The sequence below is a fragment of the Pseudoclavibacter sp. RFBG4 genome, from assembly GCF_002931515.1.
Taxonomy (GTDB): domain Bacteria; phylum Actinomycetota; class Actinomycetes; order Actinomycetales; family Microbacteriaceae; genus Pseudoclavibacter.
Window position 1 is genome coordinate 226,437 of sequence record NZ_PSYC01000024.1, and the last position, 114,533, is coordinate 340,969.

100 protein-coding genes and 1 tRNA gene (2 of these 101 cut by a window edge) are annotated in these 114,533 nt (G+C 68.0%); 26 read left to right on the top strand and 75 right to left on the bottom strand.

Annotation, left to right across the window (positions count from 1 at the left end):
- Both C5E10_RS08035 and glgA read right to left on the bottom strand, forming a co-directional pair.
- A protein-coding gene (locus C5E10_RS08035) for an ABC transporter ATP-binding protein (RefSeq protein WP_104331190.1) crosses the window boundary here: on the bottom strand, window positions 1-267 show its beginning. It extends 519 nt beyond the left edge of the window; the window shows 267 of its 786 coding nt (coding positions 1-267); the start codon lies at window positions 265-267; the stop codon falls past the left edge of the window.
- Window positions 268-317: 50 nt separating this feature from the next.
- Window positions 318-1,502, bottom strand: a complete 1,185-nt coding sequence (glgA, locus tag C5E10_RS08040; protein ID WP_104331384.1) for a glycogen synthase — start codon at window positions 1,500-1,502, stop codon at window positions 318-320.
- 47 nt (window positions 1,503-1,549) lie between these two features.
- Between glgA and C5E10_RS08045 the strand changes: the two genes are divergently transcribed.
- Together C5E10_RS08045 and serB are read left to right on the top strand one after the other, a co-directional pair.
- Window positions 1,550-2,791, top strand: a complete 1,242-nt coding sequence (locus C5E10_RS08045; protein ID WP_104241200.1) for a glucose-1-phosphate adenylyltransferase — start codon at window positions 1,550-1,552, stop codon at window positions 2,789-2,791.
- Complete coding sequence (gene serB, locus C5E10_RS08050; RefSeq protein ID WP_104331191.1) at window positions 2,788-3,447, top strand: phosphoserine phosphatase SerB; 660 nt, start codon at window positions 2,788-2,790, stop codon at window positions 3,445-3,447. The genes C5E10_RS08045 and serB overlap by 4 nt, the downstream gene beginning before the upstream one ends.
- Before the next feature lie 136 nt (window positions 3,448-3,583).
- On the opposite strand, the gene C5E10_RS08055 is transcribed toward serB, so the two are convergent.
- Window positions 3,584-4,294, bottom strand: a complete 711-nt coding sequence (locus C5E10_RS08055; protein WP_104306605.1) for a beta-ketoacyl-ACP reductase — start codon at window positions 4,292-4,294, stop codon at window positions 3,584-3,586.
- A gap of 81 nt (window positions 4,295-4,375) precedes the next feature.
- Here C5E10_RS08055 and C5E10_RS08060 point away from each other — a divergent pair, with 81 nt between their 5' ends.
- From C5E10_RS08060 to C5E10_RS08070, 3 genes are read left to right on the top strand one after another with little or no spacing between them, the layout of a single operon-like run.
- Window positions 4,376-4,651 carry a DUF3099 domain-containing protein gene (locus C5E10_RS08060; protein WP_146080201.1) on the top strand — a complete coding sequence of 92 codons (276 nt, stop codon included), beginning with the start codon at window positions 4,376-4,378 and terminating at the stop codon, window positions 4,649-4,651.
- Window positions 4,644-4,925, top strand: a complete 282-nt coding sequence (locus tag C5E10_RS08065; RefSeq protein WP_258071043.1) for an acetone carboxylase — start codon at window positions 4,644-4,646, stop codon at window positions 4,923-4,925. Before C5E10_RS08060 ends, C5E10_RS08065 begins: the two co-directional genes overlap by 8 nt.
- Window positions 4,922-5,776, top strand: coding sequence for an SURF1 family protein (locus C5E10_RS08070; RefSeq protein ID WP_104331192.1), 855 nt, complete (start codon window positions 4,922-4,924; stop codon window positions 5,774-5,776). Before C5E10_RS08065 ends, C5E10_RS08070 begins: the two co-directional genes overlap by 4 nt.
- A gap of 96 nt (window positions 5,777-5,872) precedes the next feature.
- On the opposite strand, the gene C5E10_RS08075 is transcribed toward C5E10_RS08070, so the two are convergent.
- From C5E10_RS08075 to sufB, 6 genes are all read right to left on the bottom strand, one after another.
- Window positions 5,873-7,471 (bottom strand): ABC-F family ATP-binding cassette domain-containing protein, encoded by a 1,599-nt coding sequence (locus C5E10_RS08075; RefSeq protein ID WP_104241205.1) that lies wholly within the window; start codon window positions 7,469-7,471, stop codon window positions 5,873-5,875.
- 179 nt (window positions 7,472-7,650) lie between these two features.
- Window positions 7,651-7,983: a metal-sulfur cluster assembly factor gene (locus tag C5E10_RS08080; RefSeq protein WP_104241206.1), complete on the bottom strand. Its 333-nt coding sequence runs from the start codon at window positions 7,981-7,983 to the stop codon at window positions 7,651-7,653.
- A 9-nt stretch (window positions 7,984-7,992) separates the two neighbouring features.
- Window positions 7,993-8,757, bottom strand: coding sequence for a Fe-S cluster assembly ATPase SufC (gene sufC, locus C5E10_RS08085; RefSeq protein WP_104331193.1), 765 nt, complete (start codon window positions 8,755-8,757; stop codon window positions 7,993-7,995).
- 3 nt (window positions 8,758-8,760) lie between these two features.
- Complete coding sequence (locus tag C5E10_RS08090) at window positions 8,761-9,093, bottom strand: non-heme iron oxygenase ferredoxin subunit (RefSeq protein WP_104241207.1); 333 nt, start codon at window positions 9,091-9,093, stop codon at window positions 8,761-8,763.
- Window positions 9,090-10,295, bottom strand: a complete 1,206-nt coding sequence (gene sufD, locus C5E10_RS08095) for a Fe-S cluster assembly protein SufD (RefSeq protein WP_104331194.1) — start codon at window positions 10,293-10,295, stop codon at window positions 9,090-9,092. The genes C5E10_RS08090 and sufD overlap by 4 nt, the downstream gene beginning before the upstream one ends.
- On the bottom strand, window positions 10,296-11,714 hold the full coding sequence (gene sufB / locus C5E10_RS08100; protein WP_104331386.1) for a Fe-S cluster assembly protein SufB: 1,419 nt from the start codon (window positions 11,712-11,714) through the stop codon (window positions 10,296-10,298).
- A 262-nt stretch (window positions 11,715-11,976) separates the two neighbouring features.
- On the opposite strand from sufB, the gene C5E10_RS08105 reads away from it, so the two are divergent.
- A complete protein-coding gene (locus tag C5E10_RS08105) occupies window positions 11,977-12,942 on the top strand; it encodes a heme A synthase (RefSeq protein WP_104331195.1) in 966 nt (321 codons plus the stop codon).
- Between the two features lie 426 nt (window positions 12,943-13,368).
- Here C5E10_RS08105 and C5E10_RS08110 read toward each other — a convergent pair whose 3' ends face one another.
- Window positions 13,369-14,271 (bottom strand): heme o synthase, encoded by a 903-nt coding sequence (locus C5E10_RS08110; RefSeq protein WP_258071044.1) that lies wholly within the window; start codon window positions 14,269-14,271, stop codon window positions 13,369-13,371.
- A 243-nt stretch (window positions 14,272-14,514) separates the two neighbouring features.
- Here C5E10_RS08110 and tkt point away from each other — a divergent pair, with 243 nt between their 5' ends.
- The 6 genes from tkt (at window position 14,515) to pgl (ending at window position 22,793) form a co-directional block, all read left to right on the top strand.
- Window positions 14,515-16,605 (top strand): transketolase, encoded by a 2,091-nt coding sequence (gene tkt, locus C5E10_RS08115; protein WP_104331197.1) that lies wholly within the window; start codon window positions 14,515-14,517, stop codon window positions 16,603-16,605.
- A gap of 79 nt (window positions 16,606-16,684) precedes the next feature.
- The gene (gene tal, locus C5E10_RS08120) at window positions 16,685-17,803 is read left to right on the top strand and encodes a transaldolase (RefSeq protein ID WP_104331198.1); all 1,119 of its coding nucleotides are present in this window, start codon (window positions 16,685-16,687) and stop codon (window positions 17,801-17,803) included.
- Window positions 17,804-17,812: 9 nt separating this feature from the next.
- Window positions 17,813-19,399: a glucose-6-phosphate isomerase gene (locus C5E10_RS08125; protein WP_104331199.1), complete on the top strand. Its 1,587-nt coding sequence runs from the start codon at window positions 17,813-17,815 to the stop codon at window positions 19,397-19,399.
- Between the two features lie 105 nt (window positions 19,400-19,504).
- On the top strand, window positions 19,505-21,046 hold the full coding sequence (zwf, locus tag C5E10_RS08130; protein ID WP_258071045.1) for a glucose-6-phosphate dehydrogenase: 1,542 nt from the start codon (window positions 19,505-19,507) through the stop codon (window positions 21,044-21,046).
- The gene (locus C5E10_RS08135; protein WP_104331201.1) at window positions 21,043-22,041 is read left to right on the top strand and encodes a glucose-6-phosphate dehydrogenase assembly protein OpcA; all 999 of its coding nucleotides are present in this window, start codon (window positions 21,043-21,045) and stop codon (window positions 22,039-22,041) included. Before zwf ends, C5E10_RS08135 begins: the two co-directional genes overlap by 4 nt.
- Window positions 22,038-22,793, top strand: coding sequence for a 6-phosphogluconolactonase (pgl, locus tag C5E10_RS08140; RefSeq protein WP_104331202.1), 756 nt, complete (start codon window positions 22,038-22,040; stop codon window positions 22,791-22,793). Before C5E10_RS08135 ends, pgl begins: the two co-directional genes overlap by 4 nt.
- 93 nt (window positions 22,794-22,886) lie before the next feature.
- Here the strand turns inward: pgl and C5E10_RS08145 are convergent, their stop codons facing one another.
- From C5E10_RS08145 to C5E10_RS08195, 11 genes are all read right to left on the bottom strand, one after another.
- Window positions 22,887-23,255: an RNA polymerase-binding protein RbpA gene (locus tag C5E10_RS08145; RefSeq protein WP_104331203.1), complete on the bottom strand. Its 369-nt coding sequence runs from the start codon at window positions 23,253-23,255 to the stop codon at window positions 22,887-22,889.
- Window positions 23,255-23,512, bottom strand: coding sequence for a preprotein translocase subunit SecG (secG, locus tag C5E10_RS08150; RefSeq protein ID WP_104241218.1), 258 nt, complete (start codon window positions 23,510-23,512; stop codon window positions 23,255-23,257). The genes C5E10_RS08145 and secG overlap by 1 nt, the downstream gene beginning before the upstream one ends.
- 81 nt (window positions 23,513-23,593) lie before the next feature.
- Entirely contained in the window at window positions 23,594-24,382 is a 789-nt protein-coding gene (tpiA, locus tag C5E10_RS08155) for a triose-phosphate isomerase (RefSeq protein WP_104331204.1), read from the bottom strand.
- Window positions 24,376-25,587, bottom strand: coding sequence for a phosphoglycerate kinase (locus tag C5E10_RS08160; protein ID WP_104331205.1), 1,212 nt, complete (start codon window positions 25,585-25,587; stop codon window positions 24,376-24,378). The genes tpiA and C5E10_RS08160 overlap by 7 nt, the downstream gene beginning before the upstream one ends.
- Window positions 25,588-25,618: 31 nt before the next feature.
- On the bottom strand, window positions 25,619-26,620 hold the full coding sequence (gene gap / locus C5E10_RS08165) for a type I glyceraldehyde-3-phosphate dehydrogenase (protein ID WP_236558411.1): 1,002 nt from the start codon (window positions 26,618-26,620) through the stop codon (window positions 25,619-25,621).
- 184 nt (window positions 26,621-26,804) lie between these two features.
- On the bottom strand, window positions 26,805-27,782 hold the full coding sequence (gene whiA / locus C5E10_RS08170) for a DNA-binding protein WhiA (RefSeq protein WP_068481866.1): 978 nt from the start codon (window positions 27,780-27,782) through the stop codon (window positions 26,805-26,807).
- Between the two features lie 71 nt (window positions 27,783-27,853).
- Window positions 27,854-28,741 carry an RNase adapter RapZ gene (rapZ, locus tag C5E10_RS08175; protein ID WP_068481863.1) on the bottom strand — a complete coding sequence of 296 codons (888 nt, stop codon included), beginning with the start codon at window positions 28,739-28,741 and terminating at the stop codon, window positions 27,854-27,856.
- A 58-nt stretch (window positions 28,742-28,799) separates the two neighbouring features.
- Window positions 28,800-30,722, bottom strand: a complete 1,923-nt coding sequence (uvrC, locus tag C5E10_RS08180) for an excinuclease ABC subunit UvrC (RefSeq protein WP_104331206.1) — start codon at window positions 30,720-30,722, stop codon at window positions 28,800-28,802.
- A complete protein-coding gene (gene uvrA, locus C5E10_RS08185) occupies window positions 30,722-33,595 on the bottom strand; it encodes an excinuclease ABC subunit UvrA (RefSeq protein ID WP_104331207.1) in 2,874 nt (957 codons plus the stop codon). Before uvrA ends, uvrC begins: the two co-directional genes overlap by 1 nt.
- Before the next feature lie 64 nt (window positions 33,596-33,659).
- On the bottom strand, window positions 33,660-35,738 hold the full coding sequence (gene uvrB / locus C5E10_RS08190; RefSeq protein WP_104241224.1) for an excinuclease ABC subunit UvrB: 2,079 nt from the start codon (window positions 35,736-35,738) through the stop codon (window positions 33,660-33,662).
- A 96-nt stretch (window positions 35,739-35,834) separates the two neighbouring features.
- Window positions 35,835-36,371 (bottom strand): Dps family protein, encoded by a 537-nt coding sequence (locus C5E10_RS08195; protein WP_104331208.1) that lies wholly within the window; start codon window positions 36,369-36,371, stop codon window positions 35,835-35,837.
- 143 nt (window positions 36,372-36,514) lie between these two features.
- Between C5E10_RS08195 and C5E10_RS08200 the strand changes: the two genes are divergently transcribed.
- Window positions 36,515-37,240: a YigZ family protein gene (locus C5E10_RS08200; protein WP_104331209.1), complete on the top strand. Its 726-nt coding sequence runs from the start codon at window positions 36,515-36,517 to the stop codon at window positions 37,238-37,240.
- 53 nt (window positions 37,241-37,293) lie between these two features.
- On the opposite strand, the gene coaE is transcribed toward C5E10_RS08200, so the two are convergent.
- A complete protein-coding gene (coaE, locus tag C5E10_RS08205; RefSeq protein WP_104331210.1) occupies window positions 37,294-37,929 on the bottom strand; it encodes a dephospho-CoA kinase in 636 nt (211 codons plus the stop codon).
- Window positions 37,930-38,079: 150 nt separating this feature from the next.
- Between coaE and C5E10_RS08210 the strand changes: the two genes are divergently transcribed.
- Window positions 38,080-38,724 (top strand): DUF4126 domain-containing protein, encoded by a 645-nt coding sequence (locus C5E10_RS08210; protein WP_104331211.1) that lies wholly within the window; start codon window positions 38,080-38,082, stop codon window positions 38,722-38,724.
- Between the two features lie 142 nt (window positions 38,725-38,866).
- On the opposite strand, the gene rpsA is transcribed toward C5E10_RS08210, so the two are convergent.
- From rpsA to C5E10_RS08230, 4 genes are all read right to left on the bottom strand, one after another.
- Window positions 38,867-40,324: a 30S ribosomal protein S1 gene (gene rpsA / locus C5E10_RS08215; RefSeq protein WP_104331212.1), complete on the bottom strand. Its 1,458-nt coding sequence runs from the start codon at window positions 40,322-40,324 to the stop codon at window positions 38,867-38,869.
- Window positions 40,325-40,542: 218 nt separating this feature from the next.
- Window positions 40,543-41,004, bottom strand: a complete 462-nt coding sequence (locus tag C5E10_RS08220; RefSeq protein ID WP_104331213.1) for a DUF779 domain-containing protein — start codon at window positions 41,002-41,004, stop codon at window positions 40,543-40,545.
- A gap of 126 nt (window positions 41,005-41,130) precedes the next feature.
- On the bottom strand, window positions 41,131-42,432 hold the full coding sequence (locus C5E10_RS08225) for an MFS transporter (protein ID WP_104331214.1): 1,302 nt from the start codon (window positions 42,430-42,432) through the stop codon (window positions 41,131-41,133).
- The gene (locus tag C5E10_RS08230; RefSeq protein ID WP_181062708.1) at window positions 42,429-43,337 is read right to left on the bottom strand and encodes a shikimate dehydrogenase; all 909 of its coding nucleotides are present in this window, start codon (window positions 43,335-43,337) and stop codon (window positions 42,429-42,431) included. Before C5E10_RS08230 ends, C5E10_RS08225 begins: the two co-directional genes overlap by 4 nt.
- Before the next feature lie 130 nt (window positions 43,338-43,467).
- On the opposite strand from C5E10_RS08230, the gene C5E10_RS08235 reads away from it, so the two are divergent.
- Both C5E10_RS08235 and C5E10_RS08240 read left to right on the top strand, forming a co-directional pair.
- Window positions 43,468-45,300 carry a sugar phosphate isomerase/epimerase and 4-hydroxyphenylpyruvate domain-containing protein gene (locus tag C5E10_RS08235; RefSeq protein ID WP_104331215.1) on the top strand — a complete coding sequence of 611 codons (1,833 nt, stop codon included), beginning with the start codon at window positions 43,468-43,470 and terminating at the stop codon, window positions 45,298-45,300.
- Window positions 45,266-45,904: a TetR/AcrR family transcriptional regulator gene (locus tag C5E10_RS08240; RefSeq protein ID WP_104331216.1), complete on the top strand. Its 639-nt coding sequence runs from the start codon at window positions 45,266-45,268 to the stop codon at window positions 45,902-45,904. Before C5E10_RS08235 ends, C5E10_RS08240 begins: the two co-directional genes overlap by 35 nt.
- A 66-nt stretch (window positions 45,905-45,970) precedes the next feature.
- On the opposite strand, the gene C5E10_RS08245 is transcribed toward C5E10_RS08240, so the two are convergent.
- The 4 genes from C5E10_RS08245 to polA form a co-directional block, all read right to left on the bottom strand.
- Window positions 45,971-47,494, bottom strand: coding sequence for an aldehyde dehydrogenase family protein (locus tag C5E10_RS08245; protein WP_104331217.1), 1,524 nt, complete (start codon window positions 47,492-47,494; stop codon window positions 45,971-45,973).
- A 100-nt stretch (window positions 47,495-47,594) separates the two neighbouring features.
- Entirely contained in the window at window positions 47,595-48,914 is a 1,320-nt protein-coding gene (locus C5E10_RS08250) for a GAF domain-containing protein (protein WP_146080202.1), read from the bottom strand.
- A 118-nt stretch (window positions 48,915-49,032) separates the two neighbouring features.
- Window positions 49,033-50,730, bottom strand: coding sequence for a DUF885 domain-containing protein (locus C5E10_RS08255; protein WP_104331219.1), 1,698 nt, complete (start codon window positions 50,728-50,730; stop codon window positions 49,033-49,035).
- Window positions 50,731-50,823: 93 nt separating this feature from the next.
- Window positions 50,824-53,454 (bottom strand): DNA polymerase I, encoded by a 2,631-nt coding sequence (gene polA / locus C5E10_RS08260; RefSeq protein WP_104331220.1) that lies wholly within the window; start codon window positions 53,452-53,454, stop codon window positions 50,824-50,826.
- Between the two features lie 104 nt (window positions 53,455-53,558).
- Between polA and C5E10_RS08265 the strand changes: the two genes are divergently transcribed.
- Window positions 53,559-54,005 carry a PaaI family thioesterase gene (locus tag C5E10_RS08265; protein WP_104241239.1) on the top strand — a complete coding sequence of 149 codons (447 nt, stop codon included), beginning with the start codon at window positions 53,559-53,561 and terminating at the stop codon, window positions 54,003-54,005.
- Window positions 54,006-54,073: 68 nt separating this feature from the next.
- Here the strand turns inward: C5E10_RS08265 and C5E10_RS08270 are convergent, their stop codons facing one another.
- A complete protein-coding gene (locus tag C5E10_RS08270; RefSeq protein ID WP_104241240.1) occupies window positions 54,074-54,676 on the bottom strand; it encodes an ANTAR domain-containing response regulator in 603 nt (200 codons plus the stop codon).
- A 35-nt stretch (window positions 54,677-54,711) separates the two neighbouring features.
- Here C5E10_RS08270 and C5E10_RS08275 point away from each other — a divergent pair.
- Window positions 54,712-54,794: transfer RNA gene (locus tag C5E10_RS08275), tRNA-Leu, on the top strand.
- 286 nt (window positions 54,795-55,080) lie between these two features.
- Here the strand turns inward: C5E10_RS08275 and C5E10_RS08280 are convergent.
- Entirely contained in the window at window positions 55,081-55,341 is a 261-nt protein-coding gene (locus tag C5E10_RS08280) for a hypothetical protein (protein WP_181062709.1), read from the bottom strand.
- Between the two features lie 274 nt (window positions 55,342-55,615).
- Between C5E10_RS08280 and C5E10_RS08285 the strand changes: the two genes are divergently transcribed.
- The 4 genes from C5E10_RS08285 (at window position 55,616) to C5E10_RS08300 (ending at window position 64,741) form a co-directional block, all read left to right on the top strand.
- Window positions 55,616-61,195, top strand: coding sequence for a glutamate synthase-related protein (locus C5E10_RS08285; protein ID WP_258071046.1), 5,580 nt, complete (start codon window positions 55,616-55,618; stop codon window positions 61,193-61,195).
- Window positions 61,192-62,928 (top strand): sulfite reductase flavoprotein subunit alpha, encoded by a 1,737-nt coding sequence (locus tag C5E10_RS08290; protein WP_104331223.1) that lies wholly within the window; start codon window positions 61,192-61,194, stop codon window positions 62,926-62,928. Before C5E10_RS08285 ends, C5E10_RS08290 begins: the two co-directional genes overlap by 4 nt.
- Window positions 62,929-63,066: 138 nt before the next feature.
- Window positions 63,067-64,011 carry a hypothetical protein gene (locus C5E10_RS08295; RefSeq protein WP_104331224.1) on the top strand — a complete coding sequence of 315 codons (945 nt, stop codon included), beginning with the start codon at window positions 63,067-63,069 and terminating at the stop codon, window positions 64,009-64,011.
- 94 nt (window positions 64,012-64,105) lie between these two features.
- Window positions 64,106-64,741 carry a TetR/AcrR family transcriptional regulator gene (locus C5E10_RS08300; RefSeq protein WP_181062690.1) on the top strand — a complete coding sequence of 212 codons (636 nt, stop codon included), beginning with the start codon at window positions 64,106-64,108 and terminating at the stop codon, window positions 64,739-64,741.
- Here C5E10_RS08300 and C5E10_RS08305 read toward each other — a convergent pair whose 3' ends face one another.
- Window positions 64,742-65,017, bottom strand: coding sequence for a hypothetical protein (locus tag C5E10_RS08305; RefSeq protein WP_104299006.1), 276 nt, complete (start codon window positions 65,015-65,017; stop codon window positions 64,742-64,744).
- A gap of 53 nt (window positions 65,018-65,070) precedes the next feature.
- On the opposite strand from C5E10_RS08305, the gene C5E10_RS08310 reads away from it, so the two are divergent.
- The 3 genes from C5E10_RS08310 (at window position 65,071) to C5E10_RS08320 (ending at window position 67,329) form a co-directional block, all read left to right on the top strand.
- Window positions 65,071-65,529 carry a MarR family winged helix-turn-helix transcriptional regulator gene (locus C5E10_RS08310; protein ID WP_104306627.1) on the top strand — a complete coding sequence of 153 codons (459 nt, stop codon included), beginning with the start codon at window positions 65,071-65,073 and terminating at the stop codon, window positions 65,527-65,529.
- 97 nt (window positions 65,530-65,626) lie between these two features.
- Window positions 65,627-66,535, top strand: a complete 909-nt coding sequence (locus C5E10_RS08315; protein ID WP_104331226.1) for a DUF2268 domain-containing protein — start codon at window positions 65,627-65,629, stop codon at window positions 66,533-66,535.
- Between the two features lie 26 nt (window positions 66,536-66,561).
- Window positions 66,562-67,329, top strand: a complete 768-nt coding sequence (locus tag C5E10_RS08320) for a MerR family transcriptional regulator (protein ID WP_104331227.1) — start codon at window positions 66,562-66,564, stop codon at window positions 67,327-67,329.
- 130 nt (window positions 67,330-67,459) lie between these two features.
- Here the strand turns inward: C5E10_RS08320 and C5E10_RS08325 are convergent, their stop codons facing one another.
- The 34 genes from C5E10_RS08325 to C5E10_RS08490 all read right to left on the bottom strand — a co-directional run bounded on the left by C5E10_RS08325 (window position 67,460) and on the right by C5E10_RS08490 (window position 105,294).
- A complete protein-coding gene (locus tag C5E10_RS08325; protein ID WP_104331228.1) occupies window positions 67,460-68,563 on the bottom strand; it encodes an NADH:flavin oxidoreductase/NADH oxidase in 1,104 nt (367 codons plus the stop codon).
- A gap of 68 nt (window positions 68,564-68,631) precedes the next feature.
- A complete protein-coding gene (locus C5E10_RS08330; protein ID WP_258071047.1) occupies window positions 68,632-69,666 on the bottom strand; it encodes an alpha/beta hydrolase in 1,035 nt (344 codons plus the stop codon).
- Between the two features lie 133 nt (window positions 69,667-69,799).
- Complete coding sequence (gene pyk, locus C5E10_RS08335) at window positions 69,800-71,257, bottom strand: pyruvate kinase (RefSeq protein WP_104241251.1); 1,458 nt, start codon at window positions 71,255-71,257, stop codon at window positions 69,800-69,802.
- 56 nt (window positions 71,258-71,313) lie between these two features.
- The gene (locus C5E10_RS08340) at window positions 71,314-72,774 is read right to left on the bottom strand and encodes a glutamate synthase subunit beta (protein WP_104241252.1); all 1,461 of its coding nucleotides are present in this window, start codon (window positions 72,772-72,774) and stop codon (window positions 71,314-71,316) included.
- The gene (gene gltB, locus C5E10_RS08345; RefSeq protein ID WP_219820337.1) at window positions 72,767-77,335 is read right to left on the bottom strand and encodes a glutamate synthase large subunit; all 4,569 of its coding nucleotides are present in this window, start codon (window positions 77,333-77,335) and stop codon (window positions 72,767-72,769) included. The genes C5E10_RS08340 and gltB overlap by 8 nt, the downstream gene beginning before the upstream one ends.
- Window positions 77,336-77,523: 188 nt before the next feature.
- Complete coding sequence (gene lgt, locus C5E10_RS08350) at window positions 77,524-78,630, bottom strand: prolipoprotein diacylglyceryl transferase (RefSeq protein WP_104331230.1); 1,107 nt, start codon at window positions 78,628-78,630, stop codon at window positions 77,524-77,526.
- On the bottom strand, window positions 78,627-79,448 hold the full coding sequence (gene trpA / locus C5E10_RS08355; protein WP_104331389.1) for a tryptophan synthase subunit alpha: 822 nt from the start codon (window positions 79,446-79,448) through the stop codon (window positions 78,627-78,629). Before trpA ends, lgt begins: the two co-directional genes overlap by 4 nt.
- A gap of 29 nt (window positions 79,449-79,477) precedes the next feature.
- Window positions 79,478-80,722, bottom strand: a complete 1,245-nt coding sequence (gene trpB / locus C5E10_RS08360) for a tryptophan synthase subunit beta (RefSeq protein WP_104331231.1) — start codon at window positions 80,720-80,722, stop codon at window positions 79,478-79,480.
- Complete coding sequence (gene trpC, locus C5E10_RS08365) at window positions 80,719-81,492, bottom strand: indole-3-glycerol phosphate synthase TrpC (protein ID WP_104331232.1); 774 nt, start codon at window positions 81,490-81,492, stop codon at window positions 80,719-80,721. The genes trpB and trpC overlap by 4 nt, the downstream gene beginning before the upstream one ends.
- Window position 81,493: 1 nt before the next feature.
- Window positions 81,494-81,772 carry an HGxxPAAW family protein gene (locus tag C5E10_RS08370; protein WP_146080203.1) on the bottom strand — a complete coding sequence of 93 codons (279 nt, stop codon included), beginning with the start codon at window positions 81,770-81,772 and terminating at the stop codon, window positions 81,494-81,496.
- Window positions 81,773-81,806: 34 nt separating this feature from the next.
- Complete coding sequence (locus tag C5E10_RS08375) at window positions 81,807-82,490, bottom strand: Trp biosynthesis-associated membrane protein (RefSeq protein ID WP_181062691.1); 684 nt, start codon at window positions 82,488-82,490, stop codon at window positions 81,807-81,809.
- On the bottom strand, window positions 82,477-82,866 hold the full coding sequence (hisI, locus tag C5E10_RS08380; protein ID WP_104306634.1) for a phosphoribosyl-AMP cyclohydrolase: 390 nt from the start codon (window positions 82,864-82,866) through the stop codon (window positions 82,477-82,479). The genes C5E10_RS08375 and hisI overlap by 14 nt, the downstream gene beginning before the upstream one ends.
- Window positions 82,863-83,666 carry an imidazole glycerol phosphate synthase subunit HisF gene (gene hisF, locus C5E10_RS08385; protein ID WP_104331234.1) on the bottom strand — a complete coding sequence of 268 codons (804 nt, stop codon included), beginning with the start codon at window positions 83,664-83,666 and terminating at the stop codon, window positions 82,863-82,865. Before hisF ends, hisI begins: the two co-directional genes overlap by 4 nt.
- Before the next feature lie 5 nt (window positions 83,667-83,671).
- Window positions 83,672-84,511, bottom strand: coding sequence for an ATP phosphoribosyltransferase (hisG, locus tag C5E10_RS08390; protein ID WP_104306636.1), 840 nt, complete (start codon window positions 84,509-84,511; stop codon window positions 83,672-83,674).
- A 120-nt stretch (window positions 84,512-84,631) separates the two neighbouring features.
- A complete protein-coding gene (locus C5E10_RS08395) occupies window positions 84,632-84,895 on the bottom strand; it encodes a phosphoribosyl-ATP diphosphatase (RefSeq protein ID WP_104241260.1) in 264 nt (87 codons plus the stop codon).
- A gap of 24 nt (window positions 84,896-84,919) precedes the next feature.
- Window positions 84,920-85,585, bottom strand: a complete 666-nt coding sequence (rpe, locus tag C5E10_RS08400) for a ribulose-phosphate 3-epimerase (RefSeq protein ID WP_104241261.1) — start codon at window positions 85,583-85,585, stop codon at window positions 84,920-84,922.
- Window positions 85,586-85,594: 9 nt separating this feature from the next.
- On the bottom strand, window positions 85,595-87,088 hold the full coding sequence (locus C5E10_RS08405; protein ID WP_104331235.1) for an RsmB/NOP family class I SAM-dependent RNA methyltransferase: 1,494 nt from the start codon (window positions 87,086-87,088) through the stop codon (window positions 85,595-85,597).
- Entirely contained in the window at window positions 87,085-88,014 is a 930-nt protein-coding gene (gene fmt / locus C5E10_RS08410) for a methionyl-tRNA formyltransferase (RefSeq protein ID WP_104331236.1), read from the bottom strand. The genes C5E10_RS08405 and fmt overlap by 4 nt, the downstream gene beginning before the upstream one ends.
- A 47-nt stretch (window positions 88,015-88,061) precedes the next feature.
- The gene (locus C5E10_RS08415) at window positions 88,062-90,113 is read right to left on the bottom strand and encodes a hypothetical protein (protein WP_104331237.1); all 2,052 of its coding nucleotides are present in this window, start codon (window positions 90,111-90,113) and stop codon (window positions 88,062-88,064) included.
- 14 nt (window positions 90,114-90,127) lie between these two features.
- Entirely contained in the window at window positions 90,128-91,321 is a 1,194-nt protein-coding gene (gene metK / locus C5E10_RS08420; RefSeq protein WP_104331238.1) for a methionine adenosyltransferase, read from the bottom strand.
- 53 nt (window positions 91,322-91,374) lie between these two features.
- On the bottom strand, window positions 91,375-92,592 hold the full coding sequence (gene coaBC, locus C5E10_RS08425; protein WP_104331390.1) for a bifunctional phosphopantothenoylcysteine decarboxylase/phosphopantothenate--cysteine ligase CoaBC: 1,218 nt from the start codon (window positions 92,590-92,592) through the stop codon (window positions 91,375-91,377).
- Between the two features lie 73 nt (window positions 92,593-92,665).
- Entirely contained in the window at window positions 92,666-92,992 is a 327-nt protein-coding gene (rpoZ, locus tag C5E10_RS08430) for a DNA-directed RNA polymerase subunit omega (protein ID WP_068484449.1), read from the bottom strand.
- Window positions 92,989-93,888 (bottom strand): guanylate kinase, encoded by a 900-nt coding sequence (gene gmk / locus C5E10_RS08435; RefSeq protein WP_104331239.1) that lies wholly within the window; start codon window positions 93,886-93,888, stop codon window positions 92,989-92,991. Before gmk ends, rpoZ begins: the two co-directional genes overlap by 4 nt.
- Window positions 93,885-94,763 (bottom strand): orotidine-5'-phosphate decarboxylase, encoded by an 879-nt coding sequence (pyrF, locus tag C5E10_RS08440; RefSeq protein WP_104331240.1) that lies wholly within the window; start codon window positions 94,761-94,763, stop codon window positions 93,885-93,887. The genes gmk and pyrF overlap by 4 nt, the downstream gene beginning before the upstream one ends.
- Window positions 94,764-94,775: 12 nt before the next feature.
- Complete coding sequence (carB, locus tag C5E10_RS08445) at window positions 94,776-98,075, bottom strand: carbamoyl-phosphate synthase large subunit (RefSeq protein WP_104306640.1); 3,300 nt, start codon at window positions 98,073-98,075, stop codon at window positions 94,776-94,778.
- Window positions 98,076-98,077: 2 nt separating this feature from the next.
- Window positions 98,078-99,250, bottom strand: a complete 1,173-nt coding sequence (carA, locus tag C5E10_RS08450; RefSeq protein ID WP_104331241.1) for a glutamine-hydrolyzing carbamoyl-phosphate synthase small subunit — start codon at window positions 99,248-99,250, stop codon at window positions 98,078-98,080.
- Window positions 99,247-99,789, bottom strand: a complete 543-nt coding sequence (locus C5E10_RS08455) for a hypothetical protein (RefSeq protein ID WP_104331242.1) — start codon at window positions 99,787-99,789, stop codon at window positions 99,247-99,249. The genes carA and C5E10_RS08455 overlap by 4 nt, the downstream gene beginning before the upstream one ends.
- A complete protein-coding gene (locus C5E10_RS08460) occupies window positions 99,789-101,132 on the bottom strand; it encodes a dihydroorotase (protein ID WP_104331243.1) in 1,344 nt (447 codons plus the stop codon). Before C5E10_RS08460 ends, C5E10_RS08455 begins: the two co-directional genes overlap by 1 nt.
- Before the next feature lie 29 nt (window positions 101,133-101,161).
- Window positions 101,162-102,121: an aspartate carbamoyltransferase catalytic subunit gene (locus C5E10_RS08465; protein ID WP_104331244.1), complete on the bottom strand. Its 960-nt coding sequence runs from the start codon at window positions 102,119-102,121 to the stop codon at window positions 101,162-101,164.
- Window positions 102,118-102,681, bottom strand: a complete 564-nt coding sequence (gene pyrR, locus C5E10_RS08470; RefSeq protein ID WP_104331245.1) for a bifunctional pyr operon transcriptional regulator/uracil phosphoribosyltransferase PyrR — start codon at window positions 102,679-102,681, stop codon at window positions 102,118-102,120. The genes C5E10_RS08465 and pyrR overlap by 4 nt, the downstream gene beginning before the upstream one ends.
- A gap of 165 nt (window positions 102,682-102,846) precedes the next feature.
- A complete protein-coding gene (gene nusB, locus C5E10_RS08475) occupies window positions 102,847-103,254 on the bottom strand; it encodes a transcription antitermination factor NusB (RefSeq protein ID WP_068484434.1) in 408 nt (135 codons plus the stop codon).
- Window positions 103,254-103,817: an elongation factor P gene (gene efp / locus C5E10_RS08480; protein ID WP_104241274.1), complete on the bottom strand. Its 564-nt coding sequence runs from the start codon at window positions 103,815-103,817 to the stop codon at window positions 103,254-103,256. Before efp ends, nusB begins: the two co-directional genes overlap by 1 nt.
- 116 nt (window positions 103,818-103,933) lie before the next feature.
- Window positions 103,934-104,401: a type II 3-dehydroquinate dehydratase gene (aroQ, locus tag C5E10_RS08485; protein WP_181062692.1), complete on the bottom strand. Its 468-nt coding sequence runs from the start codon at window positions 104,399-104,401 to the stop codon at window positions 103,934-103,936.
- Window positions 104,402-104,424: 23 nt separating this feature from the next.
- Window positions 104,425-105,294 (bottom strand): HAD family hydrolase, encoded by an 870-nt coding sequence (locus C5E10_RS08490; protein WP_181062693.1) that lies wholly within the window; start codon window positions 105,292-105,294, stop codon window positions 104,425-104,427.
- 156 nt (window positions 105,295-105,450) lie between these two features.
- Here C5E10_RS08490 and C5E10_RS08495 point away from each other — a divergent pair, with 156 nt between their 5' ends.
- Window positions 105,451-106,269 (top strand): GNAT family N-acetyltransferase, encoded by an 819-nt coding sequence (locus tag C5E10_RS08495; RefSeq protein ID WP_181062694.1) that lies wholly within the window; start codon window positions 105,451-105,453, stop codon window positions 106,267-106,269.
- Between the two features lie 18 nt (window positions 106,270-106,287).
- Here the strand turns inward: C5E10_RS08495 and aroB are convergent, their stop codons facing one another.
- The 8 genes from aroB to C5E10_RS08535 form a co-directional block, all read right to left on the bottom strand.
- On the bottom strand, window positions 106,288-107,370 hold the full coding sequence (gene aroB, locus C5E10_RS08500; protein ID WP_258071048.1) for a 3-dehydroquinate synthase: 1,083 nt from the start codon (window positions 107,368-107,370) through the stop codon (window positions 106,288-106,290).
- Window positions 107,363-107,878 (bottom strand): shikimate kinase, encoded by a 516-nt coding sequence (locus C5E10_RS08505; protein ID WP_104241279.1) that lies wholly within the window; start codon window positions 107,876-107,878, stop codon window positions 107,363-107,365. The genes aroB and C5E10_RS08505 overlap by 8 nt, the downstream gene beginning before the upstream one ends.
- Window positions 107,875-109,146 carry a chorismate synthase gene (aroC, locus tag C5E10_RS08510; RefSeq protein WP_104331249.1) on the bottom strand — a complete coding sequence of 424 codons (1,272 nt, stop codon included), beginning with the start codon at window positions 109,144-109,146 and terminating at the stop codon, window positions 107,875-107,877. Before aroC ends, C5E10_RS08505 begins: the two co-directional genes overlap by 4 nt.
- Before the next feature lie 4 nt (window positions 109,147-109,150).
- Complete coding sequence (locus tag C5E10_RS08515) at window positions 109,151-110,017, bottom strand: shikimate dehydrogenase (RefSeq protein ID WP_104331250.1); 867 nt, start codon at window positions 110,015-110,017, stop codon at window positions 109,151-109,153.
- On the bottom strand, window positions 110,010-111,263 hold the full coding sequence (mltG, locus tag C5E10_RS08520) for an endolytic transglycosylase MltG (protein ID WP_181062710.1): 1,254 nt from the start codon (window positions 111,261-111,263) through the stop codon (window positions 110,010-110,012). The genes C5E10_RS08515 and mltG overlap by 8 nt, the downstream gene beginning before the upstream one ends.
- The gene (gene ruvX, locus C5E10_RS08525; RefSeq protein WP_104331251.1) at window positions 111,208-111,714 is read right to left on the bottom strand and encodes a Holliday junction resolvase RuvX; all 507 of its coding nucleotides are present in this window, start codon (window positions 111,712-111,714) and stop codon (window positions 111,208-111,210) included. Before ruvX ends, mltG begins: the two co-directional genes overlap by 56 nt.
- Window positions 111,707-114,376, bottom strand: coding sequence for an alanine--tRNA ligase (gene alaS, locus C5E10_RS08530; RefSeq protein ID WP_104331252.1), 2,670 nt, complete (start codon window positions 114,374-114,376; stop codon window positions 111,707-111,709). Before alaS ends, ruvX begins: the two co-directional genes overlap by 8 nt.
- 72 nt (window positions 114,377-114,448) lie before the next feature.
- Window positions 114,449-114,533, bottom strand: the 3' portion of a protein-coding gene (locus tag C5E10_RS08535; RefSeq protein WP_104241284.1) for a Na+ dependent nucleoside transporter N-terminal domain-containing protein. Its footprint extends 110 nt past the window's final position; the window shows 85 of its 195 coding nt (coding positions 111-195); the start codon falls outside the window, past its right edge; it ends in the stop codon at window positions 114,449-114,451.

Consider the following 114,533-nt stretch of genomic DNA (forward strand, 5'->3'; position numbering starts at 1 on the left):
CCTCGCCATCGCGCTCGACGCAACGCCGATGCGAGGGCGAAGGTCGAAGACGTTGGTCCGGCCGAGGCGCTCTCCGAGCACGTCGACCTCTCCCGACGTGGGGTGCTGCGTCGCCGAGGCGAGCGAGAGGAGCGTCGACTTGCCGGCGCCGTTCGGGCCGAGCACCGCCCAGCGCTGCGTCTCATCGACGGACCAGGTGACATGGTCGAGGATCGGACGACCGTTGCGAACGACCGTAGCGTCGTTAAATTCGAGAACCGTTGCCATATGCCCCAGCCTAGACGCGGCTCGCGCGCTGGCTTCGGCGGCGCACCGCGTCAGCCAACGAGCTGCTCGTAGATGGAGATCGTCTCGTCGCTGATGCGGCGCCAGGTGAACTCGCGCTCCGCGCGCTCGCGCCCCGCCTTGCCGTAGCGAGCGGCCGTCTCGGGGTCGCTGACGACCTCGGTGAGCACTCGCGCGAGGTCGGCGACGAACTTGTCGGGGTCGAGCGGGGTTCCCGTGCCGTCGGTTGCCTGCTCGATCGGCACGAGGCGTCCGGTCACCCCGTCGTCGACGACCTCGGGGATGCCGCCGGTCGCCGTGCCGACCACGGCCGTGCCGCAGGCCATGGCCTCGAGGTTCACGATGCCGAGCGGCTCGTAGATCGAGGGGCACGCGAAGACCGTCGATGCCGAGAGCGCGGTCATGATCTCGCGCTTGCTGAGGTGGCGCGCGAGCCAGAGGACGCCATCACGCTCGGTCTGCAGCTGCTCGACGAGACCTGCGACCTCCGCCTCGATCTCGGGGGTGTCGGGGGCGCCGGCGCACAGGATGACCTGCACCTCAGGTGGCAGCTCGCGCACAGCGCGCAGGAAGTACGGGAGACCCTTCTGCCGAGTGATGCGGCCGACGAAGACGACAGCGGGGCGGTCGGGGTCGATGCCGAGGGCACGTGCTGCCTCGGGGTCCTCGACGCGCTGCCAGGTCTCGAGGTCGATGCCGTTGTAGACGACCTCGACCTTCTCCGGGTCGAGGTTCGGGTAGGCGCGGAGGATGTCGGCGCGCATCCCGTGGCTCACGGCGATGATGCGGTCGGCATGCTCGTAGGAGACCTGCTCGATCCAGCTGGAGAGGCGGTAGCCGCCTCCGAGCTGCTCTGCCTTCCAGGGGCGCAGCGGCTCGAGGCTGTGCGCCGTGATGACGTGCGGGATGCCGTGCAGCAGCTTCGCGACGTGGCCCGCGGCGTTCGCGTACCACGTGTGCGAGTGCACGAGGTCGGCACCCCCGATGTCGTTCGCGATCTCGAGGTCGGTGCCGAGGAAGCCGAGAGCCGGGTTCGCGGAGCGGAGGGCAGGGGGCGTGTTGTACGCATAGGTCTGCTGCTCGTCGCGCGCCTCTCCGAAGCAGCGGACGTTGACGTCGATGTCGCGTCTCATCGCCTTGACGAGCTCGGTGACGTGGACTCCAGCCCCGCCGTAGACGGCCGGTGGATACTCGCGTGTTACCAGATCAACTCTCACGGGCTCCACGGTAGTACAGCGGGGCTGGGAACCCCTAAGCTCGAGTCATGTCACAGGCAAAGGTGTTCGGCATCGTTCTCGCTGGTGGTGAGGGGAAGCGGCTCATGCCGCTCACCGCAGACCGGGCAAAGCCCGCTGTGCCCTTCGCAGGCCAGTATCGACTCATCGACTTCGCGCTTTCGAACCTGGTGAATTCCGGGCTCCACAAGATCGTCGTCCTGACGCAGTACAAGTCCCACTCTCTCGACCGGCACGTGTCGCACACGTGGCGTCTCCCCGCGATGCTCAACTCCTACGTCGCCTCCGTGCCAGCGCAGCAGCGACTCGGCAAGCGGTGGTTCTCCGGATCGGCAGATGCCATCCGGCAGAGCCTGAACCTCATCAACGACGAGTCCCCGGACATCGTGGTCGTCGTCGGCGCGGACCACGTCTACCGCATGGACTTCTCCCAGATGATCGAGGCGCACATCGCCTCCGGGCGCAGCGCGACGGTCGCCGCGATCCGCCAGCCGATCTCGCTCTCGGACCAGTTCGGCGTGATCGACGTCGACCCGGACGACCGGACCCTGATCCGCGAGTTCCTCGAGAAGCCGGAAGACGCTCAGGGACTGCCGGACAGCCCGGGCGAGATCCTCGCCTCGATGGGGAACTACGTCTTCACGGCCGACAAGCTGGTCGAAGCCGTCATCCGCGACTCGACGCTCGAGGACTCCAAGCACGACATGGGTGGAGACATCATCCCGAGCTTCGTCGATCAGGGCGACTGCGGGGTCTACGATCTCAAGGACAACATTGTCCCAGGGTCGACGGAACGCGATCGCGACTACTGGCGCGACGTCGGAACGATCGACTCGTTCTACGACGCTCACATGGACCTCATCTCCACGCTGCCGATCTTCAACCTCTACAACGAGAAGTGGCCGATCTTCGCGCAGCAGCTGAACTCTCCCCCGGCCAAGTTCGTGCGGGACAGTCGTGGATCCACGGGCACGATGATCGACTCGATCATCTCGCTCGGCTCGGTCATCTCCGGGGCGCACATCGAGCGGAGCGTGCTCGGCCCATGGGACAACGTCGAATCCGGGGCCGCAGTCGTCGACTCCATCCTCTTCGACCGAGTCAACGTGCAGGCTGGTGCTGTCGTGCGTCGCGCGATCCTGGACAAGAACGTTATCGTCAAGGAGGGCGCCTCAGTCGGCGTCGACCGCGAGCACGACCTCCGGCGCGGCTTCACGGTCACCGACTCTGGCCTCACGGTCGTGGAGAAGTTCGGGATCGTCGAGCCGTGACCTCGGGCACGTCCCCCCGGTCCCCCTTCCTCGTCGTCCTCGACGTCGACTCGACCCTCATCGAAGACGAGGTCATCGAGCTGATCGCCGACTACGCCGGGGTCACCGCTGAGGTCGCCAGGGTCACCGAGCGAGCGATGGCGGGTGAGCTGAACTTCGAGGAGAGCCTGCGCCATCGCGTTGCGCTCCTCGAGGGCGTCTCCTCGACGGATGTCGCCTCGGTGGTGGATCGGGTCGTCGTCACGAACGGCGTCCCAGAGCTCATCGACGGCGTGCACGCGGCCGGCGGGTCCATCGCGGCCGTGTCGGGAGGCTTCCACGAGATCCTCGATGAGCTCGCCGAGCGGCTCGGGCTCGACCGCTGGCGCGCGAACCGCTTCGAGGTCGTCGACGGCAAGCTCACAGGCAGGGTCTCCGGGCCCATCATCGGGAGCGAGGCGAAGCGCGAGACGCTGCTCGAGTGGGCTCACGAGCTCGGCATCGACCCGTCCCGCACGGTCGCGATCGGCGACGGCGCCAACGATCTCGGCATGATGTCGGTGGCCGGCCTGTCGATCGCGTTCGACGCGAAGCCGGTTGTCCGGGAGCAGGCGCACGTCAGCCTCCCCGATCGCGACATGCGGCAGGTGCTCGCAGCCCTTGGCCTCGAGGGCTGACGACCGAACTGGGTGACAACCGAGTGCAGAGGCCTCCGAGTGCAGAGGCCTCCGAGCACGAGCGGGCCGAGCGGATTCGAATCCGCTCGGCCCGCTCTGCGCGTGGGTCTCTCTGTGTCAGGACGACGGCGTGCTGCTAGTGCCCCATGCCGAGGCCGCCATCGACCGGGATGACGGCGCCTGAGATGTACCCGGCGTCATCGCTCGCGAGCCAGGCGGCGGTCTTGGCGATCTCGTCGACGCTTCCGTAGCGGGCCGCCGGGATCTGAGACAGGTATTCCTTCTTGGTCTCCTCGGGAAGCACCGCCGTCATCTCGGTCTCGATGAACCCCGGGGCGATGACGTTCGCGGTGATGCCCCGCGAGCCGAGCTCGCGGGTGAGGGAGCGGGCCATGCCGACGAGGCCGGCCTTCGCGGACGAGTAGTTGATCTGTCCGGGCGAGCCGAACAGCCCGACGACGCTCGAGATGAAGACGACCCGGCCGAAGCGAGCCTTGAGCATCCCCTTCGAGGAGCGCTTGAGGACGCGGAAGACGCCGGTCAGGTTCGTGTCGATGACCTGCTGGAAGTCGTCCTCCGACATGCGGAGCAAGAGGTTGTCCTTCGTGATGCCGGCGTTCGCGATGAGCACCTCGACGGCCCCGAGCTGCTCCTCCACAGCCTTGAAGGCCGCGTCGACGCTCGCAGCGTCGGTGACGTCCGCCCGAACGGTGAGAGCGCCCTCAGGGCCGCCCTCCCCCGAGCGCGAGGTCACCGCGACGCGGTGGCCCAGGCTGACGAAGTGTGCGGCGATGGCGTAGCCGATGCCGCGGTTTCCTCCCGTGACGAGGACGGTTCTTTGGGTCATGCTGCTCCCTTTGAGACGGTTCGCTCCAGTCTAGGGGCGAGGAGTAAGCTGAGCAGATCGCCGAGAGGAGCACCTGCCACCGTGCGATCACACACCACGAACGTCACCTCCATGGGCGACAGCGAGTACGACGAGCGCGCCGCCCGCATGAGGAAGTACACCATCATGATGCTCATCAGGGTGGCCTGCTTCGTCGCGCTCATCTGGGTGCGCGGACCGTGGATGTTCGTCTTCGCGGCCGGAGCGATCTTCCTCCCCTATTTCGCCGTCGTCATCGCGAACGCTGCCACGCAGCGGCGCACGCGGAAGGTGGAACGGCCGAGCTTCCTGCAGCGACGGGGCAAGCCGGATGCGTGAGGGATTCGACCTGCTCGGCGCACTCCAGAGCGGCGGGCTCGATGCCGCGGAAGCCGAGCCGCGATGCTCGCGGGCTGGGTGCGGCTCCGACGCGACGACCCGGATCGTGTGGCGGAATCCGCGTATCCACGACGAGGCGCGTCGCAAGATCTGGCTCGCCTGCGACGAGCACGCCGGCTACCTCGCAGACTTCCTCCGCCAGCGTGACTTCCCTGTGACGGCCACGGCCATCTCGACCGGGCGCCTCGACGACGATGTGGACGGGCGCGCGTGAGCGGCGAGCGTCGCTGGCGCTTCGCCTTCTCGAAGCGCTGGCTCGGCTACCTCGGCCTGCTGATCGTCTTCGCGATCGCCTGCGGCTTCCTGAGCCATTGGCAGTTCGAGCGGCGCGACGAGCGGGTCTCCGAGAACGCGCGGATCACCGGCAACTTCGACCGGGAGCCGGTTCCCATCGAGACCGAGCTCCCGGCGCTCGACGATTTCTCGATCGATCAGGAGTGGACTCCCGTGCTCCTGCAGGGCCGGTACCTCACCGACGAGCAGCTGCTCGCGAGGTCGCGGCCGCACAACGGGCTGCCGGGATTCGAGATCCTCACGCCGTTCGAGACCGACGACGGGCGGGTGTTCATCGTCAACCGCGGCTGGATTCCGACGGGTGATGCACAGGACTCCCCAGACCACATCCCCGCTGCCCCCGAGGGCGAGGCGACGATCGTCGCTCGCCTCAAGCCCGGCGAACCCGAGATCCCCGGACGGACAGCGCCTGCTGGACAGATCGCCACCATCCACCTGCCGCAGTTCGCCGACGAGCTCGGCACCGACCGCGTCTACACGGGCGCGTACGGGCTCCTCTCGGCGGAGCGGCCCAGCGCGGAGACGGGGGCGCTGACGACGAAGCCCGCGCTGAGCGAGGGCAACCACCTCTCATACGCGTTCCAGTGGATCATCTTCGCCATCATCGCGCTCCTCGGACTCATCTTCGGCCTGCGGGCCGAGTACCGCGACCGCAACCCTGACGACCCGAAGGTGCGTGAGGCCATCTCGCGCGAGCGCGAGCGCGCTGGACGACGCCGCAAGACCGACGCCGAGATCGAGGACGAGATCCTCGATCGCGCCGGCGGCTGATCGCCGAAGCATCCGCAGACACGAAGAGCGCATGCCCCCAGCCGGGCGCATGCGCTCTTCTTTGCAGCGAGTGGCCCTGCTGCTGCGGCACCCCGCCTAGTTCATCGTGATGAGGTCGAAGTAGTCGGGCGTCCAGTGGTCTTCCACACCATCCGGCATGATGAGCACGCGCTCGGGGTTGAGCGCCTCGACGGCCCCCTCATCGTGGCTGACCAGCACGACTGAGCCTTCGTAGTGCGCGAGCGCGTCGAGGATCTGCTCGCGGCTGAGCGGGTCGAGGTTGTTCGTGGGCTCGTCGAGCAGGAGCACGTTGGCGCTCGAGACGACCAGCATCGCAAGAGCGAGGCGGGTCTTCTCACCGCCGGAGAGCACACCGGCCGGCTTGTGCACGTCGTCGCCGGAGAACAGGAACGAGCCGAGCACCTTGCGTGCCTCGGTCTCGGTGAGGTGGCTGGAAACGCTGACCATGTTCTGCAGCACGCTGCGCGCGACGTCGAGGGTCTCGTGCTCCTGCGCGTAGTAGCCGATCTTGAGGCCGTGGCCGGGCTCGAGCGCTCCGGTGTCGGGCTCGTCGACGCCGGCGAGCATGCGCAGCAGCGTCGTCTTGCCTGCACCGTTGAGGCCGAGGATGACAACACGCGATCCGCGGTCGATCGCGAGGTCGACCGCGGTGAAGATCTCGAGCGAGCCGTACGACTTCGAGAGGTTGGATGCGCGGAGCGGCGTCTTGCCACAGGCCGCGGGTGTCGGGAAGCGCAGCTTCGCGACGCGATCCGCGACCCGGACCTCCTCGAGACCCGACAGCATCTTCTCGGCGCGCCTCGCCATCTGATGCGCCGCTGTCGCCTTCGTCGCCTTGGCGCCGAACTTCGCGGCCTGCTGCTGCAGGACGGAGGCCTTCTTCTCGATGTTCGCGCGCTCCTTCTTGCGGCGCTCCTGGTCGGCCTCGCGCTGGCGGAGGTAGTGCTTCCAGCCCATGTTGTAGACGTCGATGACCTGGCGGTTCGCGTCGAGGTAGAACACCCGGTTGACGGTGTCCCCCACGAGCTCCACGTCGTGGGAGATCACGATGAGTCCGCCCGCGTACCCCTTGAGGAACTCGCGCAGCCAGATGACGGAGTCGATGTCGAGGTGGTTCGTGGGCTCATCGAGCAGCATGGTCTCGGCACCAGAGAAGAGGATGCGGGCGAGCTCGATGCGTCGGCGCTGTCCTCCGGAGAGCGTCTGCAGCTCCTGGTCGAGGATCCGGTCAGGCAGCTTGAGGTTGCTGGCGATGGCCGCCGCCTCGGCTTCTGCGGCGTAGCCACCGAGCGCCAGGAAGCGGTCGTCGAGGCGCGAGTACTTCTTCATTGCGGACTCCTGCTCGGCAGGGGTGCCCTCAGCCATCGCCATGGTCGCCTCGTCGATGCCGAGACGCAGCTCGCCGAGCCCACGGGCGTCCAGGATGCGGGTACGGGCCGTCTGCGTGGGGTCGCCGCTTCGCGGGTCCTGCGGCAGGTAGCCGATCTCGCCGCGGCGCTCGATCCGACCGGCGGTCGGGAGCGTGTCGCCGGCGAGGATCTTCGTCAGGGTCGTCTTGCCCGCGCCGTTGCGGCCGACGAGGCCGATCTTGTCGCCAGCGGCAACACGAAAGTCGACTCCCGACATGAGGGTGCGGGCACCCATGGTGATTTCGAGGTCATGTACGGCGAGCAAGAAGTGATTCCATTCGGTGAAGTGCGAGCGTTCGGGGTAAGTCGTGTGGTCTGTCGGGAAACGGTGCGGGGCCAGGTCGCGGCGTGAACCGAGCCTGGCCCCATAGCCGACAACCTGCCCAGTCTAGACGAGGCGCGAAAGAGCCCCGCCGGGGCGGGGCTCTTCACTGCGGGACCGAGCTAGATGTTGAACCCGAGCGCGCGCATCATGTCGCGGCCGTCGTCCGTGATCTTCTCAGGACCCCACGGCGGCATCCAGACCCAGTTGATGACGAAGCGCTCGACAGCCCCCTCGAGTGCCTCGGCGGTCTCGGACTCGATGACGTCGGTCAGCGGGCAGCCCGCTGAGGTGAGCGTCATCGAGATCACGAGCGCGTCGGAGTCGTCGTCCCAGTTCAGGTCGTAGATGAGCCCGAGGTCGACGATGTTGACGCCGAGCTCCGGGTCAACGACCTCCTTGAGCGCTTCCTCGATCTCGTCGTAGCGTGTCGCTTCGAGTGTCGTCAGTGCCATGGCGAGATCCTACGCCTCGACCTGCTGAGCGAGGTAGCGGTCGTAGCCCTCGTTCTCCAGGCGATCGGCGAGCTCGGGTCCGCCCTGGTCGGCGACCTTGCCCGCGACGAAGACGTGCACGAAGTCAGGCTTGATGTAGCGCAGGATGCGCGTGTAGTGCGTGATGAGCAGCACACCGAGGCCGGTGTTCTCCTTGACGCGGTTGACACCCTCCGACACGATGCGGAGCGCGTCCACGTCGAGGCCAGAGTCGGTCTCGTCGAGCACGGCGAACTTGGGCTTGAGGAGCTCGAGCTGGAGGATCTCGTTGCGCTTCTTCTCTCCACCGGAGAAGCCCTCGTTGACGTTGCGCTCGGAGAACACCGGGTCCATGCGGAGCGCCGCCATGGAGGCCTTGACCTCCTTCAGCCATGGGCGCAGGGGCGGAGCCTCGCCGGCGACCGCGGTCTTGGCGGTACGCAGGAAGTTCGCAACCGTCACGCCGGGGATCTCCACCGGGTACTGCATCGCGAGGAAGAGGCCAGCCTTGGCGCGCTCGTCGACGGACATCTCGAGGACATCCTCGCCGTCGAGCGTGATCGAGCCGCTGGTCACCTGGTACTTGGGGTGGCCCGCGATCGTGTAGGCGAGGGTCGACTTGCCGGAGCCGTTCGGCCCCATGATGGCGTGGATCTCGCCCTTGTTGATCGTCAGGTCGACACCGCGGAGGATTTCCTTGGTGCCCTGGTCGGTCTCGACCGTGACGTGGAGGTCGGATATCTGCAGCGTGGACATGTGCTAGCTCTTCTCCTCGAAGATTGGAGTGGGGTCGATGTAGATGTCGCCCGCTTGCACCTGGATGCGGTACACGGGCACTGGTTCGTAGGCGGGGAGGGTGCGTGGCCAGCCGGTCCTGAGCGAGAACTGGGAGCCGTGCGCCCAGCACTCGATCGAGTCATCCTCCACGAAGCCCTCGGCGAGCGAGATGTCTCCGTGCGAGCACCGGTCGCCGAGAGCGAAGAGCTCACCGGCCGAGTCCCGGACCAGGCAGATGGCCTGGCCCTCGATCTCGAAGCGCTGCGGCGACTCGACCTTCACGTCATCTGCCGCGCAGAGACGCACCGAGGTCATCGCTCGGCGACGAGCAGGGGGCTTGCGCCCTCATTGAGCTCGCGTTCGAGCGCATCCCGCAGGTGGGTGGCGATCTCCTCGTTGCCGATCTGCTGGACGATCTCGTTGAGGAAGCCGTGGACCACGAGGCGGCGGCTCATGGCTTCGGAGACGCCACGGCTCATCAGGTAGAAGAGCTGCTCGTCGTCGAAGCGTCCGGTTGCCGAAGCGTGGCCTGCGCCCTCGATGTCGCCCGTCTCGATCTCGAGGTTCGGGACCGAGTCGGCGCGTGTGCCCTCGGAGAGGACGAGGTTGCGGTTCTGCTCGTAGGAGTCGGTGCCGGGTGCGTTCCGGCGGATGAGGACATCTCCGATCCACACGGCACGCGCGCCTTCGCCCTGCAGTGCGCCCTTGTAGTTGACGCGGCTGCGCGTGTGCGGCGCGTTGTGGTCGACGAACACCTGGTGCTCGAGGTGCTGGCCCGCGTCCGAGTAGTAGAGGCCGTACAGTTCGCCGTCAGCGCCCTGCGCGTTGAGCTGCAGCGTCGGGTTGAGGCGGACGATGCCGCCGCCGAGCGAGACCACGATGTGCTTGATGAAGGCGTCGCGCCCGACCGACAGGAAGTGCGTCGAGAGGTGCTGCGCCGAGTCCTCCCACTCCTGCATGGAGACGATCGTGACGTTCGCCCCGTCTCCGACGAGGATCTCCACGTTCTCCGCGACCGTCGCCGCGCCGGTGTGGCGCAGGATGATGAGGCCCCTGGCGTGCGGCTTGACATCGATCACGACGTGGGCCGCGACGGCGGCGCCGCCGAAGCCCTTGCGGTCCAGGACGAACTGCTTGTCGTCTTCACCGGAGACCTCGACGAGCAGCGCCTCCTCGAAGTTCGACCAGGCGTTCGCCGAAGCACGGTCCTCCGGCTTGCCCGCGGATCCGATCCGCGCATCCGAGCGAGGGATCCAGCTGACTTCGACGCCCTCGGTCTCCGAGAACTCGAGCTCGGAACGGGAGCCCGTGAGCTCGCCGTTGATGAGGCCATCGAGCTTCGCGACGGGGGTGTACTTCCACTCGATCTCGCGACCGCTCAGCGGCGCGAAGTCGGCGAAGTCGAAGGAGGTGAACCGCTCCGACCTCGTCTGCACCGGTACCTCGGACCCAGGCCCGTGGCTGTGCTTGTTGAGACCGAGCGGGTTGATCTGCTCGCTCGTCACCTGCGTCGTCATCTAGCCGACCGATCCTTCCATGCTCATCTCGATGAGCTTGTTGAGTTCCAGCGCGTACTCCATCGGCAGCTCGCGCGCGATGGGCTCGATGAAGCCGCGCACGATCATGGCCATCGCCTCGGTCTCGGGGAGGCCGCGGCTCATGAGGTAGAACAGCTGCTCCTCGGACACCTTCGTGACCGTCGCCTCGTGGCCGAGCTGCACGTCGTCGACGCGGATGTCGATCGCTGGGTACGTGTCGGAGCGCGATTGCGTGTCGACGAGCAGCGCGTCGCAGACGACGCTGTTCGAGGAATGGTGCGCCTTCGCATCGATGCGCACCTCGCCGCGGTAGCCGGCTCGACCCCCGCCCCTCGCGATGGACTTCGACGTGATCGACGACTGCGTGTACGGCGCCATGTGGATCATCTTCGCGCCGGCATCCTGGTGCTGGCCAGGGCCTGCGAACGCGACGGACATGGTCTCGCCCTTGGCGTGCTCGCCGACGAGGTAGATCGACGGGTACTTCATCGTGACCTTGGACCCGATGTTGCCGTCGACCCACTCCATGGTGGCGCCCTCTTCAGCGATCGCGCGCTTCGTGACGAGGTTGTAGACGTTGTTCGACCAGTTCTGGATGGTCGTGTAGCGAACTCGCGCGTTCTTCTTGACGATGATCTCGACGACCGCGGAGTGCAGCGAGTCCGACTTGTAGATCGGAGCCGTGCAGCCCTCGATGTAGTGCACGTAGCTGCCCTCGTCGGCGATGATGAGCGTCCGCTCGAACTGGCCCATGTTCTCCGTGTTGATGCGGAAGTAGGCCTGCAGCGGGATCTCGACGTGGACGCCCTTGGGGACGTACACGAAGGAGCCACCCGACCACACGGCGGTGTTGAGCGCGGCGAACTTGTTGTCGCCAGAGGGGATCACGGTGCCGAAGTACTCCTCGAAGAACTCCGGGTGCTCGCGAAGCGCCGTGTCGGTGTCCATGAAGATGACACCCTGCTTCTCGAGTTCCTCGTTGATCTGGTGGTACACGACCTCGGACTCGTACTGTGCGGCGACGCCCGCGACGAGGCGCTGGCGCTCTGCGTCCGGGATGCCGAGCTTCTCGTACGTGTTCTTGATGTCGTCCGGGAGGTCCTCCCAGGTCTGGGCCTGCTTCTCCGTCGAGCGCACGAAGTACTTGATGTTGTCGAAGTCGATGCCGGAGAGGTCAGCTCCCCAGTTCGGCATCGGCTTGCGCTCGAACATCTTGTAGCCCTTGAGACGCGTCTTCAGCATCCATTCGGGTTCGTCTTTCAATCGCGAGATGTCGGCGACGACGGCATCGCTGATGCCTCGCTTCGCGGACGATCCCGCAACATCGGAGTCGGACCAGCCGAACTCGTAGCGGCCGAGGCCCTCGAGTTCTGGGCGATCGATCAGGACATCTGACATGTCTGCCTCGTCTCTCTCATCTCTGAAGTCGTTCTCCACACGCGGCTGCTTCTGGGGCCTGTCGCCGTCGATCGTCTCGCATGTGGGGTCTTCGGCCGGTGGGCCCGCGGTCGCTCCGGCAGACGGCGTGCGTCTACCTCTCGTAGAATGGAACCCGCGAGGGGCCTCCATTGTTCCCTGCGCCGCGATTCGGGCGCACGTCCCGAGCGAAGACAACAACTTCTATCCTACGCCAGACATGCCAGGCGTCTGAAAGGAACTCGTGACCGCGCAAGTCGCTCCCGTCCGTCCCTCACGAGCGGATGACCTCCGCGCGCGATTGCTGCCGACCAGCATCACGCGGTACACGCGCTTCCTGGCGTGGGCGAGCCTGATCGCGAACATCGCCATCGTCGGCACGGGCGGACTCGTGCGACTCACCGGCTCCGGCCTCGGCTGCCCGACCTGGCCGTACTGCACGGACGGGTCGCTCATCAACACGCCCGAGATGGGCATCCACGGCGTCATCGAGTTCGGCAACCGCCTGCTGACGGGCATCCTCTGCATCATCGCCCTGCTGCTGTTCCTCGCCGTGCTGCGCGTGCGCCCCCGCGGCATGCGCCTCGCCGTCCCCGCGTTCTCGATCGGTCTCCTCATCATCGTGCAGGCGATCGTGGGCGGCATCACGGTGCTCACGGGACTCAACCCCGACATCGTCGGCCTCCACTTCCTCATCTCCGGCCTCATCTGCGCCATCGCGGCGGTGCTGCTGTTCCGCGTGCGAAGCGGCGAGCCCGTCCCCGAGGTGGGGACCAGACTCGATGTCAGCCGGGCCGGCCTCGTGCTCACGATCAGCCTCGTCGTCAACGTTTGGGTTTGGGTGACGGTCTTCGTCGGCGCACTCACGACTGGCTCTGGGCCCCACGCCGGAGACTCGGCCGCCTCGCGGAACGGCCTCGATCCGGTCATCATGCAGCACGTGCACTCTTGGCCGGCCTACATCCTGCTCGCCTGCTCGCTCATCTTCGTCGTGGTCGCCTCGGTTCGGGGCTTCGCGGCGACGCGGCGAGTCTCGATCGGCCTGCTGTGCCTGATCGTGGCTCAGGCGGGCGTCGGCATTTGGCAGGCGCGCACCGGACTTCCCATCACGCTCGTCATCGTCCACATGGTGCTCTCGGTCACGACCATCGCCGTCGCCACGACGGCCGTCGCCACCATCCGTCGCGAAGGACGCCCGGCGCGCGTCTGATCATGATCGGCTGATGAAGCGGCCCCGGCGAGCACTGCTCGCCGGGGCCGCTTCCTATGCCGCCAGGCCTCCGCGCCGCGCCGCGCCGCGCCACTCGCGGGCGCCGAGAGCTGAGTTGTGGTTGCTTGGAGCGGGTCTTCACGACCACAACTCCGCTTTGGGCGTGCGGATGATGGGCGGTAGGGCGGGGAGGCGCAGTTGCCCGAAGAGGGGTGGGTTGAGGGCGAGCCTCGTTGGATGAGGAGCGAGGGCGAGCAGTTCCCGCCGGCGACGGGAAGACTCCAAGCCGAGTGCCTGGTGGAACTGGTCTGGTTCACCACGGCGTGCGACCACCGCGAGAACCCGGCCTGCTCGCCGTGGCAGCTTCCTGCGCGATCGCACGCTGTCACGAGCGATCCGGGTGTCGACCTCGCGGTCAGCCGTGCTCTAGGAGATCAGCGGGTCGATACCGACCGCCACGAAGACGAGGGTCAGGTAGGTGATCGAGAGGTGGAAGACCTTCATGGGCTTCCCGCCCTTGCCGGTGATCGTGCGGTAGTAGAGCACGTGAGCCTCGTAGAGGAACCAGCCACCGGACAGGAGCGCGACCGAGGTGTAGAGCCATCCCATCCCCGCGACCGGCACGAGCAGGAGCGAGCAGATGACGGTGGCCCACGCGTAGAGGACGGTCTGCAGCGAGACCGAGAGCTCGCCCTCCGTGACGGACAGCATCGGCACGCTCGCCTTGGCGTAGTCATCCCGGTACTTGACCGAGAGCGGCCAGTAATGGGCCGGAGTCCACAGGAAGATGATCGCGAAGAGCACGAACGGCGTCCAGCTGAGCGAGTTGGTGACACCAGCCCAGCCGATGAGGACGGGCATGCAGCCGGCCACGCCACCCCAGATGATGTTCTGCTCCGTGCGGCGCTTGAGCACGATCGTGTAGAAGACGACGTAGAGCAGGATTGCGCCGAGCGAGAGCGCTGCAGTCAGCGGGTTCGCGACGAGCCACAGCACGACGATCGACAGGATGCCGAGGGCGAACGAGAAGACGAGAGCCTCCCGGTCGGTGAGCTCGCCCGTGACGAGCGGACGCTTCGCGGTGCGCTTCATCAGGCGGTCGATGTCGCGGTCGATGTAGCAGTTGAAGGCGCTCGCGCTGCCTGCGGACATCGCTCCACCGAGGACCACACCGAGGACGAGCCACAGGTTCGGGATGCCACCGTGGGCCAGGAACATCGTCGGGACCGTCGTGATGAGGAGCAGCTCGATGATTCGAGGTTTCGTCAGCGCCACGTAGGCCCGTACCTTGCGCCCGAAAGGCTTCCGCTCCGGGGGTGCCACGGCCACTAGTTCATCGACAGACAAAGCCACCAATTCCTCTTCGCTCGAAATCTGCTGGCAATTCTATCTGCTCTTGCCCAGAAGCCGTCCCGTTTCCTGGGTGCGGCCAGCCTCACACCCGGCTGAAAGCGCTGTGAGGCTCGTCGCACGGAGAAACATGACCGGGAACTGAACGACGTTCCCCCCGCGCGGACCCGTCGTGGCGATAAGCTGTGAGGCGGCCCTTTCCCAACGACGACGGGACGCAGTGTGACGAATTTTGAGTGGTCCGAGCTCGATCGACGTGCAGTCGACACAGCAAGGATCTTGGCGGCAGACGCAGTTGAGAAGGCGAAGGGTGGACACCCCGGCACGGCGATGAGCCTTGCTCCGCTCGCGACGCTGCTCTACCAGCACGTGATGCGGGTAGACCCGAAGGACCCGCACTGGATCGGTCGAGACCGCTTCATCCTGTCCGCAGGGCACTCCTCGCTGACGCAGTACTGCCAGCTCTACCTGGGCGGCTTCGGCCTCGAGCTCGATGACCTCAAGCAGCTTCGCCAGTTCGGCTCGAAGACGCCTGGGCACCCCGAGTTCGGGCACACCGACCACGTCGAGATGACGACCGGCCCGCTCGGCCAGGGACTCGCGTCCGCCGTCGGGTTCGCTTACGCGCAGCGCTTCGAGCGCGGCCTGTTCGACCCAGAGACGGCGCTCGGCGAGAGCCCGTTCGATCACCGTGTCTACGTCATCGCCAGCGACGGCGACCTCCAGGAAGGTGTCACGAGCGAGGCATCCTCGCTTGCCGGGCACCAGGAGCTCGGCAACCTCATCGTGTTCTACGACGCGAACCAGATCTCCATCGAGGACGACACCGACATCGCCTTCACCGAGGATGTCGCGAAGCGCTACGAGGCCTACGGCTGGCACGTGCAGACGGTCGACTGGACCGCTGGAGAGCAGTACCACGAGGACCTCGCGGCTCTCCACGACGCGACGCTCGCGGCGCAGGCCGAGACGGGCCGCCCCTCGATCATCGTGCTCCGGACCATCATCGGCTGGCCGAGCCCGACCAAGCAGAACACGGGCGGCATCCACGGCTCCGCGCTCGGGGAGACCGAGCTCGAGGCCGTCAAGAGCCTCGTCGGGTTCGACCCGAAGCAGAGCTTCGAGGTCGCCGACGACGTGCTGGCCTACACCCGCGGTCTCGCCGACCGCGTCGCGCCCGTTCGCGCGGAGTGGCAGCAGAGCTTCGACGCCTGGAAGAGCGCCAACCCGGAGCGCGCGCAGCTCCTCGAGCGCCTCGAGGCCGATGAGCTGCCAGAGGGCATCGCGGATGCGCTCCCCGACTTCGCGGGCGTCGCCAAGGTCTCGACCCGCAAGGCCTCCGGTGAGGCGATCAACGCGCTTGCGGCACACCTGCCGGAGCTGTGGGGTGGCTCCGCCGACCTCGCCGGCTCGAACAACACGACCATCAGCAAGGCCGCGTCGTTCATCCCCGAGAAGTTCTCGACGTCCAGCTGGACGGGCAACCCGTACGGCCGCGTGCTGCACTTCGGCATCCGCGAGCACGCCATGGGCGCGATCCTCAACGGGATCACCCTGCACGGCAAGACGCGCGCCTTCGGCGGCACCTTCCTCATGTTCAGCGACTACATGCGCCCCTCGGTGCGTCTCGCCGCGCTCATGAACATCCCGTCGATCTTCGTCTGGACGCACGACTCGATCGCCCTCGGCGGCGACGGGCCGACGCACCAGCCTGTCGAGTCGCTGACCGCGCTCCGCGCGATCCCCAACCTCGCGGTCGTGCGCCCAGCCGACGGTCCGGAGACGGCTGCCGCCTGGCTCGAGGTCGTGAGCCGTCGAGGCGGCCCGACCGGCCTCATCCTCTCGCGTCAGGACCTCCCCGTCATCGCGCGCGGCTCCGGCGACGCCAACGAGCAGGAGTTCGGCTCGGCAGCTGGCACGAAGCGCGGCGCCTACGTGCTCGCGGAGGCCGCCGGCGGATCGCCTGAGGTCATCGTGCTCGCCACCGGTTCCGAGGTGCAGTACGCACTCGAGGCGCGCGAGACCCTGCAGGCTCAGGGACACCCGACGCGAGTCGTGTCCGTCCCGAGCTTCGAGTGGTTCGCCGAGCAGGACGACGCCTACCGGGAGCACGTGCTGCCGTCGGCCGTCGAGGCTCGCGTGAGCATCGAAGCCGGCCTCGCGCTCCCCTGGCTCCAGTTCGTCGGCCCCAAGGGCCGCAGTGTCTCCATCGAGACGTTCGGCGCATCCGCTGACCAGCCTGAGCTCTACAAGGCCTACGGCATCACGGCGGACGCCGTCGTCGACGCAGCGCTCGAGTCGCTCGCGCGCTAGCCGTCCGCGGGCGGCACTCCGCTCGCCCACGCAGCGGTACCCAGCACTTCTTCACCAGCAACGCGAAGGAACACCAGCAATGACTTCAACACCAACAGCAGCACTCGCCGAGGCCGGCGTCAGCATCTGGCTCGACGACCTCTCCCGCTCCAGCCTCGAGTCGGGCGCCCTCGAGCGCCTCATCGCCGATCGGGGCATCGTCGGTGTGACCACGAACCCGACGATCTTCGCCGGCGCACTCAGCAAGGGCGAGGCATACGACGCGCAGGTCGCCGAGCTCCAGGCCCGCGGGGCGAGCGTCGATGAGGCGATCTTCGACATCACGACCGACGATGTGCGCTCGGCCTGCGACCTCTTCCTGCCGATCTACGAGGCGAGCAACGGACTCGACGGGCGCGTCTCGATCGAGGTCTCCCCCGAGCTCGCTCGCGACACCGACGCGACCATCGACGAGGCCAAGCGACTCTGGGCCACGGTCGACCGCAAGAACGCCATGATCAAGATCCCGGCCACCGTCGAGGGCCTGCCCGCGATCACCGAGGTCATCGCCTCGGGCATCAGCGTCAACGTCACCCTCATCTTCAGCCTGAGCCGGTACCGCGAGGTCGTCAACGCGTACCTCTCCGGGCTCGAGCAGGCGCGTCAGCGTGGACACGATCTGTCCACGATCCGCTCCGTCGCATCCTTCTTCGTGTCGCGTGTCGACGCTGAGATCGACAAGCGCCTCGTGGCGATCGGCACCGACGACGCGATCGCGCTCAAGAGCCTCGCGGCTCTCGCGAACGCACGCCTCGCCTACGCGGCCTTCGAGGAGGAATTCTCGAGCGAGCGCGCGAAGCTCCTGCTCGAGGAAGGTGCGCACAAGCAGCGCCCGCTCTGGGCCTCCACCGGTGTCAAGGACCCCGCGCTGCCCGACACCCTCTACGTCACGGAGCTCGTCGCGGCCGACACGGTCAACACCATGCCGGAGAAGACCCTCGAGGCCGTCGCCGACCACGGCGTCATCACCGGTGACACCGTTGCCGGCACCGCGCACGCCGCGAACACGACGCTGGACGCGCTCGAGTCGATCGGCGTGAGCTACGTCGAGGTGACCGAGCAGCTCGAGACCGAGGGCGTCGACAAGTTCATCGTCTCCTGGCAGGAGCTCAAGGCAACCGTCGACTCGCAGCTCCAGGCTGCAGCGGCGAAGGCGTAGGTCCGGGCCATGGGCATCAAGGTCAGCACCTCGGGCGCGGCCTCCGCAGCCGCCGCCGAGAAGGTCGGCGCGCTCGTCGGCGATCGCTTCGCCTCCCGTCTGTTTGCGCAGGACGCGACCCTGTGGGGAGCGGCCGCTGAGGCCGAATCCGCGATTCGACTCGGCTGGACTCGCGCACACGAGGTCTCCCGCGACCTCGTGGAGGGCATCCTGGCTCTCAAGGCCGAGTTCGCGGATGCCGGCGTGACGCGGTTCGTGCTCTGCGGGATGGGCGGATCGTCGCTCGCTCCTGAGGTCATCACGCGCACCGCCGGCGTCGAGCTCGTGGTCCTCGACTCGACCGACCCGGCTCAGGTCCGGGCCGCCGTCCAGGAGAGCCTCGAGAAGACGGCCATCATCGTCTCCTCGAAGTCGGGTTCCACGGTCGAGACCGACTCGCAGCGCCGGACGTTCGCCCACGCCTTCGAGGCGGCGGGCATCGACCCGGCCAGCCGCATCGTGATCGTGACCGACCCGGGCTCGCCCATGGAGGCCGCCTCGCGTGAGGCCGGCTACCGGGTGTTCCTGGCCGACCCTCACGTCGGCGGCCGCTTCTCGGCGCTCACCGCGTTCGGCCTGGTCCCCTCCGGGCTCGCGGGCGTCGACATCGCCGGCCTTCTGGACGAGGCAGGCGTCGCAGCGACTGTCGTCTCGGTCGACGACGAGAGCAACCCAGCGCTCGTCCTCGGCGCGGCGATCGCCGCCAAGCGATTCCTCGGCGTCCTCGACGACGGCACGTCCATCGTCGGCTTCGGCGACTGGGTCGAGCAGCTCATCGCCGAGTCGACCGGGAAGGACGACCTCGGGATCCTCCCCGTGGTCCTCACCTCCAGTGCGCCGGAAGTCGCCACGCGTCCCGCTGACCTGCAGCTCGTTCGGGTCGTCGACGACGCCGAGGCAACCCCCGCTGGCGGCGACGACATCGCCGTCTCCGGCACCCTCGGCGGCCAGTTCGTCCTGTGGGAGACGGCAGTCGCCGTCGCAGGAGCGGTCATCGGGATCAACCCGTACGACCAGCCCGATGTCGAATCGGCCAAGGTCGCAGCACGCGGCCTGCTCGAGGCGACACCGGAGCCGACTCCGGCTGCCTTCGCGGTCGACGGCGTCGAGGTGCGCGGCACCCAGTCCGTCGTCGAAGGGCAGAGCACGCTGAGCGGCGCCATCGACGCCCTCGTGGAGCTCATCCCGTCGGACGGCTACCTCTCGGTTCAGGCCTACGTCGACCGGAACCGCTTCGGGGCACTCGAGGGGCTTCGCGACGAGCTCGCGCAGCGTTCAGGCCGTCCCGTGACCTTCGGCTGGGGCCCCCGCTTCCTGCACTCCACCGGCCAGTTCCACAAGGGCGGCCCGAAGGTCGGGGCGTTCCTCCAGATCACCTCGGCTGAGCCGCAGGACCTGGAGATCCCAGAGCGCCCCTTCACCTTCGGGACGCTCATCTCCGCGCAGGCCGCCGGCGACGCCTCCGTGCTCGAGTCGCACTCGCAGCCAGTCCTGCGGATCGACCTCGGGCAAGGCGGACACGGGCTCGATGCGCTCCTCGGAGCCGTCTCGCGCTGATCGATCATCGGGGCGGGGATGCGAGACCCCTCGCGTCCCCGCCCCGTCTCCGGGTCTCCCCGGAGAACAGAACACTCGTGCCTACACAAAAAAGGAGGCGACGCTGTGACGCCAGTCGACATCAGCGCTGACAACAACCCCCTCAGGTCCATCGATGACGGGCGACTCCGCCGCATCGCAGGACCATCGAGCCTCGTCATCTTCGGAGTAACGGGCGACCTGTCCCGCAAGAAGCTCCTCCCAGCGGTCTACGACCTGGCCAACCGCGGACTCCTCTCCCCCTCTTTCGGTCTCGTCGGCTTCGCGCGCCGGCCCTGGTCGGACGACGAGTTCCGTGCGTTCGTCAAGGAGAACGTCGAGCAGCACGCGAGGACCCCGTTCAACGAGGAGGTCTGGACGCAGCTCGCGAAGGGCATGCGCTTCGTCTCGGGTGAGTTCGACAACGACGAGTCCTTCGACTCGCTGAAGTCGGTGCTCGATGAGCTCGACGAGGACCAGGGCACGCGAGGCAACCACGCCTTCTATCTTTCGATTCCGCCGCGTTCCTTCCCCGAGGTCACGACCCAGCTGCGACGTTCGGGACTCGCGGACGAGCGAGAGGACTCCTGGCGCCGAGTCATCATCGAGAAGCCGTTCGGCCACGACCTCGCCTCGGCTCGCGAGCTGAACAGCATCGTCGAGTCGGTCTTCTCGAGCGACGCCATCTTCCGCATCGACCACTACCTCGGCAAGGAGACGGTGCAGAACATTCTTGCGCTGCGCTTCGCGAACTCGATGTTCGAGCCGCTCTGGAACGCCAACACGGTCGATCACGTGCAGATCACCATGGCGGAGGACATCGGCGTCTCCGGTCGCGCCGGCTACTACGACGGAGTGGGCGCCGCACGCGACGTCATTCAGAACCACCTCCTGCAGCTGCTCGCACTCACCGCGATGGAAGAGCCGCTCTCCTTCAACGCCAAGGACCTCCGCCAGGAGAAGGAGAAGGCGCTGGCAGCAGTCCGGCTCCCCCGCGACCTGTCGCTCGCCTCCGCCCGTGGCCAGTACGGCTCCGGATGGCAGGGCGGCGAGTTCGTGCGTGGCTTCCTCGAGGAAGACGGCATGAACCCGCAGTCGACCACGGAGACCTACGCAGCCCTCCGGGTGGAGCTCGACTCCCGCCGCTGGGCTGGGGTCCCGTTCTACCTTCGGACGGGCAAGCGCCTGGGACGCCGCGTGACGGAGATCGCCGTCACCTTCAAGCAGGGACCGCTGTACCTGTTCGAGGAGGCGCAGCGGACGTCGCTCGGGCCCAACGCCCTCGTGATCCGCGTGCAGCCGGACGAAGGCGTCACCATCCGCTTCGGCTCGAAGATCCCAGGATCCGGCATGCACGTCCGCGACGTGACCATGGACTTCGGGTACGGCCACGCGTTCACCGAATCAAGCCCGGAAGCCTACGAGCGACTCATCCTCGACGTGCTGCTCGGCGACCCGCCCCTCTTCCCGCGCCACGAGGAGGTCGAGCTCTCCTGGAAGATCCTCGAACCCGTCGAGGAGTACTGGGCGACGCAGGGACAACCCGAACTCTACAAACCCGGCAGCTGGGGTCCGGCCTCGGCCACGGCCCTCCTCGCCCGCGATGGCCGCACCTGGAGGCGCCCGTGATCATCGAACTCGGCAACACCACGACCTCAGCCGTCTCGAAGCGGCTCGTGTCGATGCGAGAAGAAGGCGGAGCGGTCGCGCTCGGGCGCGTGCTCACGCTCGTCATCTCGACCGGCGAGCGGCGAGGCGAGGCTGCGATCGCCGCAGCCAACTCCGCCTCAGGCGAGCATCCCATGCGCGTCATCGTCATCCACGTCGTCGACCGCAACGCGAAGACCTCCAACATGGACGCGGAGATCCGAGTCGGCGGAGATGCCGGGGCCAGTGAAGTCATCGTGCTGCACGTCTCCGGACCCGCGGCCGACGATCCCGAGACCCTGGTGCAGGCGCTGCTCCTGCCGGACGCTCCGGTGGTCGCCTGGTGGCCCGACTCCGCGCTCGGCGCCCCGAGCGCCTCGTCGCTCGGTCGCATCGCCCAGCTGCGCATCGTCGACTCCGGCAGCGCCAGCAACGGCGGTGAGACCGTCACGAAGCTCGCAGAGGGCTTCTGCGACGGTGACAGCGACCTCGCGTGGACCCGGCTCACGAGCTGGCGCGCGCAGATCGCCGCGGTGCTCGACCAGCCCCCGTACGAGCCCATCCAGGAAGTCGAGGTCATCGGGCGTCCCTCGCACACGTCCACCCTCCTGATGGCGGCCTGGCTGCAGCTGGCGCTGCAAGTCCCGGTCCGACTCGCACAGGCGACCGAGCGAGAGCTCGGCCGAGCTCAGCTCCGTGCGATCAAGCTCACCCGCCCGAGCGGCGTGGTCACGTTCGAGCGGGTCAGCGACTCCGCAGTTGTGCTGACGCAGCCGGGTCAGCCCGAGCAGAAGATCCCGATGCCCGTGAGGGACCTCCCTGATGTCCTCGCCGAGGAGCTCCGCTCGCTCGGTCCCGACCGCGTCTTCGGCGAGGTGCTCGCCGAGGCCGCCGAGACGGAAGCCCGGGAGCTCGCGGTTGCTGAGACCGATTCCACGACGGACGAGCCAGCGGAGAACGAGGGAGTGCAGGCATGACACAGGCCGCTCGCAGCAGGTACGTCGAGCCCTCCGTCTCGGCGGTCGCCGAGCACACGGCGCAGCGCTTCGCGCGACTGCTGGGTTCCACGACGGCGGAACTCCACATCGCCGTGAGTGGCGGCTCCGTCGCGACGAAAGTGCTCCCCGCTTTCGTCGCCGCAGTTGAGAGCGCAGGCCTCGACTGGTCCCGCGTGCACGTCTGGTTCGCCGACGAGCGATTCGTTCCGACGGGTCACGACGAGCGGAACGTCGTCGCGGTCGCCGAGGCGCTCAAGGGCGCGGCCGGCTTCGAGCAGGCACGCCTGCACGCGACGCTCGCGAGCGACAGCGGGGAATCCCTCGAGGATGCCGCCGCAGCCTACGAGGCTGAGCTGCGTGCACTCGTCCCGCCGGCCGACGGGGTCCCCGGCGGCATCCCGTCGCTCGACCTCGTGCTGCTCGGCGCTGGCGGAGACGGACACACCGCGTCGCTCTTCCCCGGGACGGAGGGACTCGAGGAGACCTCGGCGCTTGTCGACAGCATCCGTGACTCGCCGAAGCCACCTCCCGAACGAGTGACGCTCACCCTCCCGGCCATCCGCGAGTCCGCTCGCGTCTGGGCCGTGGTCACCGGTGCCGAGAAGGCCGACGCCGTTCGCCTCGCCGCTACTGAGGGCGTCACCGCGAAGGAATCACCACTCGGCGCCGCGACCGGTCGCCTCGAGACGCTGCTGCTGCTTGACGCCGCAGCTGCAGAAGCACTCGGCTAGGCGCCAGCTCGGCGAACGAACAACGGCCCCGGCCGAGAGGAGACTCTCGGCCGGGGCCGTTCTTCGTCGCTCAGCTGTGTGAAGCTGGAGTGCTCAGGACTTCGAAGTCGTCTTGCCGCGACGCTCGCGCAGCTTCGACAGCGCCTCCTCGAGGAGCCGTTCCGCTTCCTCGGCCGTACGTCGTTCCTTGACGTACGCGAGGTGCGTCTTGTACGGCGCGACCTTGACGGCCGCCGGCGGGTTCTCCCGGTCACGCCCGGCGGGAAGGCCGGAGATCGGGCAGTCGATGAGATCAGGGATGTCATCCTCAGCGATCTCCGCGGAGTAATGCCTGATGGTCTCGTTGCCGTGCGCGTCCCAGTACGAGATGGACACGCGAGCAGCGTGCACCCCGTGATCTGTCTCCCCCATAGGACCGGCACCGACACGCGATCCCCTGATCGCAGATCCCCCCTGGGCCATTAGCTCACCACAACCGTTTGAATGCGGGTGATGATGCCCATAGCGACGATAGCGAGCAGCCAGATGACCGCGAGGGTCACCGTGATGCGGTTCAGGTTCTTCTCCGCGACGCCGGAGGCGCCCAGGTTGGAGCCCATGCCGCCACCGAACATGTCGGAGAGTCCGCCGCCTCGTCCGCGGTGCAACAGAATGAACAGGATCAGCAGGACGCTGGTGATGGCCAGCACGACCTGCAGGATGACGAGGAGAATATCCACGGAATCCCTCTCAGATGAACGGACTCGGACGTGGCCTGAGTGAACAGGCCACGTCCGAGTATAGATGGTTCGCGTTTGCGACTAGGAACCGACGTGCTGACGGAACCGCGCGATGGCGCTGAACTCGTCGACCTTGAGGCTCGCGCCGCCGATGAGTGCGCCGTCGACGTCGGGCTCGCGCATGAAGCCGGCGATGTTGTCGGACTTGACCGAGCCGCCGTAGAGGATGCGCGTGGCTGCCGCCACGGACTCGCCCAGGAGCTCTTCGAGCGCGACGCGAAGAGCGTTCGCGACGGTCTGCGCCTGCTCAGGCGTTGCCGCCTGGCCGGAACCGATCGCCCAGACCGGCTCGTAGGCGACGACGAGGTCAGGTGTTCCCTCGACGCCTTCCAACGCCGCCTTGAGCTGAGCCACGGGAACGGCGCTCGCGCCGAACTTCTCGAGGTCCTCGGACGTCTCGCCGACGCACAGGACTGGCACGAGACCGTGCTTGATCGCCGCCTTGACCTTGCTGCCGACGACCTCATCGGTCTCCGCGTGCAGGGTACGTCGCTCGGAGTGCCCGATGATGACGTACTTGCAGGCGAGAGCGCTCAGGAAAGCTCCCGAGATCTCTCCCGTGTAGGCACCGGAGTCGTGCGCCGAGACATCCTGGGCACCGTAGCTGAGCGACAGCTTGTCGGCGTCCACGAGCGTCTGGACGCTTCGGAGGTCGGTGTAGGGCGGGAAGACAGCGACCTCGACGTCGTCGAAATCGTGCTTCGCGTCCTTCAGCGCCCAGGCGAGCTTCTGTGTGAACGCGATGGCCTGGAGGTGGTCCAGGTTCATCTTCCAGTTGCCCGCCATGAGCGGGGTGCGAGTCGTTACCATCCGAGAACCTGCAATCCGGGCAGCTGCTTGCCTTCGAGGAACTCGAGGCTCGCACCACCACCAGTAGAGATGTGGCCAAATTCGTCATCGGCGAAGCCGAGCGTGCGCACGGCTGCCGCGGAGTCACCGCCGCCGACGACCGAGAGTCCGTCAACCTTGGTGAGTGCCTCAGCGACGGTGCGAGTGCCTTCCGCGAATGCGGGGAACTCGAACACGCCCATGGGGCCGTTCCAGAACACGGTGCTCGACTCGCGGATGGCCGCGGCGAATGCCTTGGCCGTCTCCGGGCCGATGTCGAGCCCGATTCCGTCTGCGCCGAACGCGCTGCCCTCGATGCCATCGGCGGGGACGACCTCGTGATCGGCATCCGCCGAGAACGAGGCGGCGACGACGATGTCCGTCGGGAGGACGATCGAGACGCCACGCTCCTGGGCGTCCGCCAGGTACCGGCGGACGGTGTCGAGCTGGTCGACCTCGAGCAGGGAGGCGCCGACCTTGTGCCCCTGGGCTGCGAGGAACGTGAAGAGCATCCCCCCGCCGATGAGGATCGAGTCGACCCTCGGCAGGAGATGCTCGATGACGCCGAGCTTGTCGGAGACCTTCGAGCCGCCGAGCACAACCGCGTAAGGGCGCTCGACTGCGGAAGTGAGTCGCTCGAGGACCTCGAGCTCGTTCGCCACGAGGAGTCCCGCGGCGCTCGGCACGATCTGCGGGAGGTCGTAGACGGAAGCCTGCTTGCGATGCACGACCCCGAACCCATCGGAGACGAATGCATCCGCGAAGTTCGCGAGCTGCTCTGCGAAGGCGCGGCGCTCGGCGTCGTCCTTGCTCGTCTCCCCCGCGTTGAAGCGAAGATTCTCGAGGACGACGAGCTGGCCGTTCTCGAGCGCGGCAACACGGCGTTCTGCGTCCTCGCCGACGGTGTCGGCTGCAAGCGGGGCATCGATCTCGAGCAGCTCGCCGAGCCTGGCAGCTGCCGGCGCGAGCGAGTACTGCGGTTCTGGTGCCCCCTTGGGCCGACCAAGGTGCGAGATCACGATGACCTGCGCACCCTGGTCGAGGAGGAGGCGGAGCGTACCGAGGGAGGCGCGAATCCGACCATCGTCGGTGATCACGCCCTCCTTGAGCGGCACGTTCAGGTCGCAGCGAACGATGACCTTCTTTCCCGTGAGGGAGCCGAGGGTCTCGATTGTGCGAAGCGCCATGTTGGCGTTCCTTCCTCTTTTGCCGAAGTGGTTAGAGCTTGCTTGCGACGTACTCGGTCAGGTCGACGAGACGGACCGTGTAGCCCCACTCGTTGTCGTACCAGGACGACAGCTTCACCTGGTTGCCGATGACCTTCGTGAGAGGTGCGTCGAAGATCGAGGAGTGGTTCTCCCCGACGATGTCGCGCGACACGATGTCTTCCTCGTTGTACATGAGGAGGCCCTTGAACTCGCCTTCAGCGGCTTCCTTGTACGCGGCGTTGACCTCTTCGACGGTCACAGGCGTCTTGGAGACGACGGTGAGGTCGGTGATCGAGCCGGTCTCGGTGGGGACGCGCAGAGCGAAGCCGTCGAGCTTGCCCGCCAGCTCGGGGATGACGAGGCCGATGGCCTTCGCTGCACCCGTCGAGGTGGGGATGATGCTGAGCGCTGCTGCGCGCGCACGGCGGAGGTCCTTGTGGGGGCCGTCCTGCAGGTTCTGGTCGGACGTGTAGGCGTGAACCGTGGTCATGAGACCCGACTCGATGCCGAACTTGTCGTTGAAGACCTTCACGAGCGGCGCGAGGCAGTTCGTGGTGCAGGATGCGTTCGAGATGACGTCGTCGTTCTCGGGGTCGTATTCGGTGTGGTTGACGCCGAAGACGAAGGTCGGGGCCGGTCCGGAGGCCGGAGCCGAGAGGATGACCTTCTTGGCGCCTGCGCTGATGTGCGCACGAGCCTTGTCGGGGTCCGTGAAGTGACCCGTGCTCTCGATGACGATCTCGACGCCGAGCTCGGCCCACGGCAGGTTCGCGGGGTCGCGCTCTGCAGTTGCCGTGATCTTCTTGCCGTCGACGTAGATGGCGTCTTCGTCGAACGAGATGTCGTTCTTCAGCTTGCCACCCGTGGAGTCGTACTTGAGGAGGTGTGCAAGCGTCTTGTTGTCGGTGAGGTCGTTGATTGCAACGAGCTCGAGGTTGTTGTCATCCTGCAGCAGTGCGCGTGCGTAGCTGCGTCCGATGCGTCCGAAACCGTTGATGGCGATTTTCGTCACGTGATGCTCCTTTTTCCTGTTGTTTCTCCGATTTGACAGGACTGTGTGGCCTTGGAGGGCCGGGTGCACCATCGCACCGAGTTCGGGGGAACGGTCTGCTCGGCGAGCCCGTTCAACATCGTCAGCCTAGTCCCATGGGCGTGCGCCCAGGTGACCAAATGGGGTGAGCTGTTCGGCGTGGGGATCAGAGCTCGTCGAGGACAGGCAGATTGGACTCCGTGCCCGGGATGCCACGGTCAGAGGCCTGCTTGTCGGCGAGAGCCAGCAGGCGGCGGATACGGCCTGCGACCGCGTCCTTCGTCATGGGCGGGTCCGCGTAGCGGCCGAGCTCGTCGAGTGAGGCTTCCCGGTGCGCGAGGCGAAGCTGCCCGGCGTACTTGAGGTGGTCAGGCGCACCCTCTCCGAGGATCTCGAGCGCACGCTCGACGCGAGTGCAGGCCGTGACAGCAGCCTGGGCGGAACGACGCAGGTTCGCATCGTCGAAGTTGACGAGACGGTTGGCGGTGGCGCGGGTCTCACGACGCTGGCGGAGGCTCTCCCAGCTCTCCACGGTCGCGTGGGCACCGATGACGGTGAGCATCGCGCTGATGGCGTCGCCGTCACGGATGACGACACGGTGCACGCCGCGCACCTCGCGGGCCTTGGACGACACCCCGAGGCGTCCGGCCGCACCGACGAGGGCCATCGCGGTCTCCGAGTTCGGCGTGATGATGTCGAGCGACGCGGACCGACCCGGGTCGGTCAGGGAGCCGGCGGCGAGGAACGCACCACGCCAGACGGCGGTGAGGTCGTCCTGGCTGCCCGTCGTGAGTCGGTTCGGGAGACCGCGGACGGTTCGCCGGCGCGCATCCATGAGGCCCGTCTGGCGGGCGAGCGTCTCGCCGTTCTCGAGCACGCGAAGGAGGTAGCTCTCCCCCGGCCGGGCCCCAGAGCCGGCGACGATGGAGATCTTCGCCCGAACGCCGTAGAGCTCGAGGAGCTCGCGGCCCAGGCGACGCGCGAGCATCTCCGAGTCGAGCTGAGCTTCGACCGCGATGCGCCCGGAGATCAGTTGCAGACCGCCCGCGAACCGCAGGAGCGACGCGACCTCGGCAGCACGAGCTTGGGTTGTGGCCGCGCGAGTGCGCAGAAGCTCGTGCTTGACATCGGCGGTGAGCGTCACCGGGGTACCTCCAGGGATCAGAGTGAGTGGGCGCGACGAATCGCCGTCGCGAGTGCGAGATGGAACGAGCGTCACTCGCGACCGAGGTCGCGGTGCCGGACGCTGATGATCGTGTCATCGCGTTCGCGGAGCAGGCTCGCGATGCGCTCGGTCATGGCGACCGAGCGGTGCTTGCCGCCGGTGCATCCGACGGCGAGCGTTACGTGCCGCTTGTTCTCCCGCTCGTAGCCCCGCAGGACGGGGTCAAGCATCTCAATGTAGTGGGTCAGGAACTCGTCCGCACCTTCTTGGTCGAAGACGTAGTCGGAGACCCGCTTGTCGCGACCGTTGAACGCGCGCAGTTCTGGCTCCCAGAACGGGTTCGGGAGGAAGCGCATGTCGACGACAAGATCTGCGTCTGTGGGGATGCCGTACTTGAAGCCGAAGCTCTGGACGGTCACGGCGACCTTGTTCTGGTCGGCTTCGCCGAACCGCTTCACGATGCGGGTCACGAGCTGGTGACCGTTCAGCTCCGAGGTGTCGATGACGATATCGCTCGCCTCGCGGATCTCCTGCAGGCGGCTGCGCTCCCGAGCGATGCCGTCGAGGATCGTCCCGTTGCCCTGCAGCGGGTGCGGGCGCCGCACTGCCTCGAACCGACGGACCAGGGTGCCGTCTGTCGCATCGAGGAAGAGCACATCGACCTCGTGCGTCTCGCGAAGGCCGCCGACGAGAGCCGTGAACTCCTCGAGCAGGTGACCGCCGCGCACGTCGACCGAGACAGCGAGCTTCGGGAGGGAGTCCCGAGCCTTGCCTGCGACTTCGATGAGGGGCCGGATCATCTGCGGGGGAAGGTTGTCCACCACGAACCAGTCGAGGTCTTCGAACGCCTTGCAAGCTGTCGATCGTCCGGCACCGGACATGCCCGTGACGATCATGATGTGCTGGCGTCCTTCGCCGTCGATCTCCGCCGAACTCATGCGCAGGTCACCTCCCATGGACTAAAACACCAGCCTACATAGCCCGAGCGTGCGTCTCTCACGCTTCTGTCGATTGATCGAGTGCGAACCGCTCCGAAATCGCCGTGGCCGTCGCCTCGCCGATGCCCTGCACGGTCGTGAGCTCCTCGACGGTCGCCGCGCGCAGCCGCTTGACGGAGCCGAACTTCTTGAGCAGTGCGGCGACCCTCGTCGGCCCGAGGCCGGGGATGTCCGCGAGCACGGTGCCGATGTCTGCCTTGCGCTTCGAGCGCTGGTGGCGGATCGCGAACCTGTGCGCCTCGTCGCGGAGTCGCTGCACCAGGAACAGCGCCTCAGAGCCGCGCGGGAGGATGACCGGGAAGTCGTCGTCTGGCAGCCACAGCTCCTCGAGGCGCTTGGCGATGCCGACGACGGCGATGCCGCGAACCCCCGACTCCTCGAGGGCCCGCTGCGCGGCGTTGACCTGCGGGACGCCGCCGTCGATGAGCAGGAGCTGAGGTCGGTAGGCGAACTTTGCCCGCGTGGACTCCTGGGCGGCCGCCTTGACGGGGCCAGCTGAGAGGGCCGCGTCTTCGACGATCTCGGCGGGACTGGCGTCGTCGCGGAGGTACGCGAGTCGGCGCGTGAGCACCTGGTGGATGGAATCGGTGTCGTCGGTTGATGAGGCGATATTGAAGCGACGGTAGTGCGACTTGCGCGCGAGTCCGTCCTCGAAGACCACCATGGAGCCGACGATGCCGGTGCCCTGGAGATGGGAGATGTCGTAGCACTCGATTCGCAGGGGGGCCTCCCCGAGACCGAGCGCATTCTGCAGCTCGGTCAGAGCGTCGGACCTCGCGACGTAGTCGCTGCTGCGCTTGAGCTTGTACTGGGCGAGGGCTCCCATCGCGTTGATCGTCGCAGTCTTGAGCAACTCCGATTTCGGACCGCGCACCGCGGTGCGGAGCTTGACCTTGGCCTGCCGCGTGGACTCGAGCCACTCGGAGAGCGCGTCCGCGTCGTCGGGCAGAGCCGGCACGATGATCTCGCCTGGCGGGAAGAGCCCTTCTTTGCCGTACACGCGCTGCATCGTCTGATCGATGATCGTGCCGATGTCGGTGTCGAGTTCCTTGTCGAGCACCCAGTTGCGGACTCCGCGAATGCGTCCGCCCCGCACGGTGAACTGCTGCACAGAGGCGCTCAGCTCGTCCTCGGCGATGCCGAACAGGTCGAGGTCGACGTTGTCCGGCAGCACGACGGCGCTCTTCTCGAGCACGTTCTCGAGCGCACCGATTCGATCCCGGAGCTTCGCCGCGTCCTCGAACCTCATCTCGCTGGCTGCGAGCTTCATCTCGTCCTGCAGGGTCGTCAGGAGGCTACGGTCGTAGCTCTCCATGAAGCGGACGAACTCGTTGACGATGACACGGTGCTCCTCGATCGTGACGCGTCCGCTGCATGGTCCCCCGCAGCGGCCGATCTGCCCGGGGAAGCACGGTCGGCCGCTCTGCATGGCTCGCTTGTAGTTCGAGTCGTTGCAGGTACGGATAGGGAAGGCCTTGACCATGAGGTCGATGGTCTCGTTGACCGCCCACACCTTGGGATACGGGCCGAAGTAGCGCGCCCCGCGGATTCGCGGGTTCCGAGTGACGAGCACGCGGGGCGCCTCGTCCCCGAGCGTCACCGCCATGAACGGGTAGCTCTTGTCGTCCTTGAACTTCACGTTGAAGGGCGGCGAGAACTCCTGGATCCAGGTGTACTCGAGCTGCAGGGCCTCCGTCTCCGTGCGGACGACGGTCCACTCGACGCGGGTCGCCGTCGTCACCATGTGCCGTGTTCGCTCGTGCAGTCGCTCGAGCGGCGCGAAGTAGTTGCTGAGCCTCGCGCGGAGATTCTTCGCCTTGCCGACGTAGAGCACGCGGTCGTCGTCCCCGAGGAATCTGTAGACCCCGGGGCTGGTGGGGATGTCGCCCGTCGCGGGGCGATATGGCAGGACGTTCGCCATCAGCGCGCAGCTGCCTCCCGCTCGAAGATCTCCTTCAGGTACTGGCCGGTGTGGCTATCCGCGATGCCGGCGATCTTCTCCGGGGTGCCGACGCCGACGACGGTTCCTCCGCCGGAGCCGCCTTCTGGGCCCATGTCGATGAGCCAGTCCGCGGACTTGATGACGTCCAGGTTGTGCTCGATGACGATGACGGTGTTGCCCTTGTCGACGAGGCCGCCGAGCACCTTGAGCAGCTTGCGGACGTCTTCGAAGTGGAGGCCCGTGGTCGGCTCGTCGAGGACGTAGACGCTGCGCCCGTTGGAGCGTCGCTGGAGCTCGGTCGCGAGCTTCACTCGCTGCGCCTCACCACCGGAGAGCGTCGTGGCGGACTGCCCGAGCCGCACATAGCCGAGGCCGACCTCCACGAGGGTCGAGAGGTAGCGGTGGATGGCCGTGATGGGCTCGAAGAAGTCAGCTGCCTCCGAGATGGGCATCTGCAGGACCTCTGCGATGTTCTTGCCCTTGTAGTGCACGCTGAGCGTCTCCCGGTTGTAGCGGGATCCGCCGCACACCTCGCAGAGGACGTACACGTCGGGGAGGAAGTTCATCTCGATCTTGAGCGTGCCGTCGCCAGAGCAGGCCTCGCACCTGCCGCCCTTGACGTTGAAGCTGAAGCGGCCGGGAAGGTAGCCGCGCGCCTTGGCCTCGCTCGTCTCGGCGAAGAGGGTGCGGATGCGGTCGAACACGCCCGTGTAGGTCGCAGGGTTCGATCGCGGGGTGCGGCCGATCGGGTTCTGGTCGACGTGGATGACCTTGTCGAGCTGGTCGACCCCGGTGACGCGCGTGTGCTTGCCCGCGACGGCGCGTGCGCCGTTGAGCTTGGCGGCGAGGACGCGGTAGAGGATGTCGTTTACGAGGGACGACTTGCCCGAGCCGCTGACACCCGTCACAGCGGTGAGGATGCCGAGCGGGAAGCTCACCTGGACGTTCTTGAGGTTGTTGGCCCTGGCGCCCACGACCGTCAGCTCGCGCTTCTTGTCGTACTTGCGACGCTTCTTGGGCGTGGTGATGCCCATGCGTCCCGAGAGGTAGTCGCCGGTGATCGATCTGGTGTTCTTCTCGAGGTCGGCGACGGATCCGCTGTGGACGACCTCTCCCCCGTGCTCGCCTGCGCCTGGCCCGATGTCGACGATCCAGTCCGACATGCGGATGGTGTCTTCGTCGTGCTCGACCACGATGAGCGTGTTGCCGAGGTCGCGCAGCTTCACGAGCGTCTCGATGAGTCTGCGGTTGTCTCGCTGGTGGAGCCCGATCGAGGGCTCGTCCAGCACGTAGAGCACTCCGGTGAGCCCGGACCCGATCTGCGTCGCGAGTCGGATGCGCTGCGCCTCGCCGCCGGACAGCGTGCCAGCGGCGCGTGCGAGGTCGAGGTAGCTGAGCCCGACCTCGATGAGGAAGTCGAGCCGAGCCCGGATCTCGCGCAGTACCTGAGCGGCGATCTTCGCCTCGCGGTCGGTGAGCTCGACGGTGTTCATGAAGTCGAGGCAGTCGGCGAGGCTGAGCGTCGTCGCGTCGGCGATCGAGCGACCGTGCACCTTGACGGCGAGCACTTCCGGGCGCAGGCGCGCGCCGTTGCAGGCCGAGCAGGGGATCTCGCGGAGGTACTGGGCCCAGCGTGCCCGCGTCGCGTCGGTCTCGGCCTCGGCGTACTGGCGCTCAATGTACGGCATGACGCCCTCGAAGCCGGAGCTGTAGGTCATCTGGCGGCCGAAGCGGTTGCGGTACTTGACCCTGACTTCGTACTCGCGCCCCTCGAGGATGGCCTCGCGCACCTCTTCCGGGAGCTTCTTCCACGGCGTCGTGAGCTTGAACTCGATCTGCTCGGAGAGGCCGAGCAGTAGCCGCTCGTAGTACTGGTAGAGGCTCTTGCCCTGCGAGCTCCACGGCAGGATGACCCCGTCGGCGATCGAGGCGAGCGGGTCTCCGATCAGGAGCTCACGGTCGACGGACATGCGCGTGCCGAGGCCGTCGCAGGTCTGGCAGGCGCCGAACGGGGCGTTGAACGAGAACGTCCTCGGCTCGATCTCCGTGAGCGCGATCGGGTGGTTGTTGGGGCAGGAGAGCTGCTCGGAGAAGGTGGTCCAGGCGTCGTCTCCCTCCGCATCCACGAAGTTGATCTGCACAAGACCATCGGCGAGGCGTAGGGCGGTCTCGAGCGAGTCGGTGAGTCGACCGAGCACGTCCTCGGCCGCGACCAGACGGTCGACGATGACCGAGATGTCGTGCTTGAACGACTTCTTGAGCTTCGGCGGTTCGGTGAGCTGGACGCGCTCCCCGTCGACCATCGCCCGCGCGTAGCCCTGTCCGGACAGCGACTGGAAGAGGTCGACGAACTCGCCCTTCTTCTGCTGCACGACGGGCGCGAGCACCTGGTACCGCGTGCCCTCCTCGAGCTCCATGAGATGGTCGGCGATCTGCTGGACCGTCTGTCGCTGGATGACCTCGCCGCAGACGGGGCAGTGCGGGACGCCGATGCGCGCCCAGAGCAGTCGCAGGTAGTCGTAGATCTCGGTGATCGTGCCGACGGTGGACCGCGGATTGCGGTTGGTCGACTTCTGGTCGATGGAGACCGCGGGGCTCAGGCCCTCGATGAAGTCGACGTCCGGCCGGTCGACTTGACCGAGGAACTGGCGCGCATACGCGGAAAGGGACTCGACGTAGCGTCGCTGCCCCTCGGCGAAGATCGTGTCGAAGGCGAGCGAGGACTTGCCCGAACCGGAGAGGCCCGTGAACACGACAAGGCTGTTGCGCGGGATCTCGAGGTCGACGTTCTTGAGGTTGTGCACGCGTGCGCCTTGGACGCGCAGCTGCGAAGTAGGAGGAAGGACGGCCATAGCTCTTTCGGGTTCTCTCTTCGTGTGGATGCTCTGTGCGCCCGTCGTCGGCGGGCGGCCGTGCTCAGCCCTTGGTGACGTGACCGGCACGTTCCATGGTTCGCAGGTCCTGCTTCAGCGCCGAGAGCTCGTCGCGCAGACGCGCCGCGAGCTCGAACTTGAGCTCCGAGGCCGCGTCGAGCATCTGCGCGTTGAGGTCCGAGATGAGGTTCTCGAGCTCTCGGGCGCCTGAGGCGGCCAGGCCCTCGCGCTTGAGTTTAGGTGTCGTCTGGCGCTTGTTGTCGCCCTTGCCGCGGGAGGCGAGGAGCTTCTCGGTGTCCTGCCCCTCGCGCATGAGGGACTCGGTGATGTCGGCGATCTTCTTGCGAAGCGGCGTCGGATCGATGCCGTGCTCCGCGTTGTAGGCGAGCTGCCGGTCTCGTCGCCTGTCGGTCTCCTCGATCGCCTTCGCCATGCTGTCGGTGATCCGGTCGGCGTACATGTGCACTTCGCCCGTCACGTTTCGGGCGGCACGGCCGATGGTCTGGATGAGGGATGTGCTGGAGCGCAGGAACCCTTCCTTGTCCGCATCGAGGATCGCGACGAGCGACACCTCCGGCAGGTCGAGTCCCTCACGCAGCAGGTTGATGCCGACGAGGACGTCGTAGAGCCCAGCGCGCAGCTCCGAGAGCAGCTCGACTCGTCGCAGCGTGTCGACGTCTGCGTGCAGGTAGCGCACGCGAACGCCGTTCTCGCCGAGGAAGTCGGTGAGCTCCTCTGCCATCTTCTTGGTCAGCGTCGTGACGAGGACACGCTCGTCGCGATCCGCGCGAAGGCGGATCTCCTCGAGGAGGTCGTCGATCTGCCCCTTCGAGGGCTTCACGACGATCTGCGGGTCGACGAGGCCCGTCGGGCGGATGATCTGCTCGACGAAGCCATCCGCCTGAGCGAGCTCGTACTTGCCCGGAGTCGCCGAGAGGTAGACGGTCTGGCCGACCCGGTCGCTGAACTCGTCCCAGCGCAGGGGGCGGTTGTCGAGAGCGCTCGGCAGGCGGAAGCCGTGGTCGACGAGGGTGCGCTTGCGCGAGGCGTCACCCTCGTACATCGCGCCGATCTGCGGCACCGTGACGTGGGACTCGTCGATCACCGTGATGAAATCGTCTGGGAAGTAGTCGATGAGGCAGTGGGGAGCCTCACCCGGCGCCCTGCCATCCATGTGGCGCGAGTAGTTCTCGATGCCGGAGCAGAAGCCGATCTGCTCCATCATCTCGAGGTCGAATGAGGTGCGCATGCGGAGCCGCTGCGCCTCGAGGAGCTTCTGCTCGCGCTCGAAGACGCCGAGGCGGTCATCGAGCTCGTCGCGGATCTGGCCCATCGCCCGCTGCATGGCGTCGGCTCCCGCGACGTAGTGCGAACCCGGGAAGACGCTCACGGAGTCCATGGACCTGACGACGTCACCCGTGAGGGGGTTGAGCGCTGTCAGGGCCTCGATCTCGTCGCCGAACATCTCGATCCGGATCGCGAGCTCCTCGTAGACGGGGATGATCTCGATCGTGTCGCCGCGGACGCGGAAGGTGCCGCGCTGGAACGCGACGTCGTTGCGCTGGTACTGCATCGTCACGAAGCGGCGGATCAGCTCCTGCCGCGGGATGCGGTCGCCGACGTGCAAGGCGAGCATGGAGTTGAAGTACTCCTCCGGCTTGCCGAGTCCGTAGATGCACGAGACCGTCGACACGACGATGACGTCGCGCCGGCTCAGCAGCGAGTTGGTGGTCGAGTGTCGCAGGCGCTCGACTTCCTCGTTGACGGAGCTGTCCTTCTCGATGAAGGTGTCGGTCTGGGGGACGTACGCCTCCGGCTGGTAGTAGTCGTAGTACGAGACGAAGTACTCGACCGCATTGTTCGGCATGAGCTCGCGGAACTCGGTGGCGAGCTGCGCGGCGAGCGTCTTGTTGTGGGCGAGGACGAGCGCCGGGCGCTGGAGCTTCTCGATGAGCCAGGCCGTCGTCGCCGATTTTCCGGTTCCCGTGGCACCGAGGAGCACGACGTCGGGCTCGCCCGCGTTGATGCGACTGGCAAGCTCTGCGATCGCCTTCGGCTGGTCGCCGCTCGGGGTGTACTCGCTGACGACTTCGAAGGGACGTACGCTGCGTGTTGCTTGCATAGAACAAGTGTACGTGGCGGCTGCGACATTTCGGGGCCTCCGTGATGCGCTCTGCGCGATCACGGAGGCCCCGAAGTGAGGTGCAGCCGGCGCGGACTAGTCCTCGCTCGAGAGCACGCCCTGCGTGTTCTCGAGGTGCGCCCGGATGAACCACTGGAACTTCTCGAGCTCGGAGACCTGGCCGATGACGAGGTCCTGCGTCACGAGGTCGAGGTCGTCCAGCCGCTTGATCGCCTCGCGATGGTCGGTGATGACGCCGACGTAGACGTGGTCGAGTGCCTCGAGGTGCTGGCGCGTGCCGGCCCTGAAGACCTCGTAGTCGTCCCAGGTGCGGGCCTCGACGAGTGCTCCGGGGAGCCCGTTCGGTGGGACGCCCAGAGCCGCCATGCGCTCTGCGAGTTCGTCAGCGTAGCCGCGGACCAGCTCGATCTGGGGGTCGAGCATCTCGTGCACGCCGATGAAGTCGCGCCCGATGACGTTCCAGTGCGCGTGCTTGAGCGTCAGGTGCAGGTCGTTCAGCGCGTGGAGTCGGAGCTGGAGCAGCTCGCCGATCTCGTGTCCCTTGTCGAGCGAGAGCCCGGGAACCGTGTACTCGCCGTTCTCGGTGTGCTGGCTTGAGGCTGTCGTGGTCATGTCAGTCCTCTCTTGGGAGCGCGTCGCGCGTCTCCCGATCAGTGAGTCCCGTTCGTTGCGGGATGACCAACACTGTCAGCCCGGTCTGAACGTTTGGTCGGAAGACGTGCGGGTCGGCGAGGGGACGGACGTAGACTGCCCCGATGCGCCGCGAAGAGTCCGAGGGCACCCAGCTGCACGAGCGGGGTCCCGCGGCTGCACCGAGCTACGGGGTCCTCGCGGCACGGACTCCCATCGACCACGAGATCGAGATCCGTCGGTCCAGATTCATCTGCCGCCTCGAGCGCGTCGAGAGCGAAGAGCAGGCCAGGCAGGTCATCGCCGACCGTCGCTCCGCGCATCGTCTTGCTCGCCACCACTGCAGCGCCTTTGTGCTCGGTGCCCGCCGAGGCGTGCAGCGATCCAACGACGACGGTGAGCCCTCGGGAACAGCAGGCGTCCCCATGCTCGAAGCCCTCGTGCTCCACGAGCGAGTGCGCGGCGAGGTCGAGTCAGCGGACCTGAGCGACGTCGTGGCTGTCGTCACGCGGTACTTCGGAGGTGTGCTGCTGGGGGCCGGCGGGCTCGTGCGCGCCTACTCGGAGTCCGTGTCCTCCACGCTCCAGCTGGCTCTGCTCGCGAAGCGGGAGTCGAGGGCGATCTTCGGGCTCGAGGCGCCGCACGCCACCGCTGGCCGGTGGGAGAACGAGCTCCGTACTCGCGGGGTCCTCGTCACGGGAACGGAGTATGCGGGGTCGACGGCTCTGCTGAGCCTCGCGGTTCCCGACGCGGCGGATGCGAGACGCGGCCTCGCCTCCGAGGTCGCTTCGATCACCGCTGGCGAGGGCACGCTCGTCCCGCTCGGTACCGAATGGGTCGACCTGAGCTGAGGAACCGACGACGGGGCATCAGGGACCGCGCCCCGCCCGATCTCGTCAGCTCATCAGACCCCGTAGGTCTGCGTCTCCGGTGCGCGCAGCGCGACGGCGGCGAGACGTCTCCACTCCTCGTCGACCTGCTCGAGTGTCTGATCCAGCGGTGCACTCGTGTCGATGAGCACGTCGGCGATCCTCCTCCGCTCCTCGTCGCTCGCCTGCGAGGCGATGCGCGCCCTGGCTTCGGCAAGAGACATCCCCCTGCTCTCGACCAGACGCTCCTCTCGAACAGCCGCAGGTGCATCCGCGACCCAGATCTCCTCGTAGTCGTAGTTGCTCGTCGACTCCACGAGCAGGGGGATGACGTGGACGACCAGGGCGGCCGGGTCATCACGGAGCACTTCTTCGAGCCGCTCGCCGGTGAGGCGACGGACTTCCGGGTGCACGATGTCGTTGAGGGCGCCACGGGCCTCGTCATCGCCGAAGACGAGCGCGCCGAGGGCAGGGCGGTCGAGTGCACCATCGTCGAGGATGACGCCATGTCCGAAGCGAGCTGCGATCTGCCGGAGCGCCGGCGAGCCGATCGCCACAGCTTCCCTCGCGAAGACGTCCGCATCGAGGATCACGCCGCCGAGTTCCTCGAGGCGTTTGGCGATGGTCGTCTTTCCCGAGCCGATGCCTCCGGTCAGAGCGATGGTGACCATGATGTGCCGTCCTCTCATCTGCGGATGCCCGCTGCGGGCATTGCCGTGAAGCCCACGCTACTGCGCCGAGGCAGCGAGCGCAGTGCGTTCTCCCCAAGCCGCGCTCAGCCCATCCGCATGCCAGACTGAGAGCTAGGAGGCACTCACATCATGCTTGAAATTCTGACCGGTCTCGGGCTCGCGACGGCCAGCGGACTGAACGCGTTCATCCCGCTCCTGGGCATCGGGCTCCTCGCCCGATTCACCGACCTCATCGCGCTGCCGGCGGGCTGGGCGTGGCTCAGCAATGACTGGGTGCTCATCATCGTGGGCGTGCTCCTGGTGCTGGAGCTCGTCGCCGACAAGGTCCCGGCACTCGACCACGTCAACGACTGGATCCAGACGGTCATCCGCCCCATTTCCGGCGGAATCGTCTTCGGCGCAGGCACGGCCAGCTCAACGGCAGCCATTCAGGACCCGGCGTCGTTCTTCGCGAGCAACGCCTGGGTTCCCGTGGTCATCGGCATCGGCGTGGCTCTGCTGACGCACCTCACGAAGAGCAGCACGAGAGCCGCCGCGAACGTCGTCACGGCAGGGGCTGCCGCTCCGGTGCTCAGCGTCGGCGAGGACGCCCTCAGCGTCGGGCTGCTGTTCTCCGCGATCCTCGTTCCGCTGTTCGTCGTGGTCATGCTCGCCTTGATCGGCGTGCTGGCCTGGGTGCTCTTCCGCAGCTTCAAGCGAGTCCGGGATGCGCGCGCCGCGCGAACCAGGCCAGCCGCTCCCCCAGTTCCCCCGGCTCCTGGCCTGTCCGCCTGACGCTCGCACAGACGTATCGCCAGGCTGGAGAACCAGCCGGGCGATACGTCTGTGCGCAGTACGACGTCGCGGCGCCGCTGCAACGGCCGAAGGCCGGCCCCAGAGATGGGACCGGCCTTCGGTGCAGTGAGGCTGCTGGGAACTAGTTCCCTGCGAGCTTCTCGCGGAGGGCTGCAAGCGACTCGTCGTCGGCAAGCGTTCCTGCGCCAGCTGCTTCGCTCGCGAACGAGTTCGAGGAGCTCGACGGCGCGACTGCGCTGACGTTCTGCTCGATCTCGGCTGCCGAGGCGACCTGCTTCTTGTGCGCTTCCCAGCGAGTCTGGGCGAGAGCGTACTCCTGCTCCCAGGCTTCGCGCTGCGTGTCGAAGCCTTCCTTCCACTCGTTGGTCTCGGGGTCGAAGCCCTCGGGGTACGTGTAGTTCCCCTCGGCGTCGTACTCGGAGACCATGCCGTAGAGCGCAGCATCGAACTCGGTGCCCTCGGGGTCGACGCCATCGTTCGCCTGCTTGAGCGAGAGCGAGATGCGGCGACGGTCGAGGTCGATGTCGATGATCTTGACGAACAGCTCCTGGCCGACCGACACAACCTGCTCGGCGAGCTCGACGTGTCCGCTGGAGAGCTCCGAGATGTGCACGAGACCCTCGATGCCGTCTGCGACGCGGACGAACGCGCCGAACGGAACGAGCTTCGTGACCTTGCCCGGTGCGATCTGACCGATGGCGTGCGTGCGAGCAAGCACCTGCCACGGGTCTTCCTGCGTTGCCTTCAGCGACAGCGAGACACGCTCGCGGTCGAGGTCGACTTCGAGGATCTCGACGGTGACCTCCTGGCCAACCTCGACGACCTCGGAAGCGTGCTCGATGTGCTTCCAGCTGAGCTCGGAGACGTGCACGAGGCCGTCAACGCCACCCAGGTCGACGAACGCACCGAAGTTGACGATCGAGGAGACCACACCCTTGCGGACCTGGCCCTTCTGGAGGTTGTTGAGGAAGTTCGAGCGGGTCTCGGACTGCGTCTGCTCGAGGAGAGCGCGACGCGACAGGACGACGTTGTTGCGGTTCTTGTCGAGCTCGAGGACCTTGGCCTCGAGTTCCTGACCGAGGTACGGCGTGAGGTCGCGCACGCGGCGGAGCTCGATGAGCGAAGCCGGGAGGAAGCCGCGGAGGCCGATGTCGACGATGAGACCGCCCTTGACGACCTCGATGACGGTGCCGGTGACGACGCCGTCCTCTTCCTTGATCTTCTCCACGTCGCCCCAAGCGCGCTCGTACTGAGCACGCTTCTTGGACAGGATCAGACGGCCTTCCTTGTCCTCCTTCTGGAGAACGAGTGCCTCAACGGTGTCGCCGACCTGAACGACCTCGGTGGGGTCGACGTCGTGCTTGATCGAAAGCTCGCGCGAGGGGATGACACCCTCGGTCTTGTAACCGACGTCGAGGAGGACCTCGTCGCGGTCGATGCGAACGACGGTGCCCTCGATGAGGTCCCCGTCGTTGAAGAACTTCAGCGTCTCTTCGACCGCGGCAAGAAAGTCCTCAGCAGATCCGATGTCGTTGATGGCGACCTGCTTGGTTGCCTTTTCGGTCGTGGTGGTGGTCATGTAGGTAATGCTCCAGGTGGGCTATAAGTCGGCCCGGATGAGCTGCTCGGGGCGTGAAGCCAAGGGCAACGGTGTTCATCCGGGAATACGGATACGTGCACACAGAAAAGTGCTCTGTCAGCCTAGTCGGCAAAGTCAAGTCGAAGCAAGTGTCGCGCGCGGCGAGTTCCCCCGGGTTTCGCGGCGAGTCGCCGCCTGCGCGCCCTGGCGAGTCCGGATCAGGAATCCGCCAGCGGAGTCGCGTCGCTGCCGTCCTCGTTCATGAGCTGGGACCGGATGAGGAACCTCTTGCCCTCCGGTGCCTCGAGCGAGAACCCCGAGCCCCGTCCTGGGACGATGTCGATCGTCAGGCGCGTGTGTCGCCAGTAGCTGAACTGCTCTCGCGACATCCAGAACTCGACGTTGCCCGCATCCGGGATCTCGGTCGTGCCCAGGAGCACGTCGGCGTCGCCCGTGAGGAAGTCGCCCGCCGGGTAGCACATCGGCGACGAGCCGTCGCAGCAGCCGCCGGACTGGTGGAACATGAGCGGCCCGTGGCGGCGCCCGAGCGATGAGATCATGTCGACCGCGTCCTGGGTGAATGCGACCCTCGAGAAGGTCTCGCCAGGCACGGCCGGCTCCGCGATGAGCCCGACTCCCTTGGATTCAGGCCTCGGCTCGGTCTGCACTTCCTTGTGCATGTCAGTTCCCTCCCTCAGAGTGCGGCGCCCGGAGCGTGCCCGGACCTCGCTGGTTCCGTGACCGTACGTCGTGAGACTGTGGTCAAGGTGTGTTCGCGAGACCCTGAGCCGCTCCGGGCACAGGGCCTAGGCCACGACGCGGATGCCGAGGGTGTCCGTCGGCACGCTCTTCGTCTCCTTCGCGGTGAGCGCCGAGATCGCGGCGATGAGGCAGATGACCCCGGTGAAGGCCGAGATCACGACCCAGCCGCCCTCCTGCACGCCGCCGAGGGCCGCAACGATCGAGGGGGCGAAGCCGGCCATCAGGAAGCCGAGCTGGGTGCCGATCGCCATGCCTGAGAAGCGGACGCGGGCGCTGAACATCTCGCCGTAGAAGGAGGGCCAGACGGCGTTGGCCGCTGCGTAGCCGAACGAGAACACGAGGATGGCGAGCCCGAAGGTGAGCAGGGTGTTCCCCGACGACATGGAGAGCATGTAGAACGGCATGACCACAGCGGACGAGATCGCGCCATAGACGAAGACGGGCTTGCGTCCGATCCGGTCGGCGAGGATCGCGAAGAGCGGTTGCGTGCCCAGTGCCACGATGTTTGCGACCACCACGAGCCACAGTGTCAGGTTCTCTGCCAGCCCGACTTCCTTGCCGTAGGCGAGCGCGAGGTTGCCGAACACGGTCGAGACGGCGGCGATGAACGCGCAGAAGATGACGCGCAGCACGTCACGCCAGTGGTCGCGCATGAGCGGGATGAGCGGGATCCGCGCGATCTCGCCCTGCGCCTTCGCGTCCTGGAACGTCGGCGTCTCATGGAGGGTACGACGGATGAAGAACGCGACGATGACGACGACGGCGCTCAGCCAGAACGGGACACGCCAGCCCCAGCTGTACTTGATCTCGTCGGGGAGGCTCAGGACCGGGATGAACACGAGGGCGGCGAGGATCTGCCCACCCTGGGTTCCCGTGAGCGTCCACGAGGTGAAGAACGAGCGGCGGTTGTCGGGAGCGTGCTCGAGCGAGAGCGAGGCCGCGCCAGCCTGCTCGCCAGCGGCGGAGAGTCCCTGCATGAGGCGGCAGAGGACCAGCAGGGCTGGCGCGAACCAGCCGATCTGGTCGAAGGTCGGCAAGCACCCGATGATGAACGTCGACAACCCCATGAGCACGAGCGTGAACATGAGGACTCGCTGGCGTCCGATCCGGTCACCGAAGTGGCCGAGCACCACGGCACCGACCGGGCGCGCGATGTAGGCGAAGCCGAACGTGGCGAGCGACATCACGAGTGCGGCGTTGTCGTCGTCCGGGAAGAAGATGATCGGGAAGATCAGCGCGGCCGCAGATCCGAAGATGAAGAAGTCGTAGTACTCGACGGCGCTGCCCATGAAGCTGGCCGCGGCAGCTTTCACGGGAGTTCGCTTGGCGGTCGTGGTTTCGGTCATTGCTGAGACCTCCATGTCTCGGATCGTGCCTCTTCGTCGTTGACGAGGCTCTGGAAGTGCTGGTGCATCCGCGTGGCGTTGGCGTCCCTGCCGGTCACGAGGCGGAAGGTGTCGACCGCCTGGCCGACGGCCATCGCGCCGCCGTCGAGCGTGCGGCACCCGAGTGCTCGCGCCTCGAGGATCAGCTGCGTCTCGAGCGGCCGGTAGACGATGTCGGCCACCCAGAGCTCGGGTCGGAGCAGCTCGGCGGGGAATGGGATGCCGGGGTGGTCGTGCATTCCGACGGGCGTGCAGTGCACGACTCCGTCTGCCGTCGCGAGCAGCTCGGGCAGCGCGCCCGTGGTGTCGCTGAGGATGTGGGGTCCGTCTGCCGTGGGCGTGTGCCGTTCGGAGAGGTCCTGCGCGAGCTGCTCGGCGCGCTGCGCGTCGAGGTCGACGATCGTGAGCAGGCGTGCCCCGAGTCGGATGAGCGCATCGGCGACTGCCGAGCCCGCCCCGCCCGCGCCCAGGAGGACAACCGAGTCGGTCTGCACTCCCCCGAGTCCGCCGAGGAAGGCACCCTCGAAGCCTGTCGTGTCGGTGTTGTAGCCCACACGTCCGTCCGGGGTGAGGAGGACGGTGTTCACCGCGCCCAGCGCTCGCGCGAGCGGGTCGATCCGGTCGAGCAGCGGGATGACGCTCTGCTTGCACGGGTGGGTGATGTTGAGCGCGTCGAAGCCGAGGCGCTCGGCCCAGTCGAGGATCTCCGGGAGTCGCTCGGGCTCGAGCTCGAGGGTCGTCAGGTCCAGCGGGCGGAAGAGCAGGTCCATGCCCTGCGCACGTGCCTCCGCCATGTGCATGGGTGGCGTCAGCGACGGGGTCACTCCCGTCCCGACGAGTCCCATGAGGGTGGCGCGATGGTTGATCAAGGTACTCCTTTGTCCCAGACCGCCTAATGTACTAAACGGTGAGTACATCGTTCACGCTGTCGCGTACGCCTGTCAAGTGCACTGCAGAGTGTCTGGTGACTTAATTAACCATTTGGTACATTGCGGTATGCGTACTTCCATAGCCACCGTCTGTCTGGCCGGAACTCTCGTCGAGAAGCTGCACGCCTGCGCCGAAGCAGGCTTCGACGGCATCGAGATCATGGACGCAGACCTCACCGCCGCCTACGAATCGCCCGAAGAGATCCGCGCGCTCTGCGACCGCCTCGGCCTGACCATCGACCTGTTCCAGCCACTGCGCGACTTCGAGGGTGTCGACGATGCGACCCTCGCCGACAACCTCCGGCGCGCGAAGGCCAAGTTCGAGGTCATGAGACGCCTCGGAGCTTCCATGATCCTGCTCTGCAGCAACGTCGGCACCGCGACCATCTCGGACCGCATCACCACCGCCAACCAGCTCGGGACGCTCGCAGATCTCGCCGCCGAGTACAGCATCGACATCGCCTATGAGGCGCTTGCCTGGGGCCGCTACGTCGACGACTACCGAGACGCGTGGGAACTCGTGCGCCTCGCGGATCGACCGAACCTCGGCGTCTGCCTTGACAGCTTCCACGTGCTGTCGCGCGGGCACGATCCGGCCGCGATCGAGCGCATCGATGCAGACAAGCTCTTCTTCCTGCAGCTCGCCGATGCACCGGACATGGACCTCGACGTCCTGTCCTGGAGCCGCCACCACCGGCTCTTCCCTGGCGAGGGCGACTTCGACCTCACCCGGTTCCTCTCGCACATGCTCCGCGCCGGGTACCGCGGCCCCCTCTCCCTCGAGGTCTTCAACGACACGTTCCGCCAGACGGATGCCAAGCGCACCGCCGCTCATGCGCTCAGGTCGCTCCGGTGGCTGTTCGACCGCTCGGCGGCGCTCAACGGCTGGGACGACCAGCAGCTTGCCCCGCCCCAGCCTCCTCGAGCCATCGACTTCGTCGAGATCGCCGGTGAGGACCTCTCCGCGGTCGAGGCGACCCTCCAGCAGCTGGGCTTCGCCTTCGGAGGCAGACACCGCACCAAGCCCGTACGACTCTGGCAGGCCGGTGCCGCGCGCATCATCCTCAACGAGCAGCGGCGGACGAAGGACGCGCGGCTCTCGGGGCTCGGCGTCGAGGTCGCAGACGCCGGCGCGGCAGCTGGCCGCGCCCACGCCATCGGCGCGCCTGCCGTCTTCCGACGCAGCTCCGCGGGCGAGTACGAGCTGCGCGGCGTCGAGGCCCCCGACGGGACCGAGGTCGCCTGGAACTCACGGTCGGCGGGCGACTCGTGGCTGCCAGAATTCGTGGGCGGCGCCGAAGGCGAGAGCACGTCCTCGTCCCTGCACGGAGTCGTCGACCATCTCAACATCGCCTACCCGTGGCAGGAGTTCGACGAGGCAGTGCTCTTCTTCCGGAGCGTCCTCGCGCTCGACGCGGAGCCCGTCGCGGAGCTTCCGGGCCCACGGGGTCTCGTGCGCAGCCAGGTCATGCGCACACCGGACGGGGCGGTTCGCCTCGCGATGAACCTGGCCCCGCCTACCGCGCCCCTCCAGCCCCGACACATCGCGATCCGCGTCGACGACGCCGTCGCCGCTGCCAGAGCTGCGCGGGGGCGGGGCCTGCCCTTCCTGCCCATACCCAGCAACTACTACGACGACCTCCAGGCGCGCTTCGGCCTCGAGCACGCGGCCCTCGACGAGCTGCGAGAACTCGACCTCCTCTACGACCGCGACGAGCAGGGGGCGTTCATCCACTTCTACACCCCCACCATCGACGGTCTCTTCTTCGAGATCGTCGAGCGCCGCGGCGCCTACGACGGATACGGCGCAGCCAGTACCCCGGTTCGGTTTGCGGCTCAGCTGCACCACACGGGAAGATACACAGATGACCGAGAACAGGGTGAAGCAGCGAGACGCTGAGCGAACCCGGGCCGAGCTGCTCGCTGAAGCGACATCGGCGTTCGCGGAGACGGGCTACTCGGGCACGAGCGTCGACGAGATCGCGAAGCGCAGCAGCACGACCAAGCGGATGATCTACTACTACTTCGGCAGCAAGGAGCAGCTCTACCTTGCGGTGCTCGAGGAGGCCTACCGTGGCATCCGCGTGGCCGAGCAGAAGCTGCAGGTCGATGGGCTCGCCCCTCTGGAAGCGGTGCGCAGGCTCGCGGAGATCACCTACGACCACCACCGAGAGCACGCGGACTTCATCCGCCTCGTCGCGATCGAGAACATCCACCGGGGTCGGTTCATCCGGCAGCTCGATTCGCTGCGAGAGCTGGGCACCCCCGCCCTCACGCTCCTGGACGGGCTGCTGGAACGCGGACGGGAGGCGCAGGTGTTCCGGGGTGACGTCGACGCGCTCGACGTGCACCTGCTCATCAGCTCGTACTGCGTCTTCCTGCTCGCGAACCAGTACACGTTCGGGTACCTCTTCGACGTGCAGCTGCAGGACCCGTCGCGTCAGGACCACCAGCGGGGTCTGATCGGCGACGTCATCGTCGCATGGCTGACCCGCGAGGAGTGATCCCCCGCGGGTCAGCGCTCTGCGCGTGCAGTCTGGGTCAGGCGCGCTGCATCAGCGCGCGTCGAATCAGAAGAAGCCCAGCTTGTCCTCGCTGTAGCTGACGAGCAGGTTCTTCGTCTGCTGGTAGTGGTCGAGCATCATGAGGTGGTTCTCGCGGCCGATGCCGGAGGACTTGTACCCGCCGAACGCGGAGTGCGCCGGGTAGGCGTGGTACTGGTTCACCCAGACTCGTCCGGCCTGGATGTCGCGGCCGGCGCGGTAGGCGGTGTTCCCCATGCGCGACCAGACCCCGGCGCCGAGCCCGTAGAGGGTGTCGTTGGCGATCGAGATCGCATCGTCGTAGTCGGAGAACTTGGTGACGGCCACAACCGGGCCGAAGATCTCCTCCTGGAAGATGCGCATGCTGTTCTGGCCCTCGAAGATCGTGGGCTGCACGTAGTAGCCGCCGGCCAGGTCGCCCTCGAGCTCGGCCCGAGCGCCGCCGATGCGTACCTTCGCACCCTCCTGGCGGCCGATCTCGAGATAGCTGAGGATCTTCTCGAGCTGGTCGTTCGACGCCTGTGCCCCGACCTGGGTGTCGGTGTCGAGCGGGTTGCCCTGGACGATCTTGCGTGTGCGCTCCGTCACGTCTTCGAGGAAGCGGTCGTAGATGGAGTCCTGGATGAGGGCACGCGAGGGGCAGGTGCAGACCTCACCCTGGTTGAGGGCGAACAGCGTGAAGCCCTCCTGTGCCTTGTCGTAGTAGGCATCGTCTCGGAGCGCGATGTCCTCGAAGAAGATGTTCGGGCTCTTGCCGCCCAGCTCGAGCGTCACGGGGATGATGTTCTGCGAGGCGTACTGCATGATGAGGCGCCCGGTCGTGGTCTCCCCCGTGAACGCGATCTTGCGGATGCGGGAGTTCGAGGCGAGCGGCTTGCCCGCCTCCGCGCCGAAGCCGTTGACGATGTTGACGACTCCGGGGGGCAGGAGGTCCCCGATGAGCTCGAAGAGCACGAGGATCGAGGTCGGCGTCTGCTCAGCGGGCTTGAGGACGATCGCGTTGCCGGCGGCGAGCGCGGGGGCCAGCTTCCAGACCGCCATGAGGATCGGGAAGTTCCACGGGATGATCTGGCCGACGACGCCGAGCGGCTCGTGGAAATGGTAGGACGTGGTGTTCTCGTCGAGCTGGCTCAGCGTGCCCTCCTGGGCCCGGATGGCGCCGGCGAAGTACCGGAAGTGGTCGATGGCGAGCGGGATGTCGGCCGCCAGGCATTCGCGGATCGGCTTCCCGTTGTCCCAGGTCTCGGCGACGGCGATGTACTCGAGGTTCTCCTCGATGCGGTCGGCGATCTTGTTCAGGATGATGGCACGTTCCGCAGGGCTGGTCTTGCCCCACGCCGGAGCCGCTGCGTGGGCCGCATCCAGTGCGGCCTCGATGTCCTCAGCGGTTCCCCTCGCCACCTCGGTGAACGGCTGACCCGTCACCGGGGTGATGTTCTCGAAGTACTCGCCCTTGACCGGCGGCACCCACTCTCCGCCGATGTAGTGCTCGTAGCGGGGCTTGAACGAGACGAGGGACCCGTCTGTGCCCGGCTTCGCGTAAACAGTCATGAGGACTCCTTTGTCCGAGGGAACTCTTCGCTGGAAGCGTAGGAGCCCCGACGTTGCAATCGGGTTGCACTCGGGGCCGCAGCGATTCGGCGCAGAGCACTCAGGACTCGAGGGCCTCGATCTTCGCCACGAGCCTCGACCGGGCGGGTGCATGGGGCGGGAGGACCGTGAGCGCCGTGCGGAAGGCCTGCGCGTCCTGCGCGACTTCCGGCAGCTCGAGATACCTGAGGAGCGTCGCGGGCTCCGCGGAGCTGAGGACCTGATCTCGGAGGGTCGACGAGATCTCCGCACGCAGCTCGCGGATGCCTGGGGCCTCCGACGTGGGCAGCAGCTCCCCGCGGTAGGACTCGACGGCCGCGGACACGTCACCTGCCTCGAGCAGGTCGAGCACGTCGACGGCATCGCTCGCGAGGCCCTGCGCCACCCGGTAGGGGCGGGGCACGAGGTCGAGACCGCGCTCAGCGAGCATCGGCCTCAGCCGCGCGATCTCCGCCCTGAGCGTGACCTCCTTGGCGCTCTCACCGTAGACCCGGAGCGCGAGCTCACCCGAGGTGAGACCAGAGGGCCGTGCCGCGAGGAACGTCAGGATCTCCGCGTGCCGACCGCTCAGCTCGAGCGGGGCACCGTCGACGGTGGTGAGCCTGGCACGGTGGACGCCGAGCGTGCTGATCCTGCCCACTGCGAGGGTGTCCGCCGTCGCGGGAGGCTCGGGGTGAACACCAGGCTGCGCCGAATGCTGCGAGAGCAGCACGGCGAGGCGCATCTCCGCCTCGGCGGCCGCGACCGCGGCGCGCATGAGGGCAAGCGAGTGCGGGCCGACGGCCCGTTCGTCACCGGTGAGGTCGATGGCACCCACCGCGATGCCGGAGAACGGGTCGTGGATGGGCACGGCGGTACAGCTGAGCAGCTGCACTGCCGGCGCGAAGTGCTCCGGCCCTGCGATCTGGACGCCCCGACCTGAAGCGAGCGCTGTCCCTGGGGCGCTCGTCCCGACGGCGGCCTCCGACCAGTCGGCGCCCTCGACGAAGTCCATGCGCTCGGCCCGACGGAGTGTTGCGCTGTCGCCCCGCACCCAGAGCAGGCGCCCCTGCTCGTTCGTGATCGCGACGATCAGACCGGTGTCTCGAGCGGGCTCCACGAGGAGACGATCGAGCACGGGAAGGACACGCTGCAGGGGGCTGCGCTCCCGCGCCGCCGCGAGCGGCTCGAACTGGTCGAGATCCCGGGCCCTTGCGTTCGCGGGGCTCCCCAGCAGCTGCAGCGATCTCAGCCAGGAGTCGCGGACCACGCTGCGGAGTCCGGCGACCGCCGAGCGGAGCTCAGCGGAGGCGCCGAGGCTGCCATGCACGTCGATCAGGGTGTGTGCGGATGCTGCGGCAGCCTGATCAAGGCCCGCCATCTCGCCACTCTGCGGATGCACCTCGCAGCCTCCTCGGATTCGCGGCAGCGAGTGCGTCGATGCACCCGCTGCCGCGAGCCTAGGCGACTCCGCCTGAGTTCTCCCGTGGCAAGCCGCGGCCGGCCGACGGGAGGTCCGATCAGTCGGTGCTCAGCACCTCGCGGAGCGTGTCGAGGCCGAGCCCACCGAGGTCGAGGGCACGCGAATGCCACGCCTTGAGGTCGAAGTCGTCACCGGCACGAGCCTCGGCGTCTGCACGGAGCTCTTCCCAGATCCGCTGCCCGATCTTGTAGGACGGCGCCTGGCCCGGCCAGCCGAAGTAGCGGTTCACCTCGAACTTCACGAAGCCGTCAGGCATGTTCACGTGCTGACGCATGAAGTCGAGCGCGTACTCGTAGTCCCAGACCTTGTCGCCCTCCGGCACCGTCTTGCCGAGGTGCACGCCGATGTCGAGGACAACACGAGCCGCGCGCATCCGCTGCCCGTCGAGCATGCCGAGGCGGTCTGCCGGCTCGTCGAGGTACCCGAGCTGCTCCATGAGGCGCTCGGCGTAGAGCGCCCAGCCCTCGCCGTGCCCGGAGGTCCAGTTGTTGCGACGCCAGGTGTTGAGCTGGTCGCGGTTGAGGGTCGCGCGGGCGATCTGCAGGTGGTGACCCGGGACGCCCTCGTGGTAGACCGTCGTGAGCTCGCGCCACGTGTCGAACTCCGTCACGCCGGGGGTGACCGACCACCACATGCGTCCCGGACGCGTGAAGTCCTCGGATGGGCCCGTGTAGTAGATGCCGCCCTCTTCGGTCGGGGCGATCATGCACTCGAGTCGACGCATCGGCTCGGGGATGTCGAAGTGGCTCTCGGCCAGCTCGGCGACCGCGCGGTCGCTCGTCTCCTGCATCCACGCCTGCAGGGCGGGCGTGCCGTGCAGCTTGCGGGCGGGGTCCAGCTCGAGGTGGGCGATGGCCTCCGCGACCGTCGCACCAGGGAGGATCTCGTTGGCGATGGACTCCTGCTCGGCCTTCATGCGCGCCAGCTCGGCGAGACCCCACTCGTAGGTCTCGTCGAGGTCGACTGCCGCGCCGAGGAAGCCTCGCGAGGCGAGCGCGTAGTGCTCGCGACCGACGGCGTCCGTGTTGGTCGCAGCGGGGAGGAGCTCCTCGTGGAGGAACGTCGTGAACGTGCCGTACGCCGCGGAAGCGAGCTGCGCACCGTGACGAAGCTGCTGGCGGAGCTCGTCCGACACCTCGCCCGTCGCCGGGCTCGATGCGGCGAGCTGCTCGAAGAAGTTGCCGCTGGCCGCGTACTCGCCGGTCTGCATCGCAACTTCGCGGACCTGGCGCTTCGCCGGCACGACGCCGGCCGCGATGCCCGCGCTGAGACGCTCCGTGTAGCCCTCGATCGCGGCGGGAAGGTTCTCGAAGCGCCGCGCGATGTCCTCGAAGTCGCTCACGGTCTCGCGCGGCATGAGGTCGAACACCATGCGGATGTCCTGCGCCGGAGACGCGATGTTCGAGAGCTCGCGCAGGTGCAGTCTGGCGTCGATCATCTCGACCTCGAGGCCGAGGCTTCGGCGGAGCTCGAGCGCGGTGACCCGGTCGACCTCGTCGGCTTCGGTCAGCGTGTCGAGCTTGCTGAGCACGTCGACGATCGCCGCGCGCTTGCGGGGCGCCGCAGCCGAGGAGTAGTCGCCGTACTCGGCCTTGTCGCCGTCTGCGCCGAGTTCCACGCGACGCTCGGGAGAGAGCTCGATCTCTGTTGCGACCCAGGCCTCCGCGAGCCGGTCGATGTCGGTCTGCGGTCGTGTCTGACTGGTGTTCTGGTGGTGCTGAGCGGAAGTCGTCATCCCCCAAGCCTAAGCTCGCCCCTCGGAAGAATCACCGAGAGGCGAGCCCCGTGTGCCTCCTACGCGGAGCCGCGGAGGGGTGGACTGTGGAGGCTAGTGGGCCGCCTCGTCCCAGTTCGGTCCCCGGCCGATCTGCACCTCGAGCGGCACGGTGAGGTCGGCTGCGCCGGCCATCTCCTCGCGCACGATCGCCTCCAACGTCTCCCCTTCACCAGCGGCAACCTCGAACACGAGCTCGTCGTGCACCTGCAGGAGCATCCGCGATGAGAGCTTCTCGGCGCTGATGCGCTCCTCGATGGAGTTCATGGCCCGCTTGATGATGTCTGCGGCCGACCCCTGGATGGGCGAGTTGAGCGCCTGACGCTCGGCGTTCTCGCGGGCGATGCGGTTCGTCGAGTGCAGGTCGGGGAACGGGCGCCTGCGGCCGAAGATCGTCTCGGTGTAGCCGTCCTCCTTCGCCTGCACGACGACATTGCGGAGGTAATCGCGTACCTTGCCGAAGCGTTCGAAGTAGTCGATCATCAGCTTCTTGGCCTCGGCGACCTCGATCTGGAGCTGCTTCGAGAGGCCGAACGCCGACAGTCCGTAGGCGAGGCCGTACGACATCGCCTTCACCTTGGAGCGCATGGCCGGTGTGACGTCAGCCGGTTCCACGCCGAACACACGAGAGCCGACGAAGCGGTGGAGGTCCTCCCCCGCGTTGAACGCCTCGATGAGCGCGGCGTCGCCGGAGAGGTGCGCCATGATGCGCATCTCGATCTGCGAGTAGTCGGCGGTGAGGAGCGACTCGAACTCGGGCCCGTGCATGAACGCGCGACGGATGCGGCGCCCCTCATCGGACCGGATCGGGATGTTCTGCAGGTTGGGGTCGTTCGACGAGAGACGGCCGGTCGCCGAGCCGATCTGGTGGTAGCTCGTGTGGATGCGCGAGCTGTCGTCGACCGCCTTGAGCAGCGACTCCATGATCTGCCGCAGCTTGACCGAGTCGCGGTGCTTGCGGAGCGCGCCGAGGAAGGGGTGCGGACTGTTCCGCTCGAGGTCGGCGAGCGACTCGGCGTCCGTGGAGAACCCGGTCTTCGTCTTGCGGGTCTTCGGCATCTCGAGGGTCTCGAACAGCACGACCTGCAGCTGCTTGGGCGATCCGAGGTTGATCTCGGTGCCGCCGATGGCGTCGAACGCCTCCTGCTCGTACGTGCGGATGCGCTCGGACAGGTCGTCGGCGAGGCCCTGGAGGAACTCCCGGTCGATGGCGACGCCCTGCAGTTCCATGCTGGACAGCGTCGCGAGCAGCGGCGTCTCGATGCTCGTGAAGACGTCGAGGGTGCCCGGTTCGAGCATCTCGAGCGCTGCGGTCGTCGCGCGCTGCGTGTACCAGGCGTCGCTGGCGACCAGCGAGGACTCGTCCTCGAGCTGGAGCTGGTTCGGGTCGGACTCGGGCAGCTGCTCGTCGAGACGCATCTGCACGAGCTCAGCGAGACGCTTGGGGGCGTTCTGCGGGCGGTAGAGCCAGGCGGCGAGCTGACCGTCCTTGACCTGGCCGCCGACCTCGAGACCCGCGACCGTGAGCGCCTTCAGCTGCGGCTTGGCGTCGAACATCAGCTTGGGGGCGTCGCTTGCGAGCCACGCCTCGAAGGGGGCGTAGTCGAGGCGCTCCGGAATCCAGTGGAGCTCGGTCGCCTCGGCGGCGGTGGAGATGCCGACCGCGACGACGGTGCCGTCGGCGCCGTGGGAGACCGTGAGTCCGAGACCCTCCGGAGTCGCCTCGACCGCCTTCGCGAGCCACTGCTCGAGTTCCTCATCGAGGAGCTCGGGGCGGACGGGCGCCGCGACGGCCTCCGCTGGTGTGATGTCGTCGCCCGCCTCATCTGCGAGCTTCAGGACGCGGTCTTGGAGTGTGCGGAACTGGAGCTTCGTGAAGATCTCGCGAACCGCATCCGCGTCGATCGCCCCGCGGGACAGCTGCTCGGGGGCGACGGGCAGCTCGACGTCGTCGACGAGGCGGTTGAGCTTGCGGTTTCGCACCGCGTTCTCCCGGTGCTCGCGGAAGGATTCGCCGACCTTGCCGCCGATCTCGTCCGCGTGGTCGAGGATGCCCTGGAGGGAGCCGTACTGGGCGAGCCACTTGGCCGCGGTCTTCTCGCCGACCTTCGGCACACCGGGCAGGTTGTCGCTCTTCTCGCCGACGAGGGCCGCCACGTCTGGATACTGCTCCGGGCGGACGCTGTAGCGCTCCTCGACCTTGGCCGGGTCGTAGCGCGTGAGCTTCGTCACGCCCTGCGTGGACGGGTAGAGCAGCGTGACGTCGTCGGTGACGAGCTGGATCGAGTCGCGGTCGCCCGAGACGACGAGGACCTTGAAGCCCTGCTCGCGCCCCTGCCTGGCGAGGGTCGCGAGGATGTCGTCGGCCTCGAAGTCCTCCTTCACGATCGTCGTGATGCCCATGGCGTGCAGCGCGTCGCGGAGCAGCGGGACCTGACCCTTGAACTCGACGGGAGTCGCTTCCCGACCCGCCTTGTACTCCGGGTACTCGCGGGTGCGGAACGAGCTGCGGGAGATGTCGAACGCCACGGCGATGTGGCTCGGATTCTCGTTCTGCAGCAGGTTGAGGAGCATCGAGACGAAGCCGTGGATGGCATTCGTGTGCTGCCCCTCGGCGTTCACGAAGCTGTCGACCGGCAGGGCGAAGAACGCCCTGAAGGCAAGCGAGTGGCCGTCGATGACCATGAGGGTAGGCTGATTTTGCGCTGACACACGGTCAGCCTACTTGCCGCCCCAGACACTGCGCCGATGCGCGCGTGTTGTGGGGCGTTCTTCGAGGAGGAAGCCTGATGACGCACCTGGAAACGCCGACGACGGTCAACGGGCTCAGCATCCCCGACCAGCACGAGGTGACCTACGGTCGAGGCTTCGGGGCGCTCGCCGAGCGCATGGGCATCCTCTGCGTCGAGCTGAGCCCCGAGCGTGCCGTGGCCGTCATGCCCGTCGAGGGGAACACGCAGCCGATTGGCCTCCTGCACGGTGGCGCCTACTGCGTGCTCGGCGAGTCGCTGGGGTCCATGGCCGCGAACGTGCACGCCGGTCCGGGAAGGTTCGCGGTCGGCATCGACATCAACGCGACCCACACGGGCTCCGCCGTGAGCGGCTGGGTTACGGGCGAGTGCACGGCGGTGCATCTCGGCGGATCGATGACGGTGCACGAGATCGTCATCACCGACGAGGCGGGCAAGCGCTGCTCGACGGTCCGCATCACGAACCTCATCCGCACCGCCAAGTAGCGTCAGGCGGATGCGAAGAGGCCCTCACCGCGTCAACGCGATGAGGGCTTCTGCTGGTCGGGGCCCGGCTACTTCTTCGCCGAGAGCTGCTGGATGACCGCCTGCGCGACCTCCTGCATCGTGAGGCGACGGTCCATGGATGCCTTCTGGATCCAGCGGAACGCCTCTGGCTCGCTGAGGCCCATCTTCTGCGTGAGCAGGCCCTTGGCGCGGTCGACCTGCTTGCGCGTCTCGAATCGCTCGTTGAGGTCGGAGATCTCGGCTTCGAGCGCGATGAGCTGCGCGTGGCGAGCCAGTGCGATCTCGATGGCCGGGAGCAGATCGTTCTGCGTGAACGGCTTCACGACATACGCGAGGGCGCCTGCCTCCGTCGCGCGCTCGACCAGTTCCTTCTGGCTGAACGCGGTGAGGAGCACAACCGGGGCGATGCTGTCCTTCGACAGCTGCTCGGCCGCAGAGATGCCGTCGAGCTGCGGCATCTTGACGTCCATGATGACGAGGTCGGGGCGAAGCTCCTTCGCGAGGGCGACCGCGGTCTCACCGTCGCCGGCCTCTCCGACAACGTCGAAGCCGTTGTCGCGAAGGATCTCCACGATGTCGAGCCGGATGAGCGACTCGTCTTCGGCGACGACAACACGTCGCGGGGCTTGAGAGGTTTCCTGTTCAGTCACGTAGTGAGCTTACGATACTGTGTCCGAGGTGAAGCGCCGGCTTGGCGGAATGGCAGACGCGGTGCACTCAAAATGCTCTGTCCGAGAGGGCGTGTGGGTTCGAATCCCACAGCCGGCACGGTTCTGAAGGCCTCTACTCCCCAGCGAATCACTGGCGAGTAGAGGCCTTCGTCATTCCCTCGGGGAACTTTCTTCCCGCAGCGGACCCACAGTCGCAGGAAACCGATCCGGAGTCCGGTGCGATCACGTTCGTCGTGTCCGGCGACATCGCCGACCAGGGGAGCGAAGACCGAGGAAGCGTCCTGACGTGCTCTGGAGCGGTGCCCGAGAGCGCCCCCGGAAGTGACCGGCCTCGAGGTCGCCTGAGCGCTCCGGGAGCCGCAGCGCGGTGCGCGTCTCCGGCGCTATCCGATGTCGGTGACCGTTGCCTCGGCATCCGCGGCGCCGTCACCGGTTCCGGACCAGCTCGCGGTCGCGTCCCACAGGTTCAGCGTGTCGTCGACGAGCACGTCGACCTCGACCTCGCCCTCCGGGATCGTGATGCCGTCGGCGGCAGCGGCCTCCACGAGGCGCTGCACGAGCCTGTCGGTGACCTCCGCGAGGGTGTCCTCGCCGGCGTCGGCCTCAGCGGAGGCAGTTCGCATGTATGTCTTGACGTCGCTCATACCTCCATCATCTCAGCCGGAGAACAAGGACGCGGATACAGGGGCGGACGCGGGCAGCCCGAGCTACCCGCTCGAGCGCAGTGGCCGCGAAATCTGTCGATCGATCATCGGCGCGTGGCCTTGCGTCAGCTTTAGGCAACCCTTACCGTACGTATACCGCTATGCCGCTGGGAACCCCGCACCGCACCAAGTGACGACTCCCGCAGACGAAACCTCCAATGTTGCAGTGTTCGCGTCGCCTTTCCCCTCGCTGCTGTCCCTTGGAGGCATCTTCGTGTCGCAAAAAACCGTTGGTCTGTACCGTCCCGAGCTCGAGAAGAGCGACTGCGGCGTCGGCTTCATCACGCGCAAGGACGGCGTGCAGCACCATGATGTGATCCGGCTCGGAAACGAGGCGCTCTGCGCGATCCCCCACCGCGGAGGCATGTCCGCCGAAGGTGTCGGTGACGGCGCTGGCATCAACATCGACCTGTCGGTCGAGTTCTTCAGCTCGCTCGTCGGGCGCGAGCTCGAGTCGGGCCTCTTCGGCGTGGGCAACTTCTTCATGCCGAGCGACGTCGAGCAGCTCGGCGTGGCACACGAGCTCATCTCCAGCACGCTGCGCGCGCACGGCATCGAGACGGTCCTCGTCCGCGACGTCCCCGTCGACGCCACCGTCGCCCGCCCCGCGGCGGCGCACTACCAGCTGCCCATCGTCCAGTGGGTCTTCGTCGCGGCCGAGGGCTGGAGCCGTGCCGAGATGGACGCCGCCGCCAATGCCGCGCTCCTCGACATAGAGGGCATCGCCTACTCCAACGCAGCACTCCAGGGGCTCTACCCGCTGTCGCTGAGCGCCCGGACACAGACGCTCAAGGGGCGCCTCAACTCGAACGAGGTCATCCCGTACTTCACCGACCTGCTCGACGAGCGCCAGTCGGTTCGCACGCTCTTCTTCCACACGCGCTTCTCGACCAACACGGAGCCGCACCCGAGCATGGCGCAGCCGTTCCGCATGCTCGCGCACAACGGAGAGCTCAACACCGACCGCAAGAACCGCCTCTCCGAGAACGCGCTCGCGACCGCTCGCGGACGCGTCATCGTGCATCCACCTGGACAGTCGGACAGCAGCCGCTTCGACCAGACCCTGCAGAGCCGCGTCTTCGATGACGGGCTTGAGCTCGTCGAGGCCGTCGTCTCGACCATGCCGCCGGCGTGGGAGAACGACCGCACGCTCACCCCGGAGGTCCGGGACATGCTCGAGTTCTTCTCCCTCTACGAGGAGAAGAACGACGGACCGGCAGCACTCGTCTTCAGCAACGGCGACATCATCGGCGCGCGCCTCGACCGCCTCGGGCTGCGCCCGTTGCGCACCGTCGAGACCGACGACTACCTCGTCGTGAGCTCAGAGGCCGGGCAGATCCAGTTCGCACCGGGCAGCATCGTGCGCCGCGGTCGCATCGAAGCGGGCGGGATGCTCTACTTCGACCACACGCAGGGGCGCAGCTTCCGCACGTGGGAGGCGCTCGAGCAGCTCGCCCTCCGGCGCGACTACAGCGCAGACCTCGAAGCAGCGCGCGTCAACATCGAGGACATCGAGCTGCCCGAGATCGACCGGGGAAGCAACACGCTCGGCTACGACGGGGACCTCTCCCCCGCCGGCAGGTACGTCGCGTACTCGCTCAACCAGGAGAGCTTCAAGTTCATGATGGACCCGATGCTCGCCAACGGCACCGAGCGCATCTCCGCCATGGGCTACGGCAACGCCATCAACGCGCTCTCCGACCAGGAGGGCGGGCTCGCGAAGTACTTCTCGCAGCGCTTCGCGCAGGTCACGAACCCGCCGCTCGACAGCATCCGGGAGGCCGACGGCATGACGCTGCGCGTCGCACTCGGCGCGAAGCCCGACGGCGGCAACCAGACGCGGCAGATCGTCGTGCCCTCGCCCATCCTCAGCCACCTCAACATGGTGGCGCTCCGCGAGCAGCGCCTCGCGCCACTCGAGCGCTTCGAGATCCTCTACACGCCCGTTCAGGGCGACGCACCCGCCAACGCCGCCTCGCTTCGCGGGGCCGTCGAGCGCGTGTGCGACGCTGTGACCGCGTTCGCACGCACCCAGGGTGGCATCGCGGTGCTCACCGACCGCAACGTGTCGCGCGAGCTGGCCGCGATCCCCCTCATCCTGGTCATCGCGGCCGTCAACCAGCGGCTCATCCGCGAGGGCCTGCGCCTGCGGGTGTCGATCATCGCGGAGAGCGGCCAGCTCCCCTCGTCGCACCACATCGCCGCCGCGCTCGGCTTCGGCGCCGCCGCGGTCTACCCGCTCTGCGTGCGCCTGCGCGCCGAGGAGCGCTACCCGAGCGGCACCGCCTCGATCGACACGATCACGGACACCGACCTCGCCGTGGCCCGCTTCGCGAAGGCCGCCGAGAAGTCGCTCATGAAGACCATGGGCCGTGTCGGCCTGTGCACCGTCGAGAGCTACATCGGCGGCGAGTTCTTCGAGCCCAACTACCTCGACACGAAGGACCCGGTCCTCGCCGACTACTTCCCCCACCTCGCCGCCCCGGTCGGTGGCGTGCGTTTCGAGCGCATCGCCCTCGCGGTCGCCGAGTGGCACGAGCGGGCCGTCGCGGTCGCCGACGAGAAGCAGATCCCCCTGCTCGGCCTCTTCAAGGAGCGCCAGGAAGGCGCGGGCCACTCGTTCGGCACCACCGCGGTGCGCGGGTTCATCGACATGACTGAGGAGCCGCGCATCCTCGAGACCACGAAGGCGCCGGAAGCGCCCGCTGCGAGCGAAGAGCCGCACCCAGGGCACGACTCGCTGCGACTCCTCACCCTCGGCCAGCTCGGCGACGCGTTCGGGCTCGACGACAAGGCGTACACCTACAGCGGATACGGCGCGCTCACGCCGGCGCAGATCGACGCGTTCGAGATCACCCCCGGCTACCGGGACTTCGTCACGAACACCATCCAGGAGCGCACGCGGCGCCCCTCGGCGCTCCGCGACGTGTTCTCGCTACCCGCAGACGTCCGCCTCGCCTCGACGCCCTCCGAGTTCGCGCGCGAGCTCAGCCGCTTCTCGCTCGAGGGCAACAGCGACGTCCGCGTCCGCGGCCTCGAGATCGAGCACACGGAGAACTCCACCTACGAGCTGAAGCTCACCGGCCCCCTCGACGACGAATCGACCCGCTACGACGCGCTCGCGCAGGTCCTCACAACCCTCGACGGCGACGCCATCACCGAGACGACCGCGACGGATTCGAAGCTCGAGGTGCGCGTCATCCCGGGCGCACCGAGCATCCTGAGCCTGCTCAGGACGGCGCCGGACAGCATCTCGCTCGACGAGGTGCAGCCCGCGCACGAGATCGCCCGCACCCTCGCATCCGGCGCCATGAGCCACGGGGCGCTCGTCGCGACCGCCCACGAGTCCGTCGCGCACGGCACGAACATGGTCGGCGGCATGTCGAACTGCGGCGAGGGCGGCGAGCACATCACCCGCTACAACACGATCCGCGGCTCGCGCATCAAGCAGTTCGCGTCCGGCCGCTTCGGCATCTGGGCCGGCTACCTCGCAGACCCGATGCTGCAGGAGCTCGAGATCAAGATCGGCCAGGGCGCGAAGCCCGGCGAAGGCGGGCAGCTGCCGGCGCCGAAGGTCACGGTCGACATCGCCGCGGCCCGAGGTGGTACGCCCGGCGTCGAGCTCGTCTCGCCCCCGCCGCACCACGACACGTACTCCATCGAGGACCTCGCGCAGCTCATCCACGACTGCAAGGCAGCCCGGGTGCGGGTCGTCGTGAAGCTCGTCTCGTCGGAGGGCATCGGCACGATCGCCGTGGGCGTCGCCAAGGCGGGCGCCGACGTGATCAACGTCGCAGGCAACACGGGAGGCACGGGTGCTGCCGCCGTCACGAGCCTCAAGTACGCGGGGCGCTCGGCGGAGATCGGCGTCGCTGAAGTCCACCAGGCGCTGCTCGCGAACGGACTGAGGCAGAAGGTCGTCCTGCGCTGCTCCGGTGCCCACCAGATGGCAAGCGACGTCGTCACCTCCGCGCTCCTCGGCGGTGACAGCTTCGAATTCGGCACGACGGCGCTCATGATGCTCGGCTGCGTCATGGCGAAGAACTGCAACATCAAGTGCCCTGCCGGACTCACGACCAACCCCGAGGTATTTGACGGCGACCCGCGTGCCCTCGCCCAGTACCTCCTCAACATCTCGCACGAGGTGCGGGAGATCCTCGCCTCGCTGGGGCTGCGCTCGCTCGGGGAGGCACGAGGGCGCGGCGACCTGCTGCAGCTCCTCGCGCACCCCGCGAGCGTCGGCGACCTCGACGTTCGCGACATGCTCGCGAAGGTTCCCGAGAAGATCGTCGCCAACCCCATCTACCTCGAGAAGGACTTCAGCATCGACGACTCCCTCGTCGAGCAGATCCGGGCCGCCCTCGTCGACCGAGCGGAGCCGTCGATCCTCATCGAGGGCGTCGAGATGGGCAACCGCTTCAAGTCGGTCGGCGGTCAGCTGTCGATCGACATCGAGCGGATGCTCAACTACGAGCTCGATGCCGAGACGGTCGCAGGGCTCCCCGCAGTCGTCGAGGACGAGCGAGGCAGGCGCTCGCTCGTGGACGGCAGCATCACCGTCACGACGCAGGGATCCGCCGGACAGTCCTACGGGGCCTTCAGCAACGACGGCATGCGCCTCGTGCACACGGGAACCGCGAACGACGGCGTCGGCAAGAGCCAAGGCGGCGGAACCATCGTCGTGCTCTCCCCCGGCGGCGGTGGCTCGGAGCCAGGCGAGAACGTGCTCATCGGCAACTTCGCGCTCTTCGGTGCGACGGGCGGACGCACGTTCGTGCAGGGCGAGGCGGGCGACCGCTTCGCGGTGCGCAACTCCGGCGCAACAGCGGTCGTCGAGGGCATCGGCGATTTCGGCTGCGAGTACATGACCAACGGGGCCGTCCTCAACCTCGGCAGCGCGGGCAAGGGCCTCGGCAACGGCATGAGTGGCGGGTTCGTCTACCAGTACGACGCGGACGGCTCGACGCGCGAGAACGTGAGCGCCGACTCCCTGCTCGTATTCCCCATCACCGACTCCAGCCACGGCGACTTCCACGAGGCCGCGGTCAAGCTCCTCCTGCAGTGGCACCTCGACGCGACCGGTTCGCCGCTCGCGGCTCAGATCCTCCGCGACTGGGAGTCCGAGCGCAGCAGGTTCTTCTGCGGCATGCCGCGCGCGCTCCTGCTCTACCAGGACGCCGACAAGATCCTCGCCGCGAAGGGACGCAAGGAGTTGCTCGACGAGCTCTCCACCTCCATCGCAACCCAGCGCATCCGCCTCTTCAAGGAGGCCTACCGCGGCGGTCACCCGGTGATCGGCGGCCGCACTCCCGGCGGCTCGGAGTCGGACCGTGACGACAGGTTCGCCCTGCTCGCCTCCTACGCGGTGCTCAACATCTCGCAGGACATCGCGCTCACCCGAGTGCCAGACGCCAGCGGGCCCGACGACCCCAGGGTGGTCGACGCGGTCCGGAAGCTCATCCTCACCGAGGACTTCTTCGTCATGCAGCGCGTGAACAAGTACCTGCGCGGTGAACTCGACCGGTTCGAGGACGCGGAGCTCGCGGCCCTCATCGCCGCGAAGCGCCTCGAGGACTACAAGGACGCCCTCCGCCTGCGCAACGTGCGCAGCATCGACGCGCCAGGAACGACGGGGTGGATCATGCACCAGAACGTGAAGAACCGCCGGCTCCTCCAGTCGGTGGGCACGGACGAGATCCTCGCGACCGCGGCGATGGTCGACATCGCCCGCGAGCTCGTCGTCACCGAGAAGCGCCAGCAGCCTTCGGCCGCGACGGCGGGTGGCCTCGCATGAGCGCGCCGTTCATCCCCGTCGACGCCCCCTTCACCCGGGAGCAGCAGGCATGGCTCTCCGGGTTCATGGCGGGACTCGCCGCGATCCCCACCGCCGACAAGGAGGTGCAGGCCGCGACGCTGACGCTCGAGATCCTCATCGGCACGCAGACCGGGAACAGCGAGTTCGTGGCCGAGGACCTCGCGGCGGCGGCCCGAGCAGCGGGCCTCGCGGCGACGCTCGCCCCGCTCGACTCGGTCTCGCCCGAGGCGTTGAACGGCGAACGCAACATCGTCGTCGTCACGTCCACCTACGGCGAGGGCGAGATGCCGGACAATGCCGAACTGTTCTGGGAGGAGCTGAACGCTGACGGTGCACCGCGCCTCGAGTCGGCGAAGTTCGCGGTCCTCGCGCTCGGAGACAGCAGCTACGACGACTACTGCCAGGCCGGGAAGCTCATCGACACGCGCCTCGAGCAGCTCGGGGCGACACGTGTCGTGCCGCGCGTGGACTGCGACGTCGACTACGAGGATGCAGCCGCCGAGTGGATCGCGGAGGTGGTCGAGCACTTCGCGGCCCTCCAGCCGAACACCGCCGCTCCTGCGCCAGCCGCTGCCGCGGCGCCGGCCCGAGTGCGCTCGCCGTGGAACAAGAAGACGCCGTACCCGTCGCGCCTCGCCGTCAACCGCGTTCTGTCTGGGCCACGAAGCTCGAAGGAGATCCGCCACTACGAGTTCGATCTCGGCGACAGCGGCATCACGTACGCGGCGGGCGACGCCCTCGCGGTCGTGCCGGTCAACGAGCCCGGTCTCGTCGACGAGCTGCTCGGGCACCTCGGCTTCTCCGGTGACGAAGCGCTCGAGAGCGGCTCGACGCTGCGCACGGCGTTCGAGCGAGAGCTCGACATCACGGCCCCCTCGAAGGACCTGCTCGCGGAGCTCTCCGCAAGGGAGCCGAGCGGAGCCGTCGCGGAGCTCGTGCAGCGCGGCGACAAGGCTCAGCTGGACAGCTGGCTGTGGGGCCGGGACACGCTCGACGTGCTCCGGGCTGCGCAGGGAGTGAGCTTCACCGCAGATGAGTTCGCGTCGCTGCTGCGGCCCATGCAGCACCGTGCCTACTCGATCTCGTCGAGCCCGCTCGCCAGCCCGGACCGCATCCACCTCACCGTCGCCTCGGTTCGGTACGGAAGCGAGGCCCGCCGGTACGGCGGCGTGTGCTCGACGTTCCTCGCCGACCGTGTCGGCGACCTCGACCCCGTGCACCTGTTCCTGCAGCCGAACGCGGCGTTCCGAGTGCCGGAGGATGACGACGCCCCCATGATCATGGTCGGCCCAGGCACGGGGATCGCCCCGTTCCGCGGCTTCCTGCACGAGCGCGAGGCGCGAGGCGCATCCGGACGCAACTGGCTGCTCTTCGGCGACCAGCACCGCGACAGCGACTTCATCTACGAGGAGGAACTCGCGGGGCTCAGCGAGCGCGGTGTCCTCGACCGCCTCGACCTGGCGTTCTCGCGCGACCAGGCGGAGAAGATCTACGTGCAGACGCGGATGCTCGAGCACAGCGCCGAGCTGTACGCCTGGCTCGAAGAGGGCGGGCATTTCTACGTCTGCGGTGACGCATCGCGCATGGCGAGAGACGTCGACGATGCCCTCCACACGGTGGTCGCGCAGGAGCGAGGAGTGACGGCTGAAGGCGCGGCGGAGTACGTTGCCGCGTTGAAGCGCCAGAAGCGCTACGTGAGGGACGTGTACTGAGTCATGCTTCCGGAGGACACCGCGGGCCGGGGTGAGGGCTGCGGGGCGAGCGGGAACTGCCCGTGCGCGCGGCGTCGTGGCGGTGGGCTCCAAGGTCTCGGGCGCGATGGCGCAGTCGGCGCGGCCCACTCCCGGCAGGTGAGCGCGCTCAACGCTGGGACGCTTGATCGGCTGCTGTCGTCGCCGCACACCATGCTCCGCAAGGTGACGCTGTCGCCGGAGGCGCTCGCCTACGGTCTCGTCGGGTTCGGCACTGCGACGGCGACCACCAGCAATGGCGCGTGCACGATGCACCAGATCGGCAGCTACGACCTGCCGACGGCATGCGGTCGGGCGTTGCTCGCGCCGTCCGCGTGGATCACATTGCGGGTTCGTCCGGCCTCGCTCGGCGTCGCGGTGATCACCCACGAGGAGCGCGTGCAGGGCACGCTCCCCAGTCTGTACGTCTATTCAAGCGGCGGGCACCTCGTTCACCGGGTGCTTGTCCACTCTGCCCAGGACGCCGGGCTGCTCGCGAGCCTGGGACGTTCTCGGCCGCCGAGCGAGGCGCAGCTGCGCAACCTGCAGCTGCCCAGGGAGGCCGCGACGGACTGGCGCGACGGCGATCAGCTCGCGCAGCTGGATGCGATCCTCGGTGCGGGTGGGTCCGATCGACACGCCGCGCTGGTGCGCGGGAACGCTGCTCGCTCTGGCTGGGGTATCGGTGGCGTCGGGAACAGCCGTCCCGTGGATCCCTCGCTGCTCCCCGCGGTGTTCGAGCACCTGAGCTCTGTCGGGTTGCCGGTCTGCGTGGGTGTTCCGTCGAGTGCTGTGCTGCAGCTGGGCGCGGGGCCGGTGCACCTCGTGGAACGTGTCGGCGCGCTCCTGGTCGTCTCGCTTGGCGATGGCGTCATCGAGGTCGATCTCAGGGCGGTGCGCTCGTGTCTGCTCGTGACGGCCTGCGGGCCGCGGGGTCGAACGTCGACGCTGGAGCTCTACGATGAGCGCGCCCGCTGCGTGGCCGTGGTGACGCAGCTCGGGCTGGTCTCGGCCGATGTGCATCGCGCCTGGGAGCACATGCTGGAGTCGCTGCCGGCTGCGTGAGGCAGGTGTGAGGTGCTCGAATGACCTCGCGTGGCCTTTGCACGAGGCGCGCATGAACGCGTTCACTGAACTTGTTCGAGGTAGCCTTTCGGATATGTCGACACCACGCGCAGAGGTCAAGCAGCTCACGCACTCCCGCGTGGTCGACGCCGCTGCGCACCTCTTCGTCGAGGAGGGGTTCGCTGGTACGAGCGTCCGCGGAATCGCGCGGGCGTCGGGCGTGAGCGTCGGCACGGTCATGTCCGTGGGCGACAAGAGCGCGCTGCTGGTGCGGGTCTTCGACCTCCTCGTCGAGGCGGAAGTTGCCGAGCGGACCGCCGTCGTCAGACCGGCTCGTGCCGCGGTGGCCGAGCCTCCCGAATCCGCCCTCGCCGGGGCGGAAGCCGGGGGCATGTGCCCGGACAGGCTCGTGGTTTTCACGGCACCGCTCGTCGCGCTCTTCACTCGTCATGACGAGCTTGCCCGCGCCTACGCGTCCATCCTCATCTCGGGCGGGCGTGAAGCGGGGCTCTTCTCGGATCTGGCGACCGGCCTCACCGAGAGGTTCCGCACCGTGATCACCGAGCGCGGGTGCACCGCCGAGGAAGACGCCGCCGCGCGAGCGGGGGCGCTGTACTTCGCGTTCGTCGGGCTGCTCTTCACGGCGGCCGCGGGTGGCACCTCCGACCCCGAAGCGCTCTCCGCCGACGTCCGAGGTGCCTTCGGCGCGATCTGCGCCTGCCCGGAGTAGCTACGCGGAGGTCCGCTTCGAACCTGGCTCGCGTCGCTCGTCGCTCGGGCAGAGGATGCTGCTCGGCTGATTGGCGCCGATGCCTCGCCTTATCTCGTGCTCGGAGTACGGGTGCCCGCAGTCCCGGCAGGACGCGGGTGCTCGGACGGGATCCGTTCGCGCGACTCCCCCGGTGCCCACCTGTGCCGGCCCCATGAACGGGAACAGCAGCTGGTTGAGCCGATTCCACCATCCGGGCTGACCCTTGTAGGGGTTCGGGAGTCTGTCGCTGGCCATGATCGTTAGTGTACTAACTATTCGTGGTCTGTGTGCGCGACTAGTCTGGTCCCGTGGATCTCCTCGCGCTCGACAAGCAGCTCTGCTTCGCCCTCGCCGCGGCCAGCCGAAGCGTCATCTCGCTCTACCGACCCATCCTCGAGCCGCTCGGCCTCACGCATCCGCAGTACCTGGTGATGCTCGGGCTCTGGGAGAACGACGGACAGACACTCGGTCAGCTCGCGAGGGCCCTGCATCTTGAACCCGCCACGCTCAGCCCGCTCGTGAAACGACTCGAGACCTCTGGCCTGGTCACCCGCAGCCGGCGACCAGACGACGAGAGAGCCGTCGAGATTCGACTCACTCCCCCGGGCCTTGAGCTGCGGGCCAAGGCCGAGGAGGTGCCGGTCAAGGTCGTCGCGGAGCTCGGATGGACCCTCCCGGAACTCGAGGCGCTCAAAGACACGCTCACCCGGCTCCTCGACGACTCGACCACAGCCAGGGCCGAGGGGGCGCGCGGGCCCCGCAGCTAGCTCGACACCTCAGAAACGGCCGAGGAGCACCGGCCGGGGACACGCATCGACGCGATGGTTGACCTTGCACCTAGGTCAATGTCTACAGTCGAATGCCATGACCATTTCACTGATTGACAGCGCCTCTGCGATGGCGCGGGTTCTGGATGAGACCCCTCATAAGCGTGCGGACCTCGTGCGCGAGATGTGGGCGCCGATGGCGGGCATGTACCACTTCATTCCCGACCAACTGGATATGGCGTCGATTCACCGTCAGAACTTCGGCTTCGACTGGGAGAAGTCCTCGGACCAGCTGCGTGAGGGGTTGCAGATGCTGGTGGACGCTGCTGCGTGGACCCGTGTGGCCGAGGCCCTGGAGGCGGGAGCAGCCGCGCTGACGGCCGCGGACCCGAGCGTGTTCGTGCCGGATCTCACGGTGCTGCTCCTGCTCGGCGATCCCACCAGCGAGCATTTCCTCAACGAGGTTCAGGGCTTGTCAGGGTTCGGCGGGATCAGCGGCTTCATAGCTATCACCGTGTGGCCCACTCAGCGTGTCCTCGACCGACTCGAAGCCATCGCCGTCCATGAGCTCCATCACAATATCCGCTACTCGCCAGGCGGCATTGCCTGGAACCCTGCCACGGTGACGGTAGGAGAGCACGTCATCTCCGAAGGACTCGCGGACACCTTCGCGACGGAACTCTACGGCGGCGCTGGACACACCCATTTCGTCACCGACGCGACTCGCTCTGATGACCAAGTGCTCGCAAAGGTCGCGACCGGGCTTGAAATCACCGGAATGCAGGAGTTTGCCGGTTGGGTTCTCGGTGATGCCACGGCGAGACTGATGGGGGGTTCCCCGGTGGGTCTGCCCACTGGAGCGGGCTACGCCGCTGGAGCACGAATCGTTGCAGCGTACGTCGAGGCCACAGGCACGACGGCGGCGCAGAACGTGCGGACCCCTGCGGCGGAGATCTTGCTGCGGGCTCTGCCTCGCCTCGGTCTTGCAGGTTCCGAGCGGAGCTGACGGTCGAGAGACTCTGAGGAGTGCGTATGGAATGGACGGTCAAGGAGCTCGCCGAGAGAGCGGGCATAAGCGGCGCTGCATTGCGCCACTACCATCGCATCGGGTTGCTCCATCCGGACCGCGTCGGGTCGAACGGCTACCGCTACTACGGGCCCACTTCGGTCGCTCGACTGCAACGTCTCCTTCTGCTTCGCGAGACGGGGATGGCCTTGACTGAGATCGCTGCAGTGCTGGATGCGCCCGAGACACCGCTCGCAGAGCGAGAAGCGCTGCAGACTCACCTGGAGCAGCTGAATGCGGACAAGGCGACGCTTGAGCGGCGCATTGCCGCGGTTCAGCACACGTTGGCGATGCGCCAGGAAGGCCGTGAGCCTCGCATGGACGTCATGCTTCAGGGCTTCAACGACGCCTACGAAGCCGAGGTCGTCGAGCGCTGGGGGCGCGACGCGTTAGACGCCTCTCATCAGTGGTGGCACGGCAAGTCCGTTCGCGAACAACGCGCGTGGAAGGCTGACACGGAGGCTCTTCTGGCGCGCTGGCGAGAACTGCAGGAAGCAGGTCACGAGCCCGATTCCGCAGCGGCCCGGACGCAGGCGACCGCTCACCTGGACTGGTTCGCCCAGATCCCTGGAACACCAACGCATGCCGGCGACGCGGAGAGGTCTACCGCAATGGTGCTCGGCATCGCGGACCAGTACGAGTCGAATCCGGATTTTTACGTGAGTTTCGGAAGCGAGGAAGCCGCACGATTCGCCGCCGAAGTGCTTCGTACTCACATGCGTCGCCTCCCGTGACGCCCTTGGCTCGGACGGTCAGTGGATGCATGCGAGCACTCGTGGCGTTGTCGTACCGACCTCCGCCGCCACGTCGGCGCGGATGAAGAACGGAACGGCGTGATGCGGGTCAGCGCCGCTAGCAGTACAGCTAGCCCATGGTCGCGCGCCAGTACTGGGGTGCGACGAGGCCGGCCTGCCCGTCTCCCAGCTGCACAGCGGCGTGCACCGGCCAGTTCGGGTTGGCGAGCGCGGCTCGGCCGATCGTGATCCCATCGGCATCGCCACCCACCAGGATCGCCTCGGCGTGGCGCGCTTCGGTGATCTGGCCGACCGCCGTCACAAATGCGGTCTCCGCGGGAAGCGCCTCGCGGACCGCCCGGGCGAGCGACACCTGGTAGCCGGGGCCGACCGGGCCGGCGAAGGCGCCGATGCCACCGCTCGAGAGGTCGAACACGGTGACGCCCAGCTCGTGCACGAGCTTCGCGAGCATGACGGTCTCGGCGATCGTCCAGCCGCCCTCCACCCAGTCCTCGCCGGAGAAGCGAATCGCGAGGGGCTTCTCGGCTGGCCAGTTGCGCCGCACCTCGGCGACGACCTCGAGGACGAAGCGAGTGCGGTTCTCGAACGAGCCGCCGTACTCATCGGTCCGCTCGTTCGAGAGCGGCGAGAGGAACTCGTGCAGCAGGTAGCCGTGAGCCGCGTGGACCTGCAGTGCGTCGAAGCCCGCGTCGTCGGCGCGGCGGGCCGCCCTGCCCCAGTCGGTCACGAGGTCCGAGATCTGCGTGACGGTGAGTTCGGCAGGCACCGCGAGCCCGAAGACATCGGTGCTCGACGGGGCCTGCGCACTCCAACCGCCCTCGTCCGCGGGAACGGTGCCTCGTGCCGTCTCCGGCAGAGCCGGGTAGGCGGATGCCTTGCCGCCTGCGTGACCGAGCTGGATACCGGCAGCAGCGCCCTGCTCATGAAGGAAGTCGACGATGGGTCGCCACGCCTCAGCGTGCTCGTCGCTCCAGATTCCCGTGTCTTCCGGCGAGATGCGGCCCTCGGGGACGATCGCTGTCGCCTCCGTCCAGACGAGCCCGAACCCGCCGCTCGCCCGCGCACCCAGGTGCACGAGCTGCCAGGACGTGGGAAGACCGTCTCGGCGCGTCACCGAGTACTGGCACATCGGTGCGAGGAACGTGGCGTTGCGCAACGGCAGGCCGCCACCCTCCGTGCTCGGCAGGGTGACGGGTGACAGGAGACGGCTCATGCTGACCTTTCGACGTTGGGGCACACGCGTTCCAACAGCGATCCGGCCGCTGTTGTTCCCGCTGCGGATCAGTGGAGGTACGCCTTCAACCACCGACTCATCGCCGCGAACGCCTCGGCCCGCACAGGCGGGGCGGAGAGCAGCACGTCGTGCAGCGCGCCGTCGAGGCGACGTACCGTGACCGTGTCACCGAGATTGAGTGAGCGCCGAGCGATGTCGTCGACGCGCAGCACGGAATCGGAGGTGCGCATCGACTCATGCCAGATCGGCGACAGCGTGCTCCGGGACGACAGGAGCGTGAGGACGGGGGCCCGGATGTCGAGCCCAACGGCGACTGCCGCGTGACCGGCGAGGATAGCGTGGAGCCAGCCAGCTCGCACCGTGAAGCTCGGCGTCGGCCGCCAGCGCTCGTCGAACTCCCACTCGCCGCCCAGCTCCTTCTTCACAGCCCTCGTGTAGAAGCCGAAGTCGATGTTGTTGAACGTGTCCGTGGGGCGCAGCTGGGCCGCGAGCGTCATGAGCGGAGTCAGCGCCGTGCGCACTGCGGCCCTGGTCTGCAGCTCGAGCCACGGGCTGTTCAGGATGAGCGCATCCGCGCGACCGGGGTTCCGGTCCGCCCAGAGACTCAGCGTGAGGCCACCCGTGGAGTGGCCGACCAGGATGAGCGGATGCCTGCCCCGGCGGTGCCCACCTGGCCCATGCCCCATGACCTCGAGGGCGCGTTCTAGCTCCTCGTCGTAGGTCGCGAGGTCTGTGACGAATCCGGGGGTCTGGTAGTCGCGGAGGCTGCGCCCGTACTTGCGCAGGTCGAGCGCGAAGAAGCGCGCGCCTTCGCTCGCCCAGTGGTGCGCGTGGTGCTTCTGGAAGAAGTAGTCGGACCAGCCGTGCACGTACAGGACGTCAGCACCACGTGCCGGGCCCCGCGCGAAGCGGTCCGCCCTCGGCCCGCGTACGAGCGTTGCGACGACCGGGCCCTCGTGGTCGGGCTTGAGCGTCAGATCGAGTGCCGAGAAGCCGGAACCGAGGATATCCGGTCGCCACTCCGTCGCCGCGACAAGCGCATCTCTGACGTCCAGCTCGGTGGACCCCTGCACCGGACTCACGACTCGCTCCGCGTCTTGACGATCGACATGGTGAAACGATACCCAACCTGGGGCCGCGGCGGGCTCTCACCGACGACAAGAGGCCGGTCAGGACCGTGCGGGTCCTGACCGGCCTCTCGGCGGGAACGTGCGGCTAGCGGGTGTGCTTGCCCTCGTACGCGGGGACGACACGGTCGTCATCGACGCCAACGCGGTGCACGCGGAGGTCGTTGGTGGTGCCAGCGCGGCCCGGCGGCATGCCGGCGACGACCACGACGACGTCGCCCGCCTGGGCGAGGCCGTTCTCCATGAGGTACTTGTCGACCTGCCCGATCATCTCGTCGGTGTGCGTGACGCGCTCCACGATGGCGGCCTTGACGCCCCAGTAGAGGTTCATGCGACGCGCGATGTGCGGCGACGGGGTGAACCCGAGCACGGGGATCTCGGTGCGCAGGCGCGCCATGCGCCGCACCGAGTCACCGGACTCCGTGAACACGCAGTAGTACTTCGCCTTGAGGAACTCGCCCACTTCCGACGCGGCGAGGGTGATCGCTCCGCCCTGCGTGAAGGGCTTCGTGCCCAGCGGCGGGATGCGGTCCAGGCCGTGCGTCTCGGTCGACTCGATGATGCGCGCCATGGTGCGCACCGCCTCGATCGGGAATGCGCCGACGCTGGTCTCGCCGGACAGCATGAGCGCGTCGGCGCCGTCGAGGACGGCGTTGGCGCAGTCGGATGCCTCTGCGCGGGTGGGGCGCGGGTTCTCGATCATCGTCTCGAGCATCTGCGTCGCGACGATCACGGGCTTCGCCCAGCGACGGGCCTGCTGGATCGCGTTCTTCTGCACGATCGGGACCTGCTCGAGCGGAAGCTCCACGCCGAGGTCGCCGCGGGCGACCATGATGCCGTCGAACGCGTCGACGATCTCGTTGAGGTTCTCGACGGCCTGCGGCTTCTCGATCTTCGCGATCACGGGAAGGCGGATGCCCTCCTCGTCCATGATCGCGTGGACGCGGTTGATGTCTTCCGCCGAGCGCACGAACGACAGGGCGATGATGTCGGCGCCGATGCGCAGACCCCAGCGCAGGTCGTCCTCGTCCTTCTCGGAGAGGGCTGGCACGTTCACGGCGACGCCGGGCAGGTTGATGCCCTTGTTGTTCGAGACCTTTCCTGGCACCTCGACGCGGGTCGTGACGGTCACGCCGTCGGTCTCCACGACGCGCACGAGCACCTTGCCGTCATCGATGAGCAGCGGGTCGCCCGGCTTCACGTCGGTGGGCAGGCCCTTGTAGGTCGTGCCGACGAGGTCCTTCGTGCCGGGTACGTCCTGGGAGGTGATCTTGAAGATGTCCCCGACCGCGAGGTGGTGGGGGCCGTCCTCGAACTTCTCGAGACGGATCTTCGGTCCCTGCAGGTCGACCAGGATCGCGACGGGAACGCCGAGCTCCTCGGCCGCATCCCGAACGAGGGTGTAGTTCTCGGTGTGCACGGCGTGGTCGCCGTGGCTGAGGTTGAAGCGCGTGACGTTGACGCCGGCGCCGATGAGGGCGCGGATCCCTTCAGGGGTGTTGACGGCTGGACCGAGGGTGGCGACGATCTTCGCTCTACGGCTCATGCATTAACTCCGGTTCGTCGAAACTGTGGTGCGCCGAGAGGCGCGTGGTGGCGGATTCAGAGGGAGATCGCGCGCTCGGTGGCGAGGATCGGCTCCGGAAGCTCCGTCGACTGTTCAAGATACCGGTCGACGGAGGCGGCTGCCGCACGTCCCTCGGCGATCGCCCAGACGATGAGCGACTGGCCGCGGCCCGCGTCGCCCGCGACGAACACTCCAGGAAGCTCCGTCTCGTACTCGGCAGTGCGGTCGAGGGCTCCCCGTGAGGTGAACGGGAGCTGCAGCTGAGGTTCGATCGTGTGCCGCTCCGGGCCCGTGAAGCCCATGGCCAGCAGCACCAGGTCGGCGGGAAGCTCGCGCTCCGTGCCCGCCTTCGGGCCGCGGGAGCCGTCGGCGCGGAACTCTGTCTCAGCGAGGCGGATCGCGCGGACTCGACCGGACTCGTCGCCGATGAATTCGACCGTGGACGCCTGGAAGGCGCGCTCGCCGCCCTCCTCGTGCGAGGTCGAGACCTCGAAGAGGGTCGGGGTCGTCGGCCACGGCTGATGCGCGGGACGCTCGGTCGGCGGCTCCTTGCCGATGGCGAGATTCGTGACCGAGGCCGCGCCCTGGCGGTGCGAGGTGCCGATGCAGTCTGCACCGGTGTCTCCACCGCCGATGACGATGACGTGCTTGTCCTCGGCGTGGATCTGCGAGGCGAGGTCGTCGCCCGCGACCACGCGGTTCGACTGCGTCAGGAAGTCCATCGCGTAGTGGACACCCTTGAGCTCACGGCCCGGCACGGGGAGATCGCGCGGGACCAGCGCTCCGGTGGCGACCACGACGGCGTCGTAGCGCTGGCGGAGGTTGTCCCACGTGATGTCGCGACCGATCTCGATGCCGGTGCGGAAGCGAGTGCCCTCGGCGCGCATCTGCGAGAGACGAGCGTCGAGCACGGACTTCTCCATCTTGAAGTCCGGGATGCCGTAGCGCAGCAGCCCGCCGATGCGGTCGTCACGCTCGAACACCGCGACCGTATGGCCGGCACGGGTCAGCTGCTGGGCGGCCGCGAGGCCCGCTGGCCCCGATCCGACGACGGCGACCGTCTTGCCCGTCAGGCGCTCTGGCGGGTGCGGACGGACGTTGCCCTCCGCGAAGGCCGTGTCCGCGATGGACTGCTCGACGCGCTTGATCGTGACGGCCGGCTGGTTGATGCCGAGCACGCACGACGACTCGCACGGGGCCGGGCACAGGCGTCCAGTGAACTCCGGGAAGTTGTTCGTGGCGTGCAGGCGCTCGCTTGCGCCCGCCATGTCGCCGCGGAACGTCAGGTCGTTCCACTCGGGGATGATGTTGCCGAGCGGGCAGCCCTGGTGGCAGAACGGAACACCGCAGTCCATGCAGCGCCCAGCCTGCCGTCGCAGCTGGGTGGGCTCCTGCGGGTCGTAGACCTCGCTGAAGTCCATGATGCGCACGGGAACGGGCCGACGCTTGGGGAGCTCGCGTTCGCGATTGGTGAGGAATCCTCTCGGGTCAGCCACGGGTCGCCTCCAGAATCTCGTGCCAGGTCGTGCTGTCGTCGGGGTCGCCACCGCGTTCGATGGCGGCGTTGCGGATCTCGGTGACCTTCGCGTAGTCACGCGGGAGCACCTTCGTGAACTCCTTCGACACCGCGTCGAAGTCGTCGAGCATCTCGCGAGCGAGCTGCGAGTCGGTCTCCGTGTAGTGGCGTTCGAGGATGTCGCGCAGGATGTCGGCATCGGCGCTGGTCAGCGTCGTCAGACCGAGTTCACCCGTCGAGACCATGTCGGGGTTGACGAGCTTCGGGTCGAGCTTGTGCACGTAGGCGATGCCGCCGGACATGCCCGCGCCGAAGTTCTTGCCCGTCTCCCCCAGGATCACGGCGAGTCCGCCGGTCATGTACTCGAGCGCGTGGTCGCCAACGGCCTCCGCCACTGCAGTGGCGCCGGAGTTGCGGACGAGGAAGCGCTCGCCGACGACGCCGCTCAGGAACATGGTTCCGCTCGTCGCGCCGTAGCCGATGACGTTGCCCGCGATGACGTTCTCGTGCGACTTGAACGGCGCGCGCTCGTCGGGCCTGAGGATGATCTCGCCACCGCTGAGTCCCTTGCCGACGTAGTCGTTCGAGTCTCCGACGAGCCGGATGCGGATGCCGTTCGGCAGGAACGCGCCGAGCGACTGCCCTGCGGTCCCCCGCAGTTCGATGTCGATCGTGCCTGCTGGCAGGCCGTGCTCACCATGCTTGAGGGTCACGTGGTGCCCGAGCATCGTGCCGACGGCGCGATCGGTGTTGATGACGTCCATCGACACCTTGACCGACTCGCCGCGCTCGAGCGCCTGCTCGGCGAGCGTGAGCAGCTTCTGGTCGAAGTGCTGGTCGAGCTCGTGCTCCTGGGTGACGAGGCTCCGAGTCGGCGCATCGCCGAACTCGTGGCCGGTGAGCACGCGGGAGAGGTCGAGCCCCTCGGTCTTCCAGTGATGCATCGCCTCGTCGACTTCGAGGAGCTCGCGCTTCCCGATGATCTCGTCCAGCGAGCGCACGCCGAGCTCCGCGAGGTACTCGCGGACCTCCTGCGCGACGAACTCGAAGAAGTTCACGACGTGGTCGGCCTGGCCCGTGTAGCGGGCGCGCAGCTCAGGGTTCTGCGTGGCGACGCCGACGGGGCACGTGTCGAGGTGGCAGACGCGCATCATGATGCAGCCGGAGACGACGAGCGCCGCGGTCGCGAAGCCGAACTCCTCGGCACCGAGCAGGGCGCCGACGATGACGTCGCGGCCCGTCTTGAGCTGACCATCCACCTGCACGACCACGCGGTCGCGCAGGCCGTTGAGCATGAGCGTCTGCTGCGTCTCGGCAAGACCGAGCTCCCACGGAGTTCCCGCGTGCTTCAGGGAGTTGAGCGGCGAGGCGCCCGTGCCGCCGTCGTGGCCCGAGACCAGGACGACGTCGGCAAGCGCCTTCGTCACACCGGCGGCAACCGCGCCGATGCCGTTCTCGCTCACGAGCTTCACGTGGATGCGCGCCGACGGGTTCGCGCGCTTGAGGTCGAAGATCAGCTGCTTGAGATCCTCGATGGAGTAGATGTCGTGGTGAGGGGGCGGGGAGATCAGTCCGACGCCGGGTGTCGCGTGGCGCGTCCGAGCCACCCAGGGGTAGACCTTCGTCGGAGGCAGCTGCCCGCCCTCGCCCGGCTTCGCGCCCTGCGCCAGCTTGATCTGGATGTCATCCGCGTGGGTCAGGTACATGCTCGTGACGCCGAACCGGCCCGAGGCGACCTGCTTGATGGCGCTGCGTCGCTCGGGGTCGAGGAGGCGCTCGACGTCCTCGCCACCCTCACCCGTGTTCGACTTGCCGCCGATGCGGTTCATCGCGATGGCGAGCGTCTCGTGCGCTTCCTTCGAGATGGAGCCGTAGCTCATGGCACCGGTCTGGAAGCGCTTGAGAATCTCGGAAGCCGGCTCGACCTCGTCGATCGGGATCGGAGTCCGGTCGCCCACCTTGAGCTTGAAGAGCCCACGCAGCGTCATCGTCTCCGCGGCCTGGTCGTCGACGAGCTTCGTGTACTCCTTGAAGATGTCGTAGCGGCCCTCGCGCGTCGAGTGCTGCAGACGGAAGATCGTGTTCGGGTTGAAGAGGTGCGGTGGCCCCTCACGGCGCCACTGGTACTCGCCGCCGATGTCGAGGGGGCGGTGCGACGCGGGAGCAGCCTGGGCCGGGTACGCGTGGCGGTGGCGGAGCTGGTTCTCGCGGGCGATGCCCTCCAGCCCCATTCCGGAGATCTTGCTCGCCGTGCCCGTGAAGTACTCGCTGACGAGCTCGTTCGAGAGACCGACGGCCTCGAAGCACTGCGCGCCCGCGTAGGAGGAGACCGCGGAGATACCCATCTTCGACATGATCTTCAAGACGCCCTTGCCGAGCGCCTTGATGAGGTTGGCGACCGCCTTCTCCTCGGAGACCCCGGTGAGCTTGCCCTGACGGACCATGTCCTCGCAGGACTCCATCGCCAGGTACGGGTTGACGGCGGAAGCGCCGTAGCCGAGCAGCACTGCGACGTGGTGCACCTCGCGGACATCACCCGCCTCGATGACCAGGCCGACGCGCATCCTGCGCTCCGTGCGGATCAGGTGGTGGTGCACGGCACTCGTCATGAGCAGGGAGGGGATGGGCGCGTAGTCGCGGTTCGAGTCGCGGTCGGAGAGCACGATGAAGCCAGCGCCGGCGTCGATCGCGCGGTCGGCCTCTTCGCACAGCTCCTCGAGGCGCTTGCGCAGCCCCTCGACGCCGTCATCGACCCGGTAGCAGCCGCGGAGCGTCTCCGCCGCGTCGATACCGGGGCGCTGCTCGATGTGCTGGATCTTCGCGAGCTGGTCGTTGTCGATAACCGGGAAGTCCAGCACGACCTGACGCGCGTGCTCAGGGCCGGCGCTGAGCAGGTTCTCCTGCGGCCCGATGCTCGTCGTGAGGCTCGTCACGACCTCCTCGCGGATCGAGTCGAGCGGCGGGTTCGTCACCTGCGCGAAGTTCTGCGTGAAGTAGTCGAAGACGAGCCGCGGTCGGTCCGTGAGGATCGCGATCGGCGTGTCCGTCCCCATGGCTCCGATCGGCTCGGCACCGTTCTTCGCCATCGGAGCGAGCAGGATGCGCAGCTCCTCCTCGGTGTAGCCGAAGGTGCGCTGGCGGCGCTCGACAGAGGCCGGCGTGTGCGTGACGTGCTCGCGCTCCGGCAGCTCAGCGAGGTTGATGCGACCCTCGTCGAGCCAGTCCCCCCACGGCTGCAGCTCAGCGAGGTCGTGCTTGACCTCATCGTCCTCGATGAGGCGGCCGACCTCGGTGTCCACGAGGAGCACCTGTCCTGGGCGCAGACGCCCCTTGCGGATGACGGTCGCGGGGTCGAGGCTGGCGACCCCGACCTCGGAGCCCAGCACGATGAGGCCGTCGGCCGTCTGCACGAAGCGGCCGGGGCGAAGCCCGTTCCGGTCGAGCGTCGCGCACACGTAGCGGCCGTCGGTGAAGGCCATCGCCGCAGGCCCGTCCCACGGCTCCATGATGAGCGAGTGGTACTCGTAGAAGTCACGCACCTCGGCACTCAGATCCTCTGCGGTCTCCCACGCTGCCGGCACCATCATGTGCACGGCGTGCGCGAGGGAGCGACCCGAGAGGGTCAGCAGTTCCAGCACCTCGTCGAAGGAGGCCGAGTCGCTGGCACCCTCGGTCACGATCGGGAACAGGTCCGCGACGTCGCCGAGGATCTCGGAGCGCAGCTGCGACTGCCGCGCGCGCATCCAGTTGCGGTTGCCGCGAACCGTGTTGATCTCGCCGTTGTGCGCCATCATGCGCATCGGCTGCGCGAGCTGCCACGACGGAAACGTGTTCGTCGAGTAGCGAGAGTGCACGATCGCGAGCTTGGAGGCGAAGCGCTCATCGCTCAGGTCCGGGTAGAACGGCTCCAGCTGCAGCGTCGTGACCATGCCCTTGTAGGTGATCGAGCGGCACGAGAGCGACATGAAGTACACGCCGAGCGAATGCTCGGCGCGCTTGCGCATGCGGTAGCACTGCCGGTCGAGGGACGCGCCCTTGCGCGGGTTCCCTCGGAAGTTCTGGCGCTCGCTGCGCACGAAGAGCTGCTCGATGACGGGCATCGCGGCTCGCGCCAGCTTGCCGAGCTCGTCGGGCTGCACGGGAACCTCGCGCCAGCCGATGACGCGGAGGTCCTCTTCTGCCGCGAGCTTGGCGATGCCAGCCTTGACCCTGGCCCGCTCGTCCGCGTCCACGGGGAGGTAGGCGTTGCCGACCGCGTACCGGCCATCTGCAGGCAGATCGAAGCCGCTGACCGCGCGGAAGAAGTCGTCCGGGATCGCCGTCAGGATGCCAGCGCCGTCTCCGGTGCCCGCATCCGAGCCGACAGCCCCGCGGTGCTCCATGTGGCGGAGCGCGTCGAGCGCGTGGTCGATGATGTCGTGACCCGGCGTGCCACGCAGGGTGGCGACCATCGCGAGCCCACAGGCATCGCGTTCGTTGGCAGGGTCGTACAGACCGGCTGCTGCTGGGTAGCCATTCGTTGGAAAGGCGGCGGAGGTCATAACTCGTCCCCTCGTCGGTGGTGCCATGGGTCGCTTGGCGGACTCGACAGAAGACTGATGTTGACGGAGCCCGTTCGGGGCGGGTGCCTACAGGCGTCCGTCGGTCCATTCAGCAGATTACGACCGCTGTGTTACTTCTGTGTTTCGAGGTGCACGAGCAAGGCCCGAGAGGGGTGGGCTGATGTACCTCAGCTCTTCGATCTGGTGGAGACTTCTTCGCTCTCATCAGGGGTATTTTCCACATCGCCCGAGTTAGGCTTGGCTTCGGAAGTTTCCTCGTCGTGAACCGAAGATTGCGCGGAGGTTTCCTCCTCTGCGTCGAGCTCGCTTCCGTCTCCATCGAGTTCGTCGTCGCCATCGGGCTCGTCGTCGCCGTCGAGGTCGTCGGCCTCAACACCCTCAGCACCCTCAGCAGTCTCGGCGGCCCTGGCTGCCTCGGACTCCGGATCGCGCCCGGGAAGGTAGATGCTCGTGCTCAGCTGCGAGACCGGGAGACGTGAGACGTAGATGAAGAGCGCGACGCCGACGATGACGAGGCACAGGGCACCGAAGACGTTCGAACGCATCCCGAGGATCACCTCGGAGTAGTCGACGCGAATGGACTCGATCCAGATGCGCCCGGTTCCGTACCAGATGAGGTAGGCGGCGAGCGTCTTGCCCGTGCGCCACCGGAACATGCGCTCGAGGAGCACGATGAGGGCGATGCCCGCGAGGTTCCAGAGCATCTCGTACAGGAACGTCGGATGGAAGAGCGTGCCCTCCGGCAAGCCGACGGGGAAGGCTGGATTGCTCGCCTCGATCTGCAGACCCCAGGGCAGGTCGGTGGGCCAGCCGTAGAGCTCGTGGTTGAAGTAGTTGCCGAGGCGCCCGACGGCCTGTGCCAGGAGGAGACCGGGGATGAGCGCGTCCGAGAACGCGAGCATGCGGATGCCCGTCATCCGGCTCGCGATGAGGATGCCGATCGCTCCGCCGATGAGGGAGCCGATGATGGCGTTGCCACCCTCCCAGATGAAGAAGATGCGCCAGAAGTTGGCGCCCTCGAAGAAGTAGTCGGCGGGATGCGTGAAGACGTGGTACAGACGCGCACCGAGCAGCCCGAGCAGCACGGCCCAGATGGCGAAGTCGACCGTGATCCACTTCTCACCGCCACGCGCGGTGAGCCGTCGGTCCGTCCACAGCACGGCGAGGATCATGCCCGCCACGATGAAGAGCGCGTAGAGGTGCACCGTGAGCGGCCCGACCTCGAAGCTCGCCCACTCGAGGGGCGGGCTGGGGATTCCGGTCAGTGGCGTCATGCCTGTTCCTTCGAAGATGGAGCGTCGAGTGCGGTTCCGGTCGCGAGCTGGGCGGCGACCTCGGCGACCGCGGGCACGCCGCCGGAGGCGAGGGCCTTGACCAGCGCGGATCCGACGATGGCGCCCTCTGCATACTCGAGCACCTCGCGGACCTGTTCTGCGGTCGAGATGCCGAGGCCGACGCAGGCTCGTGTGCAGCCGTGCGCGTGGAGTCGGTCCGCGAGCGAGCGAGCGGCCTGGTCGACGTCAGCCCGGGCTCCCGTGATGCCCATGGTCGAGACCGTGTACACGAAGCCGCTGCTGGAGTCGATGACCAGGTCGAGGCGCGCGTCGCTCGAGCTGGGGGCCGCGAGGAAGACGCGGTCGAGCTCGTGCGCGTGCGAGGCGGCGATCCACTCGCCACCCTCGTCGGGGACGAGGTCTGGGGTGATGAGTCCGTTGCCACCCGCTGCCGCGAGGTCGCGGGCGAACGCGTCGACGCCGTACTGCATGACGAGGTTCCAGTAGGTCATGACCACGATCGGCGCGTCCACCTCGGCGCGGATCTGGCGGATGGCCTCGAAGACGTGCTCCGTGCGGAAGCCACCCTCGAGCGCCTGAACAGCTGCAGCCTGGATGACGGGGCCGTCCATGACCGGGTCCGAGTACGGCATGCCGAGCTCGATGACGTCGACGCCCGCCTTGACGACCGCGATGGCTGCGGCCACGGACGTGTCGAAGTCAGGGAATCCGACGGGCAGGTAGGCGACGAGCGCGCCCCTGCGGTCCCGATTCGCCGTGTCGATGACCTGCTCGAGGGCGGAGGTCGCGGACGGGATCGGGGAAGCCGCGGTGGTCGATGCTGAGGTCACTTGACTTCTCCCTCGGTGCGGTCCGGGTTGCCGAGGCCGAAGTACTCGGCCGCGGTCTCCATGTCCTTGTCGCCGCGCCCCGAGAGCGAGACGAGAATCGTCGCGTCCGGACCGAGCTCCTTGCCGAGCTCGAGCGCGCCGGCGAGGCCGTGGCTGGACTCGATGGCCGGGATGATGCCCTCGGTGCGTGAGAGCAGCCGGAAGGCCTCCATCGCCGCCGCATCCGTCACCGGGAGGTACGTTGCGCGGCCGATGGCGGCGAGGTGGGCGTGCTCTGGTCCGACGCCCGGGTAGTCGAGGCCCGCCGAGATCGAGTGCGACTCGATGGTCTGTCCGTCGACGTCCTGCAGGAGCAGGGTGCGAGCGCCGTGGAGCACGCCAGGGCGACCGGCGCCGATCGTCGCGGCATGCCGTGGCGTGTCGACCCCGTCGCCAGCGGCTTCATAGCCGTAGAGCGCTACCGAGGGGTCGTCGAGGAACGCGCTGAAGATGCCGATCGCGTTGGACCCGCCGCCGACGCACGCGACGACGGCGTCGGGCAGGGCACCGGTCAGATCGAGTACCTGCTGGCGCGCCTCCTCGCCGATGATGGCCTGGAGGTCGCGCACCAGCGCGGGGAACGGGTGCGGGCCCGCGGCCGTGCCGAACACGTAGTTCGTCGTGTCGACGGATGCGACCCAGTCGCGCATGGCGTCGTTGATCGCGTCCTTGAGCGTCGCCGAGCCGGACTCGACGGCCACCACCTCTGCGCCCAGGAGTCGCATCCGCGCGACGTTGAGTGCCTGACGCGCCGTGTCGACAGCACCCATGTAGATCGTGCAGTCGAGCCCGAAGAGCGCCGCCGCGGTCGCAGTCGCGACGCCGTGCTGGCCTGCGCCGGTCTCGGCGATGACTCGCGTCTTTCCGATGCGCTTCGTCAGCAGGGCCTGACCGAGCACGTTGTTGATCTTGTGCGAACCCGTGTGGTTGAGGTCTTCGCGCTTGAGGATGATGCGGGCGCCGCCAGCGTGCGCTGCGAACCGCGGCGCCTCGGTGATGATCGAGGGGCGACCGGAGTAGTCGCGGTGCAGTCGGGAGAGCTCAGCCCAGAATTCATCGTCGGCTTTCGCCGCCTCCCAGGCGCTCGACAGCTCGTCGAGAGCCGCCATGAGGCTCTCCGGGACGAAACGGCCGCCGAACTCCCCGTAGTAGGGGCCAGAGGCGTTCCGCAGCGATGTGGTGTCTGGGGGCAAGATGCTCATGCGAGGTGGAAGGTCTCCAAAGTAGATTCCGGGTTGCCGCCCGTCACGAGCGCCTCCCCGATGAGAACGGCGTCTGCGCCGGCGTCGCGGTAGCGACGCACGTGAGCTGGCTCGAGGACCGCCGATTCGGCGACCTTGACGACATCGTTCGGGTAGAGGGGAGCAAGCTCCCCGAAGAGCTCGGGGTGGAGCTCGAAGGTCGCGAGGTTGCGAGCGTTGACGCCGAGGATCCTTGCGCCGGCGTCGAGACCGCGCAGCAGCTCGTCCTTTGAATGCGCCTCGACGAGCGCGGTCATGCCGAGCTGCTCCGTGAACTCGGCGAGGCGGACGAGCGTCGACTGCTCGAGCCCCGCGACGATGAGCAGGGCCAGGTCGGCCCCGCACGCGCGGGCCTCCAGCAGCTGGTACTCCTCTGCGATGAACTCCTTGCGGAGCACGGGCACGGCGACCGTGTCGCGCACCGCGCGGAGGTCGTCGAGCGAGCCGAGGAACTTGCGCTGCTCGGTGAGTACGGAGATCGCGGCTGCTCCCCCACGCTCGTAGGCTGCCGCCAGCACAGCGGGGTCGGGGATGTCGGCGAGGCGACCCCGAGAGGGGCTCGCTCGCTTGACCTCCGCGATGATGTTGACGCGCTCCGAGCGGGCGAGCGCCCCGTACGCATCGAGCGCAGGGGCGACGTCGGAGATTCGAGCCTCGAGAACGCTCGAGGGAGTGCGCTCCCGCCGTTCAGCCGCGTCCTCGAGAGCGCCGTGGTACAGCGACTCGAGCAAGCTAGTGCGCCTTCGGCCCGAAGCCGAGACGAGCGAGCAGCGGCCAGGCGATGGCCCCGATCACGATCGCGACGACGCCGACCCAGGTGACGATGTTCTGGTCGAACCAGATGCCGAGCGTGCCGACGGTGAAGCCGACGAGCATGATGAGGACTCCGGTCCACGCGGCAACCGAGTGGCCGTGGCTCTCGTGAGGCTCCTGCAGCGGCGCCTCCTGGACCTCTTCGGCCTCTTCGATGCTCGTGGGTTCGTGGGACGTCTTCGCGGCCAGTTCAGTCATGAGGGTGCTCCTTGTCACGTGCGCTGGGATCAGTCTAGCTGGATGCTCGGGAGCCACCCGCGTCGGTGGGGTCGTCGCCGTGGCTCAGCGCATCCCACTGCTCGACACGCTGATCGCTGCCCGCCGGGGCGTCCGCACGAACGTCACCCGACGGCTGTCCATTGTCGGGCATCTCGTCGGTCGCTTCCAGTGAAGTCGTCGAGAAGCGCCGTCCGCTCGTCGGCCACCGGCGGGCCGTGACGATCGCGAGCACGCCGGCGAAGGCGAGGACGGCGCCGGCGACAACGGCCAGCCATGGCCAGAAGGTGACAGAGACCGCTCCGGCGGCGACCGCATCCGCGATCGTCTGCTGGCCCGCGAGTCCCGATGCTGCCGTCACCTCCGGTGCGATGGCCGGGGCCGGGTTGCCGACCGCGACGAAGGACTGCAGGACCAGGACCGCGCCGACGAGCGTGAGCAGCCCGCCGAGCACGTACCTGAACACGACTCCCGCCAAGGCCAGCGCCGCGAGGACGGCGAGGGCAGCTAGCGCGAGCGCCATGACGGCGGGGGCCGCGACGTCTCCGCGGACCTCCCCCGCGAACGTCTGCGCCCCGAGGGACACCTCGAACGAGAACCACACCTGCGACCAGGCAAGGATCGCCAGAGCCGTGCCGACGACGATCGCGAGGAGCGTGCTGCGCTTGCCCCGCTTGCCCGCAGCGTCAGGCGACGTCATGGGCCGGGAACTCGAGCGCGAGGTCGTCGCCGTCGAAGCAGGTTCGGGTACCGGTGTGGCAGGCAGGGCCGTGCTGGTCGACGCCCAGGAGGATCGTGTCGGCATCGCAGTCGAGAGCGAAGCTCACGAGGCGCTGCGTATTGCCGGAGGTATCTCCCTTGCGCCACAGCTCCGAACGAGAGCGGGACCAGTAGACGACGCGCCCCTCGGTCAGGGTCATGCGCAGCGACTCCGCGTTCAACCAGGCGAGCATGAGCACCTCGCGGGTGTCGTGCTGGGTCACGACTGCCGGAACCAGGCCGCGGTCGTCGAACGAGACGCGCGAGAGGATCTCGTCGATCTGCCGCGCGGCAACGGGAAACGTGGATGCCGTCATCGGACGCTCCGCCTGACCGTGACTCCGGCTTCGGCCAGGGAGTCCTTCACCTGGCCGATCGTGAACTGCCGGTGGTGGAAGACACTGGCGGCCAGAACGGCGTCCGCGCCAGCCTCGACGGCGGGAGCGAAGTGCTCGAGCGCACCCGCTCCGCCGGACGCGATGACGGGGACCGTCGCCAGCTCGCGGACGAGACGGGTCAGCTCCAGATCGAAGCCGGCCTTCGTGCCATCAGCGTCCATGGAGTTGACGAGGAGCTCCCCCGCGCCACGCTCGATGGCCTCGCGGGCCCAGGTAAGCGCGTCGATCCCGGTGTCCGTTCGTCCACCGTGGGACGTCACGACGAACCCGGACTCGGTCGACGGCGAGCGCTTCACGTCCAGCGAGAGGACGAGGACCTGGTTGCCGAACGTCGAGGAGATCTCATCGAGCAGCGCCGGCCGTGCGATCGCCGCAGAGTTCACGCCGACCTTGTCGGCACCGCACGCGAGCAGCACGCGAACGTCCTCGACGCTGCGCACCCCACCGCCGACGGTGAGCGGGATGAAGACCTGCTCCGCCGTCCGCGTGACGAGGTCGTAGGTGGTCCCCCGCCCCTCGCTCGAGGCGGTCACGTCGAGAAAGGTCAGCTCGTCCGCACCCTGCTCGGCGTAGAGCGCCGCGAGTTCGACGGGGTCGCCCGCATCCTGGAGATCCAGGAAGTTGACGCCCTTGACGACGCGCCCCTCAGCCACATCGAGGCAGGGGATGACGCGCGTAGCGAGCCCCGTGGACTTCTGGGCGGATGAGGAGACGGTCATCTCGATCACACCCGGACGGCCTGCAGGGCCGTCACGATGATGGCCTTGGCCCCAGCGTCCTGGAGCTGGTCCATGACCTGGTTGAGCTCGTTCTGCGGCACCATGGAGCGCACCGCGACCCAGTCCGAGTCGCGCAGCGGCGAGATCGTCGGCGACTGGAAGCCGGGCGTGATCGCCAGAGCCGCGTCGAGCTTCGACGACTCGATGTCGTAGTCCATGATCGCGTAGCGTCGGGCGACCAGCACACCGTCGAGGCGGCCGAGAAGGCGACGCGCAGCGTGCTCCTTCTCCGGCGTCGAGATGAGGACCGCCGTGGATTCGAGGATGACCGGCCCGAAGACCTCGAGGCCCGCCTTGCGCAGCGTGCCACCCGTGGAGACGACGTCGGCCACGGCGTCCGCAACGCCAAGCCTGATGGCCGACTCGACCGCCCCCTCCAGGGGCACCAGCTCAGCTTCGATGCCCGCCCGGGCGAACCAGGAGCCGAGCAGGCCCGTGTAGCTCGTCGCCACGCGCTTGCCCTGCAACTGGCTGACATCGGTGAACTCGCCGGCAGGGCCCGCGAATCGGAAGGTGGAGTCGCCGAAGTCCAGCGCACGGACCTCCTTGGCGGCCGACTCGGTGTTCAAGAGGAAGTCGCGGCCCGTGATGCCGGCGTCGAGGACACCCGAGCCCACGTAGGTCGCGATGTCACGAGGCCGTAGGTAGAAGAACTCGACGTCGTTGATCGGGTCGATGGCGACGAGCTCACGGCTGTCGCCGCGGCCGCGGTAGCCGGCCTCCTGCAGCATTTCGTTGGCCGTCTCGGCGAGCATGCCCTTGTTTGGCACGGCGATGCGAAGCATTGTTGGAACGTCCTTGGTTCGGGGAGTCATGAATCGGGGTGGGTGCGCGCTGCCTGGTGACGTCGCCGGTGCCGGCGCACGTGTCGCGCGGGCCGGTCGAGAGCGGCGAGCTCGTGCCTGCTAGAGGTTGCGGTAGACGTCGTCGAGCGTGAGGCCCTTGGCGAGCATGAGGACCTGCAGATGGTAGAGCAGCTGCGAGATCTCCTCAGCCGTCTCCTCGTCGCTCTCGTACTCGGCGGCCATCCAGACCTCAGCGGCCTCCTCGACGATCTTCTTCCCGATCGTATGCACGCCCGCGTCGAACTCTCGGACCGTGCCTGAACCCTCTGGTCGGGAGGCGATCTTCTCGGAGAGCTCTGCGAACAGCGTGTCGAAGGATTTCACAGGCACAGCGTAGTCGCTTGGCGCCTAGTGCGCGTGCCGGGCATCCGCTGCCGCGGCGCGCAGAGCCGCGATCTGCTCACCAGGATCACCGCGGAACACGGCCGATCCGGCGACGAAGGTATCGGCGCCGTTCGCTGCCGCGAGCTCGATCGTGTCGAGCGAGATCCCGCCGTCCACCTGGAGCCAGGTCTCGAGGCCGTGCGACTTCCTGAGCCTGTCGGCCCTCGCCAGCTTCGGCATCATGTCCGCCATGAAGGACTGACCGCCGAAGCCGGGCTCGACGGTCATGATGAGCAGCTGGTCGAAGTGGGGCAGGATCTCCTCGACGGCGCTGAGGGGCGTCGCCGGGTTGATGGCGATGCCAGCGCGCGCGCCTCGCTCCTTCAACCGCTTTGCGAGGGTCACGGGACTCGTCGCGGCCTCCGCGTGGAAGGTCACCGAGAACACGCCCATCTCCGCGAACTGGGGAGCCCAGCGGTCCGGGTCCTCGATCATGAGGTGCAGGTCGAGCGGCACGGGGCTGATCTCCTGCAGACGCTCCACCATCGGCTGCCCGAACGTGAGGTTCGGCACGAAGTGGTTGTCCATGACGTCGACGTGCGCCGCATCGGCTGAGGCGATGCGTCCGAGATCTCTCTCGAAGTTGGCGAAGTCGGCGGCCAGGATGCTGGGGTTGATGCGCGCGTTCACGGGGCGATCCTACGGGGTCGGGGTCTCCTGCTGAGCGGGTGCTCGGCGCAGGAGAGCGAGGAACATGGCGTCGGTGCCGTGGCGGTGGGGCCAGAGCTGCACGAGCGTGCCGTCGCCGAGGGGGCGTTCGCCGAGGTCCAGTTCACCGGTCGTCGAGGCGCGGCTCACGATCGCGGCCGCGTCCAGCACCTCAGCGCCCGACAGCCGAACCGCGCGGCGCACGACACCGGTCGTCTCGGCCTGGTGGGGCGAGCAGGTGACGTAGGCCACGATGCCGCCTGGCTTCACGGTGGCGAGCGCCGCCTCGAGCAGCTGCTCCTGCAGCTGGACGAGCTCGCTCACGTCGCTGCTCTGCTTCCGCCAGCGAGCTTCCGGCCTGCGCCGCAGCGCGCCGAGGCCCGTGCAGGGGGCGTCGAGGAGGACTCGATCGAACTCCCCAGGGTGGCTCTCGGCGAATGAGCGTCCGTCCTCGTTGGTGACGGAGACGGGAGCCGCGAGCGGGGCGAGCGCCGTGCGGACGAGCCCGGCGCGAGCCGGCACGAGCTCGTTGGCGGTGAGCTTGGCACCGAGCTCGGTGGCGCTGGCAGCGAGCAGCGCAGCCTTGCCCCCGGGGCCGGCGCACATGTCGAGCCAGCGCTCGCCGGCGGCGACCGGCGCCGCCTCGAGCAGCGCGAGCGTGACCAGCTGCGAGCCCTCGTCCTGGACGCGTGCCCTGCCTGCCTTGACCTGAGGAACCCAGGACGGGTCGCCCGAGGAGAGCGACAGCCCGCGAGGCGAGACTCGGCCTGGCCCGAGGAGATCGGGGTTCGTCTCGATGAGCTCGCCGGGCGTGTCGAAGCCGGGGAGGGACACGATGCTGACGGCTGGCGACTCATTGTCAGCGGCGAGTGTCGCGGCGAGCTCGTCGGCGCGTTCTTCCGCGGCGAGCGAGTCGCGCAGTGCGCGCACGATCCAGTCCGGATGCGAGTGGCGCACCGCGAGAGCCTGCTCCTCGCTCTGCCCCGTCGTGATCTCGTCGAGCCATTCGTCGAGTCCGGTGCGCGAGATCTTCCGAAGGATGGCGTTGACGAACCCGGAAGCACCTCGGGACGCGATGCGGGCGGCCTGCTCGACCGACTCGTTGACCGCAGCGTGACTCGGCGTGCGCATGCTCAGCAGCTGGTGTGCGCCCAGCCGGAGGACATCGAGGATCGGCGGGTCGATGTCGCGGACGTCGCGCCCGGAGGCCTCGGCGATGATCGCGTCGTACGTGCCTCGACGACGCAGCGTGCCGTAGGTCAGCTCGGTCGCAAGGCCCGCATCCGACGGGGAGAGCCGTGCCGCCGAGATCCGGTGCGGAAGCAGGAGGTTGGCGTAGGCGTCGTCCTCGTCCACAGCTCTGAGAACCTCGAACGCCACCTGGCGTGAGCGGGTGACCGAGCGACCGGCAGTCGGCTGGTCAGGGCGCCGCCTGCCCTCGGAGGGGCGGTTCCCGCGACGTCCTCCTGCACCGGCCGGGCTCATGCGAGCACCAGCGTCTCGGCATCGCGCCTGCCGCGGAGCCAATCTCGCGCTGGCATCGGCTTCTTCCCGGCGGGCTGGACCGTGACGAGCTGCAGGGGCTGTGTGCCCGTGCCGACGAGGACGTCCTGGCCGACGACGGCGAGCTTCCCCGGTGCAAGCGGCGGCGCGTCGATGGCCTCGCTCGGGCGTGCGATGCGCAGGATGCGCAACGGCTGTCCGTCGACGCGCGCGACCGCGCCCGGCTCTGGAGTCACGCCGCGGATATGCGCGTCCACGCTCACGAGCGGAGCCGCCCAGTCGACTGCGGAGTCCTGCTTCCGCAGCTTCGCCGCGGTGGTGGGTTCGCCGACCTGCGGCTTGGAGATCAGCGCGTCTTCGCTGATTCCCCGCACCGTCTCCGCGAGGAAGGCCGCTCCCTCCCCCGCAAGGCGCTCGAGGAGCTCCCCCGAGGTCTCGGTCTCGCCGATCGGCGAAGCCTGGGTCGCGAAGACCGGCCCCTCGTCGAGGCCGACGGTCAGCTGGAAGATGGTCATGCCCGTCGACGAGTCGCCACGCATGACCGCACGCTGGGCCGGGGCGGCGCCGCGCAGGTCGGGGAGCAGCGAGAAGTGCAGGTTGATCCAGCCACGCTCGGGCGCATCGAGCGTCGCGGCGTCGATGAGGGCCCCGTACGCGACGATGACGCCGAGCTCGGCGTCGAGGCTCGCGAGCTCAGCGGTCACGTCTGGGGACATGCGGTTGCTCTTGATCACCCGAAGGCCGAGCTCCGCCGCGCGGGCCGCCACCGGGGATGGCGTGAGCGCCCTCGCACGCCCCACCTTGGCATCGTCGCGAGTGAGGACCGCCGCGATCTCGTGACCGTCGTCCACGAGCGCCTCAAGGCTGGGGACGGCGGTGGATGGGGTGCCGGCGAAGACGAGCCGCATAGCTGGTGCCTCTCGAGGTTGATGCGAGTGTGGTGCTGGAGCGCGGGTCAGAAGATGCCCGGCGGGTCAAATCGTACGCGCAGGGTCGAGGCGTGCCCGCCGCCGCGACCTGCGACGCGCGGGCGCCGGCTTGTCGCCGCTCGGACGAGCTCGCTCTTCAGCAGCTTCGCCAGCGGGGCGCCGAGCGAGTAGCTGAACTTGAGAACCGCTCGGCTTCCGACCTCCTGGGGCGTCGGTCCGAGGATCTGCATGGCCCCAGCCTGCTTGAGCTCGGCGGAGGCCTCGACGGTCGCGATGGCGTGGCGGACTTCCTCGTCGCTCCCGGAGATGGCGGCCACGCGAATCGCCGGTGGGAAGTGGAGATCGCGTCGCTCCTCGAGCTCGCGCGTCGAGAAGGCTGGCTGCTGCCAGGTGCGGAGCGCGTGCGCTGCCGGATTGTCGGCGCCGACGATGACGACCTTGGCGCCGCCCGAGGCAAGCGCCGCGGCGTTCGACCATCCGCGGAGGGCGTCGACGCCAGCGTCGAGGCGCTCCTGAGCCAGCGAGCGCTCCGTGTCGAGCAGGACGATGCCGGCGTAGCCGGAGCTCGGAACCGGCTCGGCCCCGCGCGTTGCCACGACGAGACAGGGGCGATCGTCGATCGTCACGGTCTCGGAGGCCCCATCGGCCACGACGACACGAGTGCCGGGGAAGGCGCGTCCGAGCTCCTCTGCGGTCCGCTCCGCGCCGAGTGACGTGTTCCGGAGGCGCCGGTCGCCGCACTCGGGACACTGCCACTCGGGATGGAGGGCGTCGCACACCCTGCAGGAAGGGGGCGCTCCCGGACGCGAGTACTCGAGCGCTCCGCCACAGACCGTGCAGCGAGCTGGCGTGCGACATCTGGCGCAGCTGAGGCTCGGGATATAGCCGGCACGCACGACCTGGAGCAGTACCGGCCCGTGCTCGAGCGCGCGCCTCGCCTCCTGCCAGGCGAGCGCTGGGATGCGCGCGTGCGCCGCCGGGGTCTCCTCGGCGAGTGCCTGGCTGCCCGAGATGACCTTGGGAGCCTCCGGTCGCGCGAGCGGCACCGGAGTGAGCCACCGCATGCCCACGAGGCGTGCGACCTCCAGGCTCGGGGTGTGCGCCGCGAAGATGAGCGTGAGCGATTCGCGCTCAGCACGGAGCAGGGCGACATCGCGGGTGCTCGCGTAGGGCGCGAGCTGCTCGGTGAAGCTCTCGTCGCCGTCGTCCCAGACGAGCACGGCCCCGAGGTTCGAGGCCGGAGCGTAGATGACGCTCCTCGTGCCCACGACGACACCCGGTGTCTCGTCGAGGCAGGCGAGGAACGCCGCGTAGCGGTCGGCGGGCTTGGCGCGGGTGTCGAGTCGGCGGACCAGCCCGGCATCGAGGAACCTGCCGAGCGCGCTGAGGGCCAGCTCGACGTCGCGGTAGTCGGGGACCGCGAGGATGACGGACTGCCCGGCGGCTACGCGAACCGCTGAGATCGCTGCGAGGGCGAGGAGCGACCGGGGAACTCCCCCGTCGACACCGACCGGGGCGTCGACCGCGAACCGCGCCGCCGGGCCCCGTCCGAGGAGCTCGGCTGCCTCTGCCCCGTACATGGGAACAAGCGTCGCCTCCGGGGCATCGTGGACCTCGTCGGCTGTGGTCGCGGGCTCGTCGGCATCGCTCGACGGCGCGTCCTCACCGCTAGGAGCTCCCGCCGTGGCAGGAGCTGCTTGGGCGCGTGCCTCGAGCCAGCGCTGTTCGACGCGCACGGACCTCGCCGGGATGGCGAGGCGCAGCACGTCCGCCGCGCATCCGGCCTGCCGGTCGGCGACGGCACGGGCGAGGCCGGCTATCTCGGGCGTGAGCACCCTGGCAGTCGAGACGAGCTCGATGATCGGCGCGAGCTTGCCCGTGTACTCGGCGACTCGCTCGACGGCCACGACGAACCCCTGCAACTGGCGGTTCGAGGTGCGAAGCGGAACCGCAACCCGCATTCCGACGCCGATGCTCCCGCGCAGCTCGCCGGGGATCTCGTACTCGAGCTCCCGGTCGAGCTGCGGAAGCGGGGAGGCGACGACGACGCGCGCGACCCGCGGCAGGGTGTCGTCCACAGCTGGCTCTGCGATCAGAGGCCAGCGGCTCGGCGGAGCTCCTCGGCCCGGTCGGTGCGCTCCCACGTGAAGTCGGGCAGCTCGCGACCGAAGTGGCCGTAGGCGGAGGTCTGGGCGTAGATCGGGCGACGCAGGTCCAGGTCCTCGACGAGGGCACCCGGGCGGAGATCGAACGTCGAGAGGATCGCCTCGATGATCGTGGCGTCCGCCACCTTGCCGGTGCCGAAGCTCTCGACGTAGAGGCCAACCGGCTCAGCCTTGCCGATGGCGTACGCGATCTGCACCTCGAGGCGATCGGCGAGTCCCGCCGCGACGGCGTTCTTCGCCACCCATCGCATGGCGTACGCGGCCGAGCGGTCGACCTTCGAGGGGTCCTTGCCGCTGAAGGCGCCACCACCGTGGCGCGCCATGCCGCCGTAGGTGTCGACGATGATCTTGCGTCCGGTCAGGCCCGCGTCGGCGCGAGGCCCTCCGTCGATGAAGCTGCCTGACGGGTTGACGAGGAAGGTGGGCTCGGCGTCAGCGAAGCCGTTGCGCTCCAGCACCGGGCGGACGACGTGCCTGATGACGTCTTCGCGGATCTGCGCCTGCTGGAGCCCCGGGTCGTGCTGCGTGGAGACCACGACGGTCTCGATGGAACGGGGCACGCTCCCCTCGTAGCCGACGGTGACCTGGGTCTTGCCGTCTGGACGCAGGTAGGCGACCTCGCCGGACTTCCGGACGGCCGCGAGCTGCTGCGCGAGCTGGTGCGCGAGGTGGATCGGCAACGGCATGAGGGCTTCCGTCTCTCGGGTCGCGTAGCCGAACATGATGCCCTGGTCTCCCGCGCCCTGCTTGGCGATCGCGTCTTCCGAGCTCTCGGAGCGGTGCTCCAGCGAGGTCGTCACGCCCTCGCCGATCTCGGGAGACTGCTCTCCGACCGAGATCGAGACGCCGCATGAGGAGCCGTCGAAGCCGACGTCGCTCGACGTGTAGCCGATCTCGCTGATGGTGCGCCTGACGATGCCGGCGATGTCGGAGTAGGCCTTGGTCGTGACCTCACCGGCGACGTGCACCTGGCCCGTCGTCACGAGCGTCTCGACGGCGACGCGGGACGCCGGGTCCTGGGTCAGGAGGTCGTCGAGGATGCGGTCTGAGATCTGGTCGCAGATCTTGTCGGGGTGACCCTCGGTGACCGACTCAGAGGTGAACAGGCGAAGAGAAGACAAGAAGAACCCCTTGCGGTGAGTGTTGCGGCTGCTGGTTGGCGACGCCGGTGTGGCTAGACGTTGGCGAGCAGATCCAGGATGACATCGGCCACCGACATCTTGTCGCCAGTGTGACGCGAGACAACGTCGCCAGACGCCGCGAGGATGAAGACCGAGTTGTCGTCCGACTGGAAGCCGAGGCTCCAGCCGACCCTGTTGACGACGAGGTAGTCGCATCCCTTCCTCGCGATCTTGGCCCGACCGAGCTCGAGGAGCGCGGCGTCGTCGGTCTCCGTCTCGGCCGCGAAGCCGATGATGACTTGATCGGCACCACGTGACGCGGAAAGGTCCTGCAGGATGTCGGGATTGCGGGTGAAGGTGAGCGTCAGCTCCTCGCCCGCCTGCTCCTTCTTGATCTTGCCCTCGGCAACGGTCACCGGCCGGTAGTCCGCGACCGCCGCGGCCATGATGACGACATCGTGGCGTGGGGCGATCTCGGCGCAGGCCTGCGCGAGCTGCTGAGCGCTCGAGACGGTGACGAGCTTGACCCCGTCTGGTGGCCGGACCTCCGCGTTGGCGGCGACGAGGGTGACCTCAGCGCCACGGGCGAGGGCACGCTCGGCAAGCGCGAAGCCCTGCCTGCCGCTGGATCGGTTGCCGATGAACCGCACAGGGTCGAGCGGCTCGCGGGTGCCTCCTGCAGTGATGAGGACACGCCTCCCGCGGAGGTCGCTCACCAGCTCCGCGTCTCGGCGTCGTCGGCGCTCGCCGCGTCCGGCGCTCAGGATCGTCGCAACGATCTCGGAGGGCTCCGCCAGGCGACCTGGTCCGGAGTCGTTGCCGGTCAGCTGGCCCTCGGCCGGTCCGACGAGCACAACTCCGCGTGCGTCGAGGCGGGCCGCGTTCGCCTGCGTCGCCGGGTTGAGCCACATCTCCGTGTGCATGGCTGGCGCGAGGATGAGCGGAGCCGTCGACGCCAGGATCGTCGTGCCGAGCAGGTCGTCGGAGAGACCAGCGGCGATCTTCGCCATGGAGTTCGCGGTCGTCGGCACGACGGCGATGACATCAGCCTGCTGACCGAGCGCGACGTGCCGAACCTCCGCGACGTCATCGAAGACGTCGGTTCGAACGGGATTGCGCGAGATGGCCTCGAACGTCGGACGCCCCACGAACCGCAGCGCGGACTCCGTGGGCACGACGTCGACGTGATGGCCGAGGAGAACGAGATCGCGGATGACCTGCACCGCCTTGTAGGCGGCGATGCCGCCTGTCACGCCGATGACGACGCGCATCGGCTGCCCGTCAGACGCATCGGTCTGGTGGGCGGCAGCCGGATGCGCGCCAGCGATCTCGCTCACGGTCGTGCTAGGCCTGCGGTGCGTCGTCTTCGAAGTTGATCTCGTCGTCGAAGACGATGACGTCGTCCGGCGTCTCGAGCGGACGCGCCTCGACCATGACGATCTTCTGCTCGTTGATCTCGTGCAGCGCGATCGAGAGCGGCTTGTCGTCGATCGAGGAGTCGATCAGCGGGCCGACGTTCTGGTAGATCGCACCGTCGTGCAGGTCGGAGTAGTAGTCGTTGATCTGACGCGCGCGACGCGATGCGAAGATGACCAGCTGGTACTTGTTGTCGACGCGCTGCAGCAGCTCGTCCATGGGCGGGTCAATGATGCCCTTGGGCTTCTCAATCATGCGTGCTCCTTGTTCAGTCCCAGATGTTCGACTACGCGTGCCGCAGCCTCAGGCACGGAGTCGTTGACGACCAGTGCATCGAACTCGTCCTGGGCGGCGAGTTCGATCTTCGCGGTTTCGAGGCGCCGAGCCTGTTCTTCGGGTGATTCCGTGCCGCGCCCCACGAGGCGCCGCACGAGCTCGTCCCAGCTCGGAGGCAACAAAAATACCAGTCTAGCCTCAGGCATGCGCGATCTGACCTGTCTGGCGCCCTGAATGTCGATTTCGAGCAGGACGGATCGCCCGGAGGAGATGGCTTCGTCGATGGGGCCGCGCGGAGTGCCGTACCTGAAGGCGTTGTGGACGGTCGCGTACTCGAGCAGCTGCTCCTGGTCGACGAGCCGGTCGAAGCCGGCGTCGTCGGTGAAGTGGTAGTTGACGCCGTCGACCTCGCCGGGCCGGGGCGAGCGCGTCGTGGCGGAGACGGAGAGCTCCACTTCTGGGTAGTGCTCGCGGATGTAGTTGGCGACCGTGCCCTTGCCGACTGCCGTGGGGCCAGCCAGGACGACGAGTCGGTTCCCCGTGCTCTGAGCACCCAGTCGTTCTTCCAGGAAGGTGCGGAGGCGAATGCGCTGATTGCGTCCGAGCCCACCGAGGCGCTTGGACGGCGAGATGGCCAGCTCCTCGAGGATGCGGGCCTGCTTGGTGGCTCCGATGTGCGGGATGCTCAGCAGGAACTGGGTCACGCGCAGCGAGTGCTCGGCTGCGTGTTCCGGGGACTGGCTCGCATCGAGCACCGAGATGGGGCTGCGAGCACCGGTCGCGAGTGCTCGCTTGACCTCGGCCCGGGCTTGGCGGGCGAGGACCGCGGCCTTGGAAGCCGCGACGCGGTCGACGGGGGGTGGCACCTGGGTCATGAGAGGGCGTTCTCCAGCTCTGCGGTCTGCTGGTCGATGGCGTCGGCGATGCCACCGGGTCCTGCAGCCAGGACGCTCCGGGAGACGTTCACGATGAGTGATTCGGTGGCTGCGCCGAACGTGCTCCTGATCTGCGCGAACTCGGCCCCCTGGTGGCCGAAGCCCGGAGCGAGGATCGGGGTGCGGGGTGCGCCGCCGAGGGCGGGGAGGTCGACGCCGAGGGTGTCGAAGTCGACGGTGCCGCCGAGGACGACCCCGACCGAGCCGAGGTCACCGCTCGCGTGCTGCGCGTTCCAGGCGACCGCACGATTGGCGATGCCTCCCGCGACCGTCTCACCGCGCTGCGTTCCACGATCACGGCGAGCCGTCTGGATCGAGGTCGACTCTGGGTTCGACGTCGCAGCGAGCACGAACAGCCCCTTGCCGAGCCGCTCGGCGAGCTCGAGCGCCGCGGCGAGCGAGTCGAAGCCCTGGTAGGGGTTCACCGTCATCGCATCCGCCTCGAGCGGCGACCCCGTTTCGAGCCAGGCGTTCGCGTAGGCCTCGAGGGTCGTGCCGACGTCGCCGCGCTTGACGTCGGCGATCACGAGCAGGCCCGCGTCCCGAGCCGCCGCGAGGACGGACTCGAGCGCCGAGAACCCGGCCGAGCCGAAGCGCTCGAAGAAGGCGATCTGCGGTTTGACGACGCCGACGCGCCCGGCAGCGGCCTCGACGACGCGAAGGCCGAACTCCTCGGCCCCGGCCGCGGTGGCGGGAAGCCCCCACGAGGCGAGCAGGAACTCATGCGGATCGATGCCGACGCAGAGTCGGCCCCGCTCCTCCACGGCGTGCTGGAGTCGCGGGCCGAACCCGCCCACTCCAGCACGCGACGCCATCGCAGCAGTCAACTAGCTTTCCCCCCTCTGGGTGTTGTACTCCTGCAGGCTCGTGACGGTGAATCCGCTGCGGAGAGCGGAGAGGGAGCCGACGGCGGCGGAGAGCTCCGAGATCGTCGTGAAGATGGGCAGGTCGGCGGAGACCGCAGCCATGCGGATCTCGTAGCCATCGGCTCGAGACGCCCGGCCGGATGGGGTGTTGATGACCATGTCGACCTCTCCCCCGTGGATCATGTCCACGATGTTGCGGTCCTGGCCCGGGGTCGTCCCATCCGGAGAGTCCGGGGTGAACTTGCCGACCACCTTCGCCGAGATGCCGTGGCGTGCGAGGACCGCTGCGGTGCCCTCGGTGGCGGCGATCGAGAACCCGAGCTCCACGAACTTCGCGACGGGCAGGACGATGGCGCGCTTGTCGCGGTCGGAGACTGACACGAAGACCGTGCCCGACTTCGGCAGGCCACCGTAGGCGGCGAGCTGGCTCTTCGCGAAGGCGGTCGGGAAGTCCGTGTCGATGCCCATGACCTCGCCCGTCGAGCGCATCTCCGGGGAGAGCAGCGAGTCGACGATGCGACCGTCCTTCGTGCGGAAGCGCTTGAACGGGAGCACGGCCTCCTTCACCGCGACGGGACTCGACGCAGGCTGGTGCGTTCCGTCCTGCTCGCGCAGGAGGCCTTCCGCCTTGAGCTCCGCGATGCTCACTCCGGTCATGACGCGCGCCGCGGCCTTGGCGAGCTGGGTTCCGAGCGCCTTGGAGACGAACGGCACGGTCCGGGATGCACGCGGGTTGGCCTCGAGCACGTAGAGCTTTCCTCCGGAGAGGGCGAACTGGACGTTGAGCAGGCCGCGAACGCCGACGCCCTCGGCGATGGCCAGTGTCGCGTCGCGGACGTTGTTGAGGACAGCGCTCGAGAGCGTGACGGGAGGCAGCGTGCAGGCCGAGTCGCCCGAGTGGATGCCCGCCTCCTCGATGTGCTCCATGATGCCGCCGATGTACAGCTCGTCGCCGTCGAACAGCGCGTCGACGTCGATCTCGGTCGCCTCGTCGAGGAAGCGGTCGACGAGCAGCGGGTGGGCTGGACCGACGATCGCCTGGCCCTCGATGCGCGAGAAGTAGTCGCGCATCTGCTCGGCGTCGTAGACGATCTCCATGCCTCGGCCACCGAGGACGAAGCTCGGGCGGACGAGGACCGGGTAGCCGATGCCGGTGGCCACTTCGAGCGCGCCGTCAAGGTCGGTCGCCGTGCCGTTCTCCGGGGAGATCAGCCCGGCGCGGTCGAGCACGCCAGAGAACAGGCCGCGCTCCTCCGCGAGGTCGATGGCGGCGGGGCTGGTGCCGAGGATCGGCACGCCAGCAGCTTCGAGGCCCTTCGCGAGGCCGAGTGCCGTCTGACCGCCGAGCTGCACGACGACGCCGAGCAGCTCGCCGGCTCCGCGCTCGACCTCGACGATCTCCAGCACGTCCTCGAGCGTGAGCGGCTCGAAGTACAGCCGGTCGCTCGTGTCGTAGTCGGTCGAGACCGTCTCCGGGTTGCAGTTGATCATGATGGTCTCGAAGCCGGCGTCCGAGAGCGCGAACGACGCGTGCACACACGAGTAGTCGAACTCGATGCCCTGGCCGATCCGGTTCGGGCCGGAACCGAGGATGATGACCTTCCGCCGGTCGCTCGGGGTGACCTCCGACTCCTGGTCGTAGCTGGAGTAGTGGTACGGCGTGAACGCGGGGAACTCCCCAGCGCACGTGTCGACCGTCTTGAAGACCGGGCGCACACCGAAGTTGTGGCGGATGGCGCGGACCTCGTCCTCGCTGAGCCCGCGCAGCTCGGCGATCTGCGCGTCCGAGAACCCGTGTCGCTTTGCGTTTCGGAGGAGCCGCGCGTCGACGACGTCGGCGGAGGCGATCTGGTCTGCCACCTCGTTGATGAGCACGATCTGGTCGATGAACCAGGGGTCGATCGCCGTGGACTCGAAGACCTGCTCCGGCGTCGCACCCTTCCAGAGCGCGCGCTGCACGTTGACGATTCGGCCGTCGGTCGGGACCTTGATGATCTCGAGCAGTTCCTCGACCGAAGCCTCGTCGGCAGCCCAGGTGAAGGAGGAGCCACGCTTCTCCAGCGACCGCAGCGCCTTCTGCAGCGCCGTCGAGAAGTTGCGGCCGATGGCCATGGCCTCGCCGACCGACTTCATGGTCGTCGTCAGCGTCGTGTCGGCGGCCGGGAACTTCTCGAAGTTGAAGCGCGGCACCTTGACGACGACGTAGTCGAGCGTCGGCTCGAAGCTGGCGGGCGTCACCTTCGTGATGTCGTTGGGGATCTCGTCGAGGCGGTAGCCGATCGCCAGCTTGGCGGCGATCTTCGCGATCGGGAAGCCCGTGGCCTTCGAGGCGAGCGCCGACGAGCGGGAGACACGCGGGTTCATCTCGATGACGATGATGCGGCCGTTCGAGGGGTCGATGGCGAACTGGATGTTGCATCCGCCCGTGTCGACGCCGACGAGGCGGATGATCGCGATTCCGATGTCGCGAAGGCGCTGGTACTCGCGGTCGGTGAGCGTGAGGGCCGGGGCGACCGTGATGGAGTCGCCCGTGTGGACGCCCACCGGGTCGACGTTCTCGATGGAGCAGACGACGACCGTGTTGTCGGCCGTGTCGCGCATGAGCTCGAGCTCGTACTCCTTCCAGCCGAGGATCGACTCCTCGAGGAGCACCTCGCCGGTCGGGCTCGACTGGACTCCGTCGGCGACGAAGCGGATCAGGTCCTCTTCGTTGTAGGCGAAGCCCGAACCGAGGCCGCCCATCGTGAAGGACGGCCGCACGACGAGCGGGTAGCCGAGGTCCTCGGCGAAGCCGATGGCCTGCTCGACGCTCGTCGCGATGTGCGAGCGCGCGACCTCCGCGCCGGCCTCGATGACGAGGTCCTTGAAGATCTGGCGGTCCTCGCCGCGGCGGATGGCCTCGACCTTGGCGCCGATGAGCTCGACGCCGTGGCGTTCGAGGATGCCCTGCTCGTGGAGGGCGATGGCGGCGTTGAGCGCCGTCTGTCCGCCGAGGGTGGGGAGGATCGCGTCGGGGCGTTCCTTGATGATGATCGACTCGATGATGTCGGGGGTGATCGGCTCGACGTAGGTGGCGTCTGCGAAGTCCGGGTCGGTCATGATCGTCGCGGGGTTCGAATTCACGAGGATGACGCGGACGCCCTCCTCGCGGAGCACTCGGCAGGCCTGCGTGCCCGAGTAGTCGAACTCGGCAGCCTGGCCGATGACGATGGGGCCGGAGCCGATGACGAGGACGCTTGAGATATCTGAGCGCTTTGGCATGCTTACGCGTTCTCCTGGCCGTTGGTGTGGGTGGATGGGGAGGCGAGGTGCTCGAGCACCATCTCCCTGAACTGGTCGAAGAGCGGCGCGGAGTCGTGGGGGCCCGCCGCCGCCTCTGGGTGGAACTGCACGCTGAACGCCGGGATGTCGAGGCAGCGGAGACCTTCGACGACCTGGTCGTTCAGTCCGATGTGGCTCACCTGGGCGCGCCCGAAGCCTGCTGGCGTCTCGACGGGCCCGTCGAGGGGTGCCTGGACCGCGAAGCCGTGGTTCTGCGCGGTGATCTCGATGCGTCCCGAGAACGTGTCGACGACGGGCTGGTTGATGCCGCGGTGCCCGAAGGGGAGCTTGTAGGTGTCGAACCCGAGTGCTCGGCCGAGCAGCTGGTTGCCGAAGCAGATGCCGAAGAAGGGTGTTCCGTCGCGGAGCACGTTGCGGAGCAGCTCGACGTGGGCCTCGCTCGAGGCCGGGTCTCCCGGTCCGTTCGAGTAGAAGACGGCGGTCGGTGCGAGCTCGCGGAGCTGCTCGATCGTCGTGGCGTGCGGGAGCACGTGCACGTCGAAGCCGCGTTCGGCGAGGGCCTTGATCGTCGCGGTCTTGATGCCGAGGTCGATGATCGCGACGGATCCGATGCGCTCGGCTCCCGTGGAGGGGTGCACGACGGCTTCCGGCGTGGAGACCAGGTCGCTGAGGTTGCGTCCCGCCATGGTCGGCTGGGCGCGCACCTTCTCGAGCAGGGTGGCATCACCTGCCGCAGCTGCGTCTCCCGAGAAGATGCCGCCCCGCATCGAGCCTTCGCTGCGGATGCGGCGCGTGAGCGCCCGCGTGTCGACACCGGAGATGCCGACGATGCTGGTCGACGTCAGCGCGTTCTCGAGGGTGTCCTCAGCGCGCCAGTTGGAGACGACGCGGGAGGGGTCGCGAACGACGTAGCCGTCGACCCAGATCTGGCGCGACTCCATGTCCTCGTCGTTGACGCCGGTGTTGCCGATGTGCGGGGCCGTCTGCACGACGATCTGGCCCGCGTAGCTCGGGTCGGTCAGCGTCTCCTGGTAGCCGGTCATGCCTGTCGAGAAGACGACCTCGCCAAGCGTCTCGCCGACGGCGCCGTAGGCGTCGCCCTCGTATCGCGTGCCGTCCTCCAGAACGAGCACGGCGGGAATTGGTGGCGTCATGAGGACTCCTCGGTCGTGGGGGCTGGTGTCAGCTGCAGCGAGTGCAGCGCGGTCTTGAGCTGTTCGCGCGCAGTGGCGTCGACAACTCGGAGTGAGGTCTCGACGCTCACGCGCGGGTTCGCGTGCTCGTCGGCGGGCAGGAGCCAGCGGATGATCGTGAGGCCGCCGTTCTCGACCACGCGGTCGATCGTGACGGTGCCGTCGATCGTCGCCTCGATGTCTCCCGCTGGGATGAAGAAGGCGCGTTCGCCGGCGATCTGGACGACTGGCCCCTCACGGAGGACGGTGACCTCCGCTCGTCCTCGGAAGCCGAGCGGAGGCACGACGATCCGGTCAAGCGCGTCGCCCGTGCGGCTTGTCGAGACGTAGTGGACGTCGTGCCAGTGTCCGAGCGGCTGCTGCGTCGAGTGCGGCGCCTCGAGGGGCGCCGAGATGCCGGCCTGCCCTCGCACGCGGCGTCGCCAGCCGAGCCACATGAGCACGACGATGATGAGGAAGGCGACGATCGTGAGTGTCGCGGGGAGTACGCGATCGTCCATCAGGCGATGTCCTTCGCTCTGGCCTTGGCGGCGGCAGCGGCACCCTCGGCGGACAGCAGCGCGCCGTCGTCCAAGGTGCGTGTGCCCCGGTAGACCGTGTGGACGACCCGGCCTGGCAGCGGCATGCCGAGGAAGGGCGAGTTGATGCTCTTCCCGCCGAGCGAGTCCGTCGTGAAGTCGGCGGTGGGAGCGGGGTCGTAGAAGACGAGGTTGGCGAGCTCGCCGGCCGCGACGGGGCGGCCTGAGATGGCATCGCCGCCGATTCGGGCTGGGGTCTCCGACATGATCCGGGCGACGTCTGCCCACGTGAGCGCGCCGGAGTCGACCATCGTGTGCTGCACGACGCGCAGGGCTGATTCGAGTCCCACCATGCCCATCGCAGCCTGATCCCACTCGGTCTCCTTGGCGTCCACCGGGTGCGGTGCGTGGTCGGTCGCGACGATGTCGATCGTGCCGTCGGCGAGCGCCTCGCGCACGGCGATCACGTCGTCCTGGGTGCGCAGCGGCGGGTTGACCTTGAACCGCGCGTCGTAGCCGCGGACGAGCTCCTCGGTCAGCAGGAGGTGGTGCGGCGTGACCTCCGCAGTGATGTCGATGCCTCGCGACTTGGCCCAGCGGACGACGTCGACGCCCTCCCTGGTCGAGACGTGGCAGACGTGGAGGCGCGACCCGACGTGGTCGGCGAGGAGCGCGTCGCGCGCGATGATCGACGATTCGGCGACGGCGGGCCACCCGCCGAGACCGAGCTCTGCGGAGAGGGCGCCCTCGTTCATCTGCGCGCCGGCCGTGAGTCGCGGGTCCTGCGCGTGCTGTGCGACGACCCCGCCGAAGGCCTTCACGTATTCGAGTGCGCGGCGCATGATCAGGGGGTCGAAGACGCACTTGCCGTCATCCGAGAACACCCGCACCTCGGCGTTCGACTGGGCCATCGCCCCGATCTCCGAGAGCTGCTCTCCCCCGAGCCCGACCGTGACGGCGCCGATCGGTCGCACGTCGGCGTAGCCGGCGGATCGGCCGAGCGCCGCTACCGCCTCGACGACGCCGGCGGTGTCCTGCACCGGTGAGGTGTTCGCCATGGCGAACACCGTGGTGTAGCCGCCGAAGGCCGCTGCGCGCGTCCCGGTCAGGACGGTCTCGCTCGACTCGAAGCCCGGCTCGCGCAAGTGGGTGTGGAGGTCGACGAGCCCGGGGAGCAGGACGAGTCCCTCGACGTCGATCACGCTCTCCACGCTCTCGACGCCGATCGTGCCGGCCGGCGCGACCTCGGTGATCGTCGTCCCGCTGACGAGCACGTCGACGGGGTCGACGCCGAGCAGCTGGGCGCCTCGGTACAGCGTGGTCATGGTGCCTCTCTCGTTTCCTTGGCCCTGGTTCACGAGCCGCTCCCCGCGCGTTCGCCTGAGCAGAGCACGTAGAGCGCTGCCATGCGGACAGCGACGCCGTTCGCGACCTGCTCGAGCACTGTCGACTGCGGTGAGTCGGCGGCGATGGAGGATATCTCCAGGCCTCGGTTCATCGGGCCCGGATGCATGACCATCGTAGTCTCGGGCAGGCCTCGGAAGCGGGCCTCACCGAGGCCCCAGTTCTTCGCGTACTCCCTGGTGTTCGGGAAGAACGCGTCGTGCATCCGCTCTGCCTGGATGCGCAGGAGCATGACCGCGGTGGGCTTGGTCGCGAGCGCGCCGTCGAGGTCGCTCGTGACGGTCGCTGGCCAGGCCTCCGTGCGGACCGGGACGAGCGTCGGGGGGCCGACGAGCGTGACCTCGGCGCCGAGCGTGGTCAGGAGCCAGACGTTCGACCTGGCGACACGGGAGTGCAGGATGTCGCCGACGATCACGATGTGGCAGCCGTCGAGGCCCTTGCCGCGTGCCGCAGCGCGCCCGTGGACGCGTCGACGAAGCGTGAAGGCGTCGAGCAGGGCCTGCGTCGGATGCTCGTGCATGCCGTCGCCGGCGTTGAGGATGGGGGCGTCGATCCAGTCGCGCTCGGCCAGCAGCTGCGGTGCCCCGCTCGAGGGGTGCCGGATGACGACGGCGTCGGCACCGATGGCCTTGAGGGTCTGGGCCGTGTCCTTGAGCGATTCTCCCTTGGAGACGCTCGAGCCCTTGGCCCCGAAGTTGATGACGTCGGCGGACAGGCGCTTCTCGGCTGCCTCGAAGGAGATCCGCGTGCGCGTCGAGTCCTCGTAGAACAGGTTGACGACGGTGATGCCGCGCAGGGCGGGGAGCTTCTTCACCTCGCGGTCGCCGACGTCGGACATGTCCTCGGCCATGTCGAGGAGCATGATTGCGTCGTCGCGCGACATGCCCTTCGTGGAGAGCAGGTGCTTCATGCGCGAGCTCCGTCCGTGATGACCACGCGGTCGCCGCCGTCGAGCTCGGTGAGCTCCACGCCGATTCGCTCGCTCCGTGCGGATGGCAGGTTCTTGCCCACGTAGTCGGCGCGGATGGGCAGCTCCCGGTGGCCTCGGTCGACGAGCACGGCCAGCTGCACGGCGCGCGGGCGCCCGGTGTCGCTCAGCGCGTCGAGCGCAGCGCGCACGGTCCGACCCGAGAAGAGCACGTCGTCGACGAGCACGATCGTCTTGCCGTCGATGCCGCCCACGGGGATGTGCGTCGGCTGCGAGACGCGCGCCGGGCCCCTCCGCAGGTCGTCGCGGTACATCGTCACATCGAGAGCACCGGCGATGTCGCCAGCTTCGACGTGGGTTCCGTTGGAGGCCTCGAAGCCAGCGATGAGGCTGGCGAGGCGCTTCGCGAGGGGAACTCCGCGGCTCGGGATGCCGAGCAGGAGCAGGTCGTTCGACCCGCGGTTCTGCTCGAGGATCTGGTGCGCGATGCGCACGAGGGCTCTGTGAACGTCGTCGTGATTCAGCACGGTTCGCTGGGACACGTCGACCTCCTTCCCCGCCTCACTGGACGGTGTTAAAGGATGTCTGGACTGGAGCCGCCCGGACTGCAGGTGAGCTGCAGGTGATCCGGTCGGCCGGAACCCGACTGGGGCCTGGGTCTCAACCGCTCTCGCGGCATCGACCCAGGCCACCAGCCTAGCACCGGGCTACTGCTCGCTGATGCGGCCGAGCACTCCGTGGATGAACTTGCCCGAGGCATCCGTCGAGTACTCGCCAGCTGCGCTGACCGCCTCGGTGATGGCGACCGCAGCGGGGATCTCGTCGTTGTACTTGAGCTCCCAGATGGCGACCCTGAGGATCGACCTGTCGAGGGCCGGCATGCGCTCGAGCGTCCAGTCGCGGGCCGTCTCGACGATGTAGCCGTCGATCTCGTCGGCGTGCTCGATGACGCCGAGCACGATCTCCCTGGCATAGCGCCAGCTCGCGGCGCGGTCGGGCTCATCTGCTGCCCGTTCTGCTTCCTGTCCGAGGAGCTCCGGAATCGGGGTCCCCCGCACATCCGACGCGAACAGGATGTCCATGGCGCGCTTGCGCGCCTTCGTGCGCGCGCTCACTAGTCGTTGACGCGGCCCAGGTAGTCGCCCGTGCGGGTGTCGATCTTGACCTTGGTGCCGGCGTTCAGGAAGAGCGGGACCTGGATCTCGGCACCCGTCTCGACGGTCGCAGGCTTCGTGCCGGCGTTCGAGCGGTCGCCCTGGAGGCCCGGCTCCGTGTACGTGATCTCGAGGACCACGGACGGCGGGAGCTCGATGTAGAGCGGCTCGCCCTCGTTGAGCGCGATCTGCACGCTCTGCTGCTCGAGCATGTACTTCGCGGCGTCGCCGACGATCTTCTCGTCGAGCGTGATCTGGTCGTAGTCGCTCTGGTCCATGAAGACGTAGCCGTCTCCGTCGCGGTAGAGGTACTGGAAGTCGCGCCGGTCGACGGTCGCGGTCTCGATCTTGGCGCCAGCGTTGAACGTGCGGTCGACGGTCTTGCCGCTGACGACCTGCTTGAGCTTGGTGCGCACGAACGCACCACCCTTGCCGGGCTTCACGTGCTGGAAGTCGATGACCTGCCAGAGCTGTTTCTCGATGAGGAGTACAACGCCGTTCTTGATGTCTGCCGTAGTTGCCATGGAAGTTTCTCCGTGTCCATCCCGCGGTGCTGCGGGATTCTTCAGTTATTGGCACCTGGTTGAGGTACGCGCGAGCTGTCGGCGCGAGGCGTTTGCCCCAGCGGCCCCGGAGAAGTCTAGTGCAGGGTCTCTGGAGACGGCCTCGTCGCCTCGCTCATCGCCCGAATGCCCTCGAGCGCGGCGAGGTACGAACCGGCGCCGAGCCCTGCGACGACGCCGGTCGCGACCGGCGAGATGACACTCGTGTGGCGGAAGACCTCTCGAGCGTGGGGGTTCGAGAGGTGCACCTCGATGAGCGGGGTGCCGGTCTCCGTCACGATGGAGACCGCATCGCGCAACGCGATCGAGTAGTGCGTGAGGGCTGCGGGATTCAGGATGACCGGGGTGCGTGCGTCGGCCGCCTCGTGCAGCCACTCGACGAGCTGCCCCTCGAAGTTCGACTGGCGGGCATCGATCTCGACGCCGCTCCCCGCTCGCTCGCGCAGGAGTTCGATGATGTCGTCCAGGGTCTGGGTGCCGTAGGTCTGTGGCTCGCGGGTGCCGAGCCGGTTGAGGTTCGGGCCGCCGAGGACGAGGATGCGCATGCTGGCCAGTCTAGCGATCGGCCTCAGGCGTACGCGGCGGTCGGCGCCACCGAGGCGTCTGCGGTGATCAGGCCGTTGCGGACGAACGCGTTCCACACCCCGTTGTCGTCGACGCCCGTCGTGACCTGGTCAGCGTGGGCCTTGATGGAGTCCGGGGCGTTGCCCATGGCTATGCCGATGCCCGTGACCTGGAGCATCTCGACGTCGTTGATGCTGTCGCCGATGCCGATCGTGTTCGCCGGGTCGAGATCCTGGATCCTGCAGACCTCGAGAATCGCGCTCCCCTTGTTGACGCCGAGCTGCAGGAGCTCCCCGCTCTGGGGACCGAGGACGGGCACGGTGGCGTTGATGACATCGAAGCGGCCCGCGAACGCCGCGCGGATCTCGGCGATCGACGTGTCCGCGCTCGGGAAGCACATCTTGCCGATGTCGTCGCGCAGCACCTCGCCTCCATCGTCGAAGAACTTCTCGAACTGCAGCTCGCCGTCTGACTCGACGCGGTTCGAGTCGGCGACCTCGGACGCGAGGAGTTGGCGCAGGTGCGCGCGGAAACCCGGGCTGGCGACGACGGCGGCGTCGCTCTGCACGTAGAAGTCGATGCCGGCGCCCGTGAAGAAGTCGATGGCGAACGCGGCGTCCTCGACAGACATGGTCTGCGAGACGCGGGTCTTGCCGTCGAGCCAGACGAAGCTCCCGCCGGCGCTCACGATCCCGTCGAAGCCGAGATCGAGGATCTGCGGGTAGATCTCACTGCGGGATCGGCCGGTGCAGATGAAGAGCAGGTGTCCCGCGTCCCTGGCTCGGGCCACGGCTTCGACGGTCGAGGGCTGGATGTGCTCCCGCTCGTCGATGAGCGTGCCGTCGATGTCGAGGAAGACGATGCGCCTGGTCAACTGTGGATCCTCCTGCTCGATGGATGCGGTCACTGCGTCTGCGTCCCGCGAGAGCGAGGCATGCCGTCAGGTCCGCCGTCCAGGCTAGACGATGTCGCGAGCGGTCCCGGCCGAGCATGCTGGCGCGGCTGCTCGCCTGCCCGTAGCCTCGAATCCATGACCGTGGAACGAGGGCCCACCGCTGAGGCGCCAGCACTGCTGCCGACGGTCGCGCAGGCCACCTCCACGCTGATGGCGAGCTGGCCCGCTCTGGACGAGCGGCGAATCGGCGGGTGGCGCCTCGGATTCGCAGAGGGATTCACGAGGCGCGCGAACAGCGTGTGGATGCTCGGCCCGGCCGAGGACTCGCAGCTTGCGCTCGGCGCCGTCGAGGAGGCGTATCGCGTGCGCGGACTCCCCAGCCAGTTCCTCGCGACAGAGTCCGCGGATGCCCGCGACGTCGCCGCCCTCGAGGCGTTCGGCTACTCCCCCACACTGTCGGGCAGGATCCTCTGCCGCTCGCTTCGCGACGGAGAACCCGCAGCTCTCGAGGGCGAGTCTGGCGGCGACCTCGTCGCGGTCACGCAGGCTGGTCCCGAACTCCCTCCGGACTGGCTCGACGCCTGGCTCAGCTGGAGCGACCGCAGACTGGCGCGCGACCGGCGTCTCGCCCCGCGCATCCTCAGCTCAGGAGCGTCGCGCTTCCTCGGCGCCCGGCAGGAGGGAACGCTCGTGGCGATCGCTCGGGTCACCGTGATCGACGGCACCGGGGTCATCGACTGCCTGGTCACCCAGAGCGCACACCGAGGGCGAGGCCACGGTCGGCTGCTCCTGCGCCTTGCCCAGCACGAAGCGGCTCAGCGCGGAGCGACCTCCTGCCTCTCAATGGTGGTCGAGAGCAACGCCGTCTCCCGGCGGCTGTTCCACCGAGCAGGCTTCACAGCCCTGAGCTCCTTCACCTACCTGCAGGCGCCGGAGCGCGTGAGCTGCTGCTGACTGGCGGCCGGCGCCGACCTAGCTCGCGATCTCCTGATACGCGGCGAACAGCAGACTCTCGTCCGGCGCCTGCATGATCGTCGGACGACCGAGCCCGTCGAGCACGACGAAGCGCAGCATGGCTCCGCGAGCCTTCTTGTCCCGACGCATCGTCGCGAGGAGCGTCTTCCAACGGCCGGCCGGGTAGCTCGTGGGCAGGCCGAGCAATTCGAGGATCGATTTGTGTCGATCCGCCGTGGCGTCGTCGAGGCGCCCAGAGAGGCGGGCCAGCTCGGCGACGAACGCCATGCCGATGGAGATGGCTGCGCCATGACGCCATTGGTAGCGTTCCGCGTTCTCGATGGCGTGGCCGAGCGTGTGCCCGTAGTTGAGGATCTCGCGCAGGCCCTGCTCGGTGAAGTCCTCGCCGACGACCCGCGCCTTGACGCGGATCGCGAGCTCGAGCACCCGCAGGAACTCGGGCGTGGTCGGGTCGGTCGCGCGCTCCGGGTCGCGCTCGATGATGTCGAGGATCTCGGGCTCGGCGATGAAGCCGGCCTTCACGACCTCGGCGAAGCCGGCCAGCAGCTCGTTGCGAGGGAGACCGGCCAGGATCTCCGGGTCGATGACGACCCCCGCCGGCAGGTGGAAGGAGCCCACGAGGTTCTTGCCCTCGTTGGTGTTGAGGCCCGTCTTGCCGCCGATGGCCGCGTCGACCATGGCGAGCACCGTCGTCGGCATGTGCACGACCTTCACACCACGGAGCCACGTCGCGGCGATGAAGCCGCCGATGTCGCTCGTCGCTCCCCCGCCGATCGTGATGACCGCGTCGGACCTCGTGAAGTCGGCCTGGCCCAGGATCTGCCAGCAGAACGCCGCGACCTCGATGCGCTTCGCTCCCTCGGCATCCGGGATCTCCGCGATGAGCACCTGGTTGACCTCGCCGACGAGCTGCTCGCGCACCCGCTCGGCGACATCCGCCAGGTGGGGCGCGTGCACGATCAGGACCTTGGCGACGCCCTCCCCGAGCAGGCCGGGGATGACCGCAGCCGCCTCGCGGAACTGGCCAGCCCCGATGATGATGTCGCCGTGGGCGCCGGGAACCTCGATGATCTCAGGCAACGTCGCTTGGTCCTTCCTTGGTCTGCTGCTCCAGCCACTCCGCGATGTCTTCGACGACGCGGACCATGGGCCGGAATGAAGTGTCGAACGTCGCATCCGCGAGACGTTCGTAGGTCTCGCGGCGCGCTTCGTAGATCTGGGTCCAGCTCTCGATGCCCGTGATGAGCGGGCGCTTCGCGTTGCCGGTGATGCGCTCGGCGATAGCTGCGGGAGTCGCCGTCAGGAGGATGACGGTGTGCCCGCCGAGGCGGGACTGGGTCTGGGCATCCATCACGGCACCACCACCGAGCGACAGGACCTCGGTGGTCTCGAGATGCTCGGCGATGACGTCCCGCTCGAGACGCCGGAACTCGGCCTCCCCGTGCTCGACGAAGATCTCGGGGATCGCGCCGTGGCGCGCGACGATCACCTTGTCGGTGTCAACGTAGCTCACGTCCAGCACCTTGGCCAGGCGTCGGCCCGCCCTCGACTTGCCCGCGGCAGGCGGGCCGATGAGCACGACGCTCATACGCGCCACTCGCTGAGCGAGTCCCCCATCGGCGTCTCGTCGACGGGACCGGCCTGCAGCTCGGCCTCGGAGACGGACTCGCTCGACGTGCGCAGCAGCGGCGGGATGCTCGCGAGGTAGCTCTCGATGTTCCGCTTCGTCTCGCCGACGGAGTCGCCCCCGAACTTCTCGAGGATGGAGTCGGCGATCGTGAGGGCCACCATCGCCTCGACGACGACACCGGACGCTGGGACCGCGCAGACGTCGGAACGCTGGTGGTGCGCAGCCGCATCCGCGCCCGTCGCCACGTCGACGGTGTGCAGGGCCTTCGGGACGGTCGCGATCGGCTTCATGCCGGCCCGGACTCGGAGCACCGTGCCGGTCGCCATGCCGCCCTCGATGCCACCTGCACGGTCGCTCGAGCGGACGATGGAGCCGTCGCGGACGTACAGCGGGTCGTGCGCCGCGGTGCCTGGACGACGTGTGGTCTCGAAGCCGTCGCCGACCTCCACCCCCTTGATCGCCTGAACGCTCATGAGCGCCTTCGCGAGTCGCGCATCGAGGCGACGATCCCAGTGCACGTAGGAGCCGATGCCGGGCGGCAGGCCCCAGACGAGTACCTCGGTCACGCCGCCGAGCGTGTCGCCGCTCTTGCGGACCTCATCGATGAGGGCGACCGCAGCAGCGGAGGTCTCCTCGTCGAAGACGCGAACCGGATCCGCGTCGATGGCGGCCAGGTCGCCGTAGGCGGGCAGCGGCGCCTCCTCGGGCACACGGACCGTCCCGATGGCGAGCGTGTGGCTCAACGTCGTGATCCCGAGCTCGGAGAGGAAGCGCTTCGCGATAGCGCCGAGTGCAACACGCGCCGCCGTCTCTCGTGCACTCGCGCGCTCGAGGACCGGGCGCGCCTCGTCGAAGCCGTGCTTCTGCATGCCGATGAGGTCGGCGTGCCCCGGTCGCGGACGCGTGAGCTTGGCACCGCGTCCCGTGTCGAACACAGCCGGGTCGACCGGCTCGGGGCTCATGACCTCGACCCACTTGGGCCACTCGGTGTTGCCGATGCGGATGCCGATCGGCGACCCCATCGTGAACCCGTGCCTGACGCCGGCGGACAGCGTGAGCTCGTCCTGCTCGAACTTCATTCGTGCGCCTCTGCCGTGGCCGAGCTTTCGGCGTGCGAGGTCGGTGCGGAGATCGTCGAGGGAAAGCGGGACACCAGCCGGGAGTCCCTCGAGGATCGCAAGGAGTTCTGGGCCGTGGGATTCCCCGGCCGTGAGCCATCGAAGCATTGGACTATTCTGACACGCGCAGCGCGGCGGTTCGCATCGCCGAGCGCACCTCGGCCTCCCTGGGGAGGACTTCCGACTCATCGCGGCCGGTGAAGAGCCGAACCTGCACGAGTGCCTGGGCCAGGAGGAGCTCGAGACCCGAGACCACCCGACCACCGGCGGACTGCCAGCGCGTCGCGAGCTTCGTGGGCCACGGGTCGTAGAGCACGTCGAAGAGCACAGCCCCCTGCACCCACGACGCATCGATGCCGATGTGGTCCTGGTCTCCCGGCACGGTGTTGACGACGAGCTCCGCGGCGCGCGCCTCGGGGGGAAGCGCGTCGAATTCAGGGAAGGTCAGCACCTCGACCTCGATTCCCAGCGAGCGCGCGAGCGCCGCCATGCCCTGCGCTCGTTCCGGCGCTCGGACGACGATGGAGAGCTCGGTCGCCGCCAGCGAGGGCAGCGCTGCGATGACGGCGGCCGCCGTGCCGCCAGCGCCGAGCAGCCGCACCCGAGGAGCCGAGAGGACACCCGCTTCGTTGAGCGCCGCCACGAAGCCCGTCACATCCGTGTTCCACCCTCGAGCCGGGGCGCCCGCCTCCGCCCCCTCGAAGACCAGCGTGTTGACGGCGCCGATCTCCGAGGCGGCGGGGGCGAGCGTCGACGCGAACGCGCGAGCCTCGTGCTTCAGGGGCATGGTCACGGAGAACCCGCGCCATCCCTGCCCCCTCGACGCGAGGAAATCCGCGAGCCCGCCCTGCGGCACGTCGAAGCGCTCATAGCTCCAGTCGAGACCGAGCACACCGTACGCCGCCGAGTGGATCGCCGGAGACTTCGAGTGCCCGATCGGAGACCCCAGCACCGCGAGCCTCGTCGAAGCCTCACCCATATTCGGGGTGCTCGGCCATCCACGCCAGCCACTTGGCGACCGCGACCTCGTGCTCCTCGAACGTCTCGGAGAAGATCGTCTCCCCCGTGTCGAGGTTCCAGGTCACGAAGTACACCCAGGGGCCGTCTGCAGGGTTCACCGCCGCGTCGATCGCGATGTCGCCGGGGTTCGAGATGGGGCCGACCACCATCCCGGGATGCACATAGGTGTTGTAGGCGTTCGCCGCGTCGGCGCGCTCGGCATCGCTCGTCGAGACCCGGTGCGTGTTGCCCGTTCCGTAGGCCACCGTGGCGTCCGACTGGAGGAGCATGCCCATGTCGAGTCGGTTCAGGAAGACCCTCGAGACCTTGTAGTAGTCCTCTCTGAGCCCGGCTTCCTTCTGGATGAGCGAGGCGAGGCGCACCGTGTCCCAGCGGGCTTCCGGAGCTACTCCGTGCTCGTCGAGCGACTGGAACATGCGGTCCACCAGGGTCTTGAGCACCGTCGTGGCGTCGACGCCCGGATCGAAGCTGTAGGTCGCCGGGAACAGGAATCCCTCGAGGCTCGTGGCTTCGGCGGGAAGTCCGAAGTTCGCGGGCACCGCGGCTGCCTCCAGGTCGGCGACGGGAATGCCGACGCCGCCCTCGATGAGGGCGTAGACGTCCTGGAGGGCGGTCCCCTCCGGGATCACGACGGTCGACTCCTGACGGTTCGCGGGGTCGAGGAGCGACACGAGCGCTGATTCTGCGCTCATCTCCTCCTGCATGCCGTAGCTGCCCGGGATGAACACCGGGTCCTCGGGCTGAGCCAGCACCTCATCCACGAAGGCACCGGAGGTCTTCACGATGCCCACGTCGGCGAGACGCTCTCCGATCGAGGTCCCGGTGTCGCCTGACTCGATCGTGAAGGCGAGCTCCGTGCCGTTTCCCGACCCCTCGAAGTCGGCGGAGGCGGCCCCGCCCCCGAAGATGCTGCGCAGCTGCGAGCCGAAGCCGAACCACACGACCGCCGCGCTCACGGCGACGACGACGACGAGCACGAGGATGACGAGCAGACTCCGCTTGCCACGGCGTGCCGCGGTCGACTCGCGGCGTCGGCTGCCGCCTGCCCTCCGCGGGCTGGTACCACCGGCATCCGCTGCCGGGGCCGCCTCGTCGGAGAAGAGGTCGCCGAATGGGTCGTCCGGGGTGAAGCGCTTTCGTCCGTCGTGGCTACTGGGGGTCTGGTTGTCCGACAGAGTCCTGATCCTTTCGGGAGAGGAGCTCACCCGGTGCACGTCCGGATTGGCGCTCCGCGTCGAGCGAGGTTTGCAAGATGACCACTGCGGCCATCTGATCGATGATGTGCCGAGACCTGGAGGCCTTCCGGCCGACGTCTCGGAGCTGGCGGCTTGCACTCACCGTCGTCAGACGCTCGTCCACCAACCTGAGTGGCACCGGAGAGCTCGACGCGATCTGCTCTGCGACCGCCCTCGCGTCGGCGGTCGAGGCGGTCTCCGCACCTGACAGCGACAGGGGCAGCCCGACGACGATCTCGATGGCGTCGTACTCGACGACGAGTTCCGCGATGCGTCTGGCGTGTGCGTCGCCCTTGGCGCCGTCGCGCGGCACGGTCTCGAGGGGGGTGGCGAGCATGCCGTGCGGATCACTCCGGCTGACGCCGACGCGGGCCTTGCCAACGTCTACGCCGAGTCGGGTGCCGATCCGGAACTCAGTCATTCGCCAGTGCTGAGCGGATGGCGGCGAGCGCGTCGTCGAGACGATCGACGTCGGTGCCGCCGCCCTGGGCGACATCCGGCTTCCCGCCGCCGCCGCCGCCGAGGATCGGCGCGGCGATGCGAACCAGAGCGCCTGCCGCTGCCCCGGTGTCCCGGGCGGCGGCGTTGGTCGCGACGAGCACGATGGGCTTGCCGTTCGATGCGGCACCGAGGGCCACGACGGCCGGACGCTCACCGAGCTGCTCGCGAACGGCGAGCGCCAGCGTGCGGAGCTCATCGGCACTCCGAACCTCGCCGAGGTGCTTCGCGACGAGCACGACGCTTCCCGCGGTGCTCGCCTCGGCGGCAAGAGCCGGTACGCGCTGCATGGCCTCCGCCGCCTCGAGCTCCGCGATGCGCTTCTGCGCAGTCTTGAGGCTCGCGGCGAGGTCCTGCACGCGATCGGCAAGCTGCTCCCGCGGCGCTTTCAGGCTGCTCGTGAGCTGCGAGACGATGGCGCGCTCGACGGCGAAGTCCGCGAAGGCGTCGCGGCCGACAAGCGATTCGATGCGCCGGTTGCTGGAACCGACGGATGACTCGCCGATGAGGTTCACGATCCCCACCTCGGAAGAGCTGCCCACGTGGGTGCCGCCGCAGAGCTCGCGCGACCACGGTCCGCCGATGTCCACCATCCGCACGCGGCTGCCGTACTTCTCGCCGAACAGGGCGCGAGCACCCAGGGATTTCGCCTCGTCGAGGTCCATCTCCCGGGTCGAGACGACATGGTTGGCGCGGATGGCGTCGTTCACGATGCCCTCGAGCTCTGCTTTCGTGTCGGCCGTGAGCGCCTGGCTCCAGGAGAAGTCGAGCCGCAGGTAGCCGGCCTTGTTGTAGGAGCCGGACTGGTGGGCGTCCGGGCCGAGGACGTCGCGCAGCGCGGCGTGCAGCAGGTGCGTCGCCGTGTGAGCCTGGTTGGCGCTGCGTCGGTAGGCGGGGTCGACGATCGTCTCGACTCGGTCGCCGACCGCGACCTCGCCGGAGACGACGGTGACGGTGTGGCTGACGAGACCGGCGATGGGACGCTGGACGTCGACGACGTCGGCGACGAGTCCGCGAGCCGCAGAGGTGATCTGGCCGGAGTCGGCCTCCTGTCCCCCGGACTCCGCGTAGAGCGCGGTGCTCGCGAGGATGATCTCCACCTGCTGACCCGCGCCTGCGCTGGCGGCGGGGACGCCGTTGACGATGAGGCCGAGGACCTCGCTCTCGTGGGCGAGGTCGGTGTAGCCCACGAACGTCGTCTCGCCGAGCGAGCGGAACTCGCTGTAGACCGAGACGTCGGCGAGGGCCGAGCGCTTGGACTTGGCATCCGCCTTCGCCCGCGTCCGCTGCTCGCTCATGAGGCGCTCGAAGGCCTCGCGGTTGACGCTGACCCCTGCTTCCTCGGCGATCTCGACGGTCAGGTCGATGGGGAAGCCGAAGGTGTCGTGCAGCTTGAACGCGGTCTCACCGGAGAGGTGCTGCACGCCGCTGGCTCGCGTCTCGGTGACCGCGGTGTCGAGGATCGCGGTGCCCGCCGTGAGCGTCCGGAGGAACGTCTCCTCCTCGGCGTACGCGAGGCGGGAGATGCGCGGGAACTCTTCGACGAGCTCCGGGTAGGCGTCCTGCATGGCGTCCTTGGACGCGGGGAGCAGCTGCGGCAGGCTCGCGCCCTCGAAACCGAGGAGGCGCATGGCGCGAACGACTCGACGGAGCAGGCGACGCAGGATGTATCCACGTCCCTCGTTGCCCGGCTCGACGCGGTCGGCCATGAGCATGAGCGACGAGCGCACGTGGTCGGCGACGACGCGCATTCGCACGTCGTCGGTGTGCACCGCGCCGTAGCGCTTGCCGGAGATCTCGGCGGCCTTGTCGAGCACGGGCCGAACCTGGTCGATCTCGTACATGTTGTCGACGCCCTGCTTGATGAACGCGATGCGCTCGAGACCCATGCCCGTGTCGATGTTCTGCTTGGGCAGGTCGGCGACGATCTCGTAGTCGTCCTTCGTCGTGCCTGCGCCTCGCTCGTACTGCATGAAGACGAGGTTCCAGATCTCGACGTAGCGGTCGTCGTCGGTGGCGGGTCCGCCGTCGACACCGTACTCGGGGCCACGGTCGAAGAAGATCTCCGAGCAGGGTCCAGCGGGGCTGCCGGGGCCTCCGGCTGACCAGAAGTTGTCCTTCATCCCGAGGCCCTGGATGCGGTCGTCGCTGAAGCCGGTCACCTCGCGCCAGATGCCGCGTGCGACGTCGTCCTTCTCGTACACCGTGATCCAGAGGTCTTCGGGCTTGAAGCCGAGACCGCCGGAGCTCTCCGGGGAGGTGAGGAGCTCCCAGGCGAACTCGATCGCGCCCTGCTTGAAGTAGTCGCCGAACGAGAAGTTTCCGCACATCTGGAAGAAGGTTCCGTGTCGAGGCGTCTTTCCGACCTCTTCGATGTCGTTGGTCCTGATGCACTTCTGCACGCTGACGGCGCGATCGAACGGGGGCGGCACGATCCCGGTGAAGTACGGGATGAACGGCACCATGCCGGCGATCGTGAACATGATCGTCGGGTCGTCGCTGACGAGGGGCGCGGAAGGGACGACGGTGTGCCCGCGCTTCTCGAAGAAGTCGAGGTAGCGGCGACGGATCTCAGCGGTTTGCATCGTGCGGTGTGGCTCTTTCTCTGGCGACGGGCGACGGAGGCCGCCCAGGCGACGGGGGATGTGCTGGTCGCGCTACTTGATGTCGGCGATGGCCGCGGAGAGGTCCTGCGTGCGGGCGCGGTAGCCCTCTGCGACGGCCTCGGTGAACTCGTCGACG

What these genes read in the sequence shown, in the direction of transcription:
- C5E10_RS08045 (WP_104241200.1), top strand. Translation starts at nt 1,550, where the DNA reads ATGTCACAGGCAAAGGTGTTCGGCATCGTTCTCGCTGGTGGTGAGGGG.
- C5E10_RS08055 (WP_104306605.1), bottom strand. Translation starts at nt 4,294, where the DNA reads ATGACCCAAAGAACCGTCCTCGTCACGGGAGGAAACCGCGGCATCGGC.
- C5E10_RS08065 (WP_258071043.1), top strand. Translation starts at nt 4,644, where the DNA reads ATGCGTGAGGGATTCGACCTGCTCGGCGCACTCCAGAGCGGCGGGCTC.
- C5E10_RS08080 (WP_104241206.1), bottom strand. Translation starts at nt 7,983, where the DNA reads ATGGCACTGACGACACTCGAAGCGACACGCTACGACGAGATCGAGGAA.
- sufC (WP_104331193.1), bottom strand. Translation starts at nt 8,757, where the DNA reads ATGTCCACGCTGCAGATATCCGACCTCCACGTCACGGTCGAGACCGAC.
- C5E10_RS08090 (WP_104241207.1), bottom strand. Translation starts at nt 9,093, where the DNA reads ATGACCTCGGTGCGTCTCTGCGCGGCAGATGACGTGAAGGTCGAGTCG.
- sufD (WP_104331194.1), bottom strand. Translation starts at nt 10,295, where the DNA reads ATGACGACGCAGGTGACGAGCGAGCAGATCAACCCGCTCGGTCTCAAC.
- sufB (WP_104331386.1), bottom strand. Translation starts at nt 11,714, where the DNA reads ATGTCAGATGTCCTGATCGATCGCCCAGAACTCGAGGGCCTCGGCCGC.
- tal (WP_104331198.1), top strand. Translation starts at nt 16,685, where the DNA reads ATGACTTCAACACCAACAGCAGCACTCGCCGAGGCCGGCGTCAGCATC.
- C5E10_RS08125 (WP_104331199.1), top strand. Translation starts at nt 17,813, where the DNA reads ATGGGCATCAAGGTCAGCACCTCGGGCGCGGCCTCCGCAGCCGCCGCC.
- pgl (WP_104331202.1), top strand. Translation starts at nt 22,038, where the DNA reads ATGACACAGGCCGCTCGCAGCAGGTACGTCGAGCCCTCCGTCTCGGCG.
- C5E10_RS08145 (WP_104331203.1), bottom strand. Translation starts at nt 23,255, where the DNA reads ATGGCCCAGGGGGGATCTGCGATCAGGGGATCGCGTGTCGGTGCCGGT.
- tpiA (WP_104331204.1), bottom strand. Translation starts at nt 24,382, where the DNA reads ATGGTAACGACTCGCACCCCGCTCATGGCGGGCAACTGGAAGATGAAC.
- C5E10_RS08160 (WP_104331205.1), bottom strand. Translation starts at nt 25,587, where the DNA reads ATGGCGCTTCGCACAATCGAGACCCTCGGCTCCCTCACGGGAAAGAAG.
- rapZ (WP_068481863.1), bottom strand. Translation starts at nt 28,741, where the DNA reads ATGAGTTCGGCGGAGATCGACGGCGAAGGACGCCAGCACATCATGATC.
- uvrC (WP_104331206.1), bottom strand. Translation starts at nt 30,722, where the DNA reads ATGGCGAACGTCCTGCCATATCGCCCCGCGACGGGCGACATCCCCACC.
- uvrA (WP_104331207.1), bottom strand. Translation starts at nt 33,595, where the DNA reads ATGGCCGTCCTTCCTCCTACTTCGCAGCTGCGCGTCCAAGGCGCACGC.
- uvrB (WP_104241224.1), bottom strand. Translation starts at nt 35,738, where the DNA reads ATGCAAGCAACACGCAGCGTACGTCCCTTCGAAGTCGTCAGCGAGTAC.
- C5E10_RS08195 (WP_104331208.1), bottom strand. Translation starts at nt 36,371, where the DNA reads ATGACCACGACAGCCTCAAGCCAGCACACCGAGAACGGCGAGTACACG.
- C5E10_RS08200 (WP_104331209.1), top strand. Translation starts at nt 36,515, where the DNA reads ATGCGCCGCGAAGAGTCCGAGGGCACCCAGCTGCACGAGCGGGGTCCC.
- coaE (WP_104331210.1), bottom strand. Translation starts at nt 37,929, where the DNA reads ATGGTCACCATCGCTCTGACCGGAGGCATCGGCTCGGGAAAGACGACC.
- C5E10_RS08210 (WP_104331211.1), top strand. Translation starts at nt 38,080, where the DNA reads ATGCTTGAAATTCTGACCGGTCTCGGGCTCGCGACGGCCAGCGGACTG.
- rpsA (WP_104331212.1), bottom strand. Translation starts at nt 40,324, where the DNA reads ATGACCACCACCACGACCGAAAAGGCAACCAAGCAGGTCGCCATCAAC.
- C5E10_RS08220 (WP_104331213.1), bottom strand. Translation starts at nt 41,004, where the DNA reads ATGCACAAGGAAGTGCAGACCGAGCCGAGGCCTGAATCCAAGGGAGTC.
- C5E10_RS08225 (WP_104331214.1), bottom strand. Translation starts at nt 42,432, where the DNA reads ATGACCGAAACCACGACCGCCAAGCGAACTCCCGTGAAAGCTGCCGCG.
- C5E10_RS08235 (WP_104331215.1), top strand. Translation starts at nt 43,468, where the DNA reads ATGCGTACTTCCATAGCCACCGTCTGTCTGGCCGGAACTCTCGTCGAG.
- C5E10_RS08240 (WP_104331216.1), top strand. Translation starts at nt 45,266, where the DNA reads ATGACCGAGAACAGGGTGAAGCAGCGAGACGCTGAGCGAACCCGGGCC.
- C5E10_RS08245 (WP_104331217.1), bottom strand. Translation starts at nt 47,494, where the DNA reads ATGACTGTTTACGCGAAGCCGGGCACAGACGGGTCCCTCGTCTCGTTC.
- C5E10_RS08255 (WP_104331219.1), bottom strand. Translation starts at nt 50,730, where the DNA reads ATGACGACTTCCGCTCAGCACCACCAGAACACCAGTCAGACACGACCG.
- polA (WP_104331220.1), bottom strand. Translation starts at nt 53,454, where the DNA reads ATGGTCATCGACGGCCACTCGCTTGCCTTCAGGGCGTTCTTCGCCCTG.
- C5E10_RS08265 (WP_104241239.1), top strand. Translation starts at nt 53,559, where the DNA reads ATGACGCACCTGGAAACGCCGACGACGGTCAACGGGCTCAGCATCCCC.
- C5E10_RS08280 (WP_181062709.1), bottom strand. Translation starts at nt 55,341, where the DNA reads ATGAGCGACGTCAAGACATACATGCGAACTGCCTCCGCTGAGGCCGAC.
- C5E10_RS08290 (WP_104331223.1), top strand. Translation starts at nt 61,192, where the DNA reads ATGAGCGCGCCGTTCATCCCCGTCGACGCCCCCTTCACCCGGGAGCAG.
- C5E10_RS08300 (WP_181062690.1), top strand. Translation starts at nt 64,106, where the DNA reads ATGTCGACACCACGCGCAGAGGTCAAGCAGCTCACGCACTCCCGCGTG.
- C5E10_RS08305 (WP_104299006.1), bottom strand. Translation starts at nt 65,017, where the DNA reads ATGGCCAGCGACAGACTCCCGAACCCCTACAAGGGTCAGCCCGGATGG.
- C5E10_RS08315 (WP_104331226.1), top strand. Translation starts at nt 65,627, where the DNA reads ATGACCATTTCACTGATTGACAGCGCCTCTGCGATGGCGCGGGTTCTG.
- C5E10_RS08320 (WP_104331227.1), top strand. Translation starts at nt 66,562, where the DNA reads ATGGAATGGACGGTCAAGGAGCTCGCCGAGAGAGCGGGCATAAGCGGC.
- C5E10_RS08325 (WP_104331228.1), bottom strand. Translation starts at nt 68,563, where the DNA reads ATGAGCCGTCTCCTGTCACCCGTCACCCTGCCGAGCACGGAGGGTGGC.
- pyk (WP_104241251.1), bottom strand. Translation starts at nt 71,257, where the DNA reads ATGAGCCGTAGAGCGAAGATCGTCGCCACCCTCGGTCCAGCCGTCAAC.
- gltB (WP_219820337.1), bottom strand. Translation starts at nt 77,335, where the DNA reads ATGACCTCCGCCGCCTTTCCAACGAATGGCTACCCAGCAGCAGCCGGT.
- lgt (WP_104331230.1), bottom strand. Translation starts at nt 78,630, where the DNA reads ATGACGCCACTGACCGGAATCCCCAGCCCGCCCCTCGAGTGGGCGAGC.
- trpB (WP_104331231.1), bottom strand. Translation starts at nt 80,722, where the DNA reads ATGAGCATCTTGCCCCCAGACACCACATCGCTGCGGAACGCCTCTGGC.
- C5E10_RS08370 (WP_146080203.1), bottom strand. Translation starts at nt 81,772, where the DNA reads ATGACTGAACTGGCCGCGAAGACGTCCCACGAACCCACGAGCATCGAA.
- C5E10_RS08375 (WP_181062691.1), bottom strand. Translation starts at nt 82,490, where the DNA reads ATGACGTCGCCTGACGCTGCGGGCAAGCGGGGCAAGCGCAGCACGCTC.
- hisI (WP_104306634.1), bottom strand. Translation starts at nt 82,866, where the DNA reads ATGACGGCATCCACGTTTCCCGTTGCCGCGCGGCAGATCGACGAGATC.
- hisF (WP_104331234.1), bottom strand. Translation starts at nt 83,666, where the DNA reads ATGACCGTCTCCTCATCCGCCCAGAAGTCCACGGGGCTCGCTACGCGC.
- hisG (WP_104306636.1), bottom strand. Translation starts at nt 84,511, where the DNA reads ATGCTTCGCATCGCCGTGCCAAACAAGGGCATGCTCGCCGAGACGGCC.
- C5E10_RS08405 (WP_104331235.1), bottom strand. Translation starts at nt 87,088, where the DNA reads ATGAGCCCGGCCGGTGCAGGAGGACGTCGCGGGAACCGCCCCTCCGAG.
- fmt (WP_104331236.1), bottom strand. Translation starts at nt 88,014, where the DNA reads ATGCGGCTCGTCTTCGCCGGCACCCCATCCACCGCCGTCCCCAGCCTT.
- coaBC (WP_104331390.1), bottom strand. Translation starts at nt 92,592, where the DNA reads ATGCGCGTCGTCATCGGCGTGACAGGCGGCATCGCCGCCTACAAGGCG.
- rpoZ (WP_068484449.1), bottom strand. Translation starts at nt 92,992, where the DNA reads ATGATTGAGAAGCCCAAGGGCATCATTGACCCGCCCATGGACGAGCTG.
- gmk (WP_104331239.1), bottom strand. Translation starts at nt 93,888, where the DNA reads ATGACCCAGGTGCCACCCCCCGTCGACCGCGTCGCGGCTTCCAAGGCC.
- pyrF (WP_104331240.1), bottom strand. Translation starts at nt 94,763, where the DNA reads ATGGCGTCGCGTGCTGGAGTGGGCGGGTTCGGCCCGCGACTCCAGCAC.
- carB (WP_104306640.1), bottom strand. Translation starts at nt 98,075, where the DNA reads ATGCCAAAGCGCTCAGATATCTCAAGCGTCCTCGTCATCGGCTCCGGC.
- carA (WP_104331241.1), bottom strand. Translation starts at nt 99,250, where the DNA reads ATGACGCCACCAATTCCCGCCGTGCTCGTTCTGGAGGACGGCACGCGA.
- C5E10_RS08455 (WP_104331242.1), bottom strand. Translation starts at nt 99,789, where the DNA reads ATGGACGATCGCGTACTCCCCGCGACACTCACGATCGTCGCCTTCCTC.
- C5E10_RS08460 (WP_104331243.1), bottom strand. Translation starts at nt 101,132, where the DNA reads ATGACCACGCTGTACCGAGGCGCCCAGCTGCTCGGCGTCGACCCCGTC.
- C5E10_RS08465 (WP_104331244.1), bottom strand. Translation starts at nt 102,121, where the DNA reads ATGAAGCACCTGCTCTCCACGAAGGGCATGTCGCGCGACGACGCAATC.
- efp (WP_104241274.1), bottom strand. Translation starts at nt 103,817, where the DNA reads ATGGCAACTACGGCAGACATCAAGAACGGCGTTGTACTCCTCATCGAG.
- aroQ (WP_181062692.1), bottom strand. Translation starts at nt 104,401, where the DNA reads ATGCGCATCCTCGTCCTCGGCGGCCCGAACCTCAACCGGCTCGGCACC.
- C5E10_RS08495 (WP_181062694.1), top strand. Translation starts at nt 105,451, where the DNA reads ATGACCGTGGAACGAGGGCCCACCGCTGAGGCGCCAGCACTGCTGCCG.
- C5E10_RS08505 (WP_104241279.1), bottom strand. Translation starts at nt 107,878, where the DNA reads ATGAGCGTCGTGCTCATCGGCCCGCCTGCCGCGGGCAAGTCGAGGGCG.
- aroC (WP_104331249.1), bottom strand. Translation starts at nt 109,146, where the DNA reads ATGCTTCGATGGCTCACGGCCGGGGAATCCCACGGCCCAGAACTCCTT.
- C5E10_RS08515 (WP_104331250.1), bottom strand. Translation starts at nt 110,017, where the DNA reads ATGGGTGAGGCTTCGACGAGGCTCGCGGTGCTGGGGTCTCCGATCGGG.
- ruvX (WP_104331251.1), bottom strand. Translation starts at nt 111,714, where the DNA reads ATGACTGAGTTCCGGATCGGCACCCGACTCGGCGTAGACGTTGGCAAG.
- alaS (WP_104331252.1), bottom strand. Translation starts at nt 114,376, where the DNA reads ATGCAAACCGCTGAGATCCGTCGCCGCTACCTCGACTTCTTCGAGAAG.